Origin of the sequence: Corynebacterium sp. 239_CJEI, from assembly GCF_001055995.1 — a bacterium.
Classification (GTDB): Bacteria; Actinomycetota; Actinomycetes; order Mycobacteriales; family Mycobacteriaceae; genus Corynebacterium; species Corynebacterium jeikeium_D.
Map to the genome: position 1 here is coordinate 1 of NZ_JVOW01000034.1, position 115,343 is coordinate 115,343.

The following is a 115,343-nucleotide window of genomic DNA, read 5'->3' on the forward strand; positions in this document are numbered from 1 at the left end:
GTAAGCCATACCGGACCAGCGACTATCCCCATTATCGGGGACACTCACAAGGTAACGGGGAGGGGGCAAAAGGAGATCGGACTCAACGGATACCGTCCGTCCTGGGATCCGTACCTTCAAATTAGACTCTGCAATGCCTAAACAAAGAGGCGTTGTATGTATGGCACTATATGGCCATGGCTGTGACGCACCCTTGCGTGGCACCCTATCTATATAGGTGGGCAATCAGCTGTCAATGATTAGACGCGGGAAGGACGATGTCACTGTGAAAGGCGCGGATTCGCGGAGAGGTTCCTCCGGTAGCGATCGAAATCGGCGAAGCCGCACCGGTGCCGGTGGCAGCGGCGGGGGTTCCCGTAGCGTCCGCAGCGAGCGCACTGCCCGCGCATGGCAGAATACGCAGGCCGGTCAGACTGGCGGTGCGCGCAGCGTCGGTGCCGACAGCAATCGAGCCGCCACGACGAAGATGAAAGCGGGGGGCTCCGGAACGTCGTCACGCAAGGGGCGTCCCTCGGGGTTCCGTCGTTTCATTAACTCGCCTCGTACACGCCGGTTTGGGCTGTCTGTTGCCGGTTCTTACGGCGTCGTATTGCTGTTCATCATCTCGGTAGCTCTGATTGGCGTCATCGTCAGTGGCGCTGGAATGTCTCCGCTTCCAGCGAGTATCGCGTCGATGTGGATGATCTTTAACCTCGCGCCGTTCCGTTTTAACGGCACGACGCTGGGGCTCACACCAGCACTGCCCGCGGTGCTGATGGTGTTGTTCATCGCCTGGCGTGTACGCCGCGAAGTCGCTGACCGCATCAGCATCAAGGATGTCCGCGCGTTGGTCGGCGCGTATCTGGGCACGCCCATTGTTCTCACCATCATCGCGTGGCTCATGCTTTACGACGCGTCGAAGGTGTTTCCCCGCGTTCAGACCCCTAGTTTCGGCCTTGCGATTGCAGCCGCGCTGCTTGTAAATCTCGTGGCCTTGGTGCTGGGAATGGGGCAGCGGTTGCTGCGTGCACTACTGCTGCGCCGGAAGCTGCCGGAGTGGTTGCTCGGGTCGGCCCGTCTGGCGGGCAGCTACGTGGCATGGCTGTGGCTGGCCGGTGTTGTGGTGACACTCGTTTCGCTGATTTGGCATCGAGAGTTGCTGGCAGAGACATTTGCAATCACGGATACCGTCGGTGAAAGTGTTGCGGTCAGCGGCCTCTCGCTGCTGTACCTGCCAAATGTGGCCTTCGGTGCTGTCGGTGTGCTGGTGGGCGGAAAATCGACGTTTGGGCCAGCGGAGGCTGGGCTGTTCGCAGTGCACCCGGCTCAGCTGCCACCGCTGCCGATTTTGGCTGCCATGCCTCAGTCGCTGGTGCACTGGGCTTTCGGAGTGCTGATTGTGCTACCGCCAGCCGTTGCGGCTTGGCGCGTCGTGGCATTCCTGAAGAAATCTGCACCGAAGCAGCCCTACCTGGTCGTCGTTCTCGCTGCCGTGTGGTCGATCATCTTCCTCATGGGGCTGGCTTGGCTGCTCGGCGGTGAGGTTGGCATCTTTGGGTGGGCCGGTGCCTCCTGGTGGCTGACTGGACTGCTCGGCTCGATGTGGCTGGTTGTTCCGGGGGCCATCGTGGTTGTTGCGATGACCGGTGTGCCGTCACTTGGTAGGGACAAGGGAGTCTCGGAAGTGGCCGCCGAGAAGTTCCCGCCGAAGCCTGCGGGAGATGGAAACGGTCATGCTGAGGCTGAGGATGCCGGCGACGCCGATAAGTCCGACAATGACGGGAGCGGTTCGGAGGAGTCGGAGGAGATTGTCGACGGGGAAGTCGTAGCGACCTCCGAAGATGAAGCGACCTCCGAAGACGAAGCCGAGTCCGACACAGAGGAGGAATCAGAGTCCGGTGCTGAGTCTGAAGACACTTCAGAAGACGCTGAGGAATCGGACGACTCTGAAGAGGATTCAGAAAGCGCCGCAGGCGGAGAAGCATCGGGCGAAGTAGATGCGACCGACGAGGACGAATCCGATGAGGACACCGAAGACTCGGAGGAAGGCGGCGACGGGGAACCGTCGTCAAGCCAAAAGAGCTAAGCCAACTTAGGGGGAGCGGAATTTGGGGTCTCTGCCGGGCTGGGTAAGCTAAACGCCGTGACTGAAGCACAGCCCGTCGCAGAAATTTCGCACAATAATTCCTCCAGCAAGCAGCTCCGCATCGTAGTCCTGGCCTCTGGCCTGGGCTCCCTTTTGCAGTCGATGCTGGAACTGCTGGACGCTGAAAAGGTTCAGATTGTCGCGGTTGGTTCGGACAAGGATTGTCCGGCGCTGGAGAGGGCTCAAAACCTCAATATCCCAACTTTTCGGGTGCCTTTCGATGCTGAGGCAAAGAAGGACCGAGAAGGTTGGGATATTCGTGTTTTAGAGGCCGTGAACAGTTTTTCGCCGGATATCGTTGTCTCGGCGGGTTTCATGCGCATTCTGGGGCCATCATTTGTGGAGGCCTACAGCAATCGCATCATTAATACGCACCCAGCGCTGCTGCCGTCCTTCCCAGGGGCGCGTGCGGTACCGGATGCACTTGACTACGGGGTGAAGGTCACCGGCACGACCGTGCATATCGTTGATAATGGAGTGGACACCGGGCCGATTCTGGCGCAACAGCCAGTGGCCGTCGAGGACGACGACACGGTGGAGACCCTGCACGAACGAATCAAGGTTGTCGAACGCCGACTCCTGGTTGATGTATTGCACTCGATTGCCGATCACGGAATTGAGCGTGACGGACGAAAGGCTTATCTGAAATGACCAACGACAACACGCAGCGTAAACCGATCAAGCGCGCTCTGATTAGCGTCTACGACAAGACTGGGCTCGAGGAGCTGGCTCGCGACCTGCACGAGGCTGGCGTGGAAATCGTTTCCACCGGTTCCACGGCTGGCAAGATTGCTGCAGCTGGCGTGCCTGTGACCCCGGTTGAGGATCTCACTGGTTTCCCGGAGTGCCTCGAGGGCCGCGTGAAGACGCTGCACCCGCGTGTTCACGCCGGCATTCTGGCTGATACCCGCAAGGAAGACCACCTGGCTCAGCTGAAGGAGCTCGGTGTGGAGGCTTTCCAGCTCGTTGTCGTTAACCTGTACCCGTTCCGGGAGACCGTTGCCTCGGGCGCTTCCTACGACGAATGCGTGGAGCAGATCGACATTGGAGGCCCGTCGATGGTTCGCGCTGCGGCGAAGAACCACCCGTCGGTTGCCATCGTCGTCGACCCGGCTCGTTACGGCGATGTCGCTACCGCCGTGAAGGAAGGCGGCTTCACCCTCGAGCAGCGCCGTGAGTTCGCTCGCGACGCATTCCTGCACACCGCTGATTACGACGCAGCTGTGTCCAACTGGTTTGTTGAGCAGCTCGGTGGCGCTGAGGGATCCACTCCGACTCCGCTGCGCTACGGCGAGAACTCTCACCAGTCGGCAACTCTGACCCGCATTGGTACCAAGGGGCTGGCAAACGCCAAGCAGCTGAACGGCAAGGAGATGTCGTACAACAACTACCAGGATGCCGACGCCGCATGGCGTGCCGCCTGGGATCACGAGCGCCCGTGTGTGGCAATCATCAAGCACGCTAACCCGTGCGGCATCGCAGTCTCGGATGAGTCCATCGCCGCAGCTCACCGCGCAGCTCACTCATGTGACCCGATGTCCGCATTCGGCGGTGTCATTGCCGTCAACCGCGAGGTCTCCGTTGAGATGGCCGAACAGGTCAAGGACATCTTCACCGAGGTCATCGTCGCTCCGTCCTACGAAGACGGTGCCGTTGAGGTGCTGAAGGCCAAGAAGAATCTGCGTATTCTCGTCGCCGAGTACGAAGCACCGACCACCGAGAACAAGTTTATCTCGGGTGGTCTGCTCACCCAGGATCCGGATACTTACCAGGCAGAGGGTGATAAGCCGGAGAACTGGGAGCTGGCCACCGGCGAGGCATTGAATGCTGAAGAGCTGGCTGAGCTCGAGTTTGCATGGCGCTCCGTCCGCGCTGTGAAGTCCAACGCCATCCTGCTGTCCAAGAACAACGCCACCGTCGGCGTCGGCATGGGCCAGGTCAACCGCGTGGACTCCGCAAAGCTCGCCGTTGAGCGCGCAAATACGCTTGCCGACGGAGAAAACCGTACTCAGGGGGCCTACGCTGCGTCCGATGCCTTCTTCCCGTTCGCTGACGGTCTGCAGGTCCTGATTGATGCCGGTGTGAAGGCAGTTGTCCAGCCAGGTGGTTCCATCCGTGACGAAGAGGTCATAGCTGCTGCCAAGGAAGCTGGCGTCACCATGTACATGACAGGTACTCGTCACTTCTTCCACTAATTCCTTACTGGATTAGGGGCTAACCGCCGCGGTGCTAACTGTCACCTCGGCGGTTTTTCTCTACCCGGACGTGTGGGGACCTGTGGGCGAGGATGTGTGTCTGTTGTCGAGCCGTGGTCTATGTGAACACACGCTGAGGGCAGGCGCTGGTGATAATTATGCAGACGAAATGGCTCCAATGCGTTTAACATAAGGGCTTATGTCACGTAGAACCGAAGCGCGACGGCGTCGAGAAGCAGAGATTCTCTCCGCTGCTGCTGCGATCCTGGCCGACCGAGGGTTTCATCAGACTCGGTTGGAGGATGTTGGCTCCGCTGTCGGCATTTCTGGCCCAGCTCTTTACCGTTACTTCAGCGGCAAGGAAGAGCTGTTGGCGCAGATCCTCATCGATATTTCTATCCGACTTGTCGATGGTGCGCGAGCAGTTCTCGATCGAGCAAAGAGCAATGATTGGGAGCCAGAGGAGACTCTTCGCGGCCTCCTTGCGCATCACGTGCATTTTGCAGTCACGGAGCCCGATCGCATTCGTGTCCAAGAGCGCGAAGGGGGAAATCTGGCGCCAGAGCAGAGCGCAAAAGTGCGTTCCTTGCAGCGTCTTTACATGGTCTTATGGGTGGACGCTCTGCGTGAACTACAGCCCGAACTCACCTCCGACGAGGCGCAGCTTAAAGTCCAGCTCACCGCTGGGTTGATTAACTCTTCCAGGCATGTGCTCAAATGGGCGGGCCCCGAGGCGACAAGGGAAAATGCCTTTGAGATGGCCCTCGCTGCGCTGGGCATTAACAACCAATAATCCGTATTCATTCTTCTGCCGTCTGGCCTCACTGTGCTCAGCAGTGTGAGGTCAGGCGGCTTTGTTGTGCGGTGCAGGGCGCTCACATTCAGTTGAATTCACCCCCGAAACAGATTTCTAGGGGAAACATAAATCTCTATTGGAAACATGTTGCGACCTCGGGGAGAGGTGTGTATTTCAAGCTGCATAAAAGACTTCCGGGGGTGAAAGTGTGGTCTAAGAAACAAAATTTGTTGTGAGGTGACTGGGGTCACATTAATCTTTTCGTCAAGAAAGTTAATAGTCATTAACGGAAAGTATTTCGCCCATGACTCACGCTCCAGCATTGACCAACCGACAGCGCCACGAAGAGCTCGTCGCAGAGCTCAAAGAGCTGCTTAGCACAACAGCACGCGGTGGTTCCGAACGTGCCCGTGCTCGCCATATTTCCCGCGGTAAGCTGCTGCCACGTCAGCGCATCAACCAACTGCTTGACCCCGGCAGCCCTTTCCTTGAGGTCGCACCGCTAGCGGCCCACGAAATGTATGGCGGCAAGGTTCCGGCTGCTGGCGTCATCGCCGGCATTGGCATCATCGAAGGTCGTCGCTGCCTGGTTGTAGCCAATGACGCAACCGTTTCCGGCGGAACGTACTACCCGTTGACTGTCAAGAAGCACCTGCGCGCACAGGAGATTGCCAGCCTTAACCACTTGCCGTGCATTTACCTGGTCGACTCCGGCGGGGCCATGCTTCTCAACCAGGATGAAGTTTTCCCTGATCGCGATCATTTCGGTCGCATTTTCTACAACCAGGCCAACCTTTCCGCTCGCGGGATTCCGCAGATTGCCGCCGTGATGGGATCCTGTACCGCCGGTGGCGCCTATGTGCCGGCGATGAGCGATGAAGCGGTCATTGTGAAAAACCAGGGCACCATCTTCCTGGCAGGCCCGCCACTGGTTAAGGCTGCAACTGGTGAAGATGTCACACCAGAGGAACTCGGTGGCGGCGAACTGCACTCCAAGACCTCCGGCGTTACTGACCACCTCGCGGTTAACGATGCCGACGCACTGCGTCGTGTCCGCGATATCGTCGCAACGCTCCCCAAGGACCCGGAAGTTCCGTGGGACACAGAATCCACCGTCTCGCCGACTCGCAACCAGACCGATCTTTACGATGTCGTCCCCGTCGATGCCAAAGTGCCTTACGACGTTCACGAGGTTATTGAAATTATTGTGGATGGAGGTCAATACCAGGAGTTTAAGGCCGAATTTGGTACGACCCTGGTCACTGCTTTCGCCCGCATCCACGGCCACCGCGTCGGCATTATCGCCAACAACGGCATTCTCTTCGCGGAATCTGCGCAGAAGGGCGCGCACTTCATCGAGCTGTGTGATCAGCGCGGCATCCCACTGGTATTCCTGCAGAACACCACGGGCTTCATGGTTGGTCGCGAATACGAGGCCGGCGGTATCGCAAAGCACGGCGCCAAGATGGTCAACGCCGTGGCTACCACCCGCGTGCCCAAGTTCACCGTAGTCATCGGTGGTGCCTTCGGCGCCGGCAACTACTCCATGTGCGGTCGCGCATATTCGCCGCGCTTCCTCTGGATGTGGCCGAATGCTCGCATTTCCGTCATGGGCGGTCCACAGGCGGCGATGACGCTGTCGACGGTTCGTCGCAACCAGATTGAACGCTCAGGTGAGAGCTGGTCGCAGGAAGAGCAGGAGGAGTTTGAAGCTCCGATCCGCGAGCAGTTTGAGCGCCAGTCGCACTGCTATTACTCATCGGCTCGCCTGTGGGATGACGGTGTCATCGATCCCGCAGATACCCGCCGAATTCTTGGCATGGCCCTCGATGTGGCAAGTGGCGCGCCCCTGGATGAACAGGGCTTCGGCGTCTTCCGCATGTAGTAACCAGCTAAAAACTCTCGACACCGCATTTTCTGGAAAGGAAACACAGGGCACATGACAGCGCACAACACGCAGCCCCACGCAGCTGGCGGCAGCCTGAGTACCGTATTGGTCGCAAACCGCGGGGAGATTGCCTGCCGCATTATTCGAACCCTTCGTGACAACGGAATTCGCTCCGTCGCGGTCTACTCGGATGCCGATGCCGACGCCCCTCACGTCCGCATGGCGGATATGGCCATCCACATTGGCCCATCTCCGGCACGTGAGTCCTACCTGGTTATCGACAAGATTATCGATGCCGCTCGCCGCTGCGACGCAGACGGAATCCACCCCGGTTACGGCTTTCTGTCTGAAAACGCAGACTTCGCGACCGCCTGTGAGGAAGCAGGTATTGAATTCATTGGCCCACCGGCCAGTGCCATCAACACCATGGGTGACAAAATCTCCGCCCGCGCTGCCGTCGAAGCCCGCGATGTTCCCACCGTGCCGGGTCTGTCTCGCCCCGGGCTTAGCGACGAGGACCTCATTGAGGCAGCCCCATCGATTGGCTTTCCGGTACTGATTAAGCCGTCGGCAGGCGGTGGCGGCAAGGGGATGCACCGCGTGGAAAACGCTGCTGACCTGCCGGCTGCGCTCGCGACGGCCCGTCGTGAAGCGGCGGGTGCCTTCGGCGATGACTCCCTGTTCATCGAGCACTTCGTCGACACCCCGCGGCATATCGAGGTGCAGATTCTCGCAGATAAACACGGCAATGTAATCCACTTGGGCGAGCGTGAGTGCTCGCTGCAGCGACGCCATCAGAAGGTCATCGAGGAAGCACCGAGCCCTCTGCTGGATGAGGAAACGCGCAGCGCAATTGGTGAAGCGGCCTGTGACGCGGCCCGCTCGGTCGGCTACGTCGGCGCGGGCACGGTGGAGTTCATTGTGCCGGCGAAGGACCCGTCGTCGTTCTTCTTCATGGAGATGAATACGCGCCTGCAGGTTGAGCACCCCGTGACTGAGCAGGTCACCGGCCTGGATCTGGTGGCGCTGCAGGTTGACATTGCCTCGGGACGCCCACTGCCGGTTGCTCAGGAAGATGTAACTCTCACCGGTCACTCGATTGAAGCTCGCGTGTATGCCGAAGACCCGGCGGCGGGATTCCTGCCCACCGGTGGCACGGTCACACGTGTCGTCGAGCCGAGCGGGGCGGGAATCCGGGTGGATTCCGGCATTGTCGACGGTTCCGAGGTCTCATCTCTCTATGACCCGATGTTGATGAAGATCATCTCCCATGGGGAAAACCGTGAGCAGGCGCTCGAGCGGTTGGACCGAGCGCTCGGAGACACCGTTGTCGCAGGTGTCGGAGTCAATATCGACTTTTGTCGCTACCTGCTGAACGTCCCCGAGGTTCGCGCCGGCGATCTTGATACCGGTCTGCTCGACCGCGTGGCGGAAGGCTTCGCCACCTCCGAAACACCGGACGATGTCTACCTCGCCGCTGCGATGGACTGGCTGACTTCCCGCTTTGAACAAGCCACCGACTCACCGTGGCTGACCCCGGATGGCTGGCGTGCCAGTGCGCCTGCCGCGCAGCGCATTCGCTTTGGGGCAGGGGAGGACTCGCGTCTGATCTCGATTGTGGGCACCCCGGCGAGTGCTGACGTCGTTGTCGGTGACGTAGTCGCAGGTCTGTCGGCCGAAGCGGAGAACGAAGATATCGACGTTCCAGAACCGCGAAATTACAAAGTTTCGGTCTTTCGCGACGGGGAACATCTGCGCATCGTCCGCGACGGAGTCGCACAGCACTTCCTGGTCGAGACCATCGACAATGCGGGGTCGGCGAACCACGAAGAGTACGTCGTCGCCGGTGCCCACGGCACCTGGGTATTGCCCCGCACCGAGGTAGTCACCACCGGTGCCGAAGCCGATGCAGGCGGCTCTGGCGTCATCCAAGCTCCGATGCCCGGCGCGATTATCGCGTTGGCGGTGGAGGAGGGAGCCCGCGTCGAAGCTGGTGAGGCTCTGTTGGTCATGGAGGCCATGAAGATGGAGCACACTCTCACTGCCGAAATTGCAGGTGAGGTTAGCTTCACCGTCGCGCCGGGCGATCAGGTCGCCGGTGACCAGCAGCTGGCCGTCATCACCGTGGCCGAAGCCGAAGAATAAAAGCCCACACAAAACGCACCAATCAGGTCCTACACCTACAAAATCTTTAAGGAGCACTCATCATGTCCGAAAGCACCAAGATTGCAACCGCCATCCTCGACGACGAATACGTGGAACTGCAGAAAGTAGTTCGCGAATTTGCCAACGAAGTTGTCGATCCGGTTTCCGCCGAGCACGACCGCAACCACACCTTCCCGTACGAGATTGTCTCGCAGATGGGAGAAATGGGCCTGTTCGGTCTGCCATTCCCTGAGGAAGTCGGTGGAATGGGCGGCGACTACCTGTCCTTCGGTATCGCTCTGGAGGAGCTGGCTAAGGTCGATCAGTCGGTCGCTATCACCCTGGAAGCGGGCGTTGGCCTAGGTGCCATGCCGATCTTCCACTTCGGCAATGACAAGCAGAAGGAGACCTACCTGCCCGAGCTGACTGCTGGTAAGAAGCTCGCCGGTTTTGGTCTCACCGAGCCGGATGCAGGTTCCGACGCCGGTGCCACCCGCACCAACGCCCGTGAAGACGGCGATGATTTCGTCATCAACGGTGCCAAGCAGTTCATCACCAACTCCGGCACGGATATTACTTCGCTGGTTACTGTCACCGCAGTCACCGGCCAGAAGGACGATGGAAAGAAGGAGATTTCTACCATCATCGTCCCGAGTGGCACGGAGGGCTTTGTCGCGGAACCGGCTTACGACAAGGTCGGTTGGAATGCCTCCGACACCCACCCACTGACCTTCACCGATGTCCGCGTCCCCCAGGAGAACCTGCTGGGCACCCGTGGACGCGGCTTCGCTAACTTCCTGTCCATCTTGGCGAAGGGCCGAGTCGCGATTGCAGCGCTTGCCACCGGTGCCGCCCAGGGCTGTGTCGATGAGTCGGTCCGTCACGCCAAGGAACGTCAGTCCATGGGCCGTGCAATTGGCGAGTATCAGGCTGTTTCCTTCAAGATCGCACGAATGGAAGCGCGTGCGCATGCCGCACGCATGGCGTGGTACGACGCAGCCGCAAAGATGGCCGCGGGCGCAGATTTCCGTCGTGAAGCGTACATCGCCAAGATGATCGCCTCCGAGGCAGCGATGGACAACGCGCGCGACGCGACACAGATTTTCGGTGGCTACGGATTCATGAACGAGTACCGCGTGGCACGTCACTACCGCGACTCCAAGATTCTGGAGATTGGCGAGGGCACCACCGAAGTTCAGCTCATGCTGATCGCACGTGGATTGGGGCTGTAAAAATGGCTGACAACAACGCAACCGAAGTCACCCACGACGTCGTCCAGCGCGGACTGTGGTTCGAAGAGTACGAGGTCGGCGCGCGCTACCTGCACCGTCCGGGGCGAACCGTCACTGAAACCGATGACGTCCTCTTCACGACGCTGACCATGAACACCCAGCCACTGCATCTGGATGCGCACTGGTCGAGCCAGCAGCCGGGATTCGGCGGCGAGCGTCTGGTCAACTCCATGTGGACGCTGTCGACGGTTGTCGGGCTGTCCGTCGGGCAGCTGACGCTCGGCACCATCGTCGCCAACCTCGGCTTCACCGAAGTGGCGTTTCCCGCACCGATGTTCCACGGCGACACCCTGTATGCAGAGACCGTCTGCCGTAACAAGCGTCGGTCCAAGTCTCGCCCCAACCAGGGCATTGTCGAGCTCGAGCACATCGGTCGCAATCAGGACGGCACGATCGTCTGCCGCGCCGTCCGGTCCACGCTCGTCCAATGCGCACCGACTTCGCTTGACGACGGCTCCGAGAACGCAGCTTCAGCGGGGAAGTGAGTGGCTCATGTCTACGCATAAATCCTGGCAGCCGCTGGGCCCTGCAATTCTGTTTGCGCCGGCAGACAGGCCGGAACGATTCGCTAAAGCTGCTGACCGTGCCGACATGGTGATTCTGGACCTGGAGGACGGCTGTCGCGCAGAAAACCGTGAGGCTGCCCGCGAGGATATCGCCTCCTGTGACCTCGACCCGGCCCGCACGATTGTGCGTGTCAATCCACCGGAGGTTGAGGACTACGCAGCGGATATTGACATGCTGCGTGGCACCGCTTTCCGCCAGGTGATGCTGCCCAAGGCTTCCTCGGCTCAGCAAGTGGATGAGTTGGTAGCGGCACTGGGGGAGAAGACCCAGGTCATTGCCCTTATTGAAACTCCGCTTGGGGTCATGCGCGCCGAAGAGCTGGCGCAGGCCGATGGTGTCGTTGCACTGTTCTGGGGCGCAGAGGACCTGGTGGCGGGATTGGCGGGAACGTCATCACGCTTTAGCGAAGCAGAGGCTGCACTCGCGCCGGGCCGTATCCATGCGGGTAGCTACCGCAGTGTGGCGGTACATACCCGCAGCCACGTTCACCTGGCTGCAGCGGCGCACGGTAAGGCCAGTCTGGATTCCATCTACGTCAATATCTCCGACGCAAATGGGCTAGCTGCGGAGGCCGCAGATGCCGCTGCGTTGGGATTTGCCGCCACCGTCTGTATCCACCCCGGTCAGGTCCCGACAATCCGCAAGGCTTACCGCCCCAGCGACGAGGAGATTGATTGGGCGCGTCGGCTCTTGGCGGAAGCGGAAAAGAACACCGGTGCCTTCAGCTTTGACGGCCAGATGGTGGATGCGCCGCTCTTCCGTCAAGCAGAAGCCATTGCTCGGCGAGCTGCTGTAACCGGTTAGTCCCACGGCCGGTAACGACCACTGATTTATCCCCCTAAAGAACACATTTTCCTCTCACACACTCCGCACTCTGCGGAGTCACTTAAACTAAGGAGATCTCCCCATGACCGCGACATTGAAGAACCACGCAGAACAGCGCACTGCTGATCCTTCGAAGCTGCCGGAGGGCTTCACCACTGTGCCGGCACCATACGGCAAGGATGTTGTCGATGCCGATGGCAACAAGATGAGCCACGTGTTCGGCGCCGGTGTCGAGCAAGGCGCCGCTCCACTTCGCGATGAGACCCTCGGTGAGAACCTGCGTGCGATTGTGGAGAAATTTCCTTCCCGCGACGCCGTCGTTGACGTCTACGCGGATGTCTCCTTTACCTTTGAGCGTTTCTATAACCGGGTTCTGCGCCTGGCCAGCGCTTTCATCCGGGAGGGCTACCGTCCAGGAGACCGCATCGGCATTTGGTCCACCAACCGCTGGGAGTGGACCGTGGTGCAGTACGCCTGCCACCACATCGGCCTGGTGCTGGTCAACATCAACCCGGCTTACCGCCAGCACGAACTGAACTACGTGCTGGAAAAGGCAGGTGTGCGTATGGTGTTTGCCGCTCGCCGCTACAAGGACTCCGATTACCGAACCATGCTGATTGAGGCCTCCAAGCAGCGCGGTGTGCGCTTGGACAAGGTCATTTACTTCGGTTCGTCCGAATGGTACGAGCACATGCACAGCGAAATCGACGACCTGAGCGAGTACACCTCCCAGCTGAAGCCGGATGATCCAATCAACATCCAGTTCACCTCGGGCACGACAGGCTTTCCCAAGGGCGCTACGCTAACGCACCGCAACCTGCTGAACAATGGATACTTCATCGGTGAGCTGTTGGGCTACACCGAGACCGACCGCATCTGTGTGCCGGTGCCGTTCTTCCACACCTTCGGCATGGTGATTGGCACCTTCGCCGCCTTCACCCACGGTGCCGCTATTGTCATCCCGGCCCCGTCGTTTAAGGCGCGTGAAACACTCAAGGCTGTGCACTCGGCCAAGGCCACCAGCCTCTACGGCGTGCCGACGATGTTCATCAATGAGCTTGAAGAAGCTCATGATCAGGAGGAATACGGATCCCCCTACGACCTGTCGCTCCTGCGCACAGGAGTGATGGCAGGTACCTCGTGCCCGTCGAAGACCATGCGTGATGTGATGGATAAACTCAATATGCGCGAGATTGCCATCTGTTACGGCATGACGGAGACCTCGCCGGTGTCCTTCCAGACCCGCGCAGATTCTCCTCTGGAAAAGCGCGTCAACACCGTCGGCCAGATTATGCCGCACTTGGAAGCCCGCATCATTTGTGAAGAAACGGGTGAGACGCTGCCGCGAGGCGAACAGGGCGAGGTTGTCGTTCGCGGTTACTCCGTTATGAAGGAGTACTGGGAGCACCCGGAAAAGACCGCCGAGGCCATCGACGCCGACGGTTGGATGCACACCGGCGACTTGGGTGTGCTTGACGACGAGGGCTACCTGTCCATCACCGGACGTATTAAGGACATGCTCATCCGTGGCGGTGAGAACATCTACCCGCGCGAAATTGAAGAGTTCCTGTTCACCCACCCGGCTGTCGTCGATGCGCAGGTCATCGGTGTGCCGGATGACAAGTACGGCGAAGAGATTATGGCATGGGTAATTCTGCACGACGATGTGGAAGACTTCACCGCTGACGATGTGGCGGCCTTTGCCCACGGCAAGCTGTCGCGTCACAAGATTCCGCGCTACGTCCACGTCGTCGAGGAGTTCCCGATGACCGCGTCGGGCAAGGTCCGCAAGGTCGAGATGCGTGAGATGGCTCCGCGAATCCTGGGCTGGGTGTAGAAGAATGTCAAAAACAACTGATCAGACCGGCCGTGAGCTTGTCGCAGGCCTTGTCACTGATGGAATGACCCTGGCAGTTGGCGGCTTTGGCCTGTGTGGTGTGCCATATACCCTCATCGAAGGCGTGCGCGACTCCGGGGCAAAAGACCTCACCATCGTGTCCAACAACATGGGCATTGACGGTACTGGGCTCGGCATTCTGTTGGAGAACAAACAGGTGGCAAAGGTAGTGGCCTCCTACGTCGGCGAGAACAAGGAGTTTGCCCGCCAGTACCTCGAAGGAGAAATCGAGGTGGAGTTCACCCCTCAGGGAACTCTGGCTGAGCGGCTTCGCGCAGGGGGCGCAGGTATTCCGGCGTTCTACACCGCAACCGGCGTCGGCACGCTCGTTGCAGAGGGCAAGCCCCACGCCGACTTCGACGGGCAGACCTACGTGCAGGAGCGTGGCATCGTTGCCGACATTGGCCTGGTGCACGCCTACCACGGCGATATCGACGGCAACCTTGTCTATCGCCGGACCGCGCAGAACTTCAACCCACTGTGTGCAGCATCCGGCAGGGTGACCGTTGCGGAGGTGGAGCACTTGCTTGGCCGCGGTGAGATCGACCCGGATCTGGTGATGACTCCGGGTGTGCATATCCAGCACATCGTCCGCGGTGACGGCCGCGAGAAGCTCATTGAAAAGCGCACAACTCGGCAACGCAATACCGATTCCAGCCACGATGCCGGTGACGCGGCAGCAGGGGAGGAGATTTAAATGGCACCTGCGAAGACAATTATGGACAAGGGCTGGAGCCGTGACGAGATGGCACAGCAGGCCGCCGAAGAGCTGCGCGATGGCGACTATGTGAATCTGGGTATCGGCATTCCGACACTGGTGGCAAACCATATTCCCGAAGGTGTGCGTGTTCTGCTGCAGAGTGAAAACGGAATTTTGGGAATGGGCGCCTTCCCATATGAAGGTGAAGAGGACGCCGACCTTATCAATGCGGGTAAGCAGACCGTGACATTGGTGCCGGGCGCGGCAATCTTCGACTCCGCCACCAGCTTCGGCATGATTCGCGGCGGTGCTGTGAAAATGGCCGTGTTGGGCGCAATGGAGGTTAGCCAGTGCGGTGACCTGGCCAACTGGATGATTCCGGGAAAGATGGTAAAGGGCATGGGCGGCGCGATGGACTTAGTCGCTGGTACCCCTCGAGTGGTGGTTTTGACCGATCACGTTTCCAAAGATGGCAAACCAAAATTGGTAAAAGCCTGCGAACTGCCCCTCACAGGTGCAAAAGTAGTGAAAAGGATTATTAGCAACCTGGGAAGCTTCGATGTCGCTGATGATCACCTGGTGCTACGCAGGCTGGCACCTGGAGTGACGCTAGCCGATATCGAGGCCAACACCGAAGCCGCATACGTGGTTGACCTCGAGAATTAAATACGCAGCAATCATGGTCAGTCCACACTCATCAGATTTGACTTAGGAGAATCCATCCATGAGTAACCTTCCAGCTCCCAGCCCGAATGATGTCGTTATCCTCGCCGGTGCCCGCACCCCGCAGGGCAAGCTGCTCGGCCAGCTGGCACCGCTTACTTCCGTCGAACTCGGCGCACATGCTGTCAAGCACGCTGTCCAGCGTTCCGGCGTTGCCCCGGAAGAGGTTCAGCACGTCGTTCTGGGCCAGGTGATTCTCGCAGGTGCTGGCCAGAACCCGGCTCGACAGGTCGCCATTAAAGCAGGTCTGCCATGGAATACGACCGCTGAGATCGTTAACAAGGTCTGCCTCTCGGGCCTAAACGCTGTCATTCACGCCGCTCGCTTGATTCGTCTCGGTGATGCAGACGTCGTCGTTGCAGGCGGTCAGGAGTCCATGACGCACGCTCCGCACGTTGCACGCGGTGTTCGTCAGGGCCAGTCCTTCGGTGCGCTGAAGCTGGAGGACACCTTGGAGCGCGACGGTCTGGTCGACTCCTTCGATGGTGTGTCCATGGGTACGCTTACCGACGGTCCGAACAGCGACCTCGGCATTAGCCGCGAGCAGCAGGACGAGGTTGCGGCCGCTTCTCACCAGCGTGCGGCTAAGGCGCAGGAAGACGGTATTTTCGCGCAGGAAATCGCTCCAATCGAGATTCCGCAGCGCAAGGGTGACCCGGTAGTTGTCGACACCGACCAGGGCATTCGCCCGGAGACCACGGTGGAGACCCTGGCTAAGCTGCGCCCGGTCTTCCTGAAGGAAAACGGCACCATCACTGCCGGTAACTCCTCGCCGATTTCCGACGGTGCCGCAGCAGTTGTGCTGGCATCGCGTGCTTACGCAGAAAAGCACGGCCTGGACTACCTCGCAGTTGTGGGCAAGGCTGGCCAGACCGCAGGTCCGGATAACTCCCTGCACGCTCAGCCTGCGGACTCTTTGAAGGAGGCCCTGCGTCGCGCTGAGTGGGACGCGCAGGAGCTCGACTTCATCGAGATCAACGAGGCATTTGGTGCGGTGGCCGTCAAGTCCCTGCGTGAGCTGGACTACCCGCTGGAGAAGACCAACATCCACGGTGGCGCGATTGCCCTCGGCCATCCGATTGGCTGCTCTGGTGCCCGCCTGACTCTGACCGCTGCGATGGAGCTGAACCGTCGCGGTTCGGGTCGCGCTGGTGTGTCCCTGTGCGGTGGCGGCGGTCAGGGCGATGCGCTGCTGCTGTACCGCGACTAATCGCCAAAGGCTGAAAACTCAGCAAGCCCGCGTTGTGGTTTCCACTCTATGGATGCCACAACGCGGGTTTTGTTGTCTCCTGGGGGAGCCCCTGCGCGAAGGTGATTCGAGTTTTCAATTAGGTTAGGAGCTATGACAGGCTTTAGCTCCCTCGATGGTGAACAGACCTTCCCTTGGCTTCCCTCTGGCCCGGCGCTACTCTTCGCCCCGGCTGACCGTCCGGAACGTTTCCAGAAAGCTGCTGAACGATCGGACATGGTCATCATTGACCTGGAAGACGGCGCTGCCGTTGACAATCACGAGCAGGCACGTGCGAACATCATCAACAATCCGCTCGACCCGGAGACGACTATTCTTCGGATCACCGGTCCCGGGACTCCGACCTTCGCGGAGGATGTCGCCTTTGCCCGTGCATGTGACTACGACATCGTCATGGTGCCCAAGATTCGAGACTCCATCCCCGCAGAGCTCGAAGGGTTGAAGATCATCGCGATGATTGAAACCCCGCAGGCCATGATTAATATCCAGCAGATTGCCATGCACCCGGACGTTGTGGGTCTGTTCTGGGGCGCCGAAGACCTGACCGCCGAACTCGGTGGCGTGTCCTCGCGCCAGAGTGTGGATGAAAACCCTCGTCGCCACTACCGCGATCCGCAGCGATTGGCTCGTGCACTCGTTCAGGTGCATGCAGCTGCGGCGGGTATTGCCGCCATTGATGCCGTTCATACTGACTTTCGCGATGAGCGCGGCCAGTACCTAGAGGCTCTCGATGCCGTGGGCTGTGGTTTCCTGGCTACGGCCTGCATCCACCCGGCGATGGTGCCGCCGGTGCGCAAGGCATATAAGCCGTCGGAAGCAACGCTCGCCCGCGCCCGGAAGATTGTCGATCACGCAGGTACGCACACTGGCGCCTTTCAGCTCGATGGCGAGATGATTGACGCGCCCGTCGTAAAGCAGGCGGTGGCAGCGCTCGCGCGTGCGGGAATTACGGAGTAACTAGCGGCGGGATTTCGCCAGGTTCTCGGTGACCTTCCGATCGATGCGGCCGAAGTTGTAGTACGCCGCACAAGCGCCTTCGGGGGAGACCATGCAGGTGCCGATGGGGGTCGCCGGGGTGCAGGCAGTGCCGAAGACCGCGCACTGCCAGGGCTTGATGTGGCCGGTGAGCACAGAACCGCATTCGCAGGTCACGGGATCTGGGATACGGCGCCCCGGCACCTGGAAACGACGCTCGGCGTCGAATGCCGCGTATTCCTCAGAGATGCCGAGGCCGGAGTTTTCAATCCAGCCGAGGCCACGCCACTCGAAGGTGTCGCGGAGAGAAAAGACGCGGTCCATAAGTTTCTGCGCGGTGGTGTTGCCGGAGGAGCGAACGACGCGCGCGTACTGGTTGTCCACCCGCGACTTACCGGCAGCAACGTCGCCGCTGACGAATTGATCCAGCAGCATGACGACGGCCTGGAGCACATCCAATGGCTCAAAACCGGTGACCGCCACTGGCAGATTAAACTCGCGCGGCAGGAACTCAAAGGCGTCCGTGCCGGTGGTTGTAGCCACGTGACCTGGGCCGATGAAACCATCGACCTTGGTTTCGCCGCCGTTGACGATGGCGCGCAGTGGCGGCTCGATGAGTACGTGGTTGGAAAATACGGAGAAGTTTTCCACTCCCTGCCGGCGCGCGGCCTCAACGGTCACGGCAGTCGACGGGGCGGTTGTCTCAAACCCGACGGCGAAGAAAACGACCTGCTTATCGGGGTTATCGGTGGCAATCTTCAGCGCGTCGAGAGGCGAGTAGACAAAGCGCACATTGGCGCCGCGCGCACGTGCCTGCATCAGCGACGTTTCGGACCCCGGAACACGCATCATGTCGCCGAAGGTCGTGAAAATGACGTCTTCTTGCTGTGCCAGCCAAATGGCATCGTCGACGCGGCCCATGGGGATGACGCAGACGGGGCAGCCGGGCCCGTGGATCAGCTCGATGTTCTCGGGTAGGAGGTTTTCCAAGCCGTAACGGTAAATGGTGTGCGTGTGCCCGCCACAGACTTCCATCAGCGCGATGGGCTTTTCCAGCTTGGTGGCCTCGCGTTCAATGCGTGCGAGCAGCTTCTTCGCAGCGGCGGGGTCGCGGAATTCGTCAACGTATTTCATGGTGCCGTCCAGCCCCTCAGTTGATCTGTGACGATGAGAAGGATTCCAGCTCATCCTCGTAAGTGTCGCCGCCTAGCTGTTTGATTTGCTGGAGCGAAAGTCTGGCTTCTTCCTCGTCGATCTTGCTCATGGCGAAACCGACATGTACGAGAACCCAGTCACCGGCGGTGAGGTTCTCGTCAACAAGTAAATCGGTGGAAATCATGCGTGCGACGCCACCAATTTCCACTGTTGCACGGGCAGCATCGTGGACTTCTGTGATGACGGCAGGGACACCAAGACACATACGCTTCTCCTCGTTTGCAATACTTATCGAGACTACCATCAGAGGCAGCGAACCTCGTTTTCGAAGGACGAGTGACGCAAGCAGTTTTGTCCGCCACCAGCTGTGAAGTTAGGGATAGTGAGCATGCAGCCGAAGAATCGTCTGAACACCAACGAAGCCAAGGTAAACACCAATATTGGTCGCGTTCGGGCACGTCCGTTCAGGCTTCTCGACGATTACGTCACCTTGCAACACGGCTCCGGTGGAAAGGCCTCCGCAGCTCTGGTTGAACAGGTCTTTTTCGACGCCTATGGCAATGAAATTTTAGGGCAGGGTGGCGACTCCGGGCTGTTCGCTGCCGAAGCCGTCGTCGAGGCTGCGGCAGCTTCTGCACATGGTGGGGCGCGGTTGGCAATGTCCACCGACTCCTATGTGGTCAATCCCATCGAGTTCCCGGGCGGCGACATCGGGGATTTGGCCGTCAACGGCACGATTAACGATCTGGCGGTAGCTGGAGCCAGGCCCCTGGCGCTGACCGCATCGTTCATTCTGGAAGAGGGGCTGGAGATTGCGACTCTGCGCCGCATTGTGGCGAGTATGCGCGTCGCTGCCGATGCCGCAGGGGTGAGCATCGTCGCCGGCGACACCAAGGTTGTGCCGAAGGGCGCAGGTGACCAGGTCTACATCACCACGGCCGGGATGGGCGTGGTCCGCGGCGACTACGCCGGTGCCGCTACGAAAGGATCTGTCTACGCAAACATCGAGGCCGGAGACCGCATCCTCGTCTCCGGTCCAATCGCCGATCACGGCATGGCCGTCATGCTCGCCCGCGGCGACTTGGCTCTGGCCGCGCCTATCGAGTCCGATACCCGTGCCGTCAACGGCCTGGTCGAGGCACTACTTGAAGCTGCCCCCGGCACTCGCTGGATGCGCGATGCCACTCGTGGCGGCCTCGGCACGGTCGCCAACGAGCTCGCCCGTGGCACCGGTCTTGGTGTCGTACTTGACGACGATTCCATTGCGGTCCGTGAAATGACCCGTGGCGCCTGTGACATGCTCGGCATAGATCCGCTCTACGTCGCCAATGAAGGCACCTTCGTCGCCGTTGTCCCCGCCGGGCAATCCGAGGCAGCGCTCAGTGCGCTCCACGCAGCCGGGGCTTCCGAGGCTTGTGATATCGGCTCCATCGAGGACGAGCCCGCCGCTTCCGTGGTACTGGTCACCGGATTCGGTGGCACCCGCATGGTGGACATGTTGGTCGGCGACCCGCTGCCGCGCATCTGCTAGACATCCATGCCCGTTGCCGCCAGCAGGCGGCCGGCCACCGCCTGACCAAGACTCAAGCCGCCATCGCCCGGTGGCACAATTTGATGCTGCAACAGAGTAAAGCCCTCAGCTGCAACTTCGCGCCGCAGCAGCTCCATCAACAGCGCATTATTCGCGCAACCCCCGCTGACGCCGACAACATCGGTGCCGGCTTCCTCCGCAGCCTGCACCAATCGCTTGCCGACGACACCCGCGACCCCACCGTGAAACACAAATGCGGCCTGCTCAGCGTCAGGCGATGCTACCGCCTCCCGAATGGCGTCCTGGAAGGGCACTGGCTTGGTCTCTGAACTGACCGCTTCAAGCGCTTCCGCATGTGACCTCACGTAGCGAGTCGCCGCTGCCTCCAACTCCATGGCCGCTTGCGCCTCGTAGCTGATGGCTCCGCCACCGCGCCAGCGAGGAAGCAGCAGTGCTGCGGCGGCATCGAATATGCGGCCGAGAGATGAAGTTTGCACTGTGCCAACTCCCGTCGCCAACTGGCTTTTAACCAGGGCTACTTCGCGCTCGTTGGAGAGGTTGCGCACAAGGTGGTCGTCGTGAAGCTCCCATGCGTGAGTGAGACCGAGGGCGAGCCTCCACGGGTGCGTGACGGCGCGATCTCCACCGACCAACGGGAAAGTGGGGCAGTGCCAGGTGCGTTCCCAGTTTGCGGAACTGCGACTGAGCGTGAGGATCTCGCCGCCCCAGATGGTGCCATCAGTGCCGTAGCCGGTGCCGTCGAGGGTGGCGACGACGGCACGGCCCGCGTTCAGGGAAAGGAGACGGTGCTCGGCGAGTAGGGAAAGCGCGTGGGCGAAGTGGTGTTGAACCGCGAGCAGCTCGATGTCGTGCTCGGCGGCGAAGCGTTCGGCGAAGGCGGTAGTGGCGTAGTCCGGATGCAGATCGCAGACGACAAGCTCCGGGGTCGCGTCACGCATGGAAAGCAGCTGGTCAACTGCTCTCTGGAAGGCCTTCTGACTGGCCCACGAACCCATGTCGCCAATGTGCGCGGAGACGTGAGCGAGGTCCCCATGCGCGATAGCGAAAGTGTTCTTCAGCTCTCCGCCGGTCGCGAAAATGGTGGGTTGGGACGTGCTCCGGGCGCTGGTGCCAGGGCCAGGGCCAGTGTGGCTACGAGAATCGGTGGGCGTGATTGAAACGGGGACGGGAGCGAAGCCGCGGGACCGGCGCGATGGGGCGGTGCCGATGAAAACCGAATCTTCAACGGGTACGTGGATTTCGCGGTCGTGGAGGATGAAAGCGTCGGCGATGTGACCGAGCTTCTTCAGCGCGTCGGCATTGTCGGTACAGACGGGCTCGCCACTGAGGTTGCCGCTGGTGACCACGAGCGGGCGATCGCAAAGCAGCAGGTGAATGCCTGAGTACGGAAGCATAATCCCGAAGCTGTCGAGGCCCGGTGCGATGAGATTGGAAAGCGGCCCCGACCGCTGCTTCGGTGCAATCACAATCGGTGCCTCAGGGGAGTCGAGGAAACGCTTCTCCTGCTCAGTTAACTCAACCAGTTGGGCAGCGGTGTCAACAGTGGGGGCCATTACCGCTAACGGTTTGTCGGGTCGACGTTTGCGCATCCGTAGTTTCTCGCAGGCAGCGTCATTGGTGGCATCGCAGACCAGGTGAAAACCACCAATACCTTTGACGGCGAGCAGGGCGCCGTCGTCAAGCAGTGCGTGTGCGCGACGAAAGAGCGCGAGAACCTCCTCGCGGGAGGTGGCGGTGGCGGTGCCGCCTGCATCGTGCCAGCTCAGACGCGGGCCACAGTCGAAGCAGCTGATTGGCTGAGCGTGATAGCGGCGGTCGGTGGGGTCGGTGTACTCGCGCTCGCACGGGGTGCACATCGGAAAGGCCGCCATAGTGGTGCGCGGGCGGTCGTAGGGCAGTTCAGTGATGATGGACAGGCGCGGTCCGCAGTTGGTGCAGGAGATGAAAGGGTAGAGGTAGCGCGGGTTGGTAGGGTCGAAAAACTCACGGCGGCAGTCCGGGCACAGTGCAGTGTCGGGCGGAAGCAGTGCGCGGCCGGAGTAGCTGTGGCGAGAGGGCACGATGGTGAACTCGCGCTCATGGCCCAGTGTCGCGATGTGCTCGGCGGAGTGATTGATGATGCGGGCAAGCGCCGGCAGTTCGGTGAAAAGCTGGCTGCGGAAGGCAGCGAGGGCGTCCGGTGGGCCTTCTACCTCGATGAATACGCCCTGCTCATCGTTGCCACAGAAGCCGACGAGACCCGCGCGCCGGGCGATGGTGGCGACAAAAGGGCGGAATCCGACCCCCTGGACGATACCTTCGATACGCCAGCGAATGCGTTGAATACTCGTACCCATCCCCGCCCCGGTCGCGCCTGCCTTTTCCATGCATTCAACTTTACGTAAGCGGCTCGGGTCCGTTCGCACTGCTAGTTTGGAGATTGTGCACGAAGTAGCGTTGAGCATGCAGTTAGCGAAGGTTGTCACGAGAGCAGCCGAAGGTCGAACTGTACGCACTGTGCACCTGCGGATAGGCGCTCTACGGCAGGTTGTGCCAGAAACCCTTTCATACGCGTGGGATTTCGTCAGTCGCGATACCGGTTTGGGGGACGCGAAATTGGATATTGACTGGGTACCTGCGGTTGTCGAATGCGCGCACGGGCATCGCGAACAGGTGGGGCCACTCGACGGCCTGCTGTGCCCCACGTGTGGAAAGCCAGGACGCGTAATCTCGGGGGAAGAGTTCACAATCGTCGACATCGACGTCGACACGCACAAGTAGGAAAGACGGTTTTATCATGGGACGTTTCCACCGGCATGACGGCGATGACGCACACCACCATCACCACCATCATCATGACCACGACCATGACCACCATCACGGCCATGACCACGTTCATCTCGCCGATCCCGATGACACTAGCCACGGCGACCACTCAGGTTATGAAACCGGCGTGGAACGCGTGACCATCCTCGAGGACATCTTCAGCGAAAACGACCATCGCGCGGAGCACAATCGCGAGCTGCTTGCTGAACATGGCGTGGAAGCCATCAACCTGATGAGCTCCCCGGGCTCAGGCAAGACTGCGCTGTTGGAGAAGACACTGGCGGCTGCGCAGGGAAAGCTGCGCGTCGGCATTATCGAGGGCGATATTGAGACGGCTCTCGATGCCGACCGCTTGGAGGGCTACGGGGCACAGATTTCGCTGCTGAACACGGGCAACGGATTCGGTGGTGAATGCCACTTGGACGCCCCGATGGTCTCCCGCGCGCTCGAGGGGCTGGATTTGGCCACGCTTGACCTGGTCATGATTGAAAATGTGGGAAACCTTGTCTGTCCGGCTGAGTTTGAGGTCGGTGAGACTCGTAAGGCAATGGTCTACTCCATCACCGAGGGGGAGGATAAGCCGGTCAAGTACCCGGTGATGTTCCGCTCTGTGCAGGTAGTGGTTATCAACAAGATGGACCTTGCCCCGTACCTTGACTTCGACATGGAGCTCTTCCGCGCCAACCTGGAAAAGGTCAATCCAGGCGTGAAGGTGATTGAGGTCTCCGCTAAGACCGGGGCGGGCATCGACGAATGGCTCCGTTGGGTCAACCCTGCGCTGGTTGATTAAGCGCGCGCCGGGGGCCGTCGTGAAGCAATGGGGGCGTCACGGCATGCTTGACGACGGCCCCGCTACCCCCCCCTCGCTTCGCTCCACCTTAGTGGGGGATAGGTGATATCCGGCCGTAAGCTGCGGCAGTTTCTCACGTTCATTCCCTGTACCTGGAGCTATATTTACGCAACATTTATCTTGCATATTATTTTGTTATAACCGCAGCGCAGCGACGTTATTCAGCTTGTTCTTAGGTCGCTATACTTGGCCATGTATAGGCAATGAGCCTGGGTAGATGTAAAACCTCGAAACCAATATTCCTAATAACTAAGCAGAAGGCGCAGCGAAAAAATGATTAGTGGCGCGAATTGGCAGGAAGGGACCCTCGGCGAAAACCTCGCTAGAGCTGGTGTCTCACGGCGCAGTTTCATGAAGTTTTGTGGCACTATGGCGGCAATTTTTGCCGCCGGAACTCCGAATGTCGGTGAGGCTGCGGCGCAGTCACTGACTCCCTCGGCGGAGGAAATCGCAGATAAGCTCTCGGCTGTAAAGAAGCCGAAGGTGGCTTGGCTGCAGTTGCAGGAATGTACCGGATGTATGGAATCCGTATTGCGTTCCGGAGGCACCACTGCTGAAGATGTGGTGCTGAACCTGGTTTCGATGGACTACAACGAGCTGCTCATGGCACCGTCCGGGCATGCGGCTGAAAAGGCTTTGGACGACATGAATGCCGAGGATCACATTCTGGTGGTCAATGGCTCGATTCCGACCGGCGAGAACGGTGCGTACTGCACCATTGGCGGTAAGTCGGCAGAACAGGTGCTGCTCGAGGCTGCTGAGAAGGCCACGGCAATCCTGGCCGTTGGTGCCTGCGCAGTCTGGGGTTCTGTCCAGGCTGCTAAGCCGAATCCGACCGGTGCCAAGGGTGTCGATGAGATTATCAAGGACAAGCCGGTGATTAACGTCTCTGGTTGTCCGCCGATTGGTGAGGTGATTACGGCCACCCTGACGTACGTACTCACTTATGGCAAGACACCGGAGGTCGACGCTGAGGGGCGGCCAAAGTTTGCCTATGACCAGCGTATTCACGACTCCTGCCCGCGTCGCGCGCATTACGATGCCGGTCAGTTCGTGAAAACCTTCGACGACGAAGGCGCACGAAACGGCTGGTGCCTTTACGAGGTCGGCTGTAAGGGGCCATCCACGTTTAGCCCATGCCCAATCGTGCAGTGGAACCTTAAGTCCGGTTGGCCAATTGGTGCTGGTCACCCATGTATTGGCTGTACTGAGAAGGACTTCTTCGACCAGTTCACTCCGTTCTACGACAAGCTGCCGGGAATCCCGGGTATTGGAGTGGAGTCCAGCGTGAACACGGTCGGCGTTGGACTGCTGGCTGCCACTGCCGCAGGTGCCGCGGTCCATGGCGGACTCACACTGGTGAAGGAACTGAAGATAAGGCGCTCCAACGGCGAAGAAAAGGTGTTGGCTGCGTTTGGTGGTGTGGAAGGCCGGAAGCCACCGATGGTCGACCTTCCTTCAAACGCACCAGGCACGCAGAGCGAGACAGCATCCGATTCGAAGGACAACTAAGGGGGCATAGGACATGGCTACGGAAAAAGTTGTAATCGACCCGATTACCCGAATCGAGGGACACCTTCGCATTGAGCTGGAACGCGAGGGAGACCAGATCAAAACCGCGTGGAGTGAGACTACTCAGTTCCGCGGTATCGAAACCATTGTGAAAAACCGCGATCCTCGCGATGTCTGGGCATTCGTTGGTCGTATCTGTGGTGTGTGCACGGGTACTCACTCGGTGGCGTCCATTGCCGCTGTCGAAGATGCCATTGGCTCGACACCGCCCCCGCAGGCACGTCGTATTCGCGACCTGGTGATTGGCTCGCAGGAGATTCACGACCACGTCGTGCACTTCTACCATCTTCACGGTCTGGACTGGATTGATGTCACGAAGGCTCTCGAGGCAGATCCGAAGAAGACCGTTGAGTTCGCGCAGTCGATCGGCTCGACGTGGAAGGGCAACAACGAAGAAACCTTCGCCCGGGTCAAGGAGACCGTGCAGGGCATTGTGGACTCCGGCCAGCTGTCCATCTTCACCGGCGGCTACTGGGGACATGAGGACTACCGCTTGCCACCTGAGGCCAACCTGATGGCAGTGTCGCACTACCTCGACGCCTTGGCTTTCCAGCGCTCTATCATCCGCATTAACACCGTCTTCGGCGGTAAGAATCCACACCCGAACTTCCTGGTCGGAGGCATGGCGTGCTCCATCGACCCGGAACGCTCTGAGACGGTCAACCAAGTCGGCATTGATCAGATCAAGTCCTGGATCGACGAGATCGTGGAGTTCGTCAATGACTGCTTCTACCCAGATGCAGTCGCCATCATGAGCGTTTACAAGGACTACTTCGACATCGGTCGCTCCTCCGACAGCTTCCTGGCGGTAGGCATGGCCGGCGCCACTTACTCCGGCGACCCGGCTAAGTCCCGTGTCCAGACCGTGCATCCAGACATCAAGCCCGGTGTCATTCTCGACGGTGACTACACCAAGCTCCACCCATTCCAGCCGGAAAAGATCGAGGAATTCATCAACTCCGCCTGGTATACGCAGGAAGCCGGCGATGATGTCGGCCTCAAGCCGTACGACGGCGAAACAACTGTGAACTACACCGGCCCGAAGCCGCCGTACGAGTGGTTGTCGGACAATGAAAAGTACACCTGGTCGAAGGCGCCGCGTTACGACGGTCGCGCTGTTCAAGTTGGCCCGGTTGCTCGTGTGCTGTTGGCATACCTGCAGAAGGAGCCGGAGACAATGCGCCTGGTCGACGAGGTCATGGATAAGCTCGACCTGCGCATTGAGCAGATGAACTCCACTGCGGGACGCACCTACGCACGTGCTGTGGAGTCTGTGACCACCGCCAATTACTTGGCAGATCACATTTTCCCGGAGTTCGTTGAGGCCCTGAAGAACGGCGACATCGATGTCTTCGACAACAGCCGTTGGGAGCCGACCACGTGGCCGGAAAAGTGCCAGGGCGTGGGCTTCCTCGAGGTCGCTCGTGGCATGCTCAGCCACTGGGTCAAAATTGAAAATGGCAAGGTGACCAACTACCAAGCCGTGGTTCCCACCACGTGGCTGGCCGGTGGCCGTGACCCGAAGGGGCAGCTTGGCCCATACGAGCACGCGCTGGCTGGCGATGGCACACATCCGCTGGTTGATCCCGAGCAGCCGCTTGAACCACTTCGCACGATTCATTCCTTCGATCCATGTATGGCCTGCGCAGTCCACATTTTGGATCCGGCTGGTCAGGAAATGTTTAAGGTGACGACGGCATGACACCCCCAGTGAGTGAAAATCCGGAACTGCGACTAAAAGATTCCAAGGGCAACCCCCTGGTTATTGCGGTTATTGACGCACACACCAGCCACTGGTTGTCGCCATCCGAGGTCATTCAGGCCGCAGCAATTGTCCCGGACGACTCCCGCGATCCTGTCGACCTTGCGCTAAAGGTCAGCTTGCGTCGTCGTCGTGACGATCTTTTCCACCTCGACGGCACGCCACTGATGAAACTGACCCCGGATTCCTACGACCCGGCGACGCCTGACCGCCGTTACTCCATTGCCAAGGTGCACGGCCTCAACATTGCGGATCAAACGGTCGATGTCGCCATCATGCGCGGTGAATTGAATGCGGTCGTTGAGGCATCCACGATGTCCCGTGAGGAAGGCGTTCTACTTCGTCGTAACGCGAACATGCATCATGGTCGCGGGCACCGCAGCATGGGCGTCGCGCTTGCGCCCATTGACAAAGACGGAAATATCATCGGAGAGTTCATCTTCGAAGGATTCGTGGCAATGGGGCTGCGGAAACTCGACGAGGCCATTGCGGAGAACAAGAAGGGCTCCGGTTCGTGGGTCGAGGTTCACCTGTGGGGATGGGCGCTGCGCGTTCAACATTGGTTGAACCTGGCGCTGATGTTGGTGATGACCTTTACTGGCTGGTACATCATGCAGCCCTATTTGACTGAGCGCACCTATGACGGCTCGGCCGCGGGATTCGCGATGGGATATGTCCGTTTCGCGCACTTCTTAGCCGGATTCCTATGGATCGCGGTGGGGCTATGGCGTGTCATTCTGCTGTTTGTTACCCACGACCGACAAACACGATGGCGTGCGCTATGGCCGATTTATAACAAGCAGGATGTTAAAGACCTCTGGCACACGATGCAGTACTACCTCTTCCTGCGCAAGGAAGGGCCGTTCTACTTCGCACACAATCCGCTGCAGCAGCTGGCGTACACCGGCATTTACGCGATGTGTTTCATCCAGATGCTCACAGGTTTGTCGCTATACGCGATGATGGACCAGTCCAACTGGTTCTTCCAGCTGTTGGCTATGCCCACGCACTGGATTGGCATCGGCTACTTCCGCCTGATTCACACAATCATCATGTACCTGATTTGGCTCTTCGCCATCATTCACGTCTACCTGGTTATCCGCTCCGATGCGGTACACAACCACGGTGGTCTGTCCTCGATGATTGGTGGCTCTGTCTGGCTACCGCGCGGCACGCAACCGGTTGACTCTCCACGCATTGGATAGGAGATCATTGGGTAACGATAAGGTGTCCGACGCAGTCACCGGTGCTGATGCTGGCACTCCGTTGGTGACGGTTCTTGGCATCGGCAACCCCGTCATGGGCGACGACGGCATTGGTCTCGAGCTGCTGAGGCGCCTTGCCCCAGAACTGGAATCTGCAGGCATGGGGCAGACAACGCAGGCCGGGGATTCTGCGCATCTGGTCTGGTCGCCCTCTAACCTCGATGATCCTGCGAACCTCGCCGGGCGAGGGGACGAATGGACGGGTGCGGTTGCCTACATCGATGGTGGCACCTGCGGTATGGAGTTGCTGCCCATCGTGCAGGAGGCCAAGAACCTATTGTTGCTCGACGCTCTCGCTGGTCCGGGGGATCCCGGTACCGTCGTCAAGCTCGTCGGTGACCAGATCCCTAGACTATTGGCGGCAAAGCTGTCCGCGCATCAGGTCGGCTTGCTGGATTTGCTCACCGCGGCGCGACTGCTGGGGCAGGAGCCTGAGCGCGTCGGTGTGGTGGGAGTGGTCTACGAGTCTGCCGACATGGTGGTGGGGCTCAGCAACACGGCACTTGGCGGCATTGAGGAGGCGACTGAGGTTGCGCGCGAGCTCATCGACAGCTGGCTTGCCGACGAGCGCGCCAGTGACGTCTAACCCTCGCCCTCAGCGCTGACCTCAATACTGGAGATTTCAAACTCGCGGCCGTGCCGCAAATCCGCAGTTGGGGTGCCGCAGACAGGGCAGGTTAGAGCATAGAATTCATCAATTTCATGCTCAGCCTCGCAGGTGGGGCAGTAGACCGTCGAGACAATGAGCTCGGCATCTAACTCGGCGCCCTCACACTGCGTCGCGGCACTGGCCACAGGCCATGCGGCGATGAGGGAATCGTAGACGACCCCGGAGCGGTCGCCCACACGCATTGACACCTTTGTCACGGTACGTCCCGGGCAGACCTCGGCAATCTTTTCCACCACGCTGGTCAACAATCCAAGCTCATGCACAGATACCATTATGGCGAAGTACTCAGCGCGAAGGAGGCGCAGGCGGACCATGTCATCCAAATCCGTTCCGGTTACCCAGCACATCCAGCTCGATGAGCTTGTTGACCCATTCGAGGCACGACTGGATGTCTATCGCGATGACAACGGCGCCATCACACAGGTGTCCTTCGACCTTTCAGGGCTACCGCGTATCGACGGGATGCTCGTGGGCAAGCAGGCGCTGGCTGTACCAGATATCACCAAGCGGCTGTGTGGCCTGTGCCCGGTTGTGCATCATCTTGCAGGCGTGCGGGCGGTAGAGGACCTTTACGGGGTCTTCGACATTCCTCGAACCGCACAGTTGATTCGAGAGCTGCTGGCGGCCGGGTCGACCTTGGATAATCTAGCGACCAAATTTGTGGCCGTCGACCGCGAGGGGGCGCGGGCAATGAAGCGTGCCGGAAAAGCTCTGATGCGTGCAGCGGGGGCACCGTCGCACTTCCCGGATGTCGCCGTCCCCGGCGGTGTGCGCGCGACAGTGGATAAGACGCTGGTTTCTGAGGCAGAAACTGCTCTGGAGGTACTGGCTGAGACGGCGGTAATCAAGGAAGTGGAGCTTCTTCCCACTCCCGATGCCCCTGATGCTTGGACGGATACTTTTGACGGCCTCGACGTGGCAGTTGTCGATGCCGACGGTGAGCTTGCGCCGCTGGGAAATTACCTCGCAGTCGCGCGGCATGACACCGATACCGCGGCGGAGATTTTCCCGGCTGCTGATTGGCCCACACGCGTTCGTGAATCCCGTCCGGGCGATGCCGCTCCCAGACCGGTGTTTGATGCCTCGAAGGAGTTGGGCAAGCATGGCTGTGAAGGTCAGCGGGCCGATTTCTACCGGGTGGGGCCGGTCTCCAGACAGGTTGTCGTCGATAAGCGTGGGGTGAGCCCACGCGACGCCCAACGCCAGCTTCTCGCTGACACCGTGGCTTGGGCGAGGCGGGTGCTTTCCGACGGGGAACTGCTCGGCGAGCATGTGTGCGATCCGAATGCTGCGACAGCGATTGAGAATGCTGACTTTGAAGGGCATCGCAGTGGTGTCGGGATGATTGACGGGCCGCGCGGGCTGTTAGTGCATCGCTATACGGCAGGGGCTGACGGCATCATCACGGATTGTCAGATCATGACACCAACTGCGCAGAACGAACCCTGGCTGACTCGTATGCTCACCGAGCAGCTGTGCGGCGGCGGAGAGGCTGCGGGGGTCGAGAAGTCCATCTGGGCCGCTGATCCGTGCTTACCGTGTAGTTCGGCACCTGCGGGAGTGATGACATTCACGATGCAGGAACATGCCGGTGCACCTGCGGACAATATGACAACGGATAGCCGTGGTTCGGCGGACGCCCCGACTGTAGCGGAGAGGACGAAGTAACACGATGTGTCTTGGAATTCCTGCCCGGGTTTTGGCAATAGCCGATGGTCCACTGCCGATGGCGACAGTGGATATGGCGGGGCAGAAGCGGCAATGCTCGGCAATGTACGTGCCTGAGCTGGTGGCAGGTGATTGGGTGTTCGTCCAGAACGGGTTCATCATGAACGTGCTGGACGAACAGGAGGCCAAGGAGTCCTTAGCCGCAATTGAGGAATATAACCTCATCGAACATGTCGCTGAGGTCTCCCCGAAGGGGCGGACCTAGTTCACGCAGGTCACGCCAGCGGCGTCAATAGCGGGGCGATCTTCCTGCGGAATTTCGCCGCCCTCTTGGCCGATGATGTCGCCATTGGAACCATCTTCAACTTCAGGCGCAGGTTCGGCACCGTCGCCCGAATCAGTGGCCATTCCCTCTGATGTCAATCCTGGGCCGTCGTAGTCACCGGCAATCGTCACTGAGATGTGGTGCGGATCGAGGTATGGATCGTGGACAATCGGTACGCCACCGAGTGCTTCAGAAATGGCCTGAGCTGCCGGATCCTCTGGGTCAGCCGCATTGATCTGGCTGGAGGCAACGCCGGCGAACTCAGCGTTGCCGACCTCTCCCTGGGTGTAGCCCTTTTCTGTTAAGAAACCTGAGACGCCGCTGGCCAAACCTTCAATGCCTGTGGCGTTGTAAACGCTGACTGTAGTTTCAGCCGCGTTGGGGTCAGCCTTCTTATCGTCTTCTTCCTTCGTCGGAGCTTCTTCTTCCTTGGTGCCCAGCAGGGTCTCGAAGTACTGGTGGACTTGGCCCTTATCGATTGTGACCACCGACTCGCCATAGTCACCAACACCGTCAATCGAGGTCACCGGGATAGTTTCAAACTTCACGTTGCCACCACTGAGGCCCTGCATCTGGGTAGCAAATCCGGTGACATCCCAGTTGTCGTCGAGCACCACTGAGCGCTGGACAGCGTTGCCCAGTTCAGACAGCTTCGCGGGATTGGACAGTGTGCCAGCGCCGAGCAGCTTATTGGTGAACGAGGCCATGAAGACCTGCTGGCGAGTAATTCGGTCGAGGTCACCGCGGGGCAGGCCGTGGCGCTGGCGGACGAATGAGAGCGCGTCGGCACCCTTCAACGTCTGTGAGCCCGCCGGGAAGTCCGCACCAGAGAACTCGTCGTAAACAGCCTCATTCAGACATACATCGACACCGCCGATGGCGTCGGTGAGCAGGACGAAGCCGAGCAGGCCAACTTCTGCGTAGTGGTCAACGGTGATACCGCTGAGGTCGCTAATGGTCTCAATCAGAGCTCTACGTCCGGCCTCGGTCGAGCGACGCTCAATGTCTTCCGGCGAGGCCCCGCTTCCTGCGAGTTCTTCTTCCACCATCTGCTTTGTATTGCCGTAGACACCATTGATCTTTGTGTTGCCTAGGCGATTGGTGTGGACATAGGTATCGCGCGGAATGGAAATTGCCGTCGCTGAAGAACCATCGGCAGGAACACGAATCACAATAATCGTGTCTGTATTCGTGGCTTCTTCGTCGCCGGCACGCAGAAGCTCAACTTCTTCCGGAGTCAGCGGGTTGCCCTGGGCATCGGTGCGGGAGTCGGAGCCGACGAGCAGAATATCGGTTGCACCGTCCTTCTCACTGCCCAGACCGAAGTCGCCACCCGAACCCAAGTTGTCGGTGGTCCTACCGAGTGTCCACCAGCCAACTGCGGAAATAACCAGGATAATGGCCGAGAGCAGCACAAGCGCATTGCGCAGCATCGGCGGCCAAGCTTGGGCGGTACTCTCTGCAGAGGACGGTGGCGCTTGAATATCGCGTGCGTGACGCGCGCGTGGCGTGTGGCTGCTCAAACCGGGGCTCCTCTTAAACCGTTTTCGAAAATATAATTTGTGCTGCATGTCTGCGTGGGCATTCCACACATCGTGGAGAGCAGTAAGCAGCTGCGGAAACTACATAAACCTTAACCGTCCAACCGTGTGCGGTGGCACCTCAACACAGTGTCAATCGTATCTACGATAGTGATAAAGAAGAATATGTCTGAAATATCAGTCTCGCATTTCGCCACTCATGGACCAACCCACAGCAATTCGCGGCGTCCCATTGTCGCCATAACTGGTGCTGCTGGACAGCTGGGTACTGCGCTTCAGCGTGATTCTTTCGCCGCCGATGTTGAGGTGCGCGCTCTCACTCGGGCACAGTTGGATATCACTGATTCGGATGCTGTGGAGGCAACGCCTCTGCTTGACGACGTCGACATCATCATTAACGCGGCAGCGGCGACCGATGTCGATGGTGCAGAATCCGATCCCGGCTCGGCGCACCTAATCAATGCACTCGGACCGAAGTACTTGGCGGCTCGGGCGAAAAAGGAAGACGCGTATCTCATTCACATCTCCACCGACTATGTCTTCGGTGATGTAGCAATCGATGAGATGACGGGGCAGCGCCGAGCGCTGCGAGTTGATGATTTCACCGCACCTCAGACTATGTATGGACGTACCAAGTTAGTGGGGGAGAACAATGTGCGTGATTCGGGCGCGCGTTCCGCTATTTTGCGTACGGCGTGGGTCTGGTCGGGCCCCACACAGCCAGAGGCCAAGGACTTCGTCTCCACGATGATGCGTCTGGCGGAGACGGCGACTGATGACAAGGGCAATCCGGCAATTATTAAGGTCGTTGACGATCAGCACGGCAACCCCACCTTTGTTGGTGACCTCGCCGGAGCTATCTGGGAGTTGTGCGATCGCGTGTTGTCCGAACCGAGCAGCGCACCGACCGGCACCTTCCATGTCACGGGCAGCGGTGAGTCAACATGGTTCGAAGTGGCTCGCGAAGTGTTTCGGCTCATCGGTCACGATCCACAGCGTGTGGTGGCGTGTACCAGCAGTGAGTTCCCTCGTCCGGCGCCGCGTCCGGCCTGGTCCGTGTTGGATGGTTCCGCATGGAGTGAGGTAGGTCTACATTCACTTCCGGAGTGGCAGGACACTTTGCGGGCAGTCCTGACCTAGGGTCTAGGTTTGTGAATGCAACCTCGAATTCCCCGCAACCCTCGCAGCTTCCGCTCGGTGTGGTCACCGTGACCTTTTCGCCCGGTGAGCACCTGAGCAAGCTGGTGGATTCGCTGGGCTCCGCCGCCAGTGCCTCCACGCGTCTGATCATGGCCGACAACGGCTCGACGGATGGTTCCGTGGAGAAGGAAGAAGCTCGGGCTAAGGAGACCGGAGCGGATGTTCAGCTTCTGCGCACCGGCGGCAACATTGGCTATGGCGCGGCCGCCAACCGTGGCATTGCGGAGCTGGGACGGGCTCGCCGTGCCGGTGAGATTAATCCTGACTACGTCATGCTGGTCAACCCTGACGTGGTGTTTGCCCCTGGCGCAATCGATGTTCTGTTGGAATGCGCGCAGCGCAATCCCAAAGCCGGAGCGATTGGTCCGCTGATTCGCGAGGCGGATGGCAGCGTGTACCCGTCGGCACGCGCGGTTCCTGAGCTTGTCAGCGGTATCGGACACGCGCTGCTCGCCGACATCTGGCCTACTAACCCTTTCTCACGGCGCTATCGGGATGACGCGGATATGGATCGCGAGCGACCGGCCGGCTGGTTGTCGGGTGCATGCCTGCTGCTGCGGTGGGATGCGTTCGACCAGATTGATGGCTTTGATACCCGCTACTTCATGTACATGGAGGACGTGGATTTGGGTGACCGACTGGGCAAGGCCGGTTGGAGCAATATTTTCTGTCCCCGTGCAGAGATTCGTCACGCGCAGGGCCATTCTGCCAGTAAGCACCCAGAAATTACCGTAAGGGCCCATCACGAGTCGGCATACCGTTTTATGTCAGATCGCCTGCCGGGGCCGGCGCTGGCACCTGTGCGACTGGCATTGCGTTTGGGGCTGTTCCTGCGTGGCAAAGTCATAATCGCGGTCAAAAAGCGTAGGAATTAATTAACTGTTGGAACGATCCATCGAAGAAAGTTACCGATTTCATGACTACCGAAGTTCGTCCGAGTGCTGGGCATGGCTCCGCCTTCCAGCCGGGAGCGGATGCTGCACAGCAGGCGGGAGCCACGTTGGCTGAACAGACTGACGCTGTCATTCTGGTCGGCGGGCAAGGTACGCGTTTGCGTCCCCTTACCGTGAATACGCCGAAGCCGATGCTGCCCACGGCAGGGCATCCATTCCTGGAGCATCTGCTTGGCCGCATTCGTGCAGCAGGTATGAAGCACGTGGTATTGGGCACCTCCTACCGAGCTGAAGTATTTGAAGAACACTTCGGCGACGGTTCGGATTTGGGTCTCGAAATTGAATACGTCTTTGAGGCTGAGCCGCTGGGAACCGGTGGCGGTATCCGAAACGTCCTAGACAAGCTGCGCTATGACACCGCAATGATTTTCAATGGCGATGTCCTCGGCGGTACCGACTTGCGCGCGGTGTTGGGCACCCACGCGGAGAAGGATGCGGACGTCACGATGCACCTCGTCCGTGTGCCGGATCCACGCGCGTTCGGCTGTGTTCCGACCGATGAGGATGGGCGCGTCCTGGAGTTCCTGGAGAAGACCCAGGATCCGCCGACCGATCAGATTAATGCCGGTATCTACGTGTTCCGCCGCGAGATTATCGAGTCGATTCCGGCTGGTCGCCCCATTAGCGTTGAGCGTGAAATCTTCCCAGCGCTGCTTGACCGCGGTATGAACGTCTACGGTCACGTTGATTACGCCTACTGGCGTGACATGGGGACTCCGGGTGACTTCGTCCGCGGCTCCTCTGATTTGGTCCGCGGTATCGCGCCGTCACCACTTCTAGAGGGTAAGCACGGCGAAGCGCTTGTCGACGAATCTGCGTCGGTCGGTGGCGGTGCTCTTCTCTACGGTGGCTCTGTTGTCGGCCGTGGGGCGGAGATTGGTGCGGGAGCTCGGATTGATCAATCGGTGATCTTCGACGGCGCACGCATCGGTGCCGGTGCTGTAATCGAGCGCTCTGTGATTGCCGATGGTGCCGATATTGGCCCGCGAACGGTCATCAGTGATGCCATTATCGGCGAGGGTGCCGTCGTTGGTGCGCGCTGTGAATTGATCAACGGTATCCGTGTGTGGCCGGGCGTCCAGATCCCCGATCACGGAGTACGTTTTTCGACGGATGTCTAGTCTGCAGCCTTCGGCGTGTCAGACTTTTGTCGGCAATATCTGATTAGAGTTGCCGAAGTGTCGTCAAAGTTGCTGGTGAGAGGCATGTGGCGAATGTGATTGAGTTCAGGTGGCAGGTTTAGGGTTCGGGCGCCATCCTTCAACCTGAACTTAATCCCCAACGCGGGGGGAGGGGCTTCAGGGGCAATGAAAAGTATTGGGGCAAATTCTCTATTCGGCTTGACCGATGGTGGGTTACACGTGTGTAATCACAAATGTGTGTTTCGCACACTAAGCCCAATTTAAAGACCCGCAGCAACAACCATCAGGAGGCCCTCGGCATGGAAAAGTCCAGCATGTTTGATGGCGGCTCTGCTGTGGATAGTGAGACGAATGCGGGTGACATCGCTGTGAATGATAGCTCCTCTGAAAACCAGCCTCGGCCGTTGACAGAGTGGGCAGATGACCTTTCGGGGTTGTTTGAAGCCGTCGATCAGGACTGGCAGGAGCAAGCTCTGTGTGCCCAGACCGATCCAGAAGCTTTCTTCCCTGAGAAGGGTGGATCCACTCGCGAAGCAAAGCGTATTTGTCGTGCTTGTGGTGTGCGAGATGAATGCCTGGAGTTTGCTCTCGAGCATGATGAGCGCTTCGGCATTTGGGGTGGCCTCTCTGAGCGTGAGCGCCGCCGTTTGAAGCGGCAGATTGGCTAGGGCAGCCGGGTCTGTATTTTATCCTTCGCTCGACCTCGCAGTTTCCCCTTGGGTAATACCCTGGGGGATTTTTCGGTGAACGAGTTTTTCCTGCTCTCTAGGGTTAATAGACGAAAATATGTCCGCTCAGCATGTCGCTGGGTGGGCCCTTTTGTCGCTTAGTTCTTAATGCGAGTTACTGACTGCGTTTATGACAAAAAACGCCCGAAAAATGGCCTGAAAGTGTCATAAACTTGCACAGTTTCACATTTGCAGCCCGTATTCACGCGTGCAGCCGGTAATTTATGGGGCCTGACCAGTTACTATCTTGAGAATCACACACTGTTTGTCTATTAACCCGGTCTCTAGGGAGCTCCTTAGAAGAAAGCTTTCTACAGGAAGTTCTCGTTGAAACTAGGGTCCACCTCAACCGGATCAATGCCCAGATATACCGCCACCAGGCGGATCAGTACATATTGCAGCATCTGGTCCAGTTCCACTCGACCCGAGACACGGCGCTCAATGGGGCGGCGGAACACTACTACGCAGGGGCGGGTGGGGTTGCCTACGCGGTCAATGCCAGCGGGGATAAGCCGTCCCAGCGGTACAGGTCCGTCAGCGACAATCTCTTCCGGGAAATACATGTCCGGGCGCAACTGCATGCGAGGAATCGTGTCGATGGCGATGTCCAGGTGTGACAGTTGCCGGGACCAGTGCTGATCCAATGGGGCGTAGGCGTCAATAACCGCCTGGTCAAAAGCTTCTGAACGGCTCTTCCAGCGGGGTACCTCCGGCGGCAACAGAGGACCCCGAGGTCCGCGACCGCGTCGCAGTGAGCGTCGCAAAGAGCGCGGAGTATAAGCCGATGAATTCATATTTGTTGAGCTTAATCGGTCGGATCGTCAACGTGGGTGAGGCCAGCTTCCGGCCATGTCGCAGCTTTACTGGGTAAGGCTGGGGTGCCCCGGGGGAGCGTCGGAAAGCGAAAAACGCCCGAGTGGGAGAAAAACTATCGAAACTTAAAGTTAGGGTCTAGACTTTGATGCCGTGAGTGTTTTTAGACGTTGTTGCCGGCCCGGCTGTGGCAAACCTGCCGTAGCTACGTTGACGTATGCCTACGCGGAGTCGACGGCTGTGGTGGGTCCGCTCGCCGCCGCGTCCGAACCGCATAGCTGGGATCTCTGTGAGAAGCACGCGCGTTCTATCACCGCACCGCTGGGGTGGGAGCTCGTGCGTTACGACGTGCCGACGCCCGCCCAGGACGATGATGATTTGACCGCACTGGCGGAAGCCGTCCGTGAAGCTGGCCGCAACGCGACTGGCCTGGTGCTGCGGGATGAGGTCGACAACCGTCCGCAGACCTACAAGATTGATTCCAGCCGCCACCCGTCGACGCGGAAATCCGCGCGCGGTCACCTGCATGTAGTTCGCGATCCGGAGGATTCGGACGACTAACGGGTCGGGCGCCGTGCCCCAGCTCATGCCATCTTGCCGCGGCATTTCTTTGTGAGAGCCTCTCTGTGGCTAGTATCATTTTTCACAAAACTGATACTTACCCAGAGAGGTTTTTCGTGGGCACTTACAATCGTTCCGATTTGGATGCCGTCATCAAGGCCTATGACGTGCGCGGTGTTGTCGGTGAGGGCATCGACGCGGATCTTGTCGGAGCCATCGGCGCCGCCTTCGGACACATCATGCGTTCAGAGGGCGCAACACGTGCCGTAGTTGGCCACGATATGCGTGAGTCCTCACCGGAGTTGGCGGCTAGTTTCGCCGACGGCGCGGCTGCACAGGGGCTCAACGTCACCCTGCTCGGCCTGACCTCTACGGACGAGCTGTATTTCGCCTCCGGAGTAAAGGAATGCCCGGGCGCGATGTTCACTGCCAGCCACAACCCAGCTGAGTACAACGGCATCAAGATGTGCCGTTCGCTCGCCCGCCCGATCGGGCAGGAGACAGGGCTTGCTCAGATTAAGGATCTGCTTGTCGACGGAATCCCGGAGTACACCGGCACTCCGGGCGAAATTGATCGTGAGGATGTTCTGCAGGATTACGCGGCGTTCCTCCATGGGCTGGTCGACATTCGCTCCGGCCGTCGCCTGAAGGTTGCAGTCGATGCCGGTAACGGTATGGGGGGACTGACAGTTCCGGCAGTGCTCGGAGAAGACATGGATGTTGCTGATCTCTACTTTGAGCTCGACGGCAACTTCCCGAATCACGAGGCCAATCCATTGGAGCCCGCCAACCTCGTTGACCTACAGAAGTTTACGGTGGAGCAGGGCGCAGACATCGGTATTGCCTTCGATGGCGACGCTGACCGCTGCTTCGTCGTCGACGAGAAGGGCAACCCGGTCAGCCCATCGGCCATCTGTGCGTTGGTGACCACCCGCTACCTGGAGCAGAACCCGGGTGCGGCTATCATCCATAACCTGATCACATCGCACGTCGTGCCGGAGATGATTGTGGAAAACGGCGGAACCCCGGTTCGTACCCGTGTTGGGCACTCCTTTATTAAGGCGCAAATGGCCGAGCACAGTGCTGTTTTTGGTGGCGAGCATTCAGCGCACTACTACTTCAAGGAATTCTTCAACGCAGACTCCGGCATGCTGGCTGCCATGCATGTCCTGGCCGCACTGGCCGAGCAGGATAAGCCGCTGAGTGAATTCATGGCCGAGTACAACCGCTACGAGGCCTCCGGTGAGATTAACTCCCGCCTGGGTAGTGCCGAGGAGCAGCAGGCCAAGCAGAAGGAAATCGAGGCCGCGTTTGCCGATCGCACGGAGTCCTCGGACTGGATGGATGGCCTGACCATTGAGCTGGCGGACTCCAAGGCGTGGTTCAACGTCCGGGCCTCCAATACGGAGCCGCTGCTGCGTCTGAACGTCGAGGCTCCGACGCGTGCTGAGGTCGACGCTCTTGTCGACGAAGTTCTCGGCATCATCCGCGGTTAATCAACCCCACGCGCCCGTTTTCAGGCATGCTTGGGAGTATGACCTCGTCATTCGACTCCTCCCATAACCCGCGCCAAGAGGCCCTGTTCTATCGTATGGCCACTGCCGGTGCAGGTCTCAGAGCTGCTGCTTCCGCGACTCGCGGGGGTGCGTTTGCTCAACTTTCACTGCCGCGCAGTGCGGTCATCCTCGTGGGAAATCGTCGGGCGCAGCTCGCTGCCGAATCCGTGCGCGCGCTTGCCGACGATATCCGCTGTCCGGTGGTAATTGCGCATCAGTTGCCCAGTTATGTCGGTGCCCTCGACTTGGTCATCGTCTGTGACGACAACCCCGGCAGCCCACTGGGGGCAGCTCTGGCTGAAGCTGATAGGCGAGGTGCTGCCACGGTCGTGGTGGATCCCGGTGAAGGGCCACTGCGTGCCGCCGGTAGCCCCGATACGGTTGTGGTTCCGCGCCCGGCGATGGCGGAGTCCGCGTCCTTTACCGCCTATGTCGGTGCCATCGCCAGCGCGCTCACCGAATGCGGTGCCACCACCCTGGCTCCGGCCGGGGTAGTGGAGGAAGTCGCTGATGCGGTGGACGCCGATATTGCCGCCTGTGCTCCGCAGCGAGATGAAACAGTTAACCCCGCGCGGCAGGTAGCGCAGTGGGTGGCAGGCCGCAGAATGCTTGCAGTGTCGACGACCTCGGCGCTGGCGCCGGTAGCGGAACTGGCATCGTTACAGATGCTTGAGGCAGGCGTGGTCTCGGCAGCGTCGTCGATAAGCGAATTGTCTCTTAGTGTGGGCGCGTTGCTCGCTGCAGAACCCCAGGAAAGCCGCGATATTTTCTATGACCCGTTTATTGATGGTGGGGATGAAGGGGCGACAGTGCTACCGTTGGGGGCGATTGTTTTAGCTGCGCCGAACAATGTGGGCCACTACCGGGACCACTACGGCGAGGTTGGATGGGCTCGTGTGGAGTGCCCTGCGCTCGATGCGGAGACTCATCATCCATTGGTTGAAGTATGTGTTGCTGCAGCCAGAGTTGGTGCGATTGCGGCGTTTTCTGCGTAATCGCCGGGTGTCACCGAAGGCTTTTGGGCCTTCGGTGAGATTGGCGTGCTCGCGCCAGAAGTGACTATTAGAGGAGTGATACGGGCATGGAGCTGTTGGACCCCGTGCTGCAGTCGTACCCCTGGGGGTCTCGTACACATTTGGCGAGAATCACCGGTGCGGACGCTCCCACATCGAAGCCCTGGGCGGAACTGTGGTTTGGTGCGCATGCACTGGCATCGGCCACGGTGGCCGGCACGCCGCTGGATGAGCTCATTGCGCAGGATCCGGCAGCTGCGCTCGGATATGCAATTGACACCGACAACGGCAGGCTGCCGTTCCTGTTGAAGCTGCTCGCAGCCGATGAGCCGTTATCGCTGCAGGCACACCCCACCTTGGCAGAAGCTCAGGAGGGATTTGCACGCGAAAATGCGGAGGGCATTCCGGCCACTGCACATTTCCGAAATTACCGGGACAACAACCACAAGCCGGAACTTATTGTCGCCCTGACTACCTTCGACGCGTTGGCCGGATTCCGCCCGGTGGAGCGCACGAAGGAGTTGCTCGCGACGCTGGCGGTACCGGAGCTCGACCATTACATGGGACTGCTCGATGCCGCCGATGACGAGAGTGCTCTGCGGGCATTGTTTACAACGTGGTTGACGTTGCCCCAGGATGTCCTCGATGAGCTGGTCGAGGCCGTGGCTGCCAAGTGCGCGGATTACAGTGGCGATGACGAGGAGTTCTCGCGAGTAGCCGAGACCACTTGCGAATTGGCTCGAAAGTATCCGGGGGACCCGGGAGTCCTGGGGTCGATGCTGCTTAATCGCCTTCGCTTACAGCCGGGCGAAGCCATCTACCTTGGTGCTGGACAGCTGCATGCTTACCTCAATGGCATGGGCGTGGAAATCATGGCCAACTCCGACAACGTGCTGCGCGGAGGGCTGACCTCTAAGCACGTCGATGTCGTGGAGCTACTGCGCGTGCTCTCTTTCCGACCGCTGCCAGATCCGGTGCTGCAGTCGCGGCTGACCGATGATGGCTGGAATGACTATGACGCGCCGGTGCGCGAGTTTCGCCTTCGTTCGCGGGATCTGGAGCCGGGCGAACATGTTCTGCTCGACGAAGAATCCGCCACGGTTGTGTTGTCTACAGCGGGCACGGTGGCGTTGCGTCACGACGACTCCGTGGTTGAGGTTCCCAGCGGCCATGCGGCCTGGGTTCCGGCTGTCGACGCAGTCGATATTGAGCTGACTGCGCGCCAAGACGGGGCAACCGTCTTTGTCGCGACCGTCCCGCGGGTGGGTTAGTCCTCGTCGTTATCGAAGAGATTTCCCAGGAATCCGGAGTCCTTCGGCTTTTCCGGGATTGGGGAAATCTTGCTATTGCTAGCCCCATTGCCGCCAGTGGTGTCCTTCTCCGTCGAAGGGGTCTGGTCCTTCGGAGGTGTCGGCTCCTTCGGGGATGTCGGCTCCTTCGAAGGAGTCTTCTGAGGAGTCTCGGACGGAGTTGTGGTTTGCGTACCCGACTGGGACTGCGCCTGCGATGAAGGCGGCTTCGGCTCAGCTGCTGCACCACCATCGCCTTCCGGAAGACTGTCGTTCGGCTTTTCCGAGTTATCTTCCGGTAGCAGTGGCACCGGCTTGCTGGGCGTCGGCGAAGAAACGTCGTCAGAGGTGGGCTCTGTGGTCTCCGTGGTCGTCGGAGGTGTCGATGTCGTCGACGTCGGAGTTGTCGCACTTGAGCTTGTGGAAGTCGGGGGGATGTACGCCTGCGGTGGCAGGTACGGATCCTCAACGATCTCGGTGCTCGATGACGTGGTCGGACGAGATACTAGACTGTCGTTCGTCTCAGTCAGCGAGGAATCTGAATTCGGTTCAGTGGTCTGCTGCAGCTCGGCATCACTAGGAACTGGAGGCAGTGGAGCAGAGGTCTCCATTTCCGACTGAGAGCCGGCGTTTTCCGGATTTGCACCCTCGGCAGCACTGCTATCGGAGCAGCCAACGAGCGAAACGCTCAGGGGAAGGGCTGCGAGCAGAAGAGCTCCAAAGGCCTTCTTCACCATGGTAGGTACTCCTTTCGTGTCATGCGTGAAATCGCCCTGTAACGAAAAAGATAACAGTTACATTACGAGGTCTGGGAACTAACTTAACATGCCCGTTATCTTCTCTCTAGGGTGAAAATTGTGTTGAGGGGATTAAATAAGTCTCTCGCACTGTAAAAGTGGCGAAAAGTCGGGTAGAACTTCGGTAAGGCCACATGCGGTTTTCCGGCTAGCGGTACGTGCAGGCGACAGCTATTAGGTCGGCGGCCAGATTACCGTGGGCTCGTCGAAAAGCGCTCTTTGGAAAGCGCTCGTCGAAGACGAAAACTGGCAATTGGTTCGAAGCGCGAAAGGAGCGTGGCCACCTATCATGTCCATCTGGGAGACTGAGGTTTTTGGTAGCGATTCGGTCATTGAACTGTTCGATGAGGTTCAGGATCTCGACTCGCAGGATCGCGTTGGTGCATTGATTGATGCTGGCCGCATTGGGGTGGATTCCGAAAGTAGCGATGAGAAAGCATGCGCACTCGCGGCGGCTGTGATTATTGCAATTTGGAATGGTGCGCCATTTAGCGGCGGTGACATTGTGGAGGACTACAGCTTCATTCGGGAGGGAATCTCGGAGGCACACGGCAGCGAGGAGGATGCGTTGGCTATCGCCTCCGAGGTGTTCGATAATCTTCTGGGGGAACTCAGTGAGTCTGACCAGGCGGCGCTGGAAAACTGCGTCGAAGCGGTAGAGTAATTCTCGCGTCCCCAGTAGTGATTCTTTAAGAAGAATCTCACGTCAAAGAATCTAGAGAAAGCGTTACATGTCCTCGAAGAACATTGATTTCAAGGTTGCAGACCTCTCCCTGGCTGAGGCCGGTCGTCACCAGATTCGTCTGGCTGAGCACGAGATGCCAGGCCTAATGGCGCTGCGCGAAGAGTACGCAGAGCAGCAGCCACTGGCCGGTGCCCGTATTTCCGGCTCCATTCACATGACGGTTCAAACCGCAGTGCTCATCGAGACCTTGACGGCGCTGGGCGCAGAGGTCCGCTGGGCCTCGTGCAACATCTTCTCCACTCAGGATGAGGCCGCTGCGGCTGTCGTCGTTGGGCGAAACGGCACTCCGGAGGATCCGCAGGGTGTTCCGGTTTTCGCTTGGAAGGGCGAGACGCTGGAGGAGTACTGGTGGTGCCTCGACCGCATCTTTGACTGGGGCGATGAAGATGCCAACATGATTCTGGACGACGGCGGCGACGCCACCATGGCTGTCATTAAGGGTATGGAATTCGAGGATGCTGGCCTGGTGCCGCCTGCAGAAGAGTCGGATTCGGACGAGTTTATTGCCTTCAAGGACATGCTTCGCGCCAGCTTGGAGAAGGATGCCGGCCGTTGGCACCGAATTGCAAAGTCGGTCAAGGGTGTCACAGAGGAGACCACCACTGGTGTCCACCGCCTCTACCACTTCGCAGAGCAGGGCGTGCTGCCATTCCCGGCCATGAACGTCAACGATGCCGTCACCAAGTCCAAGTTCGATAACAAGTACGGCACCCGCCACAGCCTTCTGGACGGCATTAACCGCGGTACCGACATGCTGGTTGGCGGCAAGAATGTGCTGGTTTGCGGTTACGGCGATGTGGGTAAGGGCTGCGCGGAGGCGCTGGCGGGGCAGGGCGCTCGCGTTCAGGTCACCGAGGCCGACCCGATTAACGCATTGCAGGCATTGATGGACGGTTTCGACGTCGTCGCTACTGAGAGCGTCATCGCAGATGTCGACATTGTCATCACCGCCACAGGCAACAAGGACGTCATTACTTTCGAGCACATGCAGCAGATGAAGAACCACGCGCTGCTGGGCAACATCGGCCACTTTGACAACGAGATTGACATGCACAGCCTGCACCACCGCGATGATGTCCGTCGTGTGGAGATCAAGCCGCAGGTCACCGAGTACATCTTCCCGCATGCAGACGGCGAGGAGCGCTCTCTGATTGTGCTTTCCGAGGGGCGTCTGCTCAACCTGGGCAATGCCACCGGACACCCGTCCTTCGTAATGTCGACCTCCTTCGCCGACCAGACAATCGCGCAGATTGAGCTCTACTGCAACGGTGATAAGTACGACAACACTGTCCACCGTCTGCCGAAGATTCTGGATGAGAAGGTCGCTCGCATTCACGTCGAGGCACTCGGCGGTGAGCTCACCCGACTGTCCAAGGAACAGGCCGAATACATCGGCGTTGACGTCGAGGGCCCGTATAAGCCAGAGCACTACCGCTACTAGTTCTAGCCAAGGCTAGGCCGTAGCCATGTGTGCGAGGAGAAGAATTTGATTATCGCAGTCGAAGGAATCGACGGTGCTGGCAAGAACACGCTTGTCACAGCTGTTACCAATCAACTCCGAAGTCAAGGACACTCCGTTTCTTCGATGACCTTTCCGGCGTACCGGCAGACAATCTTCGCTGATTTCGCCGATCAAGCCTTGCACGGTCAGCTCGGCGACACCGCGGACTCCGCTTGGGCAATGGCACTCCTGTTCGCTCTGGACCGCAAAGAACGTCGTGAAGCGATTGTTGATGCAGTGCGCGAGAACGATGTTCTGATTATCGATCGCTACGTCGCATCCAACGCGGCATACTCCCTGGCGCGCACACAGGATCCGGCGATCGTCGGGTGGATTGAGAAGACCGAATTCGGAGATTTCCAACTTCCGCTTCCCGACGTTCAGGTCTGTCTGGCCACGTCGGTGGGAGTGGCAGCCGACCGCGCACGCAAGCGGGAAGCCTCTGATGTGCAGCGAACGAGGGATGCCTACGAAAAGGACTCGGGTTTGCAGGAGCGCACACTAGCGGCGTACCAGAAGTTCGCGGAAGGCTCGTGGCAGTCACCATGGCTGATGCTTACGGGGGACGATGGGGCGGACCGCCTTGTGGAATGGATCAGTGCACGCCTGCGCTAGCCACCTCAACGGGAAACTACAGAACTAGATAGCTTTACGTTTAGAATATGACGCATGAGCTCAAAAATCCTGGTTGTTGATGATGATCCGGCCATCGCCGAAATGCTCACGATGGTGATGGAGCGCGAGGGCTTCGACACAGTAGTAGTCGACGATGGCCTCGAAGCTGTCAAGGCAGCAGAGCGGGAGAACCCAGATTTGATTCTGCTGGATCTCATGTTGCCGGGCATGAGTGGTGTCGATGTCTGTCGCACTGTGCGAGAGACATCGGCGGTGCCGATCATCATGTTGACTGCGAAGACCGACACGGTCGATGTGGTCCTCGGCCTGGAATCCGGTGCGGATGACTATGTCACAAAGCCCTTTAAGCCGAAGGAACTCGTGGCGCGCGTGCGCGCTCGGCTGCGTCGTCAAGACGACAGCCCGAGTGAGACTCTCGAGGTCGGCGACTTGACCATCGACGTGCCCGGTCACGCCGTGTTCCGTGATGGCAAGGAGATTTCTCTGACCCCGTTGGAGTTTGACCTATTGCACACTCTTGCATCCCGTCCGAAGCAGGTCTTTTCCCGTGATGAGTTGTTGGAAAAGGTCTGGGGATATCAGCACACCTCGGATACTCGTCTGGTCAACGTTCACGTTCAGCGTCTGCGCTCGAAGATTGAACTGGATCCGGAAAACCCCCAGATTGTGCTGACCGTCCGCGGTGTCGGGTACAAGACGGGTGACTAAACAAGGCCAGTCAGCTTTAGTGGGAGCCGATTCTTGCGTCGATTAATAACGAAGCTTCGAGACTTCACCAATAGGGGAGTGACCTGGGCGGTTACGCTCTGGCGCACGTCTATCCAAGCGCGCATTCTGACCTCTGTGGTGGTACTGAGCGCGATGGTGATTGCGGTACTCGGTTTCGCGCTGGCGACTATTGTTACCCAGCGGCTTATCGACGCAAAGGTTACCGCTGCCGACGAGGAAATTGACCGTGCTCGCGCAGTGGTGGAGCGGGCGATTGAGAACTCTTCGTCCAACGAGCTGCAAGCTCTGCTCAACGTGGGGCGCGATGCCCTTGTGAACCGTGCAGCCGGTTCCGGTGCTGCACCATTGACAAGTTATGAACCACTGCTCGTGGCGCCGGTGCCGCGAGGCACGGTGTTGGCTTCATCGCCGATTAAGGCTGATGTCCCAGAACGATTGCATGAAGTAGTCCGACAAGGGCAAATTGCGTATCAGGTACGCCAAGTCACTGATAACCGCGGCGATACGTACTCGGCGTTAATTATCGGTAGCCCCACTTCTACTTCGGTTGATGGGCTCGAGCTCTATCTGGTCACCTCTATGGCCGCAGAGGAATCGACTATTAAGTTGGTTCGTGGTCTGCTCGCCGGTGCGACAGTAATCATCATGGCGCTTCTCGGCGGTATTACTTGGTTCTTCTCCAATCAGGTGACGACACCAGTGCGTTCCGCCGCCCAGATTGCCCAGCGCTTTGCCGACGGCCACTTGCGCGAACGCATGGTCGTGCAGGGTGAAGATGACATGGCGCGACTGGCCATGAGCTTTAACAAGATGGCCGAATCGCTGTCGACGCAGATTAGACAGCTGGAGGAATACGGCAGTCTGCAGCGACAGTTCACCTCCGATGTCTCGCATGAGTTGAGGACGCCTCTGACCACGGTGCGTATGGCCGCCGACCTTATTGCTGACGGCGCTGAGGACCTCGATCCGGCGACTCGCCGCGCAGCTGAGCTGATGAATGAGGAGCTTGAGCGTTTTGAGATGCTTCTCAATGACCTGCTTGAGATCTCACGCCACGATGCCGGCGTTGCTGACCTGTCTGCAGAAAAGGTCGATGTCCGTCGCTGTGTGGATGCTGCCTATCAGCAGGTAACAGTCGTGGCTAAGGAGACCGGTACGCCCATCCGCTTCCACCTGCCCGATGAACCGGTAATGGCAACAGTCGACTCGCGTCGTATCGAGCGCGTGCTACGCAATCTTATGGCCAATGCTGTTGACCACAGTGAGGGCAATCCGGTGGATGTCACAGTGCGGGCGAGCGATTCCGCGGTTTCGTTTACGGTCGTTGACCACGGTGTGGGGCTAAAGCCGGAGCAGCAGGAACTGGTGTTTAACCGTTTCTGGCGTGCTGACCCCTCGCGCGTCCGACGCACCGGCGGTACCGGACTTGGCCTGGCAATCGCGCGCGAGGACGCACAATTGCACGGTGGGGAACTGGAGGCATTTGGCGTGCCGACGGTCGGTAGCTGTTTCCGTCTGACTGTGCCGCTGGAGCCCGATGCGAGCTTCGGTGAGCATCCGCTCGGACTGGAAGTTCCCCCGCTGCCTGATCAGATTCCGCACCAGCAGGAAATTGGTGCACGGGAGTTGGAATCGGAATCGAATGCATCGCAAGTCAAGAGCCAGGATCAGGGTAAGGGGCAGAGGACTAGCGATAGCGAATCCCAACAGGCACGAGAGGAGGATAGTTAAATGACGGCGCAGCAACAGTCGAAGGCTCGTCGCGTCCTGCGTAAGACAGTGGCGCTTAGCTCGGTGATCATTTTGGGCACGGCCGCAGGATGTACCACCATTCCGCGGAACACCAGCCCCCAGGTGCTGCGTCCGTTTGAGCCGCCCCAGGTTCGTATTGAAGTTCCGCAGCCACGTCCGAATGTCAATGCAGACATTGTCCTGCGCGACTTTTTCGCCGCGGCCGCGCATCCGGTTGATGATTTTCAAGCTATGCGTGCCTTCATGACCCCGGAACTTGCGGCCAGTTGGAAACCGCAAGATAGCGCTCGCATTCTCGACGGTGTCAACCTCATCGCTCAGCGGGATGAAGGAGGATCGCGGCAGTCCTTCGTTGCCCGAGGTCGCAGCGTTGGTCAATTCGGTACTGATGGTGCGTATGAGCCCCAGTCCGGTGACTATGAGGAAACCGTGGAGATGAAGCTCGGTTCGGATGGGCAGTGGCGCATTTCCTCGCTGCCCGACGGTGTTGTCATGGAGCGTCAGGCATTTCTGGAAAACAATGTGCCTCGCAATGTCTATTTCCTCGACCCGGCCGGTAATCATTTGGTCACAGATCGTCGTTGGCTCTATCGTGGCGTCACCGATGGCGCGACCAATCTGTTGACAAAGCTGAAGAACGGACCATCAGCACCACTGCGACCGGGCGTCACCACCGTGCTCAAGCCCAATGCCTCAATTGCGGTGGAAGCAGGACCTGTGTCCAACGCGGACGGTCGCAGGGTCGAAATCACCGGGTTGGGTGATGTTTCCGAGGAACTGCGTGTCATGCTCGCGGCGCAGATTATCTGGACTCTCGACTCGGCAGATTTCCGTGGTCCGTGGATCCTCATGGCCGACGGCGAACCACTGGTTGCCAGCCACGACGAGCCGTGGACGAAGGACACTGACGCAATCCAGCTCTACGACCCGAATCATCTACCGGCTGATAACGCACCGTTGCGGACGGTCGACCGCAGCGGTATCTACGAGATTGCTGACGGCCACGCTACACCTGTGGGACGCGGCTGGACCGCCAGCGGCAGCACTGCGGTGTTTTCCGCGGCAGTGGGCACCAACCCCAATGGCAGCGAGCTTATTGCCGCCGTGTTCCGTTCGGCCGTGGATGGTCGTGCCGGTTCGTACGACCTCGGGGAGTCCACATTGATGCTGGGCGGAATACAAGATCAGCCGGTTCCTGTGCTGACTGGCGAGAGCCTCACCCGTCCGACATGGTCTCCAGATGCCGAGGCGGTCTGGACGGTGAAGGACGGTACAACCGTCGTACGTCTGGTTCGGCAGTCGACGTCGTCCCGGATTCAGCAGGAGGAGGTTGATACCTCTGAGCTCAGCCACCTTCTTGACGGCGGCGAAGGCACGGGGCGCCCGAGCGCCGGCATTTCTGAATTCCGCGTCGATTCTTCAGGCACGCAGGTAGCGATGATTATCGCTGGTGAAGTCTATATCGCCACCATCGAAAGGCATGACGATAAACCGTGGAAGTTGACGCACCCGCGTGCTCTGCCGCTCCCTGAAAACGTTTCCCCGGTGTCGCTGACGTGGTCGCCGAATCAAACGGTCACGGTGGGTGGTTACAGCGGAGACACCCCGATGTGGAGTGCCTTCCCGGACGGTGCGACTAGCTCCGTTCTGCCGAAGCTCAACCTGACACCGCCAATTCCTGTAGTTACCGCGACCTCGTCGAAGCGTTACGCATTGGATGCCACCGGTGTCATGGAGCTGATCTCCAGCGAGGGGCAGCAGCAGTTCTGGCGCCAGGTTCCGGGTGCGCGCGGTCGAATGGCCCCGGTGTCTGTGGAATAAGCGCAAATCGGGGAGGGGATTAATGGCGCAGGGGAGGTCATCGCAGGAATTTCTGCGCGCGCTTTACGACGTCACTCGCGACGCGATCGGCCTCGTGATACCGGAAACCTGTCCGGTGTGCGGCTGCTCCGGGGCGCTGTGTCGCGGTTGCAAGGACGATCTTCAGCAACCTCCAGTGCGGTTTTCACCGCGGGCTGCGTTACGCGCAGCAGCGTGGACCTGCGGTCCGTACTCGGGTGCGAGGAGACATCTCATTTTGTCGGCCAAAGAACGGGGCAGTGGTGAAGCCAGACGAATCATGGGGGCCGTGTTCGCCGCTGCGGTACGAAGGCTGGCCTCTGATGGCCATATAATGCCCCCGGAAATTACCCCCGTCATTTTGATTCCCGCGCCGACAAGATCGTCATCCCGTCGACAACGGGGTGGGGACCCGGTAACAATTGCCTGCGACTTTGCTTGCAGTCAGCTCCCCTCCAGTTCGGTATTGCCCCTGGTGCGCATTGGCGGGCGCACGCGGGATTCCGCGGAGCTGGGGGCTTCTCAACGCAGACGAAATCTTTCTGGCCACATTGTGCCGCTGACGCAATTCAAGCGCGGAATTAGCGACAAGCTGCGACAACGCTGTGCGCAGGCGACAGTAATTCTGGTTGATGATGTGGCCACCACTGGTGCCACTGCAGCGGAAACCGAGTTGGTGGCAGCGTCATTGGGGATTCGCATCGACATGGTGTTGGTGCTCGCCCGGGCGTAGACGCAGGGGGTGTCGTCGGCAAGCGAAAAATAAACGAGGGGAACGTGGCATTGGTTACCCCCGGAACTGTATCCTGGGGGTGCAGAAAGACTCGTCACCGTAGACGCCGTGAGTAATCCCGCTCACGGAAGGGCGGTGGCCATACCGGGAGGTAGGTAGCAAGTGTCCACACCTGCTGACAACAACGAGGTACTCAGCCCGAACGCTCAGGTGACCATCACCGGGCGCAATGTTGAGGTTCCAGAGCACTTCGCAGATCGTGTTAAGGCGAAGCTGGCGAAGATTGAGCGCCTCGACCCGACTTTGACCTTCTTCCACGTGGAGCTCCAGCACGAGCCGAATCCGCGCCGTGCAGACCGCTCTGACCGTATTCAGATCACCGCTACTGGCAAGGGTCACCTGGCTCGTGCGGAAGCCAAGGAAGATAGCTTCTACGCTGCACTGGAGTCTGCTCTGGGCAAGATGGAGCGCTCCCTGCGTAAGGTGAAGGCTCGCCGCAAGATTAGCCGTTCTGGCCACCGTGCACCGATGTCCGTCGGCGAGGCAACTGCTTCGCTGGTTGCAGAGGCTGAGGCAGCGGCTCCGGAAAAGGCTGATCCGTACGAGGATCTGGTTGAGGACGTGACCCCGGGCCAGGTTGTGCGTACCAAGCAGCACTCCGCAACTCCGATGACGGTGGAAGATGCTCTGTCTGAGATGGAGCTCGTCGGTCACGACTTCTACCTCTTCGTTAACGAGGCAACCTCTCGTCCGTCCGTGGTCTACCGTCGTCACGCGTACGACTACGGTCTGATTGAGCTGGCAGACGAAGACGAGAAGTAAGTCTTCACCAAAAAGAGCACGCAATACCGCGCAGAGCTGTGTATTGGTAAGTAATTGCTCACATGAGCCCGTCTTCTCTTAGAAGGGAAGGCGGGTTCGTCGTATAATCAACCGTTGCACATTAAAGTTCGACGTGAATCGGCCGGAAAGGTCCCAATTTAGTGTTTTCGCTCAGCAAGTTGCTCCGCATTGGTGAAGGCCGCGCTGTCAAGAGGCTTGGCAATATTGCAGATCAGGTCATCGCCAAGGAAGACGAGTACGCAGCTCTTTCAGACGATGAACTCCGTGCCAAGACCGAGGAGTTTAAGAAGCAGCTGGCTGACGGTGCCGATGTAGACGATTTGCTTCTGGATGCTTTCGCCACGGCGCGCGAGGCATCCTGGCGCGTGCTGGGGCAGAAGCACTACCGCGTCCAGGTTATGGGCGGTGCGGCACTGCACTTCGGCAACGTTGCCGAGATGGGTACTGGTGAAGGTAAGACCCTGACCTGTGTGCTGCCCGCATACCTCAATGCGTTGGCAGGCAAGGGCGTTCATGTCGTTACGGTTAATGACTACCTGGCTAAGCGTGACGCGGAGTGGATGGGTCGAGTCCACCGCTTCCTGGGGCTTGAGACTTCCGTGATTCTCTCTGAGCTCAGCCCGGATCAGCGCCGCAAGGCCTATGCTGCCGACATCACCTACGGCACGAACAACGAGTTCGGCTTTGACTACCTGCGCGATAACATGGCGCATTCGCTCGACGATTTGGTGCAGCGTGGGCACCACTTCGCCATCGTCGATGAGGTTGACTCGATTCTGATTGACGAGGCCCGTACTCCGTTAATCATTTCCGGTCCGGCAGATGGCGATCCGCACTGGTACCTGGCGTTCTCCAAGATTGTGCCGCGTATGAAGCGCGATATTCACTACGAAGTCGATGAGCGAAAGCGCACCATCGGTATTCGTGAAGAGGGTGTTGAATTCGTTGAGGATCAGCTGGGCATTGCCAACCTGTATGCTCCGGAAAACTCTTCGCTGGTCAGTTACCTGAACAATGCCCTGAAGGCCAAGGAGCTGTTCACCCGCGACAAGGATTACATTATCCGTAATGGTGAGATTCTCATCGTTGATGAGTTCACCGGTCGCGTGCTGGCAGGCCGTCGCTATAACGAGGGCATGCACCAGGCAATTGAGGCCAAGGAAGGGGTGGAGATTAAAAACGAGAACCAGACGCTGGCAACCGTTACGCTCCAGAACTACTTTCGCCTCTACGACAAGCTGTCCGGTATGACCGGTACGGCTGAGACTGAAGCGGCTGAGCTGCACCAGATTTACAAGCTGAATGTCATGGCGATTCCGCCGAATCGCCCGAAGCAGCGTGAGGATCTGCCCGACCTGATTTACAAGACGCAGGAGGCAAAGTTCGCCGCTGTTGTCGAAGACATCCGCGAATGCCATGAAAAGGGGCAGCCAGTTCTCGTTGGTACGACGTCAGTCGAGAAATCCGAGTACCTTTCCAAGCTCCTGCAGCGCGAAGGTATTCCTCACTCTGTGCTGAACGCTAAGCACCACGAGAAGGAAGCTGAGATTGTCGCAGTGGCGGGTCGTCTCGGAGGCGTTACCGTGGCAACTAACATGGCCGGTCGTGGTACTGACATCGTGCTGGGCGGTAACCCGGACATTATCGCTGACCTGAATCTGCGCTCTCGTGGTCTGGACCCGGTGGAAACTCCGGAAGAGTACGAAGAGGCGTGGGACGCTGAGATTGAGCGTGTTCGTCAGCAGTCGAAGGAAGAAGCTGACAAGGTACGTGAGGCCGGTGGCCTCTACGTCCTGGGTACTGAGCGTCATGAGTCACGCCGCATTGACAACCAGTTGCGTGGTCGTACCGGTCGTCAGGGTGACCCGGGCGTTACCCGCTTTTACCTGTCCATGCGCGATGATCTCATGGTTCGCTTCAACGGTCAGCGCATGGAAGCGCTGATGAACACTCTGAATGTCCCGGATGACGTTCCTATTGACTCCAAGGTTGTTTCCAACTCCATTAAGAGCGTTCAGGCTCAGGTGGAAAGCCAGAACTTCGAAATCCGTAAGAATGTTCTGAAGTATGACGAGGTTATGAACCAGCAGCGTAAGGTCATCTACGCTGAGCGCCGTCGCATCCTCGAAGGTGAGGATTTGAAGACTCAGGTCCGTGACATGCAGGACGACGTCGTCGATGCGTATGTCAACGGTGCCACCGCTGACGGTTACGTGGAGGATTGGGACCTCGACGAGCTGTGGAATGCCCTTGAGCAGCTCTACAGCCCGACGTTTACGGCGCAAGAGCTTATTGATGGCTCTGACTTCGGTACCCCAGGTGACCTCTCGGCCGATGAGCTGTCCAAGGCTCTGCACACGGACATCTCGGCCAGCTACGACCAGCTTGAGGATGCGGTCTCCGCAATTGGCGGCGACGACCAGGTGCGCAACATCGAGCGCTTCACCATCCTGAACGTCATGGACCAGAAGTGGCGCGAGCACCTCTACGAGATGGACTACCTCAAGGAGGGCATTGGCTTGCGCGCCATGGCCCAGGCTGACCCGCTGGTGGAGTACCAGCGTGAGGGCTACGACATGTTCACCGCGATGATGGACGGCATCAAGGAAGAATCGGTTCGTCAGTTGTTCCTGATCCGTAAGCAGGTTATGCCCGCAGTGGAAAACGCCGAGGGGCAGGAGAACCAGGCTCCAGCTCTGCCAACGGAAGCTGCTGAGCAAAATCAGCAGATGACTTACTCCGGCCCCAGCGAGGACGGCAGTGCAGAGCAGCAGCGCGTGGATCAAGAGTCTGAGGGCAACCGAGCGCAGCGTCGGAAGGCGGCTCGCAAGCGCCGTCGCTAAGCACTAAAGCACCCGAAACGCGGTCATGGTCCATGGCCGCGTTTTTGCTGTTCCGCGGCGGAAAGTGCCCGTGAACGCGCGAACGCGCGGACCGACACGGCAACTACCCAGGAACTCGACCTTCTTGCCGTCCGCGGAAGCGCTGGCGTGAAAGGATTGCAACGCGACACCCTTGAGGCTGGTGTTTTTCGACAGCGTGAGTATCGCAGCGTGAATAATCGGGTCGATATTGATGCGACGTAGATCGTTGACTCGCCTGCGACCCGCGATGATGTCGAAGACGCGGCGAGTAATCGTGCCAAGCTCCTGTCTCAGATTCTGTTCACAGTGCTGGACGACGTGCGGTGTTTGCGGCGTCTTTTTTGCAGCAGGAGCGGCCGCGACGGGCGGTAATGCCGTCATGACAGCGGCTCCGGTGGCAGCCGAGCATCCGCTGTAGGTCGGTGCCACTTTTGCGGTTTGAGAGGCGGCGGCATTAGCTGACTGGCCGAGTTGAATTGTGTGGAGAAGCGAAAAGCCCGTTGCCGGTTCAATGGATTCCCTGCCACTGGAGCGGTGCTCAGCGGCGTGCGACAGCGCGTAAGGCATCGGTGTCTGAGATTTTGGTACGTGAGACGTTGGTGCCATGGATTAATCCCCCTAAAAACTCTCCATTGGCAAGTTCCCCCTTGCTGAAGACCATTGTCCTACAAGTGCTTTAAGTGTGCAGCTTGTGAAGGGGAATTCACGGCCGGCGTGGGGGGATTGTGGAGAAGGCGCAGTCGCGAAATGGGCTGAGTGTTTCGCTGTTAATGGTCCTATCGGTTTCCGTCAAGGCCGTTCTGGTCGTCTACAAATGGGCGTAACGAACAGCCAATTAACACGCTGAACTGGAAAAAAGGCAAACGTGCAGGTCATGCGATAAACTACAGGCCATGCGCGGAATGATTATCGATTACTGTGGTGTCCTTGACGGCACGGATGAAGACCAGGCACGTTGGCGTAATTTGCTGGTAGAGGCGCGTGCAAATGGTGTTGGCCTGGCAGTCCTGTCGAATGACCCAGGTGGCCCATCGGCGGATCCGATTCGCAAGCTCGAAGATGAGGGCCTGGTAGACGCAGTTGTGCTCTCTGGTGAAATTGGCCATGAGAAGCCTTCGGCAGAGGCTTTTAATGCAGCCGCTGCGGCTATTGAACTGCCGGCACGGGACTGCGTGTTGGTAGATGATTCGATTGAGAACATCCATGCGGCCGTCTCTAACGGCATGGTGGGAGTCTTCTATCAGCAGTTCGACCGCGCAGTGGTCGAGATTGCCGGTCTGCTGGGTCTCGAGGGCGAGTTCTAATGCGCGTCTATATCCCAGCGACTTTCTCCATGCTTGAGGCGCTTAAGGAGGATGAGCTCTTCCACGCCCGCGGTGGTTGGGGCTTTGCTGTCACTGAAGCGCTGCGCGATTTCTTTACTGAGGGCGATGATGAGGAACTGGCAGACGTAGCCTTTGATGAGGCTGCGCGTGCGTCGCTCCGTCTGCTCGATGCCGCAGAAGAGAAGTTCCCGCACCGTCGAGTGGTCATTTCCGTTGATGTGGAGGCGGAGCCGCAGTCGGATATGGGAGATGCTGTGGTTAAGGTCGGCGGCCCAATTTCGCTTGCCGACGTTGCAGCTCTCCACATTGATGTGGAAGAGGCGGAAAGCAAGGTTGAGGCTGCGATTGATGCCGTCGATAAGGCAGATCTCGGTGACGAGGATGCGGAGCTCACTGTCGGCGATGCGCTGGAGATCCCGCTGGCGTGGTACGACGTAGCTGAGCTCGGCATGGTGGTCGACTTCCTGTAGTAGCGCGTGCTCGGCGTTAAAGAAGGGGACTGGGTTTAGGAACCCAGCCCCTTTTTTGTATGGCACAAGTGTTTTCAGTGGGGGTATAAAAGACGGGATTGTTTTGTGTGGATAAGCTCCATGTCAAAGGGGGTGTTTCGCACGGGAGTGGGGGTAATGACAATTTCGCTATTTGTGTCAAAATCATTTGTTTCTCTTGACCAATAACTTACCGCTCCGTAGTCTACGTCTAAGTAACCTACGGACACGTAATAATGAATCGGGTGGGGCATGCCTACTGATGAACAGCGTTATTACTTGTTCGCCCGTGACAGTCAGGAGGGCCAAAAATGGGGCTTAAGACCAAAGTTTCCCGGGTATTCAAGCATTTATCCACGCCACTTTTGCCCGATGATTACACGCATTTGCTAAATCCGCTGTGGTCAAGTCGCGAGCTGCGCGGTCAGATTGAGGCCATCAATCCCACATCTCCTACTTCAGCAGAGTTGATAATCCGTCCGGGTTGGGGGATGCCAACAGACTTCAAGCCAGGCCAGTTCATCGGACTTGGCGTAGAGGTCAAGGGGAAATACCTGTGGCGTTCCTACTCGCTGACAAATGCGCCGCGGCCTCATGACGGGCTGCTGACTATCAACATCCGTGCGCTAAACGACGGCTATGTGTCCCAACACCTCGTCGCCAATGTCAAGCCGGGTACTGTCGTCCGCCTGGCTGCCCCGGCTGGGGATTTCCATCTTCCGGAGCCGCTCCCAGCCCGCATTGCGTTTGTTACCGCAGGCTCCGGCGTAACTCCGGTGATTTCCATGCTGCGTGATCTTTCAGCTCGCAATGCCTCAGTGGAAGTCGAGCACATTCACTCCTACCGCGGCGAGGCAGAAGCTGTGTTTGTCAATGAGCTTCGCGAGCTGGAACAGTGCAGCGCTACTAGCGCGTTGAAGTATCGCCTGCATGCCCGGAATACGGAGACGCAGCCGCGGATTGACGCTGCGGCGGTTACCGACATCATTGCTGACTTTGGAGCGCTGGCATCGTCGGCAAGCGCCTACGCCTGTGGTCCGGTTGAACTGCTGAAAAACCTTGAGCCGGAGTTTCCCGGGCTGCGGACGGAACGTTTCACCGTTGACCGCTCGGCGGCAGGGGAGGTCGGCGGCACGGTGAGTTTAGGCAGCCGAGGCGATATCGACGTAGACGGTGCAACCACCATCCTGGAGGCGGCCGAGAGCGTCGGGGTTGACCTGCCGTACGGCTGTCGGATGGGAATTTGTGCGACGTGCGTGCAGCAGCTCTCCGACGGCGCAGCGCGGGACATCCGCACCGGTGCGACGTTTGTGGCGGGGGAGCGGGTCCGAACGTGCGTCTGTGCGCCGGCGGGGCACGCGCGTATCGAACTGTAAGTTCGCCCCACATCTATCTCAACCTGTATTAACCAGGAGAAACTACCTAAAGGAGTTGGGACCCTTCCCATGGCAATTTCTGATATCGCATCGTATGCGCACTTGAGCGAAGAAGACGTCGCAGAGATTGGGCGTCGATTTGCGGAAATCGAAAAGCAACACCGCGATTCGCTGGGGCAGAAGGATGCTCGCTACATCCGCACGCTCATCCGCATTCAACGCACCCTTGAGGTGACTGGTCGAGGTCTGCTGATGGTACCGACAGCCGGCATGGCCCTGAACAAACTAGGGATGCTGCCGAAGTCGTGGAAGAACACCGCGCACTGGGGTTTCAAATGGGCGGGTGCCTCAGCGCTGGGGCTGGCAAAGATTTTGGAAAACCTCGAAATCGGCCACAACACCATGCACGGTCAGTGGGACTGGATGAATGACCCCGAGATTCACTCGGCCACCTGGGAGTGGGACAATTCCTGCCCATCCAGCGGGTGGAAGCACTCCCACAACTTTGTCCACCACAAGTACACCAACGTGCTCGGTATGGACAACGATGTGGGATATGGCATTCTCCGGGTGACTCGTGACCGCCGTTGGAAGCCATCGACGCTGCTGCAGCCGGTGACAAACGTGGTGTTGGCCAGCCTTTTCCAATGGGCAGTGGCCTTCTATGACGTCGAGCTCGGGCGCGTGTTCGCCGGCAAGAAATCCTGGGATGAGGCCCGACCGCAGCTCATGGAGGTGCTCAACAAGTCGGGGCGCCAGGTGCTCAAGGACTACGTTCTCTTCCCGGCGATGGCGGGTCCGCGTTACCGTGAGGTGGCCTTTGCGAACATGATGGCCAACCTCGCCCGTAATCTTTGGGCCTACGCGGTCATCTTCTGCGGACACTTTCCGGATGATGCCGAGACTTTCACCAAGGAGCAGTACAACACCGAGGACAAGAGTGAGTGGTATTTGCGCCAAATGCTGGGCTCGGCGAACTTCCACGGTGGGCTGGCGCTGTCGGTGCTCTCAGGAAATCTGAATTACCAGATTGAGCACCACCTGTTCCCGGACATGCCGTCCAACAGGCTCGCGCAGATTTCGAAGCAGGTTCAGCAGATCTGCCGGGAATACGACCTGCCATACAACACGGGGTCGTTCCCGAAGCAGTTCTTCCAGGTCCAGCGCACGCTGCTGAAGTTGTCGCTGCCGGATCGTTTCTTAGTCGCTGACCCGGACAACGCCCCAGAGGTACGTTCGGAGACGGCGTTCAAGAAGTATCCGCAGGTTGAAGCGGAGCTCCAGTCCAGTTCCCCGCAACGCAAGGGCTTAGCGACGGGCCTGCGAATGCTCCGCCGTCTTCGCCCAGGTGTCCGGGAAATTGTCCGGGCCTACACCGGTCGCTCGACGCACACTGCTGCGCGCGGTTAGCCCTCGGCCCGCTTGCGAACCGCAGCCGCGACTGCTGGTTCGCGGTTCCATGGCATTGATTGCTTGTGGGGGAGCCGTAGCCAGGCGCGAATCATGGTCACGGTCAGCGTCGCAGTTGCACCAGCGAGGAAGAGTGCTAAGTAAGCCGAGGAATTCTGGCCGGTGAACTCCACGGTCACGATCAGTGCGAAAAGTGGGGCTGCCATGGACGCCGACAGGAAGGCCGCCGCGCCGAGAATCGCAAAGTCGCTCAGCGGAACTGAGGGCATCAATGGCTGTACGAAGCAGCCGACGATGAAACCGCTGAGCGCGCCAAGGGCAAAGCCGGGAGTCAAGAGACCACCGACGGCACCAGAACGGAAAGTAACGAGAACCGCGATAGCTTTCGCAATCAGCAGGATGACTGCAAAACCCAGCAGCGGGCGGTCCATGAGAACTGTGGTCGCAGCGATACGGCCATTGCCCAATACTTCTGGAACCCACAGTGAAATCACACCAACCAGTGTGAATGCGAGGGGGATGGCCCAGGCAGAGTGCCAGCCAGTCGGTGCTGTGTCCGACATTCGAGAGCTGAGAATGCGAAATGCGTAGCCAATGGCACCGCAGATAACACCGATGAGCAGTGCTGCCCCGAGGTTGCCCCAGCCGTCTGAGAGATTAATTGGGCTGTAGAGCGGGCTACTGCCGACCACGATGCCCGACGTCACCGTGGCGATGGCTGAACACGCCAGCACCACCATCACCGCGGTAATGCTCAGTGAGCCCAGCAGAATCTCCAACGAGAAAACCGCTCCAGCCAACGGGATGTGATAAATCGCCCCCAGGCCGGCACCGGCTGCTGCTGCGACCAGAATACGGCGGTGTAGCGGATCGATGCGCAGTCGATGCGACATCTGTGAAGCCACCATCGCACCGAGCTCACGCGGGGCATTCTCGCGTCCCATGGATGCACCTGCAGCGACGGTCGCCATCTGCAAAAACACATTGACAAGAGTTGACCACACAGGCATGGGGCGGCCGTGCATGCCCGCTTCAACGCTTTCAACAGGCTTCGCCTTTGTGCGAAGAGCTGCCCAGATTGGTCCTGCAATCAGCCCCGCCAACACAATTCCGACAAAGCGCTGTAAACCAGTGGTGCCATCGGTTACGACCGCTACGTCACCCTCGTGCTGCCCGTAGACCGCGTACTCGATGCCGTGCATGATCAGCGCGAGCCCGGCAGCTCCGAGCCCCGTCGCAAGACCCACGATAAGCGTGTAGATGCACAGCCGAATCCAACTGCCGGGAGCGGGGTAGAGTCCGGAGCCCGCTTTGTCCGACTCAGCACCAGCCGCGGCTTCAGAGGGCGTCTCCACAGAATCGGTGTGGCTAGTCTCTTTCAATGTCCAGCTCCCAGTCCTCGTTGTCGCTGATGGCGCTCAACAGGCGACGCACGGCCATCGCTCGACGGTGCTGAACTCCCTCCAGCTTGTCGAGGGCGCACTCTGGATCCGCGGGCGGCCCCAAATGGGTGCAACCACGTGGGCATTCATCTGTCGCTGCCTGGATATCTGGAAACGCCGCCAGCAGCGTCTCCGGTGTCACATGAGCCAGACCAAAGGAACGAATGCCCGGGGTATCAATAATCCACGACGCCGCATCGTCATCGCTTTCCGACGGCAACATCAGCGCCACCGACTGCGTGGAGGTATGGCGGCCCTTACCCACACCACTAACTTCGCCGGTCTCACGGTTGGCTTCGGGAACAATCCGGTTGACGAGGGTCGATTTCCCCACGCCGGAATGCCCAACCAAAGCTGTCACTCGTCCTGGGGCATCGATGAGTTCTGACAGAGGAGCCAAGTCATCATTAATACCGCAGACAACGACATCCACTCCGAGTGCCGAGAACTCCCCGGCAAATTCCTCTGGGTCGGCCAGATCGGATTTAGTCAGACAGAGCACGGGGCGGACACCGCCGGCGTAGGCCGCGACCAGCGCGCGTTCGACAAAACCGGTGCGAGGTTCAGGATCGGCGACTGCGCACACAATGAGCAGCAGGCTGGCATTGGCCACGACGATGCGCTCATACGGGTCATTGTCATCGGCGGTGCGACGCAAAACCGTGCTGCGCTCTGCCAGCTTGACGATGCGGGCCAGTGTGCCCGCACGGCCGCTGACATCGCCTACGACACCGACACGGTCACCGACAACGATATTGGTGCGGCCGAGCTCGCGGGCACGCATGCATGTCACTGCAACATCAGGGTTGTTATCGAGGACTACACCCCAACGACCACGATCCTTGGTCACCACCATGCCCCAGTGGGCATCGGCGTGGCGGGGGCGATCCTTCGTCCGTGGTCGCGACCCTTTACCGGGGCGGATGCGTACATCGGACTCGTCCCATTGCCGTCCACGCCTGCGTGCCGCCACTGTTATTTCCCTGCCTCGGTTCCGTTGTCCACACCATCAATTCGAGCTTCGACTGACTTTTCCAACGAACTAGGGCTGGGGGAGGCCAGTCCGAGCATCTCCAGCCAGCGCAGATCGAATCCAGGCATGGTCTTAGCAGTGGTACCGATATTTTCGACTTCCACGCCCTCCGTGCGCAGGCCAACAATGGCACCAGCGGTGGCCATTCGATGGTCGGCGTAGCTGTGCCAGAGACCACCGTGGAGCGGAACGGGGTCGATCGCAATGCCGTCGTCAAGCTCGGTCGCGCGACCGCCGAGACGGTTGATTTCCGTGGTGAGCGCGGCGAGACGGTTGGTTTCGTGACCGCGCAGGTGTGCGATACCCGTCAGCTCGGTGCGGGTAGTGGCCAAGGCGGCGATGGCCGCGACGGTGGGGGTCAGCTCGCCAACCTCGGACATGTCCATCGTGATTCCGCGCAGCTCCGACGGCTTTGGGCCCACGACGGTGAGGCTGGTGTGGCCACCTTCGTGACGGTTGAACGTCACGGTAGCGCCCATAGCGGTGAGGATCTCGCGGATGCGGTCGCCCGGCTGCGTGGTGTGCTCTGGCCAGTCGGGCACGGTGACGCTGCCACCAGTGACAGCCGCAGCGGCCAGGAAGGCGGCGGCGTTGGACAGATCAGGCTCGACCTGCCAAATACGACCCATCATTTCGGTCGGGTGAATGGTGAACGTTGTGCGTGGTCCCTCAGGTGTGTCGGCCGTGGTCTCCTCGACCTGCACACCGGCCTCGCGAAGCATGTCCAGGGTCATGTCAATGTGCGGGCGGGAAGGAATCTCACCGGTCGGGCGAAGTACCAGGCCACGGCCGTAGCGCGGTGCTGACAGCAACAGACCAGAGACGAACTGGCTCGAAGCCGAAGCGTCAATTTCCACTTCGCCGCCGATGTCCGGCAGATCCTGCTCCTGGACCGAGTCACCGAGGCGGTTGCCCTGATTCGGCCCCTGCGGATTGACCGTGAAGGGAAGCCCATTGCCCGCGATGTTCACACCGAGGCTGCGCAGGGCATCCAGCACGGCCGACATCGGGCGAGCCTTGGCTTCTACGTCGCCTTCGAAGAACACCGACCCCTGCGCAAGAGCTGCGATAGGTGGCACGAAGCGCATAACCGTACCTGCGAGACCACATTCCACGACACCACCGCGAAGCATGCGTGGAGTGACGCGGAGCGTGTGGTTCGGGGCACCCGAATATGTCGAGTCGGCACTGATGTCAGTTCCCAGGGCCTGCAGTGCGCGAATCATAAGATCGGTATCGCGAGAGCGCAGAGCACCATGGATAACCGATGGTGTCGAAGATATCGCCGCGATGACAAGGGCACGGTTCGTAATCGACTTCGAGCCGGCAATCTGCACCGTGGCGCTAAAAGGCTGTCGACCGGCCTCGGCACCGTCGACACTTACAGTAGGGGCGGACCAATTCTGATTTTGGGAACACACACAACCAATTATGGAACACTTTCACTCCATACCTCGACTAGAGGGGGAGTCAACGGCACAATCAGTTGGTATGTGTGGTCGTTTCGTCAATTTCACAGTCGCCGAAGAACTGCTCAGCACCACGGCTGAGATTCCCGGTTTGGCGCCCGTGCGTGCCGACGGCCCGTTGCCCACCTCCCGCTACAACATCGGACCGACCATGCCAATAGTTGCTCTTGCCCGCGAGCACCCCGGCCGCACAGGAACCATTGCTGCCACCGTGCGCTGGGGTTTAATTCCGCAGTGGGCCCGCGAAGTGCCAACAACACCTTTCTTCAATGCTCGTGCGGAAACCTGGCAGTCCAAACCGACTTTCCGGGACAGCCTGCCCTGCGCAATCCCCATGAACGGTTGGTACGAGTGGAAGAATCGCCAGCCCTACTTCGTCAGCTTCAGCGATGACGCACCGCTTTTCACCGTCGCGGGGCTGTGGGCGCGCTGGGGCGATATCGTCTCCGCCACAATTCTCACCACCGACGCCGTGGGACAGCTCGCGGATCTGCATCATCGTATGCCGCGCGTGCTTGCCGACGACGAAGTCAGTGACTGGTTGGATCTCTCGGCCTGGGCAGCAGACGGAAATGTTGGCATGACCAGCGCAGAAGTGGTGGACAAGCTGACCATCCGACCGGTCAACCGCGCCGTCGGCAATGTTGCGAATGAAGGGCCGCACCTGCTGAATGGGCCCGATGGAGCAGCACCCGGCCACAACGAGGAGCTGTTTTAAGGCCGTATCAGCGGGGAGGTTGCAGGAGTAGCCGCAGGGTTAGCGGGCGATGTCGGCGACCGTGGCGTCGCAAAGCGAAACCAGATCAGCGGGTGACAGTTCGATGTCCCACCCGCGGCGACCACCGGAGACAAACACAGTGTCGGCGAGAGTGGCTGTCTCATCAATGACTGTGGGGAGCTTGCGGCGACCGCCAAGCGGGGAGATGCCGCCGGGAGCGTAGCCGGTGGCAAGTGACGCGTCATGGGGGTCGGCCATCGTTGCCTTGGAAGCCCCGACAGCCGCGGCGGCGGCCTTGAGGTTGAGCATTCCGGTGGCGGGGACGACGGCGATGGCCAGCCCAGTGCGTTTGCCGGATAGCTCGATAATGAGAGTTTTGAAGATGCGTTCGGGCTCGACTCCGAGATGCTCTAGTAGCCAAGAGGCGGCCTCTTCGCCGAAGTTGTCGCTGCCGTGGGGGAATTGGTGAACGTGGAAGTCGATTCCGGCGTTCTGACAGACGGCGATTGCCGGGGTGTCGGCAGCGGATTTCTTGGCGGACTTCTTCGACATAATTTCCCATCGTTGCACACCAGTGCAGCTACGCGACGAAATGCCTGGTGACGGGGGTCTGGCCGACTCGTGGGTGCGGATGTTTTAGGATAGGTAGCATGTCAGGTGATCAGACAGGAACATCGGCCATCCGGACTGATGAGTCGGATGAGGAGCTTGCGCAGCGCTTTGAGCGTGATGCCATGCCGCTTTTGGATCAGCTCTATGGAGCGGCGCTGCGGATGACACGCAACCCCGCCGATGCCGAAGACCTGGTGCAGGAGACCTATATCAAGGCTTTTCAGGGCTTCCGCTCCTACAAGCCGGGCACGAATCTGAAAGCGTGGCTCTACCGCATTCTGACGAATGCGTACATCAACAGCTACCGCAAGGCGCAGCGACGTCCTGCCGAGTACGCCACCGATGACATCACGGATTCACAGATCGCGGAAACCGCGTCGCACACTTCGATAGGGCTGCGCTCTGCTGAGGTTGAAGCGCTGGAAAAGCTTCCTGACGAGGAAATTCGTGACGCTTTGATGAGTCTCAAAGAGGACTACCGGATGGTGGTCTACTACGCCGATGTCGAGGGATTGCCCTACAAGGAGATCGCCGAAATCATGGGCACGCCCATCGGAACTGTGATGAGTCGGCTCCACCGTGGAAGAAAACAGCTCCGAGACGCGTTGCACAACGTAGCCGTGGAACGTGGATTCTTGAAAGAAGAGAAGGGAGATTCTCCGCGATGAGCCGAGAGTCGAGCCAAGATATGGAGCAGACGCCAGAGCGCGGACACGCCTGTGAAGATGCTTTCTGTCAGGATGTCCACTCGCGCCTACACGCATTTTTGGATGGAGAGTGTGATTCGGAGGAGCGCCGCTTTCTCGAGGAACACATTCACAAATGCCCTCAGTGCTTGGAAGAGTTCGGTTCCGAGCAAGCTATACGACGGCTGCTGCGCCGGTGTTGCCAGCAACCTGCCCCTGAGGACCTCCGTCAGCGCATTACCACTCGGATTCGCGTGTCCTATACGCGGGTGGAGTACCGCGGATAATTGCTGGCAGCTAGCTTTTGGTGCGTCATCTTTTGGCGCGTATTCCTTTGATGCTTAATGCGATGTTGCGTAATACGGTAATACGGTAATACGGTAATGCGTAATGGGAAAATCCCAGGTCACGGTGATGTGGCCTGGGATATTTTTGTGGAGCTATTTGTGGAGCTAAGGGGAATCGAACCCCTGACCTTCGCATTGCGAACGCGACGCTCTACCAACTGAGCTATAGCCCCATTGCTTTCGAGCAACCTAGCTGGAGCTGCTGTAAAAGCTCTGTTTTCAGACGTTACTCCGGTGGGGTTTGGGCTCCAAACTCGCTGGTAAGGTTCTGGCGGATGGTTAATCCGGAAAGCGAGGATGCGGTATCGACGAGGCATCGAAAAGGTGTTGAAAGTGACTAGGTTTATGACAAAAAACCGCGGGTGAATTCAATTCATGTGTCATGAACCTAGTCACTTTCAGACCTGCTACCCGTTGAGGTATCCGCTGGAGGCTTAAAAAACTCCACCCCGTCCCTCGGTGCAATACCGAGTTGTGCTGGAGTGGAGTGAGATGTCTTAGCCGGTGATGGCTAAGACTGCTGCAACTAAGGGCAACTTAGCTGTTCGGACGCTTGCCGTGGTTAGCCTTGTTCTTACGGCGGTCCTTGCGCTTACGGCCACGCTTGCTCATAGCTGGGCTCTCTTTCTATCGGGTTAAACAGGTATCAACCGGTATAGATTACACGGTACGAGGGTAAGTCCTTTAATTAGACCGTGGTGCTGGTGCGAGTGCGACGGGTGCGGCCGCGGTTGCGACGGCGCTTCAGTGCGCGACGCTCATCCTCGCTCATGCCGCCCCAGACACCTGCATCCTGGCCGGTCTCAAGTGCCCAGGCCAGGCACTGAGCAGTAACGGGGCAACGGTTGCAAACGACCTTGGCCTTAGCAATCTGGGCGAGGGCCGGGCCGGAGTTACCGACCGGGAAGAACAGCTCCGGATCCTCTTCACGACAAACGGCCTTGTGACGCCAATCCATGACAAACTCCTAAAACATTACGAGCCCCGGGTGAGGGCAGGGTTAAATTTCCTTGCGGGAAGGCAGCTCCGGAAATGGATTTCGTCAGACACGACAAATCGCCGTATCTCAACGAAGGTTGGGGTTCATTCCCGGTTGCCCAGGGGTATTAGGCATCTTGGGAGGGGCCACCTGTTCCATCGCCTATACGACGTGAAAGGTAGTGGGGACTCACCAAAGAGTTTGCGCCTAAAAAGGCGAGACTTGCATGGTTACACAACCAGTGAACTGCGTGCCTGTCTCGCTGACGATTTACATGTTTTCACGACTGGGACGGTTCGTAAAGAGCAAAATGAATAAAAGTGCCAAACCTCACAGAAAAGTGAAGTTTTGGTTAAAACGCCAGGTCAAAACTAGCCCTTTGTGGGGGTGAAATTAGTTTTGGTAATTGCAGTAGTGAGGGTGTATGGCGCATTTTTGTTGGCTTGTCAGTAAACAGTTGCAGTTTAAGCCGGGTTTGCCTCGGTCTTTTGGCTAGTACTGAACAGTCGGCGTGTGCGATCCATGACCTTTTTGGTCACCACAACGAGCAAGCGCTCGTCCACGGGGCGGGTAGCGACTTTCTTGGTGAACTGGTCCTCGGTGTAATCGTCGGCACGCGCCACAAAATTGATAGCGCCTTGCTTAACACGGATGTTGAGGGACTCACACTGATTGATGTACTCGCCGTCCAACTGGAGACGAAGTGGGGCAGTAGCGGTGAGCTCGATGTGCTGGGCGTTGTCGACGCGTCGTTCGCGGGCTTCGACGTGGAAGGGGGAACGCAGTCGGGTGAAGAAACCGGCCAAATTGGCTGCGGCGACAAGTCCCGTCACTCCCCTCAGGGAAGTGAAGCCATAAAAGCCCAGGCCTCTGCGTAGGGACACAGTGGGGTTGGTGACGATGGGGAGGTCGCCGAGGAATGTCCAGGGATTGGAGTTGGACACCACGGCCATTGCGAGATCACGGCCAAACTCCGTGCCGTCGATAGTTGCAGTGATTTGTGGCGGGCTTTTGCGCAACTCGTTCCATGCGGTGAAAATTGCCGGCAAATAGCGCACGGCTTTGGCGCGGGTGCCGTTATGTCGGAGCTGTTCCATGGTGGAAATGACTTCCGCATCGATGCCGATACCGGCATTGACGACGAAGCATCGCTCTGCTGCATGTCCAACGCTAATAGCGCTGCGGGTTCGGGAGCGCAGCAGGCTTGCGATGTACCACGCGGCATCTACGGGGTCGCGGGGAATGCCCAACGCACCTGCCAAGACGTTGGCGCTGCCTGTGGGAATTGTTGCGATGGCAGGCAGGTCAGTGGCAGGCAGTGCGGAGAATGGGTTGGAGTACATGAGCCCATTGACAATCTCGTTAATGGTTCCGTCGCCGCCGAGGGAAATAATGACGTCGTAATCGCGAACCGTTATTCCCGCGACCATTTCCTCAGCATGGCCGGGGTAAGCGGTGAACATGGATGTCAAGCGGATCCCATCGACTGAGCGAAGCGCCCGCACAATGCTGGGCATGCGTCGAGCAGAGTTACTGGTCGAATTCGGATTGGAGATTAGCAACGCACGCACAGGCACCAAGAGTAGTGCATGAATAGACCTGTGATGGGTGCATTGGTCGACTTGCCTCCAGAGTGTATTCATCGGTTCGCACCGGGCTAACATGTAGGGCGTGAGTAACCAGAAAAACAGCAGCAATGCGCCCAAATCGCGTACTACCGACCAGCTTGCGGCAGCCGACGGGCCGATCGCCGCACCTCAGGTTGTTATGGTCGGTGCGTGGATTGGTGTCGCCGAATGTGCCCTCGGTCTGGGCTACGGGATCTTCCTTCTCATTCGTGATTTGATGGGGTACCGCGACGAGGCCGCGGTCATTTCCGGTTGGGGTACCGCGCTGTGGTTCCTTCTCATTTTCGGCGCTGTTCTCGCTGGTGCGATTATGTTGCTGCGTGGCGCCCGATGGGGGCGCGGGCCGATCATTATGCTCAACCTCTGCTTGCTGGGCGTGGCCTATTACATGTTCCGCTCGAGCGCTTTTCTGCTCGCTCTACCGACGGCGGCAGCTTCAATTGCTGCGCTGGCCTGTATGTTTAGTCCGAAGGCGATTGATTGGGCTGCCCGCTCTTTCTAAGCTTCGATGGCGAACGCGTCGACTGACTCACCGCGCTGAACTAGTAGCGTGTCACCGACAACCGCAAGGCGCACGGGCACTTCCGGCTTGTCCGCATTATTTGCTTGAGTGGACTTCGCAGCTGCAGGCAACGGGAGTGTGCCGATAATCTCCAGAGTCTTGGCATTCAATACCGCGACTCCGTCAGTGACTGGCATGAAAACATGCTCACCCCATGGAGCTGGGGTTCCTGTGGCCTCAGGAAACTCGAAATCCGGCGCCAGGGTGCTCGGGCGGAAGCCCAGTAAACCACGCGGCGACCACCACGTCATGTGATGGGGAAGATCCGTCGTAAAAGGCGCACGCGGGGCATCGCCGTCGGAGTTAGCTTCCGCCGGTGCTGGGCGCAGGGTAGTCTCATCCAGCGCCAATTCAGTCAGCATCGTGCCGTCCATACGAAAAACTCGGATGCGATTGTCTGACAGTACCGCCGCCGTGTCCTGGCCAATCGATACCAGCGACATATCTGCAGTTGCCGGACCAAGGTCAATATCGCTCTTGACCTCCGGCTTCCGAGATTCCTCCGGATTTGCCGCCTGCATGACCAGGCGTCCGTGACCATCGCAGTTGTTTACGAGGGCCAGCAGCTCCACGCGCGTGAGCGCACTGATAATCGAACACTCCGGATGCGGCTGCATCTTCGGTTCTGGAGACGCTGGAATCTTGCCGTACTCGACTACTCGGACCAGGTCAGAGCGCCACAGCTCCAGGAATCCAGAGTCGTAGACACCCGCGTATGAGTTCGAGCGCACGGCGGCAGGGCTGTCAGCCGCAATCGATTTACGGGTCGCGACATACTGCCCCGAGTCGGGCTTGAGTGCAACGGTCTCACCGCAGCCAGCTGCCCCACGAAAAGTCGCGAAAACTTGGCCATCACTGCCCGAGAGCGCACAAAGCGGAATATCTCGTCGATAGTGCCAGCGCTCCGTGCCGTCGTTAAGCGAGATAGCACGCACGCCCCGGTCCTCAGCAACGATGAGGGAGTTGTCCATCACCAGTGGCGCCGGGGAGATGGTGTGCGTGCTTGTGCTTGCCGACGATTCGGTGGACCACACCGGCCGGAGAGTATGTGGCATTGCCTCCGGATCGTTCGCGGCCGGGGCTTGCGCTGTGCTGCTCGTCGGTGCCGTGGATTCAGTGCGATCGACCTTACGAGCCGGAGAAGCGACCCATGTCCAACCGACGACTAGCACTACGGCGATGATGAGAACTACTGATGCGATTCGATTGCGGCGCAGTCGGGTCTCTGCAGTGGTGGGCTCAGCGTTGGCTTGTGGTGACTGCAGCACGGTTGGAATGTCCTGTCGACGAGTGGTCGTGGCGAGAGGTGAGGTGGGGAGTTGGCACGCGCAGCGGCCTAGCTGCGACGATGAGAATTGGAGTGGCCGTCCCGCTTTGAGCTTCGTCCTTGGCCGCGATTGCGATGATGAGACTGTGAGCGGTTGTTTCGCGGGCCTCTTCCGCCACGCCCGCGAGGTGGCCGGGAACCCAATACCGGGCGGGCTGGCCCGACCTTCTCATCGATCCCCTCGGGGATGTCTAGAGCTTCGGCGAGCTCGGGGGAGGTGGAAAACCACGTCGGAATCTCGGCCATGTCCAGGTCGAGAGCATCTGAAATAGCCTTCCACTTTGTGGTTTCATCCCAGCCGACGAGCGTAACGGCGACACCGCTGTGTCCCGCGCGGCCGGTGCGGCCGATGCGGTGGACATAGGTCATTTCGTCATCGGGCACCTGGTGGTTGATGACGTGGGTGACATCGTCGATATCGATACCGCGAGCCGCGACATCGGTTGCGACCAGGACGTCGACGTCGCCATTGCGGAACGCCGTCAGCGAGCGCTCACGTGCAGGCTGGCCCATATCGCCGTGGACGGCGGTGACCAGGAAGCCGCGCTCGCCGAGCTGCTCAGCAACCGAGGCGGCGCCGCGCTTCGTGCGAGCAAAAATGATGGTGCGACCACGATCGTTGGCTTGCAGGATGCGGGCAATGACCGAGACCTTATCCATCTGGTGCGATTGGAAAACAATCTGTTTAGTGGTCTCGTGGACTGTGGCCTCTTCCTCGCCTGATTCGGCGCGGATGTGCACCGGGCGATTCATAAAGGTACGTGCGAGAGTCAGAATTGGGCCCGGCATTGTTGCCGAGAAGAGCATGGTCTGACGTTCATCTGGCACCGCAGCCAGAATCTTCTCGATGTCCGGCAGGAAGCCCAAGTCGAGCATCTCATCGGCCTCGTCGAGAACCAAAATCTTTACGCCTGACAGCTCTAGATTATTGCGCTGGTAAAGATCGATGAGACGGCCGGGAGTACCGACGATGATGTCCACACCGCGGTCTAGCTGTTCAATCTGTTCCTCATAGGGGCGGCCACCGTAAATAGTGCACACACGCAGATTGGTTGAGTGCGCAGCGCGGGCCAAATCCTCGCCGACCTGCACACATAGCTCACGGGTGGGGACGATGATGATTGCGCGGGCAGTGCCATCCGGTTCTGGAATGCGGGCGTCATCAAAGACGCGGTCAATAAGGGGGACACCAAAACCAAGAGTTTTTCCCATGCCAGTACGGGCTTGGCCGATAATGTCCGTGCCGTCGAGTGCCAAGGGCAGCGTCAGTTCCTGGATTGCAAATGTGCGGGTGATTCCTTCGTCGGCGAGTGCGTCGCAGATTTCCGCGGCGACCCCCAATTCGACGAATGTCGGGGACTGGGACTCTGCCACGGCGACTCCTTTGCTGTTTGTAACCTCACGTGACACGACGGCTTAATCGGTCTCTCTAATCCTAGCCGCTTTGGGAATGGTTATGATGTCACCTATGGACATCACTATTGGATTTGCAGACAATACGCGTGAGCTGAACATTGAAAACGTCGCTGGTGGTGAGGAGGTCAAGGCTGCGATCTCCCAGAAGCTGGCTGCTGGCGAAGGTGTGATTGAGCTCAGCGACGGCGCTGGTCAGGAGTACCTGATTAATGCTGACAAGGTCGCCTACGTCCGTACCGGTAATAACGCAGACCGTAAGGTTGGCTTCTTCGCCTAATGACGCAAGAACCCTTTCTCGTACGCATTGCAAGGAGTTGGGGGTGGCGAGCCTATGCCATCCCTGTACTTGTGGTGCTCACAGTCATCATTCTCTTCGACATCTTCACTGCTGAAGATGATTCTTCAGGTTCCGGCACTGGCACTGTCGCCTCGCAGAGTGGCAATGGTCGCCCTGGTCCGGTGCCCGGTGAGGGATACGGTGATGGTTACGAGGGAGGGCAGTTGCCACCCGGTCCGGCCTTTGCCACGGAACCCTCGGGAAATTTTAAAGATGTCACCGTGGCGCATCCCCGTGTTGGGGAGGGGCGCGACAATGCGGTCAGGTATTCCGTGGAAATTGAAGACAACATTGATGTTCCTTCGATTGGTGGCGAGCGCGCCTTTGCAGAGACGGTGAACTCGATTCTGGCCGATCCACGTGGCTGGACAGCTAATCCAGATTTTTCTTTCGAGGCAGTGCCTCGCGACCAGGATCCGACGATTGTCGTGCAGCTTTCCGCGACTGGAACCGCACATCAGCTGTGCGGCAACACCTTGGGAATGGAGACCTCCTGTTACCTGTCTGGGCAGCGGGAAGGTGAGCCTGGGCGCGTGGTCGTCAGTATCGCCCGGTGGGTTCGAGGTGCCCTGCCTTTTGAGGGGGACCTGGGATTGTATCGCCAATACCTTATTAATCACGAGGTTGGTCACGGACTTGGGTACGCGGTTCACGAGCCCTGTCCGAGGGACGGCGGTATCGCGCCAATCATGATGCAGCAGACCCTGAGCGTGTCGAACGATGAACTGCACAAAATCGACAGCAGCGAGGTCTATCAGGTCGATGGTAAGACGTGTTCTGTCAACGGCTGGCCGTACCCATTTGGGGCGGACGACGATACGGCCGCACCGACTCAGAAAGCAAGGTAGTAGCAGATTATGATCGCCACTCCTCCCGACCGTGTTTTAGAGGCCTTTGGTGCCGAGGGCGAGCCGCATCGTGCCGGGCGAGCTTGGGACAATGGCTGGGTCTACGACGATTCCATTGTCCTTTCGCCGGTACATAATTCGGCGCAGGCGCTGTGGTCTGCAAAGGTTCGCAGTGCGCTAGATGTCGATGGCGTCCGAGTGGCGAAATCTGTGCGTACCAGTGACGGCCGCTTGGTTATTGCTGGGTGGCAGGCTCGTCATTTCATCCCGGGGGGATTCGCGCCACGTGCCGATGAAACCATTGTGGCCGCTGGTCGCGTGGAAGAGTCGCTTGCCAGTATTGAACGGCCACAGTTTCTCCTTGATAAGGAGCCCGATTACTTCGTCATGTGTAATCGCGCAGCTTGGGACTCTGACCCAATCGGCATCCTCGAGCAGCTTCTCGACGCGGATAGCGTCCCCCGCGCCGATTGTGCCGAGGCTCTCACGATCTCCGGTGATCTTCTCCAGCTGCGGGCAGAGATGGTTGTGCCAACGGAGCTTCTGCAGGTCTGTCACGCAGACCTCGTCGGCACGCTGCTTTACGACGGCACGGCCGCCCCGGTTCTCACCGATATCGTGCCAGCGTGGCATGTCCGTGGTTGGACAGCTGCCTTGGCGGCAGTGGATTGCCTGTCCATGATGGGGGCTGATGAGGAGCTACTGCGGCGCTTCGATCACCTGCCGGATTTCGGTCAGTTGCTCGTTCGTGCGATGTGTTATCGACTTTTTGTCCACGCTGTTAGTCCAGAATCGCAGCCGAGTGCGTATCGCGGTCTGTTCCGCGCGGCTTCGCTAGTTCGCGCGTTTGTGTCTAAGTAACGCCGGGCAGTATTTACGGGAGTTTTTGGGGCGGGGGTATTGTTCTCCTTATTTCGAATGGGTGTTCGAGTATCGGTCCGGAGGTTGTGCCACAATGGTGCACATGAACGTAGATGGAATGCCGAAGGTTCGGTTCGTCCAGGAGGAACCTCCTCGTCGTCGGCAGTGGTTGGGTACTGCGGTAGAGGCGCTTTTCCCTTCCCATAATCAGGCGCTCGTGGTAGAGAACAAGCTTGTAAACCAGTCTGTTGTGCGCGTTTTAGGCGGCCCAGGGACTGGAAAGAGTTCGCTGCTGGCAGATCTCGCGGTGGACTACATGCAGGCGGGCATTCCGGCGGACAGCATTTTGGTGGTGTCACAGTCAAAAGAGGCCGCTGCGGAATTGAGGCGGGATATTGACAGGCGTTTTTCCTCTGAACTGGGGGAAGGTGGTTCGGTCGGGGCAGGTCAAGGTGGCATGGTGCGTGCCGTGCATTCGCTTGCCTATGCAGTAGTACGTGATGCCGCTGTCAGTCGGGGAGAGCCTGAACCATCGTTGACCACTGGTGCACGCCAAGATGCTGTCGTGCGGCAACTTTTGGCCGGACATGCGGAAGATGGTGGTGCGTATTGGCCAGAGCGGTTGCGCCCGGCTCTTCCGTTAGTCGGTTTTTCCCGTGCGGTTCGTGACTTTCTGCTGCGTGCAGCTGAGCGGGGGATTGACGCCCCGAGGCTTCAGCAGCTCGGCGTGGACTATGGCATTGAGTCGTGGTGTGCGGCTGGCAAGTTTATGGCGGAGTATCAGCAGACTATGCGGTTGGCGTGGGAGCCCAGCCTGAACGCTGCAGAGATTGTCTCTGCGGCATTGATGGAGCTGGATACAGACGCGCAAGCACTGGCTCGGTGGGGAAAGTCGGTGGTGCTGGTCGATGATGCTGAACACCTATCCCCGGAAGCTGCGCGTCTTGTGGATCGGTTTGTGTCGCAGGCGGCCGTAGCCGTCATTACTGGTGATGAAGATCAATCGGTATTCCATTTCCGCGGTGCTAATAATGACTATCTCCGGGGGACTGGTGAGGTCGAGTACAAGGCAATCCACTTGCAGCAGTCTTACCGCTGTAACGCTGATATCGCGGATTTAGTCAACGCAGTTTCTCAGCGCTTGCCTAAGGCGCCTGCATACCGTGGCATTGTCGGTTCAGTTGGAGCACAGGAAGCTCGTGAATCCGAAGTTGGAAACAACAGCGATACCGTCGCAGCGGAAAACTCGTACGCAGCTAAAAGTGCAGTAAAAATAGCTATTCATCCTTCTGAACGTGCACAGCGAGCCACAGTCGCGGACTACTTCCGGCGCCTTCATATTGACGAGGGAGTGGCATGGAAGGATATGGCGGTCATCGTCCGGTCCGGTGCAGGGGAGTCCTCTCTGTTCCGTGCGTTGTCGCGTGCGGGTGTGCCTGTGCAGATTGACCCAACGGACATCGTGCTAAGTCATCAGCGATTGGTGCGAGCGCTGATGGTGGCGTTGCGGGCAACTATGAACCAGCTCGATGACGTGGAGTGGGACGAGTTCCTCTCCGGCCCATTGGTCAACATGGATCCGATTGTCAAAGAGCGTCTGCTGCGCGGAATCCGGAAGGCCGACCTGTTCGGCGGGGCCGCGATGACTCAGCTCATCGGAATCTTGAAGGCAGAGGGACTCACAGCTGAACAGCTGGAGCTTATTGAGTCTCTGTCGCAGCGTGAACGTCAGGCGCTGCAGGTGCCGCTGGATCTGTTGAGCGCAGCTCGTGAAGCGTTGCGCGATGGTGTGGAAGCAACTTTGTGGGCAATTTGGCAGTCCACTGGTTTGGCAGACCATCTGGTGGCGGCATCGTTGCGCGGCGGTACAGCTGGCGCATCGGCTGACCGCGATTTGGATGCTGTGATGGCACTGTTCGACTTTGCTGGTGACCGTGTGGAGCTGAATCCAAAACTGACGGTTGACGGTTTTATCGCTTCTGTGGAAGAGCAGGAGCTGCCCATCGGCGCACGTGACCGTAGCGGGGTAGAGCGCGATGCCGTGCGCATTCTCTCAGCCCATGCGGCTCTGGGCAGGCAGTGGAAAGCAGTAGCGGTTGTCGGAGTCCAGGAAGGCCAGTGGCCCAGCCTCGGTGTGACTGGCTCGGTGATGAAGCAGAACGAGTTCATCGGTCTCGTCGATCACGGAATTGAGCCGCGGGAGTACATCAATTCCATGGCGGATGCGCTGGCGGAGGAACGTCGTTTGCTGCACGTCGCGGTATCACGGGCGAGCGACAGGGTACTGCTGACCGCAGTCGATTCTCCTGACGATGTTGGAGTTCCCAGTCCGTTTATTATCGAGCTCGTTGAAAAGCTCGGTAATTCGGTGACGGAGCTGGCGAAACAATCGGAAGCCTCGTCGTCTGCGAACGGAGTCGGGGCTACGGCTAATGAAGTAAACGCCGGCAATCCGGATGTTGCAGAGGCAGAAGATGTCGCATGGGCCGGTGAAGGCCTGCCACGGGTGCTCTCTGTGGAGTCACTGCTGGCAGAACTGCGTGCAGCCGTTGTGGACGATGCGGAGACTGAGACGCGGCGTCGACAAGCTGCACGTCAACTCGCGCGATTGGCGCAGGTTGAGGTTGCTGGCGCACATCCAGACACCTGGTGGGGGCTCCGTGCACCGTCGACTTCGAAGCCGGTAAATGACAAGAAGCCGATGAGGATCAATCCCTCCAAGGTGGAAGCAACCCTGAGTTGTCCGTTGAAGGCCATGTTGGATAAATCAGCACCGACATCGGCCATGTATCTGGGCTCTCTACTGCATCAGGCGGTAGAAGCAGTCGCGAAGGGAGTGACTGTGCCTGAGGCTCAGTCTGAGATCCGGCGTGTTTTTGGGGACCTGTCCGATGATCCGGAGTGGCGTAAGCGTACTGAGGAAGAGACCTGGTTGACCGGGCTGGAGGATTGGCAGCGGTGGATTGAGACTAAGAAAGATATCGGAACCGAGGTCCCAGTAAATGTCAACATCAACGATGACATCGTGATTGTCGGACGAATCGACCGGTTGATTGAAGACGCTGATGGTGCAGTTCAAATCGTCGATATCAAAACCGGTAAGACAGCGCCCTCCGGTAAAGAAGTAGAAGGACACGCACAGCTAGCTACATATCAACTAGCGCTGTCGAAGGGGAAGCTCGTTGAAAGCGGAGATGGGCTCGCTGTGGACAACGGCGAAGGCATTGAACAATCTGGGGCATACCTGGTATTTCCGCGAAAGTCACACAATAAGACCATTATCACTAGCCGAGAACAGTCAAAGCTCACGGAAGACAAGTTGGCTGACTGGGAGCGTCGCGTGGAGCAGGTAGCACGTGCGACGTCTGGCCCGCGTGCCTTGGCGCTCGCTGGTGATCATTGCAAGTTCTGCACGCTTTCGAAGGCGTGCCCGGCAGCAGAAGGGAATCGGTAGTCATGTCGGAGGAACGAACCATCATTGATCCCGTCACCCTGTCGGAGATGATGGGGCAGGACTTTCCGCCCACTCCGCAACAAGCGGCGGTAATCGGTGCACCGATGGAACCAATGCTTGTTGTCGCCGGTGCCGGTGCTGGTAAAACAGCGACAATGGCTGCCCGTGTCGTGTGGTTGGTCGCCAACGGCTTTATCCGCCCAGAAGAAGTTCTAGGTTTGACCTTCACCAGGAAGGCAGCGCGCGAGCTCGGCGTCCGTATCCGCCAACAGCTGAATGCGCTTGCTTCCTCCGCTGCATTTCGTGCACAAGCTTCACCAGAGGTATTAGCAAGCCTCGAGGTCATTGCCCCAACCACGCTTACTTACGATGCTTATGCCTCTGAAGTCGTGAGCAATTATGGTCTTTTGCTGCCGACGGAGCCGGGGGTCACCATTATGGATGGCGCGACGCAGTGGCAGTTGGCCTGGGAAACAGCTCGCAATGTGACCGAAATTGATGTCGATATTGCACCATCAACGCTGGCTAGTCGCATTATTGAGCTGGGGTCGAACATCGACTCAAACTTATCTACCCCGCAGGCGATTCGCGAGGAAACCGAAGCGTTCATCAGCAATATTGAGCAGACCCCGCAGAAGGGTAAACGCGAGGGACTAATTGGCGATCTACAGGGCATCGTCGATAAGCAGCGGGAGAGATTAGAGATTTTGCCGCTGGTAGAGCAGGTTCGAGCTCGGTGCAATGAAGAAAATGTCGCCACCTTCGGTATGCAGATGGCTCGGGCGGCCCGGCTAGCCACCGACTTCGCGGAAGTCGGGGAGGAGGAGCGGCGTCGCTTTAAGATCATCATGCTCGACGAGTACCAGGACACGTCGCACACACAGCGGCTGTTCCTGCGTGCGCTGTTCTCCGGTGGTTGTGTCACCGCTGTCGGCGATCCGATGCAGGCAATTTATGGCTGGCGAGGAGCAACGGCCGAAAACCTTGTGCAGTTTGTCAATGATTTTCCGCGGTCGGATGGGCAGCCAGCGGAGAAAAAGCAACTGACCATTTCTTGGCGAAACCCGCAGTCAGTGCTGCAGCTTGCTAACGCAGTCTCCGACCGTGCTTTTGCGGGGCAGGCTCGTACGGTAGAGGCACTGGATGCAGGGCCAAAAGCAGGCCAGGGCGAGGTGCAGCTTGCTTTCACTGCAACCGGTGAGGAAGAAGTTGCATACATCGCAGATTGCATGGAGGCGCAATTACGCGAATGTGAAGCAGCTGGCAACAAGCTCGATGCCGCCATCCTGGTTCGGACAAATGCTGAATCGGCTGTCTATTTAGAGGCACTGTCTGAGCGGGGTGTGCCTGCAATCATTGTGGGACTCGCTGGATTGCTGCACTTGCCCGAGGTCATGGATATCACCTCGGTGATGAAGATATTGGTCGACCCCAGTTCAGACCCGGATGCTCTGCGTCTGCTGCTCAGCCCACAGTTCAATTTGGGTGCCGCGGACGTGGAGGCACTTCGCACTCGTGTAGACCAGCTGGCAATGGCAGGCAAGGACGAGTTGGCCCGAAAGAAGGGCAATGTCGAAGAGACTTCAGACTCCTCACCGCTTTCCCAGCTCGCTCGCCAGTATGACAAGCTCGTGGAAGATGCCGAAGCAGCATCGTCTGCGGTGGGGTTGGGGCACGCCATCGCCGACCCGGATATTCGTTTTTACGACGGCACCCCGCTGGCGCGCGGCAGTGTGGAAAAAAATGGGCGGTTGGTCTGTAGCGAGTCACTGAACTACACAGATGAAGCAATGGTGCGCATCGCACAGTTGGGTGCAAGCCTACGAAAACTACGCCGGTTCTCGCTGAATAAGCCTCTGCCGGAACTGGTCGAGGACATCGCTACTGAGTTTGGAATTCGCGTAGAAGCAGCGGCTGGACAGTACGGTTCTGCTACCGCGATAACCAGGCCGACAACCGCACATCTGGATAGGTTTGTCGATATCGCTGCGACGTATTCTCAAAATATCTCGGACGATGTGACAGGGTTTTTGAACTATCTGGAATTCGCTGTCGAACACGATGATGGCTTGGAACGGGCACCTATGAACATGCCGGAAAACTGTGTCCAAATCATGACTATGCACAAGTCAAAGGGCTTGGAGTGGGAAACGGTTGCTGTTCCGGGCATCACCACTAGCAAGTTCGACAGAGTTGATTTGTCATCGTGGCTCACCAATTCAGTTCAGCTTCCTCCTGGCGCAATTACTCAAGTGGATCCGCTAACGGCTAGTGCAGAAACAACAGAGGATGCAACGCAGCTTGCAGCAGGCGATTGGGCTCCTGTCGCTGATTCTGTCGATAGCAACGCCCCCGAACTGGACATATCAGGCACCGATAACCAGACCGACCTCAACAAGGTGATCAAAGCCTACAAGGAAGAGCTGCGAGAAGTGGAGAGGGAAGAAAAACAGCGCCTCTTCTACGTTGCCATGACTCGCTCCGCGAAAAAGCTCATTGTCACTGCAAGCAGGCGGCCTAATCCGAGCTTGAAGAAACCCACCGACGTGTCGGCGGACTTCGCAGCCATCGCCACTCAATTCAGTGACTATGTGGTGTCGTGGACAGATGGGGAGGACCCTGAGGTAGAGGACACTGAAGTCGATTTGGACTGCGACACTGCGGTTGATGGGGTGGTCTGGCCCGTCGATACCCTGGGCAACCGCCGAGATAGTGTGCAGCGAGCAGCCGAAAGCGTCATGCGCTACATGGGCGAAGACCAGGATGAGCGCCCCATTGCAGGTGACCTGTCTGAGGTATGGGAAACGGAAACGACCATTCTCGTGGATGAAATCCTTCGAGCTAAGGCCGCGGAGATTCATCTACCAATGCCGACAAGCATGTCCACTAGCGAATACCAAGCGATGATTGCGGATCCGGTCGCGTTTGCTCGTCGGAAAGCACGCCCGGTGCCGTTTAAGCCAAACCGATTCGCGCGCCGAGGTACGGCATTCCACGCTTGGTTGGAGAATCGCTTCGGTGCACACAGTCTGCTGGACGATGAGGATCTCTTCGGGGATCAACTGGATGACTTCCTCGGCACAGAGCAAGTCGCGTCCGAACGCGAACTGGAGAAATTGAAGGCGAATTTCGAGGCATCTGAGTGGGCTGACCGCACGCCAACGCATGTAGAGGTGCCGTTTGAAATTGCCATCGGGCAGAGGCGGGTCGTCGGCCGAATCGACGCGGTGTTTAACGACAACGGGAAGTGGAGCGTCATTGACTGGAAGACAGGCCAGATGCCGCGCGGAAAGGAAAGGGAAGTAGCGGCGCTACAGCTGGCGATTTACCGCCTGGCGTGGTCGGATAGGCTGCGCGAGATGGGAATGGAAACTGCCCCCGAAGACATTGAAGCCGGGTTCTTCTACGTTTCGGCAGGACGGACGCTAATACCAGATGAAGCGCTACTGCCAAGCAGGATAGAGTTAGACAGGAAAATGCGCGAGCTGATTGGATAATCATCTACGTATGTAACTGCCGCGTGGCCGTGGCCAGTTATCCAGGTGAAAGCAGCAGTTTGTATGCGCTATTTTTCACCGGGAGGAATTTTCATGAAAGGCAGGCGAGGAGCGGTTGCGTAATCCAATTCGGAAATCTTCGGGATACGAAACCGGGCTCAATGATCTTCCCGGGCATGCACTGCTGGGAGTCATTGGCCTGCCTGAGTCCGCGCCGAAGAATCCTTGGCGGCTAATCATACGTCGTTTGAACTACGCCGTATTTTTGCTGCTGATTGCATCCGTCGTGGTTTACTACGACCGCAACGGATATACGGAGCCTCTCACCTTCATCGATGCGGTGTATTACTCGGCTGTCAGCCTGTCGACGACGGGCTACGGTGACATCACGCCGGTGACACAGAGGGCTCGATTACTCAATATTTTGATCATTACGCCACTGCGTGTGGCCTTCCTTGCTCTCTTGGTCGGTACTACTCTGACCGTTTTGACCCAAGAATCTCGGAAAACCCTGCAAATTCAGCGCTGGAGGAGACAGTTGCGCAACCACACCGTCGTTATCGGATACGGCACCAAGGGTCGTTCTGCCATTGCAGCTCTTCTCGCGGACGGCGTAGATCCGGCAGAAATCGTTGTCATTGATACGGACAAGGAAGCACTCGACCACGCTTCGAATCAAGGCTTGGCGACGGTGCATGGGTCGGCTACTAAATCCGATGTGCTGAAGTTAGCTGGTATTCAGCGTGCCCGCTCTATAGTCGTTGCACCGAACAAAGATGACACAGCGGTGCTGGTCACGTTGTCGGTCCGTGAGTTGGCGCCGGGTGCCTCAATTGTGGCCTCGGTGCGTGAATCAGAAAACCGCCACTTGTTGACGCAGTCAGGAGCAGACCAAGTGGTTATTTCTTCTGAAACCGCCGGCCGAATGCTGGGGCTGGCCACGGTGACTCCTTCGGTGGTTGAGATGATGGAAGACCTCCTGAGCCCGGATGAAGGATTCTCTGTTGCAGAGAGGCTGGTCACCGAAGAGGAAATCGGTGCCAGCCCACGGCACCTCGCGGATATTGCACTCGGCGTGGTGCGCTCGGGTGAGCTGTACCGAATTGATTCACCGGAGTGTGAATCGGTGGAGCCAGGCGACCGGCTGCTGTACGTCCGCCGTGTCTACAGCAATGACGAATAGCACTCGACCAGTTTAAAAATGGGGTCTAACAACTTTTGACTTACTCAGAGGCGGATGTGAACGAGCCGGATTATCTAGCTGGGCTGGATCCAGACCAGCGCGAGGCAGCAACGGCTCCGATGGGGCCGGTGTGCATTCTTGCTGGAGCCGGTACAGGTAAGACCCGAACAATTACTCATCGCATCAAGTACCTCATTGACCAGGGGTTTGTGCAGCCGCAGAAGGTATTAGCGGTGACATTTACCTCGCGTGCAGCAGGGGAGATGCGCGATCGCCTGGCAAAGATGGGAACGCCTGGAGTCCAGGCGCGTACTTTCCACTCGGCAGCTCTTCGCCAGCTGCGCTACTTCTGGCCCCAAGTCGCCGGTGATATGCCCTGGCAGCTGTTGGATGACAAGAAATTCCGTGTCGTCGCCCAAGCAGTACGCCGGGTGGGCCTGGACACCTCCAAGGAAACGATCCGCGATGTCATGGGCGAGATTGAGTGGGCGAAGGCCACTCTGGCCGGTGCGGATCAGTACCAGGCCGCGTTGCGGCAACATGGGCGCACGGCGCCTCTGTCTGCGGAAAAAATTGTCGATTGCTATCGCGCTTACGAGGACATAAAAACCACTCCTGACGGGCTATTGCTTGACTTCGACGACCTGCTCATCCACACCGCCGGTGCGATGGAGAATTCCCGTGCAGTGGCGGAGGAATTCCGCAACCAGTATCGGTGCTTCGTCGTCGATGAGTACCAGGATGTCACCCCGTTACAGCAGCGAGTTCTCAACGCCTGGCTGGGAGACCGTGACAACCTCACAGTTGTCGGGGACGCCAACCAGACGATTTACTCCTTCACAGGGGCGACTCCGCAGTACCTAATGAACTTCTCTCGGGACTACCCGGAAGCCACAGTGGTCCGCCTGCAGCGGGACTACCGATCGACCCCACAGGTCGTCGAGCTGGCCAACAATGTCATCGGCCGTGCGCAGGGGCGTATCGCCGGTTCGCGGCTGAAGCTGATTGGGCAGCGTGAAGACGGGCCGGAGCCGACTTTTAACCAGTACGACGATGAGCCGATGGAAGCTCGCGCGACCGCGCGCAGCATCAAGCGGCTTATCGACGCGGGAACGCCGGCATCGGAGATTGCCGTTTTGTACCGCATCAACGCACAGTCCGCAGTCTTTGAGCAGGCTTTGTCCGAGGTAGGAGTCGCCTACCAGGTTCGTGGCGGGGACGGTTTCTACCAGCGTCCCGAGATCCGCGATGCCATCGCCGCACTTGTGCGAGTTTCCCGTTCCTCACGGACCGTTCCGACATTGCAGGGCACGAATCTATTGGATTTGGTCAAGCAGGTTTTCGCGGGTCTTGGCATGACTGACCAAGAGCCGGAAGGCACTGGTGCCAGGGAACGTTGGCAGTCACTGCGCGCCCTATTCGACCTGTGTAAGGACATCGTTCATGCCAACACCGAGGTCAATATCCAGGCGCTCCTCGGCCAATTGCACACTCGGCAGCAGGCCAAGCATCCGCCGACGCTGGATGGCGTGACGTTGGCTAGCCTGCATGCAGCCAAGGGGCTGGAGTGGGATGCGGTGTTCCTCGTTGGGCTTATCGACGGTTCGCTGCCTATCCAACATTCGCTGAATAAATTCGACCGATCTCCTGCACAGGGAGCGGAAGCCATCGAAGAAGAGCGCCGTCTGCTCTATGTCGGCATTACTCGAGCCCGTGAACATCTGGAGCTATCTTGGTCATTGTCGAGGACAGAAGGCGGCCGCAGGTCACGTCGCCGCACACGATTCCTCGATGAACTCGACATTGATGTCTCTGACTACTCGGCGGAGGCACAGCGAAGCTCAAGGAGCTCTAGTTCCCGTGGTAAGCGTCAGCAGTCCAAACAGTGCAAGGGCTGCACTAAGCCATTGCACACCGACGCGGAGCGGATCTCAGGGCGCTGTGAAGAGTGCCCGGTCAGTGCGGATCCTGCGCTACTGGAAGCATTGCGTGCATGGCGCCTGGAAATGTCGAGAGAAATGACTGTCCCCGCATTCGTGATCTTCTCCGATGCGACCCTTCTGGCCATCGGTGAGCAGCAACCGACTACGCCGGAGGAACTTCTGCAAATTCCCGGAATTGGAGAAGCGAAGCTCAATCATTTCGGCGAAGGCATCTTGGGAATCGTCAATTCTTTTGTGAATTCCTAGTCAGATTCTGCTCAAGGCACTTCGAATTACATGAACTGCATCTGCGAGTTGCCATGACCACACACTGGGCACTGCGGGTGGGGAGCAACCGTAGTGCGGGTGATATCGAGGCTTTCCAAATCTATGCGCACCTCTGTCGCACATAGATCTGAGAGGTCCGGTCGCCGCAGCTGCCCAACCAACAGCGGCACCGCTGTGTTCAGCCATTCCGGTGCGGTCACGGGCGTAAAAGTGCGAAGCTGTAGCGCAATCAGTGCCCGGACGGGGTCGCGGTCTCGTCGATAAGCTTCGAAACACATCGAGCAGGGGCCTTGACCTGGCTGAACAAGCGGCCCAAGAATCAGTGCTCCATCGCGGAAATGCGTGTGCAGATGCTCAATTCCACGATGAAACAGAGCGCGAACCAAGGGCATGCTCGGTACTTCCATGCCCGTGACCACCGCGAGCCCGATGTCTTCCGGCGTGGATTGAGATATCTTCAGCGTCGCATTGCGAGTGGGCGACATTGCCGTCGTCCAACTACCACAACCCGTGCGACGAAGCTCTTTTAAAAGTCCAGTGCGCAAACTGTCCCGACCGATCAGTGTAATCCTCCGCCGTGTCGGTGGTTTTTGGACCAGTGCGGCTCGGTGAAGGTCGGAGATAAGTGCGGTAATGAACTGCGGTGACAGTTTGTCGTGACTGTCAGCAAAGGCCTCGCTTAAGGTGCTACCTCTATGAGCTGCAAGAAGTGCCGAGAAGACAGGCCCCGGCGGGGTGCCGTCGGAAAGCGGCAGAATCATGCTGCGCTCCGGTTCCACGCCGAACTGAATCCGCGCGCCTGGGCGCATGACAATCGGTATCTCCGGCCGCAGCGCGTAGTCCGTGGTAGGCGCGGCAAGCGTTTGTGCTGCGGGTGCGTCCGAACCTATTACGCCAGCCGTACCATCCCGCCCCCGAGACGTATCCCTGTATTCCCCCATAAAAATATCTTTTACCCCGGGGCCAGCTTTTACGCAATCGCAGCGCAGAGCATATACGCTTAAAAAGCATGAGCACCAAGCGACCTGAGTACGGCCCGGATGTTGAGGTTCGGCGCTCGAAGCGCCGCCGCCGTACTGTGTCCGCCCGCGCGGAGGGAAACCGGATCATTGTCATGGTTCCGGACGATCTCAGCGCCGCTGCGGAAAAACAGCAGGTCAATGAAATTGTTGCGCGAGTGCGGAAGAAAGTTGGCAGCAACCTGGATAATTCCGAGCTGGAGCGCCGCGCACGGCTGCTCTCTCGTACGGTGCTGGAAGATCGCCCGCGGTTCGAGTCAATCAAATGGGTCAAGAACATGTCGCGCAGGTGGGCATCCGTCACCGGCGGTGTCGATAGTCCTGGGCGCATTCGCATTTCGCACAGGCTTGCCGACGTCCCGGGGTACGTCCTCGACGACGTCATTGTGCACGAACTGGTGCACACTTTCGTCGACGGTGGTCATACCGAAGAGTTTTGGTATTGGGCGGCAAAAGCCCCGTACCACGAACGGGCACGGGGCTATTTAGAGGCGTATCAGCGCTGGGGAACCCAGAGCTAACTCGCTACTTATCGTCGTCGGCGTCGCCAGAATTGTCCTCGTCGGCGTCACTGTCGTTGCCGTCAGCCGCGCGCTTTTCGGCTTCTTTGCGCAGCTGCTCTTCAAGCTCTGCGATCGGGTCGAAGTCATCGTTTTCCGAGCCGCCAAGAACCGAGTCAATAAAGGCCGCGGGTTCATCCAAATCTTCTGCTACGGGCAGGAAGTCCGGGTGATCCCAGACCTTGTCACGTCGCTCGATGCCCACAGCGGTGGTCAGGCGGTGCCACAAGTTGGTTGCCTCACGCACCTTGGGGGAGCCGAGGTCAATGCCGGTGGCCTTCTCCAGCGCCTGCTCAGCACCTTCGGTGGCGCGGCGACGACGCCAGGCTTCATCCAATTGTGCGGCACCCGGTAGACGCTCACCGAGGGCATCGGTGACAACCATGTCCACCCACCCTTCGACCAGTGCTAGCAGCGTCTGGAAACGAGTACGAGCATTCTCGTTGCGAGAACGAATCTTCGGACTCAGATCCATATTTTGCAGCTGACTCATAGCCTCCTGCATACGCTGCGGATCCTGCATGTTCTCAATATCCAGACCGCGAGCGGCCTCTTCGATCGCGGAGTAGTCGATGACGATGCCAGCGGCGTACTCCTCGATAGAGGAAATCATGCGTTCAGCCAGCCATGGCACGCGGTCGTAAAGACGTTGGTGTGCAGCTTCGCGGGCAGTGGCGTAGATAAACAGATCGCGCGCTGGAACCTCGAGTTCCTCTGCGAGAGCAACTAGATGTGTTGGCAGCAGTACCGCCGCACCAGTGGTGTGTAGCGGCAGCCCGAGGTCAGAACCAGTCAGGCTCGTCTGTGCCAATTCAGCCAGCGCATTCCCTAGCTGAGTACCGAAACTCATCGAGTTCATCTGGCGCATGATGCCCAGCATCGGGCCCATCATCTCGCGAGCTTCCTCTGGAACGCCCTCGAGGGAGGCATCACTCATGCGGCTGGCGACGGGATCGACAAGGCGAGTCCATGTCGACTTGGTGTTCTCCAACCACTGCAGGCTATTCCACGCTTCTACGCGGTTGACACCAGCGGGAAGGGAGGTGACGTCATCTAGCCACAGTTCGGCCAGGCGCAAGGAATCAGCCAGCGCCTCGCGGGCCGAGTCCTTCACCGGAGCTGGGTTACCAAGACGGGTCCGCGCAACGCGCTCGGCCGCGTCGTAGTTGACAGGGCCAGAGTTAGACTCCTGGAATCGCTGCCCCATGCCGGAGAACATCTCGCCGAACTGGTTGAGAATATCGCCCAAGTTCGGCTGTTCTCCTTTGCCAGAGGAGCCGCTGCCGGGCTGCCCGGGGCCGCCGAAACCGAAGCCACCGGCGCCGCCCATGCCACCGAAGGGAAACCCGAAGAAACCGAAAGGACCGCCCTGGCCGCCCTGACCGCCCTGGCCGGAGTCATTGTTGCCAGCGTCGTCACGATCGTCATCATTGTCGTTCGGACCAAAGCCAAATCCGTTAGAACTCATGCTCCCACCGTACCGGGCAATGACCCGCGTGAGTACTTAAAAGCACCACTTTATTGGCAACTTCGCGCCCAGCGAACAGACACGGACAAGATTCATCAGGTGTCCAGTAGGCAGATAGCGAGAATGTAGGGTGTTATTTGTGAATCGTCGTACCCAAACTCTTGTTGCGGGCGCTGTGCCCATCGCCGCGTTGGCAACTGTGCTTTCGTTGCCAACGCTGACAGTGCCCTATGCCGCGCAGGGGCCTGGCCCGGTCTTCGACGTCCTCAGCGATGTCGAGGGAAAGAGCATTATCTCAGTCAGCGGCAGTGCTGCGGACTCCGAACGCTCTAAGGGCACGCTGGATATGACAACCGTCGCAGTCAGGCATAACCTGACATTGCCGCAGGTCATTGGCCTGTGGTTCGATCGTGACAACGATATCGTCCCCATTGAGGCGGTATTCCCTCCGGGCCAGAGCCAGGACGAGGTGGAAGAGGAGAACAAGGCTGCATTCACCGAGTCGGAGGCCAACGCCACCTCCGCTGCGCTAGCCCATCTCGGGTTGCCGATGGAAGTCACCGTCGCCTACACAGTGCCGGATAGTCCTGTCGATGGGCGACTGCATGAAGACGATGTGATTCTCGCCGTGGATGGGGTGGCCGTAAGCAAGCCTGAGCAAGTCAAGGCGATCATTGCCGGACGCAACCCGGGCGATACTGTCACGTTGAGGGTCAAGTCTGCGACCGTCGACAAGCAGAAGACTGCTAAGGGCGAGGACTCTGACCCCGAGAAAGCCGTCGATATTTCTGTGACACTGGCGGAAAACCCGCATCAGAAGAATGCCGCGCTGCTCGGCGTTGGGATGGGGGCGCAATCCGCGGACGACACCAAGGTTGAGTACCAGCTCAGCGGCATTGGAGGTCCGTCGGCGGGTCTCATGATGACGCTCGGAGTGATTGACAAGCTGAGTCCAGGCGATCTGACCGAGGGGCAGGACCTCGCTGGCACCGGCACTATTGACGCTGCCGGCAACGTGGGCGAAATCGGTGGCATTACACACAAAATCTCGGCCGCCCGAGATGAGGGCGCCGAGATGTTCTTCGTGCCGGAAGGCAATTGCGCAGAAGCGGTGACTGCCGACCGAGGCGATATGAAATTGGTAAAGGTCTCTGTGCTTGACGACGCGCTTGCGGCAATCGAAAAGCCGGAGACCGCGCAGACCTGCTCGTAGTTTTTGCCGTAGTCCCTACGAGCAGCTGCTAGTTTCAGCTAGTTCTTGCTGAAGGCCTCGAAGTTTTGCTGAGACTGCCATTTATCAATCTCTGCAGCCGTTGCGCGCAACTGCGGGTCAAATTTGAGGTAGGCCTTTGTCTCGCGCGCAATGAGCCCGGACAGGACAATCAGACCGATGAGGTTCGGTAGCGCCATCAGACCGTTGAGAGCCGAGGCGACGGACCAGACGGTTTCCAGATGAGTAACAGCGCCGACGAAGACTACGCAGGTGAAGACCGCACGGTAGAGACCGGTGCCGCGGCGACCGACCAGGGACTCGAAGGCGCGCTCACCGTAGTAGGACCAGCCCAGCATGGTGGAGAATGCGAAGAAGACAACCGACAGCGTGACGATTGTGCCACCCCAGTGGCCAGGCAGACCGCGGGAGAATGCCTCAGCAGTCAGAGCGCCAGTGTCGACGTTGCCATCCTGCCAAACACCGGTGCTGATGATAACCAGGCCGGTGAAGGACACGACGATGATGGTGTCAATGAAGGTCTGAGTCATGGAGACCAGACCCTGACGAACCGGGTGAGTGGTCGATGCGGCGGCAGCGGCGATAGCACCGGAACCCAGGCCCGACTCGTTGGAGAACAGGCCGCGGGCAACACCCATCTGCAGGGCGAGAATGAGCGTGGAGCCTGCGAACCCACCAACGGCCGCGGTGCCGGTGAAAGCATCGGTGAAGATGAGCTTGAAGGTCTCGGGCAGCGCCGAGACATTGGCGACGAGCACCCACACGGCCGCACCGATGTAGAGCACAATCATCATCGGCACAAAGCCGGCGGTGATGCGGCCAATCGACTTAATGCCACCCATCAGCGCCGCACCTACCAGGATGAACATGATCATGCCGGAGAGCGTCGGATCGATGTCGAAGCTGTTTTCCAGGTTCGAGGCCACGGCATTGCCCTGGGTCAGGTTGCCGATACCAAACGCTGCCAGCGCAGCAAAGACGGCGAAGAGAATACCCAGCGTCTTACCAAAACCATTCGGGATGGCCTTGCGCAGGTAGTACTGCGGGCCACCGGACTGTTCGCCAGCTGCATCGACCTGACGGTACTTCACACCCAGGAATGCCTCGGAGTACTTCGATGCCATACCAAGCAGGCCGGTCACCCACATCCAGAACAGCGCACCGGGTCCACCCAGGCCGATCGCGGTAGCGACACCGACAATGTTGCCGACACCGACTGTTGCCGCGAGAGCCGTCGCAAGCGCCTGGTAGTTGGTGATATCTCCCTCGGCGTCTTCGTCGTTACGGTCGATGAGTCCGAGGCGCAGTGCCGGGCCGAGTTTGACCAGGTGAATTGCACCCAGGCGAATGGTCAAAATGATTCCGGTGCCGATCAGCGCGGGGATCAGGAGATACGGACTCCAAATAAAACTATCCGCCGCTGAGGCAAAATCGCTGAAGCTTTCCATGCTGTGGAACTTTACTGGTAGAAAGCCTAAATTCGATCATTAATTTCTCAGAAAATGATTATTGTGCTACTAATTCGCCACAAGTGGGGGTAAACACATTCCGACGAAAGCAAAAACTATTCCGCCAATCAGTGTGAGAGCAAGGTACCCACATGCCCTCCAAAAGTGTTGGTTCTTAAGGCGTACGATCTCTCCGGCGAGTGTGGACCACGTCGACAGGCCGCCGGCGAAGCCAATCATTACCGTCGCATAGGCCAGAGCAGGCGTCATGCCATTGCTTATCGACGTTCCCCGCGACCACACCACAGCAGCGACACCGGCGACGAAGCAGGCAATCATATTCGCGGTCCACGTTCCGGGTAGTTTGGAATCAGCCCACTTCACCGCAAGTTCGGCCAGCGCATAGCGCAGCGCTCCACCTACTGCCGCGCCAACTGCGATAGCGAGGATGGCAGAGAGTGCCGAGGAAAAAGAGCCGAGGAGATCGCCGGTCATTCCGCGACCTCCCGTGCGCACTTGGTGCCCAACCAGTAGGCGAGAGGGCAGCACAGCAGATGAATAAGTCCGACGCTCACAATCAGTACGACTGACGTGTCCGCTTGCACCAACAAGAGAATGACAAATGCGGAGAAAGTGGTGAAACCGCCACAAAAGCCAGTACCGCAGAAAGCGGAAAGCCGAGGATTAGCAAACGCGATACTGCTGACCAGGCCGAAGAGAAAGCAGCCCAACAAGTTGATGGCAGTGGTCGAAACTGCGCTAGTTCCCGAGCTCACAATCGCATCGATTGCCGCGCCGAGCAGAAAGCGACTTACCGCGCCAATAGCGGCACCGCCGGCGACAACCAGGGCCATGAGAACCTGCGCCCGTCCTGCTGATGGCAGTTTCGCAACGACAGATTCCTCATTCACGGTGAAAACGCTAGCACAGTGGCGAAAGGGGAGGTAGGCGCCGACAATTCGGAATCTTTCACCAGGAGGTGTTCCCGTCGGCACGCGACAATCTACCTACTGCACCCTATTGCAGGGGCGAGTTTGCCTTACCGAGTGGTTCTTGCCATGCGCGCTGACCCTAAAACGGGGACACTGGGGAAGAGGAAGCGCATTTAAGTCCGGTTTCCCCATTCCGGCCGGCTCGTCGGCGGTGAAATCGGTGGTTGCGCAGTTCGCCGATTCAGCAGGAGGATACCCACAATGGCTCATGAGCGCGCCGGGCAATTGGCCCAGCCATCCGACCTTATCGATGTCGCGGAACTGGTCACTGCTTACTACACAAAGCACCCGGACCCGAATAACCCCGACCAGAAGGTCGTCTTCGGTACTTCCGGTCACCGCGGTTCCTCCCTCGACGGCGCTTTCAACGAAGACCACATTCACGCCACTACTCAGGCAATCGTGGATTACCGCAAGGGCCAGGGCATTGAAGGTCCGCTCTACGTCGGTCGCGATACCCACGGCCTGTCCGAGCCGGCAATGATTTCCGCCCTCGAGGTGCTCACGGCCAACGGCATCACCGTGATGGTTGACGCTCAGGATCGCTACACGCCGACTCCGGCAGTCAGCCACGCGATTCTGACGTACAACCGCGACGTGGAGGGAGGTCCGACGGGGAGTAGCGCCGCGCGTGCCGACGGCATCGTGATTACCCCTTCCCACAATCCGCCACGGGATGGTGGTTTTAAGTACAACCCGCCGACCGGTGGTCCGGCGGACGCGGATGCGACGGACTGGATTGCAGCTCGTGCTAATGAATACTTGGCTAAGGGCCTGGATGGGGTTAAGCGCCAGCTGGTGGATAAGGCCGGAGACCTCGTCGTAAAGCACGACTACCTCAACGCATACGTGTCGGACCTGCCGAATGTTGTCAACCTCGACGCCATCCGTGATGCCGGCGTGCGTATCGGCGCCGACCCAATGGGTGGTGCGTCGGTGGATTACTGGGGCGCAATTGGCGATGCGCATAACCTAAACCTGACCGTGGTCAATCCGCTGGTTGATGCGACCTGGCGTTTTATGACGCTGGATACAGACGGCAAGATTCGTATGGACTGCTCCTCGCCGAATGCGATGGCGTCCTTGATTGGTAACCGCGATAAGTTCGACATCTCCACCGGCAATGACGCGGACTCCGATCGCCACGGAATTGTCACACCGGACGCGGGTCTTATGAACCCGAACCACTACCTGGCCGTTGCCATTGACTACCTCTTTGCGCACCGTCCGGGCTGGTCGCAGGAGACCGCGGTCGGTAAGACGCTGGTGTCTTCGTCGATGATTGACCGCGTCGTTGCCAATTTGGGCCGCAAGCTCGTGGAAGTTCCAGTCGGTTTCAAGTGGTTCGTCCCGGGTCTGCTCGGCGGCACCATCGGCTTCGGCGGTGAAGAATCCGCTGGTGCATCGTTCCTGCGTCACGACGGAACTGTGTGGTCTACCGATAAGGACGGCATCATCCTGGATCTCCTGGCCAGCGAGATCAAGGCCGTGACTGAGAAGACTCCATCACAGCTCTACGCAGAGCTCGCCGATAAGTACGGTGCCCCGGCTTACGCCCGCACCGATGCGGACGCAACCCGTGAGCAGAAGGCAATCCTGAAGAAGCTCTCGCCGGAGCAGGTCAAGGCCGACACCCTGGCAGGGGAGACCATTACAGCCAAACTGACTGAAGCACCGGGCAACGGCGCTGCGATTGGTGGCCTCAAGGTGGTTACGGAGAACGCTTGGTTCGCGGCACGTCCGTCGGGCACTGAAGATAAGTACAAGATCTACGCGGAGTCCTTCAAGGGCGCAAATCATCTGGCACAGGTTCAGGCTGAGGCGCAGGACGTGGTCTCGGCAGTTCTGAACGGGTAATCGGTAACCGTTGGGCTAGCTGTAAACAGTTAGCCTGTACTAACATTTCTATGTATGAAGAATTTCGTAGGCGTGGTGGCACGATTCGGCCTGGCTGCAGTTTGGTTGTACTCGGGTCTTATCAAACTGCTGAACCCGCTGGAATCGCGTCAGGCAGTTCAAGCTTATGAGCTGCTGCCGAGCGATTTGGTGCCGATGGTAGCGGTTGCGCTGCCCGCTTTCGAAGTTATCCTCGGACTCCTGCTGGTATTGGGGCTTTTCCTGCGCCCGGTAGCGGTGTTGTCTGGCGCGCTCTTGCTGGTGTTTATCGGCGGCATTATATCGGCGTGGGCGCGCGGCCTGCAGATTGACTGCGGGTGCTTTGGTGGCGGTGGCTACGACGAGAACGCTGGCCCCGCTACGTATCTGACGGAAATCGCCCGAGATATAGGTTTTCTGGCCTTGGCAGTATTTGTGTACGTATGGCCGTGGAAGAAGTTTGCCATTTACGCCTAGTCCGCTGGCTAGAGGGGAAGCCTAGGGGATAGGCCAGGGGAATGGGGCAAGGTGATGGGGCCTAGCGATGTGGCCTAGCAACCATTTCTGTTTTCTCAGGCGCAATTGTGTCATTGGCAAGAAAACACCGCTATCGTAAGCGGTGTGAGTCAGAAGATTAAGAATCCAAATGAAAAGGGCAGTGGCTTCGTCGTCGGCCTGATTGCTCTTCTTGCTGTCGTTGCAGTTGTTATTGGTGGCGTTATCTACATCGGCCGGTCGCAGCCGATTGAGGGACTGCCAGATGAGGACGTCGACTTCTCCGTCGCACTCGACGGCGATGTCATCCGACTGAGCAAGGACGGCGCCGAAGGGGCTAAAACAGCCACGATTTTTGAGGACTTCTCGTGCCACTACTGTGCTCAGATGAGCGAAGAGGGCCACGATGATGAGCTCAAGGCGCTAAACGACGGCAAGCTTGTCGCTGAATACCGCACGCTGAACTTCCTGGATGGTCAGGAGAAGGAGCAGCGTGACGGTCACTCCACTCGCGTCTTCGCGGTTGCCCGCAAGATTGCTGAGACCGGTGATGCTCGCGCATATTGGAACTTCCGCACGATGATGATGGCTGACCAGCAGAACTCTGTCACGTGGAGCGATGATGAGTTGGCTGACCGTCTGGAGCAGCTCGGTGTTGCTGACGAAATTGTCAGCGAAGTCCGTTCCGGCATCGACACCACCGAGGCTAAGGCAAGCGCAAATGCTAACTTCGATGACCTTGAGAAGCGCTTGGGCAAGGTTTCCTCACCGCACGTCTTTGTCGATGGCAAGGATATTCTGGAGAACATTTCCGGTGATGGCGGACTGGGGCAGTGGGTCAAGGTGGCCCTGCGCTAGGTTCCGTGCACGCTCACACGATTCATCTTCAGTTCATGTTCGGCAGATCTGCTCTAGGGCACTCGGCGAATACGTAAAAGAGTGTTCTACATGCGGATTTGGTGATACATGACAGTGCCATGTAGCCTTTGAGGAGTCCACAGCGGAGGGTGAAAGCCACTTCGATGTTGATTCTGGGGCTATGGCGCAGCTGGTAGCGCACCACACTGGCAGTGTGGGGGTCACGGGTTCGAGTCCCGTTAGCTCCACCAGTATGAAAACCCTCGGTCGAAATGACCGGGGGTTTTCTTGTATCTACCCTGGGGTAGTGTGCTCGCCGTCTACCTCAATGATTGGTAATCCGTATGGCTGTAGCAACTTTGTCTGAACGGTGGAATACTGGGGGTATGGCACACAACGACTCCGTTATTCAGAAACTGTCCACCGAAGAATCCCTTGAGCTGCTGGCTACGCAGACTTTTGGGCGCCTGGTTGTTCGTCGTAAAGACGATATGGATCTTTTCCCGCTGAACTACGTTGTTCATGAGGGGAGCATTTACTTCCGCACTGCCGAGGGGTCGAAGCTCTTTACTGTTTCTCTGAACCACGATGTTCTTTTTGAGGCCGACTTTGTTGACAAGGATGCTCAGAAGGCCTGGTCGGTCATCGTAAAGGGTGACGCAGAGGTTCTCACCTCCCGCGCGGATATTAACGCTGCAGATGAGCTGCCGCTGAAGCCCTGGCTGCCGACGTTAAAGTACAACTACGTGCGCATTACCCCGAACGATGTTTCGGGTCGCCATTTCCACCTCGGGGAGGAGCCGAATCGCTACGAAGTGTAGCGGTGGCATACGGCACTTTTGCTTTACGACGGTGGGGGCTCCGTCGTGAAGCAAAGCTTGTAGCGTGCAAAGGCAGCTTTTAGTGACTGAGCACCGCCGTTAGCTGTTTTTTAAAAATTGTTGGGTTAAATTACCCAAAAGCGCCCTAAGTGAGATTCAACCCGTTACAGTCGCAAATGTGACGTGCACCATAGAATCGACCGATGGGGTGCCAGCGCAGCCCGATGTGCGCAGGCAGTCTCCACGTATGCAGAAGATCGTAGATGAAGCGCGCGCGATGCTGCGCGAATCGGGCTGGAGTGCTATCAGCATGCGCCGCCTAGCGGCGCGGCTCGATGTGAAGGCGCCATCGCTGTACAAGCACATCAGCGGTAAAGAAGAGCTCCTTCAGCTGTTGCTGACCGAGAGCCTCGAGAATCTGGGCAAGCGTATTCATGCTGCCATTGATGAGGAATGCACTTCGGCGTCTCTGCTGCAGGCGTACCGCCAGGCAGTTCTCGACGATCCGCATGGTTACCGGCTGATGAGTCGCACTAATTTCGTGAATGTCGTCTCGCCTTCGTCGTTGGATGCCTGGATTCGCGATGCATTCATTAAGGTTGCCGGCGATGAGCCTAAGGGATTGGCCATGTGGGCGTTCGCCCACGGTTTGGTGACCGCCGAGCTGGTCCAGGATGGTTCACCTGCGCTGGAACCCAGCGCCGAAGCCGGTGCGGCAGACAGCTTGGCCGCAGTTGGGGCTATTTGGGACGCTGGCGCGGAGGCCTTCTCTTAAGGGGTTTGCTGCTCTGTCCGGGACGCTAGATCGGTGGCCCGGGGCAGTAGCCTAGCGCCACCAGGAATCGGCCGGTCCGGGCGGGACGGCTCGCTTGTGCCGGGAAATGGAGTAGAGGTGCTCGATTCGCGCGGCATCCTCATCTGAGACAGCCTTGCCTTCGAGGTAGTCGTCGATGGCGGTATAGGTCACCCCGAGCGCAACTTCGTCGGGAAGCGCAGGGCGGTCTTCTTCCAGGTCGGCCGTCGGCACCTTCTCCCACGTACTGGCTGGTGCGCCGAGGTGACGGAGTAAGGCCGCGCCCTGGCGCTTGCTCAGCCCCTGCAGCGGGACGAGGTCGCAGGCGCCGTCGCCGTGCTTGGTGTAGAAGCCGGTGACCGCCTCCGCGGCGTGATCTGTGCCGATGACCAAAGCGCCGTCAACACCCGCCACTGCGTACTGGGCAATCATTCGCATGCGGGCCTTAATATTTCCCTTGTTGGAATCGCTGATAGCGCTGCCGGCCAGGGCATCGGTGACCTGGGTGGTTATCGCGGCGGTGGCCGGTGCGATATCGATAGTTAGCCTTTGGTCAGGCTGAATGAATTGCAGTGCCACCTGTGCGTCGTCCTCATCGGCCTGGACGCCGTGGGGGAGGCGAATGGCAATGAAAGTGGCATCCTCACCGCCGTCGCGAAGCTTTTCGACGGCCAACTGCGCTAGACGCCCGGCCAGCGTGGAGTCTTGGCCGCCAGAAATTCCGAGCACGAATCCCTTGGCGTGCGCGGTGCGGAAATAATCGCAGAGAAAATCGACTCGGCGGCTGATTTCCTCGGCGGCATTGATGGTGGGCTGGACGTGGAGGTCGTTAATAATCTCCGACTGGAGGGGATGCGGGAAATCCTGTGTGCCTACTGGGGTCATGAGCCTCACTCTACCGCTAGTTCCGGACGGGAAAAGGGATGATTTTCCTGCCAGAAGAGTGCCAAAACTCTCATCTTTATCGAGTAAGTGCTGTTCGGATAGGGGGTCTTTGCCCGGACGGTGGCAAGATTTCCAGCGTGAGTACAACCGAACAGAATAAGACTGGACCGAACCGGGAAACCACCACATCTCGGTCGATAGCCGTGGCTATCATCGCCGCTCTGGGCGGCCTCCTCTTTGGTTACGACACCGGTGTCATCTCGGGCGCGCTGCTGTATATCCAGCGCTCTTTTGAGCTGACTCCAGGACAGGAGTCCACTGTCACCGCCATGCTCTTGGTCGGTGCGGCTATCGGTGCGTTCCTGGGCGGTCGCGTAGCGGACTCCCTGGGGCGCCGTGGCACCATCCTGCTCGGAGCGGTCGGCTTCATCATCGGCAGTATCTGGTGCGCTTTCGCTGCTAGTGCGTTTTCGCTGGGTGCTGCGCGTACTTTGCTCGGCGTCTGTATCGGTGGTGTTTCCATCGTCGTACCGATGTACATCTCCGAAATGGCACCACCGCATGTGCGTGGACGCCTGGTCAGCCTGAACTCGCTGATGATCGTGATTGGTCAGCTGGTGGCGTTCCTCACCAACTCCGCCCTAGCCTCCTCCGGTAACTGGCGACTCATGCTTGGATTCGGCGCTGTCCCCGGCATCGTGCTGCTCATCGGCATGCTGGTTCTGCCGGACACACCGGCTTACCTCGTCCGTCGGGGACAGGAGGGCAAGGCGCTGGCCGTGCTGCGTCAGATGCAGGGAGATGAGGCGACGTTGGCTGAGGTTGCCGTTGGTGAGGCGTCGTCAAGCGCCGATCAGCGTGCAGCAGAGCGTCTGGCCGTGAAAACCCCGTGGGTGCGACGCACCGTCATCATTGCGATGCTGATTGGCGTGACGCAGCAGGTCACGGGTGCGAACGCGATTATGTATTTCGCGCCGACGATGATGAACAAGGTTGGCTTGTCGACGGAAAGCTCTGTCTACACCTCCATCATCATCGGTATCGCCTCGGTGATCTCGTGTGCAATCGGTATGAGCATTATTGACCGCGTTGGTCGCCGGCGAATGCTGATTATCGGTTTGGTGGGCTGTGCAAGCTCGCTGCTCGTGCTGGCGCCCGTCTATGGCCTGTCGAGTAACTCTTCGACGGGTGCCATGATGTCGCTTCTGCTGATGACTGTATTTATCGTGTTTCAGCAGGCGGCTGTGTCAGTGGCGACCTGGCTCCTGATTTCCGAGATTGTCCCGACAGAAGCCCGTGGCCTGGGTATGGGGCTGGCAGGTCTCGCGCTCTGGGTTGCGAACTGGTTTGTGGCGCAGGCATTTCTCCCGATGGTGGATGCTGTCGGTGGTGCGTGGTCGTTCTTCTTCTTTGCCATCACGGGCGCAATTGCGCTGGTATTCACCATCAAGGCGGTGCCGGAGACTTCGGGCAAGACACTTGCCGAGGTCCGCGAGTACATGATTGCTGCTGCCAAATAGAGAAGCGGAGGCAGTTGCAACGTGGGGAGTCGCAATCTTGGGGTTGACCGTCAAAGGACATGTTTCCCCCGGATTTTTGGAGTTATTCCGCTTATTAGGTAGTATGGCAACTCGTGTCGTAACGCATACTCTTTGATATTTCTTCGGATTATCAGGAAGGGTGCGTTGCCAGGCAGTCACTGGGGTGATTGTCCGGGGAGAGTGCAGTGTGCACATTCCCGTTTCGGAGCCGAGTAGAAAGGAGCGCCCGAATGAAGGTCCGCAAGTCCCTTCGGTCGCTGAAGAACAAGCCGGGCGCTCAGGTCGTGCGCCGTCGTGGCAAGGTCTACGTGATCAACAAGAAGGAGCCGCGCTTCAAGGCCCGCCAGGGCTAAGCCTTATTTAGGCTAGCGCGAAGCAAATAGCTTCCTCATTTATTGCCAAAACCGCAATCTGAAGTCGCAGTTTTACTGTGGCTAAAGGTTGCGGTTTTTGGTTTTTAGGGAGGGGAGGTTCAGGCGGTTACTGCGTTTATGGCTGGCGGCGGTGGGGCGATGGAAGTTACTGACTACGTTTATGACAGAAATGGCTCGAAAAATGGCTTGAAAGTGTCATAAACTTACACAGTTTCACATGTGCAGCCCATGTTCACATGTGCAGCCCGTGATTTTTTGAGATCGCTGCTGAGTCCGAAGTTGGGCAGGGGAGGGACAGGGAAGGGGAGGGGCGGTGCGGCGCCTGGTATTGGTGTGATTGGCCTCGAGCTGTCTTGCAGTAATTGGTTTAACCAAAAGGCGCCGATAGTTGTTTTTCTACGATTTTCTAGAATTTTTAGCGTGAAATTACAAGGTTGTGGTGCGTCTGTGTACAACATCTTGTGCGCCAGAGATCTCCGAACAGGGAATACCATGGTTGTGAGTACTACATCTAGTATGACTAGAGTTTTCTAGGCACCAAGTGTAGTGTTTTCGATGTCGAGCCAAGGATAGCTAAAAGGATCTGTCGGCCACCCGTACTCGGTTTCTCATGGACCTCCGGGAGCTTTCAGTCATTCAATCAATCCGCTGATTCCTCGGCCGCTTCCGTTGTTTGTACGAAGTCGATCCGATTCATTGGTCTTACTCAAAGCCAGAAAGTTTGTGAGAGTCATGGTTACCGTTTACAGCAAGCCTGCATGTGTCCAGTGCCGCGCTACCACTCGCGCCCTCGATAAGGCTGGAATTGCCTACGATATCGTCGACATCACCATGGATGATGAGGCTCGGGATTACGTCATGGCTCTCGGTCATCTCCAGGCGCCGGTCGTTGACACTGGCACTGAGACCTGGTCGGGTTTCCGCCCGGACCGCATCAAGGCTCTCCAGGCAGCTTAAGAATCACACACCTCCCCGCAGATTTCGTTGACCACCCGGGAAACGAAGATTGCGGGGGTTTTGCGATGTAAAGGGTGAAGCTCTCATGCTGGTGGTGTATTTCTCCTCGGCGACGGGGAATACACACAAGTTTGTTGAAAAGCTAGATATCAAAAATGCCCGCATTCCCATCCGTCGTAATGAGCCGGAGCTTATCGTCGATGAGCCCTACGTCCTCATTTGCCCGACTTATGGTGGCGGCGCTTCCATCAGCGGCGGTAACTCAAGGCCAGTTCCTCCGCAGGTCATCAAATTTCTTAATAATGAGCACAACCGCTCTTTCATCCGAGGTGTGACTGCTGCCGGCAATCTCAACTTCGGTGAGGACTTCTGTAAAGCAGGGGATGTCATCTCCTACAAGTGCAAGGTTCCATATTTATATCGCTTCGAGCTGATGGGAACCGACCATGATGTGCAGCGAGTCAGAGAAGGGCTAGGGGAGTTCTTCCACGGTAGAGCCAGCGCTTAAGTTGGCTAGCCTCAGTGTCGAGGGAAGGGGCACTGAGACAACCGAATGGGTGCGCTCGCGGAAGCCGTCGTAAAGCGGTGCGCGAGGAAAATAGCTAGATTGGATTGCTCTGGGCAGTGATTGAACAGACCCTGCGCAGGCAAATGAATATTAAAGGAGTCAACGTGTCGGAAATGGGCAAGCAGGTCGCGGAGCCGGTGGGCGAGGACAAGCTGGATTACCACGCGCTCAATGCGCTGCTGAATCTGTACGGTGAAGACGGCAAGATTCAGTTCGATAAGGACCGCATGGCTGCGCGACAGTTCTTCTTGCAGCATGTCAATCAGAACACTGTGTTCTTCCATAACTTGCGGGAGAAGCTCGATTACCTGGTAGAGAACCATTACTACGAGGCTGAGGTTCTGGAGAAGTACGAATTTGAGGACGTCAAGGCGCTGTTCAAGCAGGCCTACGCCCACAAGTTCCGTTTTCAGACTTTCCTGGGTGCTTACAAGTACTACACCTCGTACACGCTGAAGACTTTCGACGGCAAGCGTTACTTGGAGCGCTACGAAGACCGTGTGTGCATGGTTGCTCTTACGCTTGCCGACGGCGACTTGGGGCTCGCGCAGCACCTGGTTGATGAGATCATCGCCGGACGCTTCCAGCCTGCTACTCCTACATTCCTCAACTCCGGTAAGGCCCAGCGCGGCGAGCCGGTGAGCTGCTTCCTGCTGCGTATCGAGGACAACATGGAGTCCATTGGCCGCGCCATCAACTCCTCGCTGCAGCTGTCCAAGCGCGGCGGTGGTGTGGCGCTGCTGCTGAGCAACCTGCGTGAACAGGGCGCTCCGATTAAGCACATCGAGAATCAGTCTTCCGGTGTCATCCCGGTTATGAAGCTGCTGGAGGACTCCTTCTCCTACGCTAACCAGCTGGGTGCTCGCCAGGGAGCAGGCGCTGTCTACCTGCACGCGCACCACCCGGACATCATGCGCTTCCTGGATACCAAGCGTGAGAACGCGGACGAGAAGATTCGCATCAAGTCGCTGTCGCTCGGCGTTGTCATTCCGGACATCACGTTCGAGCTGGCCAAGCGTAACGACGACATGTACCTCTTCAGCCCGTACGATGTCGAGCGTGTCTACGGTAAGCCGTTCGCGGACATTAGCATCACCGAGAATTACGCGGATATGGTCGAGGACCCGCGTATTCGTAAGCAGAAGATCAACGCGCGTCAGTTCTTCCAGACCATCGCTGAGATTCAGTTTGAGTCCGGCTACCCGTACATCATGTTCGAGGACACGGTTAACCGCGCGAACCCGATTGAGGGCCGCATTAACATGTCGAACCTCTGCTCGGAGATTCTGCAGGTCAACACCCCGTCGACCTACAATGCGGACCTGTCCTACGAGCACGTGGGTGAGGACATTTCCTGTAACCTCGGTTCGCTGAATATTGCGATGACCATGGACTCGCCGGACTTTGGTCGCACTGTCGAGACTGCCATCCGTGGCCTGACTGCGGTCAGTGAGCAGACTTCTATTGACTCGGTGCCATCGATTCGCAAGGGCAACGACGGATCTCACGCCATCGGCCTGGGGCAGATGAACCTGCACGGCTACCTTGGCCGCGAGAAGATTATGTACGGCTCGGAAGAGGGCCTGGACTTCACCAACGCCTACTTCGCAGCAGTGCTCTACGCAGTCCTGCGCGCATCCAACAAGATTGCTCGCGAGCGCGGTCAGAAGTTCGTCAACTTTGAGAACTCTGACTACGCCAGCGGCAAGTACTTCGATAACTTCGATCCGGCAGAGTTCCAGCCGAAGACTCAGCACGTCAAGGAGATCTTCGAGAACTCCACCGCGCACATTCCGGACGCTGAGGACTGGGCGCAACTGAAGGCCGACGTCATGGAGTACGGCCTGTTCAACCGTAACCTGCAGGCAGTGCCGCCGACCGGTTCGATTTCCTACATCAACAACTCGACCTCGTCGATTCACCCGATTGCATCTCAGATTGAGATTCGCAAGGAGGGCAAGATCGGTCGCGTATACTATCCGGCTCCGCACTTGGACAATGACAACCGTGAGTACTTCCAGGACGCCTACGAAATCGGCTACGAGAAGATCATTGACACTTACGCGGTCGCTACCAAGTATGTTGACCAGGGACTGTCGCTGACCTTGTTCTTCAAGGACACGGTGAGCACTCGTGACCTCAACCGTGCGCAGATTTACGCATGGCGCAAGGGTATTAAGACTCTGTACTACATCCGCCTGCGTCAGGTTGCGCTGGAGGGTACTGAGGTCGAGGGTTGCGTATCCTGCATGCTTTAAGCAAGCGTGCTTGAGGGCTAGGCATCTAGTGCTTCAGTTGTAGCGCATTGAAGGCGCGAGAATTTCCCCGAGTTTTGCCGGGAGATTCTCGCGCCTTTTTCGTCACTCCACCCAATTGGGAACAAATGTAAATATCACTATTGACGGTTGTAATCCAGGTAATTAACCTGGGCAGTGGTACACCAATGTTCGCATAATTTTCACCCACGGCTAGTGGGGGAAGGGGCTGGAAGCCATGTCCGATACCACTGGTAAGAGCACTCCACACATCAACCCAAAGGGTGCGCCGATTGCAGAAACCATTTTGTTGCCAGGTGACCCGCTGCGTGCCAAGTTCATTGCGGAGACCTATTTGGACGATGTCGTTCAGTTCAACAAAGTTCGCAACATGTTGGGCTTTACCGGCACCTACCAGGGGCAGGAAGTGTCCGTCATGGGATCCGGTATGGGCATTCCGTCTATCTCGCTGTACTCCTGGGAACTTATCCATGTTTTCGGCTGCAAGAAGCTGATTCGCGTCGGTTCCTGCGGCGCGTTGCAGCCGGAGCTGGACCTGTATGACGTGGTTATCGGCCAGACGGCATCGACGGACTCCAATTTTCTATCGCAGTACAACTTGCCGGGAACGTTCGCCCCGTCCGCATCTTTCCGTCTGATTGAAGATGTTCGCGATCGTGCCCGCGAGCAGGGCATCACTACACACGTCGGCAACATCTTGTCCAGCGATATTTTCTACAACTTCCAGGATGATGTGAACGACCGTTGGGCACGCATGGGTGTGCTGGCGGTGGAGATGGAATCTGCTGGCCTTTATGCCACCGCCGCCGAGGCCGGTGTGGAGGCCATGGGAATCTTCACTGTGTCGGACAACATCGTCACCGGTGGAAAGACCACTCCGGAAGAACGTGAGAAGGCCTTCACGACGATGATGGAGCTGGCATTGCCGCTGGCTCGACTCTAGTGTCCTGGTCCGCAATCAATTGGCTTGAAGTGTGAAATAGGTACAGTGCGATGAGCAATCCCGCCAGCAATACCAGCTTGAACGTGAATCCCCGTGAAAGCGCAGCGTCCAAGGCTGCCGCGCCAAACCCTAAGGCCGCAGTCCCGGTCTTGCTGTTTTCCTTTGTATTCTGTTTGGTCTTGGACAATGGCTTTAAGTTCATGACCAAGCCGATTGCGGAATCTCTGGACCTCAGTGTCTCCACGGCCAGTCTGCAGGCGACACTCGCCGGTATCTTGATTGGCATTGGAGCGGTGGTGTACGCCGCATTGGCGGACAGCATCAGTATCCGCAAATTGATGATTGTCGGTATCGGCTTCGTCGCCGTGGGCTCTCTACTGGGTTATTTCTTCCAGGGAGTATGGCCAATCGTGCTTACTGCCCGCATTATTCAAACTGCCGGCCTGGCGGCGGCTGAGACACTCTACGTCATCTATGTCACCAAGTACCTAAGCCCAGAAGATCAGAAAACCTACCTCGGCTTTTCCACCGCGGCCTTCCAAGCCGCGCTGCTGATTGGAACGTTGACCTCGGGAATCGTGGCTACCTACATTTCCTGGCCGGCTATGTTCCTGATTTCGCTCATTCTGATAGTTGCCATTCCGTTCCTGATCAAGACAGTTCCGGAGGAGCAGCAGCAGAAGAGTCACCTGGATATCTTTGGCCTGTTCCTCATCGCGGTCATCGCCACTGCGGTGATGCTGTTCATGCAGCAGTTCCAATGGTGGTGGCTGGTTGCCGCTGCGCTGGGCGTCGCGCTCTTTGTCTGGCACATCCGGACACATGACAACGCCGTGGTCAGCCCGTCGTTCTTTACCAATGCTCGCTACGTTTGCGCGCTGATTGTTGTGCTCGTGGTTTACATGGTCCAGTTGGGGTATTCGGCCATTCTGTTGCCGTATATGGTCGACGAGCTCTATGGCATCAACCTCGACGGTGCTGCCTATATCCTCGCGCCGGGCTACCTCTGCGCTGTCATCGTCGGTGTAATGTCTGGCAAGGTTGCCAAGTTCCTGCCCTCGAAGCAGGCCATTGTCGCGGCTATCAGCATCATCATCGTGGCGTTGCTCATCCCCGCAGTGCTGCCGGGGGCCGGTGTTGCCACGGTTATCGTCTCCATGATTCTGTTCCCATCAGGGTTCGCGCTCATGTATGCGCCGTTGGTCGCGACCGCACTGCAGAACATTCCTGCCGCCAAGTCCGGTGTTGCAATCGGTTTCTACAATCTGACGATCAACATTGCCGTACCGGTTGGCATCGCGTTAACGGCCATGCTTGTTGATTCTCGACCGGCCTTCTTCAGCACCCTCTCCATCGCGCAGTCTGAAGCAGAAGGGGTCTCCGCTACCATCGCTTGGTTGCTCGCGCTCATGGCTGTCGTAGGTTTGCTGGTGTACGTCATCTCCGACCGCATCATCAACGACACGGCGGAAAACCGAGAGAAGGTTCACGCCTAGGTTCGCGCAACATCTTGCGCTTGGTGCTTGACGACGGACATTGCGTCGTCAAGCACCTTGTTCTTTGTGTGACGTGGGGTTAGGGGAGGGGCACCGGGAACAAGACTCGGCAAGTGGGGCGATTTCTTCTAGGCCGCGTGCTTAATAATGCGGGTGTGGGTAAGCTGCTAAGGGTAGTGGCTCCTTTCATCGGGAGCCTGACGTTTTGTAGTGGGACAAGGCTGGAATAGCCACCGCTGCAGTCGCTGTTTGAACTCGTAAAGAGTGAAGGACGTTCCTTATATATAAGGTGTGTTCGAAAAACGGCAATATCAATGAAAAAGGGAGAGGTTTCCACGTGAGTTTCGATGATTGCCCACCCTCGACTCCGGCCCACCGTGAGAAGAATCCAGAGTCGCGTGCATGCCCAGTTGCGGCTATTGACTGGAACACGATTCCTGATGATAAGGATCTCGAGGTTTGGGATCGTCTGACCGGTAACTTCTGGTTGCCGGAAAAGGTGCCGCTGTCGAATGACATCAAGAGCTGGAATACGCTCAACGCACTGGAGCAGCGCACCACGATGCGCGTGTTCACTGGTCTGACCATGCTGGACACCATCCAGGGCACGGTAGGTGCAGTATCACTCATTCCAGATGCGCTGACTCCGCACGAGGAAGCTGTGTACACCAATATCGCCTTCATGGAATCGGTGCACGCAAAGAGCTACTCGTCGATTTTCCAGACGCTGGCGTCGACTCCTGAGATTCAGGATGCGTTCCGTTGGGGCGAGGAGAATGAGTACCTGCAGAAGAAGGCCAAGATTATCCTCGACTACTACGAGGGCGATAATCCGCAGAAGAAGAAGGTTGCTTCCACTTTGCTGGAGTCCTTCCTGTTCTACTCGGGCTTCTACCTGCCGATGTACTGGTCCAGCCACGCCAAGCTGACCAACACCGCGGACATTATTCGCCTAATCATTCGTGATGAGGCAGTTCACGGTTACTACATCGGTTACAAGTACCAGCGCAACCTGGAGCGTCTGACCCAGGCCGAACGTGACGAGCTGAAGGATTACACCTTCGACCTCATGTTTGATCTCTACGACAACGAGATTCAGTACACCGAAGAGATGTACGACGAACTCGGTTGGACCGAGGATGTCAAGCGTTTCTTGCGTTACAACGGCAACAAGGCTCTGAACAACTTGGGCTATGAGGGTATGTTCCCGGCCGACGAGACTCGCGTTTCGCCGTCGATCCTGTCGGCCCTGTCGCCGAATGCTGACGAAAACCACGACTTCTTCTCGGGTTCCGGCTCTTCCTACGTCATGGGTAAGGCTGAAGTAACCGAGGATGAGGACTGGGACTTCTAAAAGCACAGGTGTAGGGAACATTCCGCATCGAGCCTCACTCTGGTGACAGCACACACACGGGGGTAGTAGTCCTAGCCTCGACGGTTCCTGCTAAATAGGCGTTAGCCCAGGTTAAGACAATTCTCAGGAAACTAATAGTGTGCTTAGCTGAGTGGGGAAGTGAGCCGGAAAATCCCTTAGCCTTAACTTTTTCCAAGGTTCAGACTAGAATCTGGCACATAGCGGTAGGTGGGTTCGCCGTCGCGTACTCGCCTGCACTATTCTCACAAGGACAAAACTTAAAATCCCTGTAGTGAGTTACAGGAAATCTTCGCGTAGTAAGGAGGAAGAATGACTGCAGTAGCGCCTCGTCCAGATCATGGCGTTGTAGCGCCGGAACGGCCGCAGCCGTTCGGACATGAGCGTAAGGGCAGCTGGGCGTGGGAAATGCTGACCACGACCGACCACAAGAAGCTGGGCATCATGTACATCATTATGTCCTTCTCGTTCTTCTTTGTCGGCGGTCTGATGGCTCTGCTTATCCGTGCTGAGCTCTTCGCCCCAGGACTTCAGTTCCTTTCTAACGAGCAGTTCAACCAGATGTTCACCATGCACGGCACGGTGATGCTGCTTCTGTTCGGTACCCCGATTGTTTGGGGTTTTGCTAACTACATTCTGCCACTTCAGATTGGTGCTCCGGACGTGGCTTTCCCGCGTCTGAACGCTTTCGGCTTCTGGCTGACCACCATTGGTGGCATTCTGATGCTGTCGGGCTTCCTGACCCCGGGTGGTGCTGCTGACTTCGGTTGGACCATGTACTCCCCGCTGTCTGACCCGATTCACTCTCCGGGTGTCGGTTCTGACCTGTGGATTGTCGGTGTCGGTGTTGGTGGTGTCGGTACCATCGCTTCCGCCATTAACATGACCACCACTGTCCTGTGCCTCCGTGCACCAGGCATGACCATGTTCCGTATGCCAATCTTCACCTGGAACATCCTGGTTACCTCGATCCTGGCTCTGCTGATCTTCCCGATTCTGACTGCAGCTGCTCTTGGTGTTTTGTACGACCGTAAGCTGGGCGGTCACATTTACGACCCGGCAAACGGTGGCGCAATGCTGTGGCAGCACCTGTTCTGGTTCTTCGGTCACCCAGAGGTCTACGTCCTGCTGTTGCCGTTCGTGGGCATCATCACCGAGGTCGTTCCGGTCTTTTCCCGTAAGCCGCTGTTCGGCTACGCAGGTATGGTCTTCGCAACCCTGTCTATTGCAGGTCTGTCCATGGCTGTGTGGGCACACCACATGTTCGTGACCGGTGGCGTTCTGCTTCCGTTCTTCTCGTTCATGACCTTCCTGATTTCGGTCCCGACCGGTGTTAAGTTCATCAACTGGATGGGCACCATGTGGCGTGGCCACATGACCTTCGAGGCTCCGATGACTTTCGCTCTCGGCTTCATCGTGACCTTCCTGTTCGGTGGTTTGACCGGTATTATGCTGGCTTCCCCACCGCTGGACTTCCACGTCTCTGATACTTACTTCGTCGTGGCGCACTTCCACTACACCCTGTTCGGTACCCTGGTCTTCGCTTCCTACTCGGGCGTTTACTTCTGGTTCCCGAAGATGACTGGTCGTATGCTCGACGAGAAGCTGGCAAAGGTTCACTTCTGGCTGACCTTCATCGGCTTCAACCTGACCTTCCTGGTCCAGCACTGGCTGGGTAACGAGGGTATGCCGCGTCGTTACGCCGACTACCTCGAGACTGACGGTTTCACCACCCTGAACATGATCTCCACCGTTGGTGCGTTCATCCTGGGTCTGTCTGTTATCCCGTTTGTCTGGAACGTCTTCAAGTCCTGGCGCTACGGTGAGGTCGTCACTGTTGATGACCCGTGGGGTTACGGTAACTCCCTCGAGTGGGCTACTTCTTGCCCGCCGCCGCGCCACAACTTCACCTCGATGCCGCGCATCCGCTCGGAGCGCCCGGCGTTCGAGCTGCACTACCCGCACATGGTTGAGCGTCAGCGCGCAGAGGCCCACGTTGGTCGTCAGCTCTAAGAGCTAGTGGCTACATGGCTGATGCAACTCTGAGTTAATAACTACGCGAAGCTAAGGCCCCATCACGGTTCTCCGTGATGGGGCCTTAGTCTTGTCTTTGAGAGTCTTTCCTAGGGAAGAGGCAGTAAGAGAGCGCAGTAAGAGCAGGGGGGGCGCAGGGAGCGCCAGAAGGGCAAGAGAGCAAGGCGATGGCTAGCGCCTGTCGCTGGCCACCCACTGAAGTGCGGAATCCCACTATGCGATGAGCGCTCTGCCGGGGCTTCATGCGATACTGGATTGGTGAATGAACAGGTAATTACCTCTCCCAGTCAGTCTGTAGATACCGATGCTCTATCGGTTTCGTTGGCACCGGGACTAGCTCCGGTGCTTATTACCGCTGTTGGCCGAGACCGCCCGGGTGTCTCCGCAGCTTTCTTCCGCGTGCTCGCGGCCCACGGAGTTCAAATTTTGGATGTGGAACAGTCGGTGTTCCGCTCTAATCTGAGCCTCGGTGCGCTTGTTGGTGTCACAGAAGAAAAGGTCGGTGTTCTCCGTGAGGGACTCATTGAAACACTGAAGCCTCACGGCATGACTGTCAGTTTCCAGCTGGATGCGCCGATTGAGCGCAGCGATGGCTCCACCCACGCACTTGTCGTGTTGGGCAATCCGGTCAACGCTGAGGATATTTCCCGTATCGGCCGCACTCTTGCTGATTACGGTGCAAACATCGATTCCATTCGCGGTATTGCTGACTACCCAGTCACTGGCCTGGAATTGCTGGTCTCTATTCCGGACCCGAAGCCGGGTGCGGGCATTCCGCTGCGTAAGGCACTGGCCGAGCTTGCACAGGACCAGGACATTGACATCGCAATTGAACGCGCTGGTTTGCAACGCCGCTCCAAGCGCTTGATTTGTTTCGATGTGGACTCGACCTTGATTACCGGTGAGGTCATTGAGATGCTGGCCGCCCATGCTGGTCGCGAGGCGGAGGTTGCAGCGGTTACAGAGCGCGCTATGCGCGGTGAGCTGGACTTCGCCGAGTCACTGCATGAGCGAGTTAAGGCTCTGGCTGGCCTGCCGGTCAGCGTCCTAGAGGAAGTCACTAACTCCATCGAGCTGACTCCAGGCGCCCGCACCACGATCCGCACGCTGAAGCGCCTCGGTTACAAGTGTGGTGCTGTCTCCGGTGGCTTTATCCAGATCTTGGAGCCGCTGGCAAAGGATCTCGGTCTGGACTTTTACAAGGCGAATACCCTCGAGGTCGAGGACGGAAAGCTGACTGGACGCGTGGTCGGCGATGTCGTCGATAGGCAGGAGAAGGCCCGCAGCCTCAAGACGTTCGCCGCAGAGTCGGGGCTTCAGATGCATCAGACCGTTGCGGTCGGCGATGGGGCCAATGACATCGATATGTTGTCGGTCGCAGGCCTTGGTATTGCTTTCAATGCCAAGCCGGCGCTAAAGGAAATCGCTGACACGTCCGTCAACGTTCCATTCATGGACTCGATTCTGTTCATGCTGGGCATTTCCCGCGATGAAATCGACGATGCCGACCGCGAAGATGGCACCTTCCGCCGCGTGCCGTTGGAGCAGTAGTGCAACGCGAGGATCACAAGAATCCAGCTGTCACGGACGCATCATCGGTACCGGAGTGGTTCCGTATCGCCCATAACCTCCTGCCGCAACCTGATAGGGAAGACCACGGCGAGGATGTGCCGTGGGCAATGGCTATTGTGCTTGAGGTTCCGAAGAAGGAACGCCCCTCGCGCACTGCGCTGCTCCGCGCTGCCGCGATGGCTGTGGTTGCTTGTTGCCTGGACGAACGCGCAGGCGATGACACTTCTGCCTATCAACAAGGTCTGGCGTCTTGGTACGGTGCGCGCATCCGCAAGCTCACACGTCGCGCTCGCAATATCGGCTGGCAACGCGCTCAGCTTGCACCGGGTGTCACCGTGGACGTCGACGGCGCGCAAGCTCGCGCACTAGTGCCAACGCCTGTCGACGAAACCTACCCGGAGATTGCCAAACTACAAATTTCCGGCACCGATTTGCCTTACGACGACCCGGAGAACACATCTCCCGGCGCCCCGGGCGACCATGAGAGCGCTGACACCTTTGCTCCGCCAGTGATTTGGGTGGACAAAAACCTGAATATGTCCGTAGGAAAGGTGGCCGCGCAAGTTGGACACGGCTCAATGCTCTATGCGGCCAGTCTGTCGGTCGAGGACGCTTGGGCGTGGGCGCAAAGTGGTTATGCGTTAGATGTGAAAGAAGTACCGCGGGAGCAGTGGCCAGCGCCAGAGCTCCGCGCGGTTGAGGTTCAGGATGCCGGGTTTACCGAGATTGCTCCCGGTTCAGTCACCGTGGCGGTGACCCCTGGGGCAGTAACTCACGACTGAGCGCGTGCTGCCTCCATGGCCTTGAGCTCCTTGCGCAGAATCTTGCCCGTCGCCGACTTCGGGATTTCATCCATGAACTCGACTGCTCGCACCTTCTTGTACGGTGCGACGCGGTCGGCGACGTAGTCCATAATCTCGTCTTCAGTCACCTGCTCGCCCGCCTTGATGACGACGTAAGCTTTAGGAATCTCCTCGCCGTCGGAGCGAACGACACCACTGCAGGCGGCATCGGCAATATCCGGGTGGCTGAGCAGCACGGACTCGAGCTCGGCCGGCGGAACCTGGTAGCCCTTGTACTTAATCAGTTCCTTGAAGCGGTCGACGATGTACACATTCCCGTGTTCGTCGAGTTCCGCAACGTCGCCGGTACGCAGCCAACCGTCGACAAGCGTCTCTGCCGTCGCCTTCGGGTTGTTGAGGTAGCCCTTCATCACCTGTGGACCATGAATCCATAGCTCACCTGCCTCCGAGCGCCCCTCGGCGGGAACCGGGATTTCCTCAAAGCTGTCGGAGTCGAGGTTGACAATCTTGTACTGAGTGTTGGGGACTGCGCGACCGATCGAGTCCAGCGGACTATCGTGGCCGATGCGGATGTGGGCTGCTGGCGAGGACTCGGTCATGCCGAAGCCCTGTGCGACCACGCAGTCAAGGCGCTTTTCCACCTGTTCCGCGAGGTCAAGTTGGAGAGAAGCGGCACCCGAGAAGATTGTCTCCAGGCTGGACAAGTCAAAGGAATCGACAGCTGGGTGCTTGGCCAGGCCCACAGCTACAGGTGGTGCGATGAACGCGAACTTCACCTTGTGCTCGGCGATGATGGACAGGAAATCGACGAGGTCGAACTTGCCCATGGTGTACTGCGTCGTGCGGCGCCACAGGCACAGATTCAGCAGCGCAGTCAGGCCGTAGATGTGGAAAAACGGCAGGATAGTGACAGCCGGGGTGTCCTCGGTCAGCGCGTTGACTGTAGCTCCACCCGCCTGAGCGACGTTGGCCACCAAGTTGCGGTGAGTGAGCTGGACGCCCTTCGGTACACCGGTGGTTCCCGAGGAAAACGGAATCACGGCAACGTCATCGGGTGATACGTCGACGTCCGGGGCGCCGTGCCCCTCGGCAAGCAGCTCGCCCATGCCGTGGAGACCCGTCAGGCCGATAATCATCTCTTCCGGCAGACCAGCAGCCTCAGCGCCGTGGGCGCCAGCCCAACCGATTGAGGAGGTCGTTAGCATCATCTTCGCGTCAGACATCCGGAGTTGGTTTTCAATGTCCTCCGCAGTTGCCAGCGATGCGACCGTCGTGCAGACAGCCCCCGCGCGTAGGACACCGTGAAGAGCGACCGCGAAGGTTGTCGAGTTGGGGCAGTGGAGAGCCACAACGTCGCCCTTCTTAATCCCACGTGCTGCCAGCGCACCCGCAAACTTCTCAATGCTGGCCTTCAGATCACCGAAGGTGACCTCGGAGCCTGAGTCAACGATTGCAAGCTTGTCCTGGTGACGTGGCTCAATTTCTCCGAAGAGGAACTCAAAGAGTGAGGTCTCCGGGATGTCGATGTCGGGGAGGTTGCTGGAAAGGGGCATGCAGGAAATCGCCTTTCTAATCTCGTGCACGGCTGCCAAGTGTCCTGCTTCATTAGCTCGGGCACTGTAGCAGTGCTGTGTTTCACATCACAATAATGTATTGGATAGAAAAGCGTGGGATTTTTTCCAGAAACTATGCCTAATCCAGCGTCACCTCGTGAGCCCAGACAGCCCCCTCTGAATCAGCTTTGGGTCAGCCGCTGCAACGCTCCAGCCGCAATATCCAGGTTGGTCGTCCGCCAGAAGTCAGGCATCGACGCGGCAATCCAGGAACCATAGCGTGCAGTAGCCAACCGTGAATCCAGTACCGCAACAACCCCGCGGTCATCGACTTGGCGTAGCAGACGACCAGAACCCTGCGCCATCAGCAGCGCTGCATGTGTCGCTGAGACCTCCATAAAACCGTTTCGGCCAGCGGCATTAGCCGCATCGGAGCGCGCGGACAAAAGCGGGTCGTCGGGGCGGGGGAACGGGATGCGATCGATGATGACACACGATAGCGATGGGCCAGGAACATCGACGCCTTGCCACAGCGTCAGCGTGCCAAACAAGCATGTCTGCGGATTAGCTGCGAAGCGATCAACCAGAGCACCGATAGAGTCATCGCCTTGGCACAGCACGTCGTAAGGCAGGCGCTTGCGCATTTCCTCCGCCGCTGCCTCGGCGCCTCGGCGAGAAGAAAACAGCCCGAGCGTTCGCCCACCAGCGGCGCGGATGAGGCGCTCCATGATCGCGAACTGCTCCGGTGTGGCGCCGTCGCGTCCAGGTCGTGGCAGGTCGCGTGCGACGTAGAGGATGCCAGATTTCTGCGGGTCAAAGGGCGTGCCGACGTCCAAGCCATCCCACCCACCGGAGGGAAGCCCCCAAGCGGCGGCCATGGCATCGAACTTGCCGCCAAGAGCAAGTGTTGCTGAGGTCAAAACGACGGTGGATTCGCCGAAGAGGCGTTCGCGAAGCAGTGCTGCGATGGACAGGGGAGCGACATAAACTGTCTTGTTCTCGCCAAGCCATACGACATCGTCGCTACTGAACTCTAGAATTCGCACGACTGTGTCGTGCATATTCTCCACGGCAGCGCGGACGGTCTGGCGCTCAGTGTTGTCAGAGTCAGAACTCGAACCACCGGAGCCCGACCCGCCAGAGCTGCCTGAACTAGAGGTGCCTAGCGTGGTCTGTAGTTGCCACAGGCTATCGCGGAGCGAAGCTAGCGCCGCTCCAAGCTCACCGGGAATTTCTTCGAGTGCGCCGCTGTAGGCGTCGGCAAGCAATGCGACGGTCTCGCCGAGTAGATCCGTGGCATCGGTGACATCATCCACCTGCTCTGCGGCTCCGAATTTGCGGGCGCGCCGGGCCATCATGGTGATACCGGCAGGGGAGAGCTCGTCGGTGGCAACAGAGGTGATTCGACCGTCGAGCTCGTGAGCCTCGTCAATGACAACGCAGTCGTGCTGCGGCAAAATCATGGCGTCGGAGAGCGCATCGATGGCCAACAGTGCGTGATTGGTGACAACGATGTCAACGTTGGAGGCCTCGCGGCGGGCTTGTTCGGCGAAACACTCCTCGCCGAAAGGGCAGGAAATGGCACCGACGCATTCGCGAGCCGTGACGGAGACCTGCCGCCAGGCTTCGTTGGAAACGCCCTTGTCCAGGCTGTCGCGGTCGCCGGTGTCGGTGTCATTGGCCCACTCGCGTAGCCGCATGACCTCGGCAGCGGTTCGGCTGAGCTGCGCTTCGCTGAGGAGGGCAGTGGGGCCAACGGCGTCACCTGAGCTGGCCTGCTCGGATTCATCACCGTCCATGACGGGATCTTTGATGACATTTCCGACCTTGGACTTGCACAGGTAGTTCGAGCGGCCCTTGAGGATTGCGAAGGTTGGCGTGCGGGACAAGTGTGGCTCTAGCGAACTGACTAGCCGCGGCAAGTCGCGTTCGACCAGCTGGCGTTGCAGCGCAATGGTCGCCGTGGAAACGATTACAGACTCGTCGGACTCCATTGCTTGCACAATGGCAGGCACCAGGTAGGCCAGCGACTTACCCGTACCGGTGCCTGCCTGTACCGCTAGGTGCCGCTCGCGCGCAAAGGCGGAGGCCACCGACCGGGACATTTTGACCTGATTCGGTCGAGTCGTTCCGCCGAGTCCCTTCACTGCCGCATCGAGAAGAGCTTCGATGCTATCCGCGTTATGGACGCTGGCTCTCGGTGAAGCTAGCTCGTCAACATCGTCAAAGTCCTCAAAGTCGTCCGATAGCTCAGCAAAATCTGCGTGCCCGATACTGTCCGACACAGTTCCCCCGCCGCCTAAACGCCGTGAAAACGGACGGACAGTACCGGCTCGTCACGGGAAAGTGCAAGTCCCTCCCACGGGAGGCTGACCAGCGCTTTAACCAAGTGATCGCGGGACTCCTCCAAGGTCGGTAGACCATCGACGACCTCGCCATCGCGCATCATCGGAATGGTCAGATCGCGGTAGTGCAGGTTGCCCACATCCGGGATTTCTGAGCCGAGCGGGAAAGCGATTTCCTCCACGGCGGTACCGGAACGACGGCAGGTACGAATAGCCGCCTTCACGCCACCGTGGCTTCGCTTGTCCAACGAGCGCTTGGCGACGGGCACCCCATCAACTTCGACCATCTTGTAGACCAGGCCCGCAGTCGGTGCGCCGGAGCCAGTGACTACAGAGGTGCCCACGCCGTAGACATCGACCGGCTCTGCCCTCAGCGCCGCAATGGCGAACTCGTCGAGGTCAGAGGACACTACGATGTTGGTGTTGTGCGCCCCCAGCGAGTCGAGCTGCTGACGCACCTGGCGAGCGAGAACTCCGAGGTCGCCGGAGTCAATACGTACACCGCCGAGTTCCGGACCCGCGACCTCAATAGCCGTATTGACGCCCTCGGTGATGTCGTAGGTATCCACCAACAAAGTGGTGTCGGTTCCCAGTGTGTCAATCTGAGCCTTGAAGGCCGCAGCCTCGTTCGTCGTGCCATCTGGGTTGGTGTGCAACAGAGTCCACGCGTGCGCAGCGGTACCGGAGGCTGGGATGTTGTACCGTGCCGCTGCCTCCAAGTTGGAGGTGGCGCTAAAACCTGCCAGGTAAGCGGCGCGGGCAGCAGTCACAGCTGCTTCTTCATGAGTGCGACGCGAACCCATTTCAATAATCGGGCGCCCACCGGCAGCCGTGACCATTCGGGTTGCTGCCGAGGCGATGGCGGAGTCCGCATTGAGAATGGAGAGAATAACAGTCTCCAAAATGACGCACTCGGCGAAAGTGCCTCGCACCGTCAAAATGGGCGAGGCGGGGAAGTAGAGCTCTCCCTCGCGGTAGCCGTCGACTTGGCCACTGAAGGAATAGTTACGCAGGTAATCCAGCGTCCTGTCATCGAGGAAGTCCAGCGAAGCCAGCTGTTCCTCGGTGAAGCGGAAGTTGCGGATAGCATCCAACACACGCGCTGTACCAGCGACAACGCCATAGCGACGCTCATTCGGCAGGCGACGGCCAAACACCTCGAAGGCGACCTGGCGCTCGCCGGATCCGTCGGCAAGCGATGCCTGCAGCATCGTCAGCTCGTACTTATCGGTGAGAAGGGCGGTGGAGGAATGCTTATCAATCACGGTCAACAGTCTAGTCGGCTGAAGCGGGCCGGGGCAGTCGGTTCCGGCGAGCGCGCGCCACTCCGTACTATCCTGGTGCCTATGAGCATGCCAGCAGCAACACCGATGCCCACTATGGATGCCGATGTCGTGACGGAATCGAACCGACCCTGGCAGTGCATTGTGTGGGATGACCAGGTTAATTCGATGAGTTATGTCACCTACGTGTTTCAGATGCTCTTCGGCATGGACCGAAAGAAGGCGCACGCGCTGATGATGACGGTTCACACGGAGGGCAAGGCAATCGTGTCTTCCGGTGAGCGTGACAAGGTGGAGGCCGATGTGAAGAAGCTCCACAAGGCAGGCTTGTGGGCAA

The 115,343-nt window shown here is 58.5% G+C and carries 100 protein-coding genes and 2 tRNA genes (1 of these 102 running past the window's edge); 75 read left to right on the top strand and 27 right to left on the bottom strand.

Annotated features, from left to right (window positions below):
• Positions 1 to 235: 235 nt before the first annotated feature.
• The 14 genes from ADB08_RS09585 (at position 236) to ADB08_RS09650 (ending at position 17,359) form a co-directional block, all read left to right on the top strand.
• The gene (locus tag ADB08_RS09585) at positions 236 to 2,065 is read left to right on the top strand and encodes a DUF6350 family protein (RefSeq protein ID WP_016422165.1); all 1,830 of its coding nucleotides are present in this window, start codon (positions 236 to 238) and stop codon (positions 2,063 to 2,065) included.
• 57 nt (positions 2,066 to 2,122) lie between these two features.
• Complete coding sequence (gene purN / locus ADB08_RS09590) at positions 2,123 to 2,776, top strand: phosphoribosylglycinamide formyltransferase (protein WP_016422166.1); 654 nt, start codon at positions 2,123 to 2,125, stop codon at positions 2,774 to 2,776.
• Positions 2,773 to 4,320, top strand: a complete 1,548-nt coding sequence (gene purH / locus ADB08_RS09595; protein ID WP_049172751.1) for a bifunctional phosphoribosylaminoimidazolecarboxamide formyltransferase/IMP cyclohydrolase — start codon at positions 2,773 to 2,775, stop codon at positions 4,318 to 4,320. The genes purN and purH overlap by 4 nt, the downstream gene beginning before the upstream one ends.
• 199 nt (positions 4,321 to 4,519) lie before the next feature.
• Positions 4,520 to 5,113 carry a TetR/AcrR family transcriptional regulator gene (locus tag ADB08_RS09600; RefSeq protein ID WP_016422168.1) on the top strand — a complete coding sequence of 198 codons (594 nt, stop codon included), beginning with the start codon at positions 4,520 to 4,522 and terminating at the stop codon, positions 5,111 to 5,113.
• A 307-nt stretch (positions 5,114 to 5,420) separates the two neighbouring features.
• Positions 5,421 to 7,001 carry a carboxyl transferase domain-containing protein gene (locus tag ADB08_RS09605; RefSeq protein ID WP_049172754.1) on the top strand — a complete coding sequence of 527 codons (1,581 nt, stop codon included), beginning with the start codon at positions 5,421 to 5,423 and terminating at the stop codon, positions 6,999 to 7,001.
• 54 nt (positions 7,002 to 7,055) lie between these two features.
• Complete coding sequence (locus ADB08_RS09610; protein WP_049172756.1) at positions 7,056 to 9,149, top strand: acetyl-CoA carboxylase biotin carboxylase subunit; 2,094 nt, start codon at positions 7,056 to 7,058, stop codon at positions 9,147 to 9,149.
• A 62-nt stretch (positions 9,150 to 9,211) separates the two neighbouring features.
• The gene (locus ADB08_RS09615; RefSeq protein WP_049172758.1) at positions 9,212 to 10,381 is read left to right on the top strand and encodes an acyl-CoA dehydrogenase family protein; all 1,170 of its coding nucleotides are present in this window, start codon (positions 9,212 to 9,214) and stop codon (positions 10,379 to 10,381) included.
• Positions 10,382 to 10,383: 2 nt separating this feature from the next.
• The gene (locus ADB08_RS09620; RefSeq protein ID WP_049172760.1) at positions 10,384 to 10,926 is read left to right on the top strand and encodes a MaoC family dehydratase; all 543 of its coding nucleotides are present in this window, start codon (positions 10,384 to 10,386) and stop codon (positions 10,924 to 10,926) included.
• Between the two features lie 7 nt (positions 10,927 to 10,933).
• Entirely contained in the window at positions 10,934 to 11,812 is an 879-nt protein-coding gene (locus ADB08_RS09625; protein ID WP_049172762.1) for an HpcH/HpaI aldolase/citrate lyase family protein, read from the top strand.
• Positions 11,813 to 11,915: 103 nt separating this feature from the next.
• Positions 11,916 to 13,670 (top strand): AMP-binding protein, encoded by a 1,755-nt coding sequence (locus ADB08_RS09630; RefSeq protein WP_048731620.1) that lies wholly within the window; start codon positions 11,916 to 11,918, stop codon positions 13,668 to 13,670.
• Positions 13,671 to 13,674: 4 nt separating this feature from the next.
• Positions 13,675 to 14,427 carry a CoA transferase subunit A gene (locus tag ADB08_RS09635; protein WP_049172764.1) on the top strand — a complete coding sequence of 251 codons (753 nt, stop codon included), beginning with the start codon at positions 13,675 to 13,677 and terminating at the stop codon, positions 14,425 to 14,427.
• Positions 14,428 to 15,096, top strand: coding sequence for a CoA transferase subunit B (locus ADB08_RS09640; RefSeq protein WP_005509864.1), 669 nt, complete (start codon positions 14,428 to 14,430; stop codon positions 15,094 to 15,096). It begins immediately after the preceding gene.
• Between the two features lie 58 nt (positions 15,097 to 15,154).
• Positions 15,155 to 16,363, top strand: coding sequence for an acetyl-CoA C-acetyltransferase (locus tag ADB08_RS09645; protein WP_049172766.1), 1,209 nt, complete (start codon positions 15,155 to 15,157; stop codon positions 16,361 to 16,363).
• A 132-nt stretch (positions 16,364 to 16,495) separates the two neighbouring features.
• A complete protein-coding gene (locus ADB08_RS09650; RefSeq protein WP_049172768.1) occupies positions 16,496 to 17,359 on the top strand; it encodes an HpcH/HpaI aldolase/citrate lyase family protein in 864 nt (287 codons plus the stop codon).
• On the opposite strand, the gene hypD is transcribed toward ADB08_RS09650, so the two are convergent.
• Together hypD and ADB08_RS09660 are read right to left on the bottom strand one after the other, a co-directional pair.
• Positions 17,360 to 18,511 carry a hydrogenase formation protein HypD gene (hypD, locus tag ADB08_RS09655; protein WP_049172770.1) on the bottom strand — a complete coding sequence of 384 codons (1,152 nt, stop codon included), beginning with the start codon at positions 18,509 to 18,511 and terminating at the stop codon, positions 17,360 to 17,362.
• A 16-nt stretch (positions 18,512 to 18,527) separates the two neighbouring features.
• Positions 18,528 to 18,797: a HypC/HybG/HupF family hydrogenase formation chaperone gene (locus tag ADB08_RS09660; protein WP_049172773.1), complete on the bottom strand. Its 270-nt coding sequence runs from the start codon at positions 18,795 to 18,797 to the stop codon at positions 18,528 to 18,530.
• Positions 18,798 to 18,920: 123 nt separating this feature from the next.
• Between ADB08_RS09660 and hypE the strand changes: the two genes are divergently transcribed.
• Positions 18,921 to 20,063, top strand: coding sequence for a hydrogenase expression/formation protein HypE (gene hypE / locus ADB08_RS09665; RefSeq protein ID WP_049172775.1), 1,143 nt, complete (start codon positions 18,921 to 18,923; stop codon positions 20,061 to 20,063).
• Here the strand turns inward: hypE and hypF are convergent.
• Complete coding sequence (hypF, locus tag ADB08_RS09670) at positions 20,060 to 22,450, bottom strand: carbamoyltransferase HypF (RefSeq protein ID WP_080971512.1); 2,391 nt, start codon at positions 22,448 to 22,450, stop codon at positions 20,060 to 20,062. The two genes, hypE and hypF, sit on opposite strands and share 4 nt — an antisense overlap.
• Before the next feature lie 76 nt (positions 22,451 to 22,526).
• Here hypF and ADB08_RS09675 point away from each other — a divergent pair, with 76 nt between their 5' ends.
• From ADB08_RS09675 to ADB08_RS09700, 6 genes are all read left to right on the top strand, one after another.
• Entirely contained in the window at positions 22,527 to 22,844 is a 318-nt protein-coding gene (locus ADB08_RS09675) for a hydrogenase maturation nickel metallochaperone HypA (RefSeq protein WP_081636710.1), read from the top strand.
• A 16-nt stretch (positions 22,845 to 22,860) separates the two neighbouring features.
• Positions 22,861 to 23,679: a hydrogenase nickel incorporation protein HypB gene (gene hypB / locus ADB08_RS09680; RefSeq protein ID WP_042388459.1), complete on the top strand. Its 819-nt coding sequence runs from the start codon at positions 22,861 to 22,863 to the stop codon at positions 23,677 to 23,679.
• 333 nt (positions 23,680 to 24,012) lie between these two features.
• A complete protein-coding gene (locus ADB08_RS09685) occupies positions 24,013 to 25,251 on the top strand; it encodes a hydrogenase small subunit (RefSeq protein ID WP_016422185.1) in 1,239 nt (412 codons plus the stop codon).
• A 13-nt stretch (positions 25,252 to 25,264) separates the two neighbouring features.
• The gene (locus ADB08_RS09690; protein WP_016422186.1) at positions 25,265 to 27,013 is read left to right on the top strand and encodes a nickel-dependent hydrogenase large subunit; all 1,749 of its coding nucleotides are present in this window, start codon (positions 25,265 to 25,267) and stop codon (positions 27,011 to 27,013) included.
• Positions 27,010 to 28,278, top strand: a complete 1,269-nt coding sequence (gene cybH, locus ADB08_RS09695) for a Ni/Fe-hydrogenase, b-type cytochrome subunit (RefSeq protein ID WP_016422187.1) — start codon at positions 27,010 to 27,012, stop codon at positions 28,276 to 28,278. The genes ADB08_RS09690 and cybH overlap by 4 nt, the downstream gene beginning before the upstream one ends.
• A 61-nt stretch (positions 28,279 to 28,339) precedes the next feature.
• Positions 28,340 to 28,924, top strand: coding sequence for a hydrogenase maturation protease (locus ADB08_RS09700; RefSeq protein ID WP_042389177.1), 585 nt, complete (start codon positions 28,340 to 28,342; stop codon positions 28,922 to 28,924).
• On the opposite strand, the gene ADB08_RS09705 is transcribed toward ADB08_RS09700, so the two are convergent.
• Complete coding sequence (locus ADB08_RS09705; protein ID WP_172954599.1) at positions 28,921 to 29,280, bottom strand: hydrogenase maturation nickel metallochaperone HypA; 360 nt, start codon at positions 29,278 to 29,280, stop codon at positions 28,921 to 28,923. The genes ADB08_RS09700 and ADB08_RS09705 overlap by 4 nt on opposite strands.
• Positions 29,281 to 29,320: 40 nt before the next feature.
• On the opposite strand from ADB08_RS09705, the gene ADB08_RS09710 reads away from it, so the two are divergent.
• A complete protein-coding gene (locus tag ADB08_RS09710; RefSeq protein ID WP_049172780.1) occupies positions 29,321 to 30,676 on the top strand; it encodes a nickel-dependent hydrogenase large subunit in 1,356 nt (451 codons plus the stop codon).
• Between the two features lie 4 nt (positions 30,677 to 30,680).
• Positions 30,681 to 30,941 (top strand): HypC/HybG/HupF family hydrogenase formation chaperone, encoded by a 261-nt coding sequence (locus ADB08_RS09715; RefSeq protein WP_049172782.1) that lies wholly within the window; start codon positions 30,681 to 30,683, stop codon positions 30,939 to 30,941.
• Here the strand turns inward: ADB08_RS09715 and ADB08_RS09720 are convergent.
• On the bottom strand, positions 30,938 to 32,572 hold the full coding sequence (locus ADB08_RS09720) for an LCP family protein (RefSeq protein WP_370449382.1): 1,635 nt from the start codon (positions 32,570 to 32,572) through the stop codon (positions 30,938 to 30,940). The two genes, ADB08_RS09715 and ADB08_RS09720, sit on opposite strands and share 4 nt — an antisense overlap.
• Positions 32,573 to 32,707: 135 nt before the next feature.
• Here ADB08_RS09720 and rfbD point away from each other — a divergent pair, with 135 nt between their 5' ends.
• The 4 genes from rfbD to ADB08_RS09740 all read left to right on the top strand — a co-directional run bounded on the left by rfbD (position 32,708) and on the right by ADB08_RS09740 (position 36,505).
• Entirely contained in the window at positions 32,708 to 33,682 is a 975-nt protein-coding gene (gene rfbD / locus ADB08_RS09725) for a dTDP-4-dehydrorhamnose reductase (protein ID WP_049172786.1), read from the top strand.
• 11 nt (positions 33,683 to 33,693) lie between these two features.
• On the top strand, positions 33,694 to 34,617 hold the full coding sequence (locus tag ADB08_RS09730) for a glycosyltransferase family 2 protein (RefSeq protein ID WP_049172788.1): 924 nt from the start codon (positions 33,694 to 33,696) through the stop codon (positions 34,615 to 34,617).
• Between the two features lie 41 nt (positions 34,618 to 34,658).
• Positions 34,659 to 35,816 (top strand): sugar phosphate nucleotidyltransferase, encoded by a 1,158-nt coding sequence (locus ADB08_RS09735; protein WP_048731655.1) that lies wholly within the window; start codon positions 34,659 to 34,661, stop codon positions 35,814 to 35,816.
• 320 nt (positions 35,817 to 36,136) lie between these two features.
• A complete protein-coding gene (locus ADB08_RS09740) occupies positions 36,137 to 36,505 on the top strand; it encodes a WhiB family transcriptional regulator (protein WP_005510060.1) in 369 nt (122 codons plus the stop codon).
• Positions 36,506 to 36,876: 371 nt separating this feature from the next.
• On the opposite strand, the gene ADB08_RS09745 is transcribed toward ADB08_RS09740, so the two are convergent.
• Positions 36,877 to 37,359, bottom strand: a complete 483-nt coding sequence (locus ADB08_RS09745; protein WP_049172790.1) for a metallopeptidase family protein — start codon at positions 37,357 to 37,359, stop codon at positions 36,877 to 36,879.
• A 172-nt stretch (positions 37,360 to 37,531) separates the two neighbouring features.
• Between ADB08_RS09745 and ADB08_RS09750 the strand changes: the two genes are divergently transcribed.
• From ADB08_RS09750 to manA, 4 genes are all read left to right on the top strand, one after another.
• Positions 37,532 to 37,939 carry a DUF3499 domain-containing protein gene (locus tag ADB08_RS09750; protein WP_005509890.1) on the top strand — a complete coding sequence of 136 codons (408 nt, stop codon included), beginning with the start codon at positions 37,532 to 37,534 and terminating at the stop codon, positions 37,937 to 37,939.
• A 116-nt stretch (positions 37,940 to 38,055) separates the two neighbouring features.
• Positions 38,056 to 39,435, top strand: a complete 1,380-nt coding sequence (locus tag ADB08_RS09755) for a phosphomannomutase/phosphoglucomutase (protein WP_080971513.1) — start codon at positions 38,056 to 38,058, stop codon at positions 39,433 to 39,435.
• Between the two features lie 38 nt (positions 39,436 to 39,473).
• On the top strand, positions 39,474 to 40,490 hold the full coding sequence (locus ADB08_RS09760) for a hypothetical protein (RefSeq protein WP_049172792.1): 1,017 nt from the start codon (positions 39,474 to 39,476) through the stop codon (positions 40,488 to 40,490).
• A gap of 86 nt (positions 40,491 to 40,576) precedes the next feature.
• Positions 40,577 to 41,779, top strand: a complete 1,203-nt coding sequence (manA, locus tag ADB08_RS09765; protein WP_049172794.1) for a mannose-6-phosphate isomerase, class I — start codon at positions 40,577 to 40,579, stop codon at positions 41,777 to 41,779.
• Here the strand turns inward: manA and ADB08_RS09770 are convergent.
• Positions 41,776 to 42,534, bottom strand: coding sequence for a hypothetical protein (locus ADB08_RS09770; protein WP_049172796.1), 759 nt, complete (start codon positions 42,532 to 42,534; stop codon positions 41,776 to 41,778). The genes manA and ADB08_RS09770 overlap by 4 nt on opposite strands.
• Positions 42,535 to 42,883: 349 nt before the next feature.
• Here ADB08_RS09770 and ADB08_RS09775 point away from each other — a divergent pair, with 349 nt between their 5' ends.
• The 9 genes from ADB08_RS09775 (at position 42,884) to secA (ending at position 54,215) form a co-directional block, all read left to right on the top strand.
• Complete coding sequence (locus ADB08_RS09775; RefSeq protein WP_049172798.1) at positions 42,884 to 43,258, top strand: DUF4259 domain-containing protein; 375 nt, start codon at positions 42,884 to 42,886, stop codon at positions 43,256 to 43,258.
• A 67-nt stretch (positions 43,259 to 43,325) separates the two neighbouring features.
• Complete coding sequence (gene ahcY, locus ADB08_RS09780) at positions 43,326 to 44,780, top strand: adenosylhomocysteinase (protein ID WP_049172800.1); 1,455 nt, start codon at positions 43,326 to 43,328, stop codon at positions 44,778 to 44,780.
• A gap of 45 nt (positions 44,781 to 44,825) precedes the next feature.
• Positions 44,826 to 45,455 carry a dTMP kinase gene (locus ADB08_RS09785; RefSeq protein WP_049172929.1) on the top strand — a complete coding sequence of 210 codons (630 nt, stop codon included), beginning with the start codon at positions 44,826 to 44,828 and terminating at the stop codon, positions 45,453 to 45,455.
• Positions 45,456 to 45,509: 54 nt separating this feature from the next.
• Entirely contained in the window at positions 45,510 to 46,184 is a 675-nt protein-coding gene (mtrA, locus tag ADB08_RS09790; RefSeq protein ID WP_049172802.1) for an MtrAB system response regulator MtrA, read from the top strand.
• Between the two features lie 78 nt (positions 46,185 to 46,262).
• Positions 46,263 to 47,936: an MtrAB system histidine kinase MtrB gene (mtrB, locus tag ADB08_RS09795; RefSeq protein WP_049172804.1), complete on the top strand. Its 1,674-nt coding sequence runs from the start codon at positions 46,263 to 46,265 to the stop codon at positions 47,934 to 47,936.
• Positions 47,937 to 49,778 (top strand): LpqB family beta-propeller domain-containing protein, encoded by a 1,842-nt coding sequence (locus tag ADB08_RS09800; protein WP_049172806.1) that lies wholly within the window; start codon positions 47,937 to 47,939, stop codon positions 49,776 to 49,778.
• Positions 49,779 to 50,271: 493 nt separating this feature from the next.
• Positions 50,272 to 50,529 (top strand): hypothetical protein, encoded by a 258-nt coding sequence (locus ADB08_RS11425; RefSeq protein ID WP_141737802.1) that lies wholly within the window; start codon positions 50,272 to 50,274, stop codon positions 50,527 to 50,529.
• Between the two features lie 162 nt (positions 50,530 to 50,691).
• Complete coding sequence (gene hpf / locus ADB08_RS09810) at positions 50,692 to 51,351, top strand: ribosome hibernation-promoting factor, HPF/YfiA family (protein WP_016422210.1); 660 nt, start codon at positions 50,692 to 50,694, stop codon at positions 51,349 to 51,351.
• 161 nt (positions 51,352 to 51,512) lie between these two features.
• Positions 51,513 to 54,215: a preprotein translocase subunit SecA gene (gene secA / locus ADB08_RS09815; protein WP_049172810.1), complete on the top strand. Its 2,703-nt coding sequence runs from the start codon at positions 51,513 to 51,515 to the stop codon at positions 54,213 to 54,215.
• Positions 54,216 to 54,218: 3 nt separating this feature from the next.
• Here the strand turns inward: secA and ADB08_RS09820 are convergent, their stop codons facing one another.
• Positions 54,219 to 54,842 (bottom strand): hypothetical protein, encoded by a 624-nt coding sequence (locus tag ADB08_RS09820; protein ID WP_049172812.1) that lies wholly within the window; start codon positions 54,840 to 54,842, stop codon positions 54,219 to 54,221.
• A gap of 287 nt (positions 54,843 to 55,129) precedes the next feature.
• Here ADB08_RS09820 and ADB08_RS09825 point away from each other — a divergent pair, with 287 nt between their 5' ends.
• From ADB08_RS09825 to ADB08_RS09840, 4 genes are all read left to right on the top strand, one after another.
• The gene (locus ADB08_RS09825; protein ID WP_038627918.1) at positions 55,130 to 55,540 is read left to right on the top strand and encodes an HAD-IA family hydrolase; all 411 of its coding nucleotides are present in this window, start codon (positions 55,130 to 55,132) and stop codon (positions 55,538 to 55,540) included.
• Positions 55,540 to 56,031 carry a DUF6912 family protein gene (locus ADB08_RS09830; RefSeq protein WP_049172814.1) on the top strand — a complete coding sequence of 164 codons (492 nt, stop codon included), beginning with the start codon at positions 55,540 to 55,542 and terminating at the stop codon, positions 56,029 to 56,031. The genes ADB08_RS09825 and ADB08_RS09830 overlap by 1 nt, the downstream gene beginning before the upstream one ends.
• A gap of 329 nt (positions 56,032 to 56,360) precedes the next feature.
• A complete protein-coding gene (locus ADB08_RS09835) occupies positions 56,361 to 57,425 on the top strand; it encodes a flavin reductase family protein (RefSeq protein ID WP_049172816.1) in 1,065 nt (354 codons plus the stop codon).
• Positions 57,426 to 57,494: 69 nt separating this feature from the next.
• Positions 57,495 to 58,835: a fatty acid desaturase family protein gene (locus ADB08_RS09840; protein ID WP_049172818.1), complete on the top strand. Its 1,341-nt coding sequence runs from the start codon at positions 57,495 to 57,497 to the stop codon at positions 58,833 to 58,835.
• Here ADB08_RS09840 and ADB08_RS09845 read toward each other — a convergent pair.
• From ADB08_RS09845 to aroA, 3 genes are read right to left on the bottom strand one after another with little or no spacing between them, the layout of a single operon-like run.
• A complete protein-coding gene (locus tag ADB08_RS09845) occupies positions 58,832 to 60,217 on the bottom strand; it encodes a chloride channel protein (protein WP_049172820.1) in 1,386 nt (461 codons plus the stop codon). The genes ADB08_RS09840 and ADB08_RS09845 overlap by 4 nt on opposite strands.
• On the bottom strand, positions 60,204 to 61,250 hold the full coding sequence (rsgA, locus tag ADB08_RS09850; protein ID WP_049172822.1) for a ribosome small subunit-dependent GTPase A: 1,047 nt from the start codon (positions 61,248 to 61,250) through the stop codon (positions 60,204 to 60,206). Before rsgA ends, ADB08_RS09845 begins: the two co-directional genes overlap by 14 nt.
• Positions 61,251 to 61,252: 2 nt before the next feature.
• Positions 61,253 to 62,731 carry a 3-phosphoshikimate 1-carboxyvinyltransferase gene (aroA, locus tag ADB08_RS09855; RefSeq protein WP_080971514.1) on the bottom strand — a complete coding sequence of 493 codons (1,479 nt, stop codon included), beginning with the start codon at positions 62,729 to 62,731 and terminating at the stop codon, positions 61,253 to 61,255.
• 70 nt (positions 62,732 to 62,801) lie between these two features.
• Between aroA and ADB08_RS09860 the strand changes: the two genes are divergently transcribed.
• Positions 62,802 to 63,497, top strand: a complete 696-nt coding sequence (locus tag ADB08_RS09860) for an SOS response-associated peptidase (protein WP_049172825.1) — start codon at positions 62,802 to 62,804, stop codon at positions 63,495 to 63,497.
• Positions 63,498 to 63,536: 39 nt separating this feature from the next.
• Here the strand turns inward: ADB08_RS09860 and ybaK are convergent, their stop codons facing one another.
• Entirely contained in the window at positions 63,537 to 64,049 is a 513-nt protein-coding gene (ybaK, locus tag ADB08_RS09865; RefSeq protein WP_049172827.1) for a Cys-tRNA(Pro) deacylase, read from the bottom strand.
• A gap of 98 nt (positions 64,050 to 64,147) precedes the next feature.
• Between ybaK and ADB08_RS09870 the strand changes: the two genes are divergently transcribed.
• Positions 64,148 to 64,777: a sigma-70 family RNA polymerase sigma factor gene (locus ADB08_RS09870; protein WP_049172829.1), complete on the top strand. Its 630-nt coding sequence runs from the start codon at positions 64,148 to 64,150 to the stop codon at positions 64,775 to 64,777.
• Between the two features lie 20 nt (positions 64,778 to 64,797).
• Positions 64,798 to 65,082 carry a mycothiol system anti-sigma-R factor gene (gene rsrA, locus ADB08_RS09875; protein WP_065421675.1) on the top strand — a complete coding sequence of 95 codons (285 nt, stop codon included), beginning with the start codon at positions 64,798 to 64,800 and terminating at the stop codon, positions 65,080 to 65,082.
• Positions 65,083 to 65,242: 160 nt separating this feature from the next.
• Here rsrA and ADB08_RS09880 read toward each other — a convergent pair.
• The 4 genes from ADB08_RS09880 to ADB08_RS09890 all read right to left on the bottom strand — a co-directional run bounded on the left by ADB08_RS09880 (position 65,243) and on the right by ADB08_RS09890 (position 67,785).
• Positions 65,243 to 65,315: transfer RNA gene (locus ADB08_RS09880), tRNA-Ala, on the bottom strand.
• Between the two features lie 364 nt (positions 65,316 to 65,679).
• Positions 65,680 to 65,754, bottom strand: a complete 75-nt coding sequence (locus ADB08_RS11900; RefSeq protein WP_014300525.1) for a 50S ribosomal protein bL37 — start codon at positions 65,752 to 65,754, stop codon at positions 65,680 to 65,682.
• Positions 65,755 to 65,830: 76 nt separating this feature from the next.
• Entirely contained in the window at positions 65,831 to 66,100 is a 270-nt protein-coding gene (locus ADB08_RS09885; protein WP_016422223.1) for a WhiB family transcriptional regulator, read from the bottom strand.
• A gap of 485 nt (positions 66,101 to 66,585) precedes the next feature.
• Complete coding sequence (locus tag ADB08_RS09890) at positions 66,586 to 67,785, bottom strand: diacylglycerol/lipid kinase family protein (protein WP_239660058.1); 1,200 nt, start codon at positions 67,783 to 67,785, stop codon at positions 66,586 to 66,588.
• A 7-nt stretch (positions 67,786 to 67,792) separates the two neighbouring features.
• Here ADB08_RS09890 and ADB08_RS09895 point away from each other — a divergent pair, with 7 nt between their 5' ends.
• Positions 67,793 to 68,251 (top strand): hypothetical protein, encoded by a 459-nt coding sequence (locus ADB08_RS09895; RefSeq protein ID WP_224783785.1) that lies wholly within the window; start codon positions 67,793 to 67,795, stop codon positions 68,249 to 68,251.
• On the opposite strand, the gene ADB08_RS09900 is transcribed toward ADB08_RS09895, so the two are convergent.
• Both ADB08_RS09900 and ADB08_RS09905 read right to left on the bottom strand, forming a co-directional pair.
• Positions 68,248 to 69,579 (bottom strand): PQQ-binding-like beta-propeller repeat protein, encoded by a 1,332-nt coding sequence (locus ADB08_RS09900; protein ID WP_049172833.1) that lies wholly within the window; start codon positions 69,577 to 69,579, stop codon positions 68,248 to 68,250. The two genes, ADB08_RS09895 and ADB08_RS09900, sit on opposite strands and share 4 nt — an antisense overlap.
• 68 nt (positions 69,580 to 69,647) lie before the next feature.
• A complete protein-coding gene (locus ADB08_RS09905; RefSeq protein WP_049172835.1) occupies positions 69,648 to 71,012 on the bottom strand; it encodes a DEAD/DEAH box helicase in 1,365 nt (454 codons plus the stop codon).
• A gap of 94 nt (positions 71,013 to 71,106) precedes the next feature.
• Between ADB08_RS09905 and ADB08_RS09910 the strand changes: the two genes are divergently transcribed.
• From ADB08_RS09910 to ADB08_RS09940, 7 genes are all read left to right on the top strand, one after another.
• A complete protein-coding gene (locus ADB08_RS09910; RefSeq protein ID WP_042388469.1) occupies positions 71,107 to 71,331 on the top strand; it encodes a DUF3107 domain-containing protein in 225 nt (74 codons plus the stop codon).
• Entirely contained in the window at positions 71,331 to 72,239 is a 909-nt protein-coding gene (locus ADB08_RS09915; protein ID WP_049172838.1) for a DUF3152 domain-containing protein, read from the top strand. Before ADB08_RS09910 ends, ADB08_RS09915 begins: the two co-directional genes overlap by 1 nt.
• Before the next feature lie 9 nt (positions 72,240 to 72,248).
• Positions 72,249 to 73,100 (top strand): TIGR02569 family protein, encoded by an 852-nt coding sequence (locus tag ADB08_RS09920; protein WP_048733339.1) that lies wholly within the window; start codon positions 72,249 to 72,251, stop codon positions 73,098 to 73,100.
• Positions 73,101 to 73,203: 103 nt separating this feature from the next.
• Positions 73,204 to 76,554: an ATP-dependent helicase gene (locus ADB08_RS09925; RefSeq protein ID WP_239272284.1), complete on the top strand. Its 3,351-nt coding sequence runs from the start codon at positions 73,204 to 73,206 to the stop codon at positions 76,552 to 76,554.
• A gap of 2 nt (positions 76,555 to 76,556) precedes the next feature.
• Entirely contained in the window at positions 76,557 to 80,051 is a 3,495-nt protein-coding gene (locus ADB08_RS09930) for an ATP-dependent helicase (protein WP_048733333.1), read from the top strand.
• Positions 80,052 to 80,166: 115 nt separating this feature from the next.
• Positions 80,167 to 81,234, top strand: coding sequence for a potassium channel family protein (locus ADB08_RS09935; RefSeq protein ID WP_016422233.1), 1,068 nt, complete (start codon positions 80,167 to 80,169; stop codon positions 81,232 to 81,234).
• 119 nt (positions 81,235 to 81,353) lie between these two features.
• Positions 81,354 to 83,423 (top strand): ATP-dependent DNA helicase UvrD2, encoded by a 2,070-nt coding sequence (locus ADB08_RS09940; protein WP_065421676.1) that lies wholly within the window; start codon positions 81,354 to 81,356, stop codon positions 83,421 to 83,423.
• A 26-nt stretch (positions 83,424 to 83,449) separates the two neighbouring features.
• Here ADB08_RS09940 and ADB08_RS09945 read toward each other — a convergent pair whose 3' ends face one another.
• Positions 83,450 to 84,253: a TOMM precursor leader peptide-binding protein gene (locus ADB08_RS09945; RefSeq protein ID WP_049172932.1), complete on the bottom strand. Its 804-nt coding sequence runs from the start codon at positions 84,251 to 84,253 to the stop codon at positions 83,450 to 83,452.
• A 200-nt stretch (positions 84,254 to 84,453) separates the two neighbouring features.
• Here ADB08_RS09945 and ADB08_RS09950 point away from each other — a divergent pair, with 200 nt between their 5' ends.
• Positions 84,454 to 84,984: a YgjP-like metallopeptidase domain-containing protein gene (locus ADB08_RS09950; RefSeq protein WP_016422236.1), complete on the top strand. Its 531-nt coding sequence runs from the start codon at positions 84,454 to 84,456 to the stop codon at positions 84,982 to 84,984.
• Positions 84,985 to 84,988: 4 nt separating this feature from the next.
• On the opposite strand, the gene ADB08_RS09955 is transcribed toward ADB08_RS09950, so the two are convergent.
• Positions 84,989 to 86,491, bottom strand: coding sequence for a zinc-dependent metalloprotease (locus ADB08_RS09955; protein WP_049172845.1), 1,503 nt, complete (start codon positions 86,489 to 86,491; stop codon positions 84,989 to 84,991).
• Positions 86,492 to 86,630: 139 nt separating this feature from the next.
• On the opposite strand from ADB08_RS09955, the gene ADB08_RS09960 reads away from it, so the two are divergent.
• Positions 86,631 to 87,704, top strand: coding sequence for a YlbL family protein (locus tag ADB08_RS09960; RefSeq protein ID WP_049172847.1), 1,074 nt, complete (start codon positions 86,631 to 86,633; stop codon positions 87,702 to 87,704).
• Between the two features lie 38 nt (positions 87,705 to 87,742).
• Here the strand turns inward: ADB08_RS09960 and ADB08_RS09965 are convergent, their stop codons facing one another.
• From ADB08_RS09965 to ADB08_RS09975, 3 genes are all read right to left on the bottom strand, one after another.
• Positions 87,743 to 89,170, bottom strand: a complete 1,428-nt coding sequence (locus tag ADB08_RS09965) for an alanine/glycine:cation symporter family protein (protein WP_048733326.1) — start codon at positions 89,168 to 89,170, stop codon at positions 87,743 to 87,745.
• Positions 89,171 to 89,239: 69 nt separating this feature from the next.
• Complete coding sequence (locus ADB08_RS09970; RefSeq protein WP_049172850.1) at positions 89,240 to 89,665, bottom strand: fluoride efflux transporter FluC; 426 nt, start codon at positions 89,663 to 89,665, stop codon at positions 89,240 to 89,242.
• Complete coding sequence (locus tag ADB08_RS09975; RefSeq protein ID WP_224784093.1) at positions 89,662 to 90,081, bottom strand: fluoride efflux transporter FluC; 420 nt, start codon at positions 90,079 to 90,081, stop codon at positions 89,662 to 89,664. The genes ADB08_RS09970 and ADB08_RS09975 overlap by 4 nt, the downstream gene beginning before the upstream one ends.
• Positions 90,082 to 90,363: 282 nt before the next feature.
• Here ADB08_RS09975 and pgm point away from each other — a divergent pair, with 282 nt between their 5' ends.
• From pgm to ADB08_RS10005, 6 genes are all read left to right on the top strand, one after another.
• The gene (pgm, locus tag ADB08_RS09980) at positions 90,364 to 92,019 is read left to right on the top strand and encodes a phosphoglucomutase (alpha-D-glucose-1,6-bisphosphate-dependent) (RefSeq protein ID WP_049172852.1); all 1,656 of its coding nucleotides are present in this window, start codon (positions 90,364 to 90,366) and stop codon (positions 92,017 to 92,019) included.
• 54 nt (positions 92,020 to 92,073) lie between these two features.
• Entirely contained in the window at positions 92,074 to 92,514 is a 441-nt protein-coding gene (locus ADB08_RS09985) for a MauE/DoxX family redox-associated membrane protein (RefSeq protein ID WP_016422243.1), read from the top strand.
• Positions 92,515 to 92,658: 144 nt separating this feature from the next.
• Positions 92,659 to 93,390, top strand: coding sequence for a DsbA family protein (locus ADB08_RS09990; protein WP_016422244.1), 732 nt, complete (start codon positions 92,659 to 92,661; stop codon positions 93,388 to 93,390).
• 175 nt (positions 93,391 to 93,565) lie between these two features.
• Positions 93,566 to 93,641 (top strand) — tRNA-Ala (locus tag ADB08_RS09995).
• A gap of 135 nt (positions 93,642 to 93,776) precedes the next feature.
• Positions 93,777 to 94,211, top strand: coding sequence for a pyridoxamine 5'-phosphate oxidase family protein (locus ADB08_RS10000; RefSeq protein WP_016422245.1), 435 nt, complete (start codon positions 93,777 to 93,779; stop codon positions 94,209 to 94,211).
• 178 nt (positions 94,212 to 94,389) lie between these two features.
• A complete protein-coding gene (locus ADB08_RS10005; protein WP_224784081.1) occupies positions 94,390 to 94,986 on the top strand; it encodes a TetR/AcrR family transcriptional regulator in 597 nt (198 codons plus the stop codon).
• A gap of 51 nt (positions 94,987 to 95,037) precedes the next feature.
• On the opposite strand, the gene nadE is transcribed toward ADB08_RS10005, so the two are convergent.
• The gene (gene nadE / locus ADB08_RS10010) at positions 95,038 to 95,889 is read right to left on the bottom strand and encodes an ammonia-dependent NAD(+) synthetase (protein WP_049172856.1); all 852 of its coding nucleotides are present in this window, start codon (positions 95,887 to 95,889) and stop codon (positions 95,038 to 95,040) included.
• Positions 95,890 to 95,927: 38 nt separating this feature from the next.
• Between nadE and ADB08_RS10015 the strand changes: the two genes are divergently transcribed.
• The 11 genes from ADB08_RS10015 (at position 95,928) to ADB08_RS10065 (ending at position 109,804) form a co-directional block, all read left to right on the top strand.
• Positions 95,928 to 97,409 carry a sugar porter family MFS transporter gene (locus ADB08_RS10015; protein ID WP_152682218.1) on the top strand — a complete coding sequence of 494 codons (1,482 nt, stop codon included), beginning with the start codon at positions 95,928 to 95,930 and terminating at the stop codon, positions 97,407 to 97,409.
• A gap of 251 nt (positions 97,410 to 97,660) precedes the next feature.
• Complete coding sequence (ykgO, locus tag ADB08_RS10020; RefSeq protein WP_005511141.1) at positions 97,661 to 97,783, top strand: type B 50S ribosomal protein L36; 123 nt, start codon at positions 97,661 to 97,663, stop codon at positions 97,781 to 97,783.
• 753 nt (positions 97,784 to 98,536) lie between these two features.
• A complete protein-coding gene (gene nrdH / locus ADB08_RS10025; RefSeq protein ID WP_005511161.1) occupies positions 98,537 to 98,761 on the top strand; it encodes a glutaredoxin-like protein NrdH in 225 nt (74 codons plus the stop codon).
• 85 nt (positions 98,762 to 98,846) lie between these two features.
• Entirely contained in the window at positions 98,847 to 99,269 is a 423-nt protein-coding gene (nrdI, locus tag ADB08_RS10030; protein WP_049172860.1) for a class Ib ribonucleoside-diphosphate reductase assembly flavoprotein NrdI, read from the top strand.
• Between the two features lie 173 nt (positions 99,270 to 99,442).
• On the top strand, positions 99,443 to 101,587 hold the full coding sequence (gene nrdE, locus ADB08_RS10035) for a class 1b ribonucleoside-diphosphate reductase subunit alpha (RefSeq protein WP_172620253.1): 2,145 nt from the start codon (positions 99,443 to 99,445) through the stop codon (positions 101,585 to 101,587).
• Positions 101,588 to 101,822: 235 nt separating this feature from the next.
• On the top strand, positions 101,823 to 102,548 hold the full coding sequence (gene deoD, locus ADB08_RS10040) for a purine-nucleoside phosphorylase (protein ID WP_016422251.1): 726 nt from the start codon (positions 101,823 to 101,825) through the stop codon (positions 102,546 to 102,548).
• Positions 102,549 to 102,598: 50 nt separating this feature from the next.
• Entirely contained in the window at positions 102,599 to 104,044 is a 1,446-nt protein-coding gene (locus tag ADB08_RS10045) for an MFS transporter (RefSeq protein WP_016422252.1), read from the top strand.
• A gap of 337 nt (positions 104,045 to 104,381) precedes the next feature.
• Positions 104,382 to 105,398, top strand: coding sequence for a class 1b ribonucleoside-diphosphate reductase subunit beta (gene nrdF, locus ADB08_RS10050; RefSeq protein WP_016422253.1), 1,017 nt, complete (start codon positions 104,382 to 104,384; stop codon positions 105,396 to 105,398).
• Positions 105,399 to 105,728: 330 nt separating this feature from the next.
• Entirely contained in the window at positions 105,729 to 107,429 is a 1,701-nt protein-coding gene (gene ctaD / locus ADB08_RS10055; protein ID WP_005511131.1) for a cytochrome c oxidase subunit I, read from the top strand.
• 279 nt (positions 107,430 to 107,708) lie between these two features.
• A complete protein-coding gene (gene serB / locus ADB08_RS10060) occupies positions 107,709 to 109,001 on the top strand; it encodes a phosphoserine phosphatase SerB (protein WP_049172863.1) in 1,293 nt (430 codons plus the stop codon).
• Positions 109,001 to 109,804 carry an aminoacyl-tRNA hydrolase gene (locus ADB08_RS10065; RefSeq protein WP_016422256.1) on the top strand — a complete coding sequence of 268 codons (804 nt, stop codon included), beginning with the start codon at positions 109,001 to 109,003 and terminating at the stop codon, positions 109,802 to 109,804. Before serB ends, ADB08_RS10065 begins: the two co-directional genes overlap by 1 nt.
• Here ADB08_RS10065 and ADB08_RS10070 read toward each other — a convergent pair.
• The 3 genes from ADB08_RS10070 to ADB08_RS10080 form a co-directional block, all read right to left on the bottom strand.
• Positions 109,795 to 111,378 carry an AMP-binding protein gene (locus ADB08_RS10070; protein ID WP_049172864.1) on the bottom strand — a complete coding sequence of 528 codons (1,584 nt, stop codon included), beginning with the start codon at positions 111,376 to 111,378 and terminating at the stop codon, positions 109,795 to 109,797. The two genes, ADB08_RS10065 and ADB08_RS10070, sit on opposite strands and share 10 nt — an antisense overlap.
• A gap of 182 nt (positions 111,379 to 111,560) precedes the next feature.
• Entirely contained in the window at positions 111,561 to 113,549 is a 1,989-nt protein-coding gene (locus ADB08_RS10075) for an ATP-dependent DNA helicase (RefSeq protein WP_172954634.1), read from the bottom strand.
• Between the two features lie 128 nt (positions 113,550 to 113,677).
• Complete coding sequence (locus tag ADB08_RS10080) at positions 113,678 to 114,988, bottom strand: nicotinate phosphoribosyltransferase (protein WP_016422259.1); 1,311 nt, start codon at positions 114,986 to 114,988, stop codon at positions 113,678 to 113,680.
• Between the two features lie 81 nt (positions 114,989 to 115,069).
• Between ADB08_RS10080 and clpS the strand changes: the two genes are divergently transcribed.
• Positions 115,070 to 115,343, top strand: the 5' portion of a protein-coding gene (gene clpS, locus ADB08_RS10085; RefSeq protein ID WP_005511165.1) for an ATP-dependent Clp protease adapter ClpS. The gene runs 20 nt beyond the window's last position; only the first 274 of its 294 coding nucleotides appear in the window; its start codon is at positions 115,070 to 115,072; its stop codon lies beyond the right edge, outside the window.

Bases quoted from the DNA above. Each gene is read 5' to 3' on its own strand.
- ADB08_RS09760 (WP_049172792.1), top strand. From the start codon at position 39,474: ATGACCTCGTCATTCGACTCCTCCCATAACCCGCGCCAAGAGGCCCTG.
- deoD (WP_016422251.1), top strand. From the start codon at position 101,823: ATGTCCGATACCACTGGTAAGAGCACTCCACACATCAACCCAAAGGGT.
- ADB08_RS09890 (WP_239660058.1), bottom strand. From the start codon at position 67,785: ATGTTAGCCCGGTGCGAACCGATGAATACACTCTGGAGGCAAGTCGAC.
- ADB08_RS09770 (WP_049172796.1), bottom strand. From the start codon at position 42,534: ATGGTGAAGAAGGCCTTTGGAGCTCTTCTGCTCGCAGCCCTTCCCCTG.
- ADB08_RS09625 (WP_049172762.1), top strand. From the start codon at position 10,934: ATGTCTACGCATAAATCCTGGCAGCCGCTGGGCCCTGCAATTCTGTTT.
- nrdH (WP_005511161.1), top strand. From the start codon at position 98,537: ATGGTTACCGTTTACAGCAAGCCTGCATGTGTCCAGTGCCGCGCTACC.
- ADB08_RS09650 (WP_049172768.1), top strand. From the start codon at position 16,496: ATGACAGGCTTTAGCTCCCTCGATGGTGAACAGACCTTCCCTTGGCTT.
- ADB08_RS10045 (WP_016422252.1), top strand. From the start codon at position 102,599: ATGAGCAATCCCGCCAGCAATACCAGCTTGAACGTGAATCCCCGTGAA.
- ADB08_RS09720 (WP_370449382.1), bottom strand. From the start codon at position 32,572: ATGCAGCACAAATTATATTTTCGAAAACGGTTTAAGAGGAGCCCCGGT.
- ADB08_RS09705 (WP_172954599.1), bottom strand. From the start codon at position 29,280: ATGGTATCTGTGCATGAGCTTGGATTGTTGACCAGCGTGGTGGAAAAG.
- hypF (WP_080971512.1), bottom strand. From the start codon at position 22,450: ATGGAAAAGGCAGGCGCGACCGGGGCGGGGATGGGTACGAGTATTCAA.
- ahcY (WP_049172800.1), top strand. From the start codon at position 43,326: ATGTCCTCGAAGAACATTGATTTCAAGGTTGCAGACCTCTCCCTGGCT.
- ADB08_RS09840 (WP_049172818.1), top strand. From the start codon at position 57,495: ATGGCAATTTCTGATATCGCATCGTATGCGCACTTGAGCGAAGAAGAC.
- ADB08_RS09640 (WP_005509864.1), top strand. From the start codon at position 14,428: ATGGCACCTGCGAAGACAATTATGGACAAGGGCTGGAGCCGTGACGAG.
- ctaD (WP_005511131.1), top strand. From the start codon at position 105,729: ATGACTGCAGTAGCGCCTCGTCCAGATCATGGCGTTGTAGCGCCGGAA.
- ADB08_RS09685 (WP_016422185.1), top strand. From the start codon at position 24,013: ATGATTAGTGGCGCGAATTGGCAGGAAGGGACCCTCGGCGAAAACCTC.
- ADB08_RS10070 (WP_049172864.1), bottom strand. From the start codon at position 111,378: ATGCCCCTTTCCAGCAACCTCCCCGACATCGACATCCCGGAGACCTCA.
- ADB08_RS09620 (WP_049172760.1), top strand. From the start codon at position 10,384: ATGGCTGACAACAACGCAACCGAAGTCACCCACGACGTCGTCCAGCGC.
- cybH (WP_016422187.1), top strand. From the start codon at position 27,010: ATGACACCCCCAGTGAGTGAAAATCCGGAACTGCGACTAAAAGATTCC.
- hypD (WP_049172770.1), bottom strand. From the start codon at position 18,511: ATGAAATACGTTGACGAATTCCGCGACCCCGCCGCTGCGAAGAAGCTG.
- ADB08_RS09950 (WP_016422236.1), top strand. From the start codon at position 84,454: ATGAGCACCAAGCGACCTGAGTACGGCCCGGATGTTGAGGTTCGGCGC.
- manA (WP_049172794.1), top strand. From the start codon at position 40,577: ATGGAGCTGTTGGACCCCGTGCTGCAGTCGTACCCCTGGGGGTCTCGT.
- ADB08_RS09710 (WP_049172780.1), top strand. From the start codon at position 29,321: ATGTCATCCAAATCCGTTCCGGTTACCCAGCACATCCAGCTCGATGAG.
- ADB08_RS09630 (WP_048731620.1), top strand. From the start codon at position 11,916: ATGACCGCGACATTGAAGAACCACGCAGAACAGCGCACTGCTGATCCT.
- ADB08_RS09585 (WP_016422165.1), top strand. From the start codon at position 236: ATGATTAGACGCGGGAAGGACGATGTCACTGTGAAAGGCGCGGATTCG.
- purH (WP_049172751.1), top strand. From the start codon at position 2,773: ATGACCAACGACAACACGCAGCGTAAACCGATCAAGCGCGCTCTGATT.
- ADB08_RS09920 (WP_048733339.1), top strand. From the start codon at position 72,249: ATGATCGCCACTCCTCCCGACCGTGTTTTAGAGGCCTTTGGTGCCGAG.
- ADB08_RS09745 (WP_049172790.1), bottom strand. From the start codon at position 37,359: ATGAATTCATCGGCTTATACTCCGCGCTCTTTGCGACGCTCACTGCGA.
- ADB08_RS09675 (WP_081636710.1), top strand. From the start codon at position 22,527: ATGCAGTTAGCGAAGGTTGTCACGAGAGCAGCCGAAGGTCGAACTGTA.
- ADB08_RS09860 (WP_049172825.1), top strand. From the start codon at position 62,802: ATGTGTGGTCGTTTCGTCAATTTCACAGTCGCCGAAGAACTGCTCAGC.
- ADB08_RS09940 (WP_065421676.1), top strand. From the start codon at position 81,354: ATGGGGCCGGTGTGCATTCTTGCTGGAGCCGGTACAGGTAAGACCCGA.
- ykgO (WP_005511141.1), top strand. From the start codon at position 97,661: ATGAAGGTCCGCAAGTCCCTTCGGTCGCTGAAGAACAAGCCGGGCGCT.
- ADB08_RS09885 (WP_016422223.1), bottom strand. From the start codon at position 66,100: ATGGATTGGCGTCACAAGGCCGTTTGTCGTGAAGAGGATCCGGAGCTG.
- ADB08_RS09635 (WP_049172764.1), top strand. From the start codon at position 13,675: ATGTCAAAAACAACTGATCAGACCGGCCGTGAGCTTGTCGCAGGCCTT.
- ADB08_RS09615 (WP_049172758.1), top strand. From the start codon at position 9,212: ATGTCCGAAAGCACCAAGATTGCAACCGCCATCCTCGACGACGAATAC.
- ADB08_RS10000 (WP_016422245.1), top strand. From the start codon at position 93,777: ATGGCACACAACGACTCCGTTATTCAGAAACTGTCCACCGAAGAATCC.
- ADB08_RS09925 (WP_239272284.1), top strand. From the start codon at position 73,204: ATGAACGTAGATGGAATGCCGAAGGTTCGGTTCGTCCAGGAGGAACCT.
- ADB08_RS09910 (WP_042388469.1), top strand. From the start codon at position 71,107: ATGGACATCACTATTGGATTTGCAGACAATACGCGTGAGCTGAACATT.
- ADB08_RS09830 (WP_049172814.1), top strand. From the start codon at position 55,540: ATGCGCGTCTATATCCCAGCGACTTTCTCCATGCTTGAGGCGCTTAAG.
- ADB08_RS09985 (WP_016422243.1), top strand. From the start codon at position 92,074: ATGAAGAATTTCGTAGGCGTGGTGGCACGATTCGGCCTGGCTGCAGTT.
- ADB08_RS10015 (WP_152682218.1), top strand. From the start codon at position 95,928: ATGATTTTCCTGCCAGAAGAGTGCCAAAACTCTCATCTTTATCGAGTA.
- ADB08_RS09965 (WP_048733326.1), bottom strand. From the start codon at position 89,170: ATGGAAAGCTTCAGCGATTTTGCCTCAGCGGCGGATAGTTTTATTTGG.
- ADB08_RS09735 (WP_048731655.1), top strand. From the start codon at position 34,659: ATGACTACCGAAGTTCGTCCGAGTGCTGGGCATGGCTCCGCCTTCCAG.
- ADB08_RS09800 (WP_049172806.1), top strand. From the start codon at position 47,937: ATGACGGCGCAGCAACAGTCGAAGGCTCGTCGCGTCCTGCGTAAGACA.
- ADB08_RS09820 (WP_049172812.1), bottom strand. From the start codon at position 54,842: ATGGCACCAACGTCTCACGTACCAAAATCTCAGACACCGATGCCTTAC.
- ADB08_RS09690 (WP_016422186.1), top strand. From the start codon at position 25,265: ATGGCTACGGAAAAAGTTGTAATCGACCCGATTACCCGAATCGAGGGA.
- nrdE (WP_172620253.1), top strand. From the start codon at position 99,443: ATGGGCAAGCAGGTCGCGGAGCCGGTGGGCGAGGACAAGCTGGATTAC.
- pgm (WP_049172852.1), top strand. From the start codon at position 90,364: ATGGCTCATGAGCGCGCCGGGCAATTGGCCCAGCCATCCGACCTTATC.
- ADB08_RS09715 (WP_049172782.1), top strand. From the start codon at position 30,681: ATGTGTCTTGGAATTCCTGCCCGGGTTTTGGCAATAGCCGATGGTCCA.
- ADB08_RS09660 (WP_049172773.1), bottom strand. From the start codon at position 18,797: ATGTGTCTTGGTGTCCCTGCCGTCATCACAGAAGTCCACGATGCTGCC.
- rfbD (WP_049172786.1), top strand. From the start codon at position 32,708: ATGTCTGAAATATCAGTCTCGCATTTCGCCACTCATGGACCAACCCAC.
- rsrA (WP_065421675.1), top strand. From the start codon at position 64,798: ATGGAGCAGACGCCAGAGCGCGGACACGCCTGTGAAGATGCTTTCTGT.
- ADB08_RS09610 (WP_049172756.1), top strand. From the start codon at position 7,056: ATGACAGCGCACAACACGCAGCCCCACGCAGCTGGCGGCAGCCTGAGT.
- ADB08_RS09605 (WP_049172754.1), top strand. From the start codon at position 5,421: ATGACTCACGCTCCAGCATTGACCAACCGACAGCGCCACGAAGAGCTC.
- ybaK (WP_049172827.1), bottom strand. From the start codon at position 64,049: ATGTCGAAGAAGTCCGCCAAGAAATCCGCTGCCGACACCCCGGCAATC.
- ADB08_RS09645 (WP_049172766.1), top strand. From the start codon at position 15,155: ATGAGTAACCTTCCAGCTCCCAGCCCGAATGATGTCGTTATCCTCGCC.
- hypE (WP_049172775.1), top strand. From the start codon at position 18,921: ATGCAGCCGAAGAATCGTCTGAACACCAACGAAGCCAAGGTAAACACC.
- ADB08_RS09740 (WP_005510060.1), top strand. From the start codon at position 36,137: ATGGAAAAGTCCAGCATGTTTGATGGCGGCTCTGCTGTGGATAGTGAG.
- ADB08_RS09970 (WP_049172850.1), bottom strand. From the start codon at position 89,665: ATGACCGGCGATCTCCTCGGCTCTTTTTCCTCGGCACTCTCTGCCATC.
- hypB (WP_042388459.1), top strand. From the start codon at position 22,861: ATGGGACGTTTCCACCGGCATGACGGCGATGACGCACACCACCATCAC.
- nrdI (WP_049172860.1), top strand. From the start codon at position 98,847: ATGCTGGTGGTGTATTTCTCCTCGGCGACGGGGAATACACACAAGTTT.
- ADB08_RS09915 (WP_049172838.1), top strand. From the start codon at position 71,331: ATGACGCAAGAACCCTTTCTCGTACGCATTGCAAGGAGTTGGGGGTGG.
- nadE (WP_049172856.1), bottom strand. From the start codon at position 95,889: ATGACCCCAGTAGGCACACAGGATTTCCCGCATCCCCTCCAGTCGGAG.
- ADB08_RS09600 (WP_016422168.1), top strand. From the start codon at position 4,520: ATGTCACGTAGAACCGAAGCGCGACGGCGTCGAGAAGCAGAGATTCTC.
- mtrA (WP_049172802.1), top strand. From the start codon at position 45,510: ATGAGCTCAAAAATCCTGGTTGTTGATGATGATCCGGCCATCGCCGAA.
- ADB08_RS09955 (WP_049172845.1), bottom strand. From the start codon at position 86,491: ATGAGTTCTAACGGATTTGGCTTTGGTCCGAACGACAATGATGACGAT.
- ADB08_RS09775 (WP_049172798.1), top strand. From the start codon at position 42,884: ATGTCCATCTGGGAGACTGAGGTTTTTGGTAGCGATTCGGTCATTGAA.
- ADB08_RS09945 (WP_049172932.1), bottom strand. From the start codon at position 84,253: ATGCGCCCAGGCGCGCGGATTCAGTTCGGCGTGGAACCGGAGCGCAGC.
- ADB08_RS09870 (WP_049172829.1), top strand. From the start codon at position 64,148: ATGTCAGGTGATCAGACAGGAACATCGGCCATCCGGACTGATGAGTCG.
- ADB08_RS09825 (WP_038627918.1), top strand. From the start codon at position 55,130: ATGCGCGGAATGATTATCGATTACTGTGGTGTCCTTGACGGCACGGAT.
- ADB08_RS09930 (WP_048733333.1), top strand. From the start codon at position 76,557: ATGTCGGAGGAACGAACCATCATTGATCCCGTCACCCTGTCGGAGATG.
- ADB08_RS09835 (WP_049172816.1), top strand. From the start codon at position 56,361: ATGGGGCTTAAGACCAAAGTTTCCCGGGTATTCAAGCATTTATCCACG.